The organism is Gilliamella sp. Occ4-3 (genome assembly GCF_001690675.1).
Taxonomy (GTDB): Bacteria; Pseudomonadota; Gammaproteobacteria; order Enterobacterales; family Orbaceae; genus Gilliamella; species Gilliamella bombi.
Genome location: NZ_LZHR01000003.1, coordinates 1 through 115343, shown reverse-complemented (window position 1 = coordinate 115343; position 115343 = coordinate 1). Strand labels below are relative to the sequence as shown.

Below are 115343 nucleotides of genomic sequence, written 5' to 3'. Positions count from 1 at the left end.
ATTGATACTCATTCAATTCAGGAATCTGATTTTGTGATTTTACATTTAATACGTTATGCATTGATTTTAGCCATGCATCTACAACTAGTGCTTCATTGGGCTTGCCAATTAAGCTCATATAAAAGCCTGTACGACATCCCATTGGTGAAATATCGATTATTTCAACTTTATCACTGTTAAGATGATCGCGCATAAAACCAGCAAATAAATGTTCTAATGTATGAATTCCTTTTTCTGGAAGGTTGTCTTTATTTGGAATGGTAAAGCGTAGATCAAACACAGTAATGCTGTCACCTTTTGGGGTCACCATTGTTTTTGCAATTCGCACAAAGGGTGCTTTCATTTTTGTGTGATCAACTTTAAAACTGTCTAGTAAAGGCATAATTTCCTCCTTGTTATTTGATAATTGTTATTCTAATCAATTTACTAATAAGTACCAGTAGATTTGATATTTACTGATCAAGTAAATTTATTAATTCTTGCTCATCAATAACTTTTATTCCTAGTTCTTGAGCCTTATTAAGTTTAGAGCCTGCTGCTTCTCCTGCAATGACTAGATCAGTGTTTTTCGAAACACTGCCGGTTACTTTGGCGCCTAGTTGCTTTAATTTATCTTTGGCTTCATCTCGTGTTAAAACCGACAATGTACCAGTTAATACTACAGTTTTTCCTGAAAAAGGTGAGTTAATGGCGATCTCTTGTACCTGTAGAATGACATCTTGCCAGTGAATGCCTACTTCATTACTGGTTAGTTGTTCAATTACATTGCGATTATGTGGTTCTTGAAAAAAGTCAATAATGCTTTCTGCAATGACGGCACCAATTTCGTTTACTGATTGTAGTTTTTCTAGTGAGGCATTCTCAATTGCTGATAAACTACCAAGTTGGTTAACAAGATTTTCGGCAGTAACTTCACCAACATTCGGAATTCCAAGCGCAAATATAAAACGGCTTAATGTAGTATTTTTAGATACCTCTAGTGCATTTAATAAGTTATTGGCAGATTTTTCCCCAATTTTATCTAAACTACATAGCGTTGGTAGATTTAGTTTATATAAATCTGCTGGTGTTTTGACATATTCTTTATCAACTAGTTGTTCAATAATTTTTTCTCCCATACCATCAACATTCATTGCTCGCCGTGAAACAAAATGCTTTAAGGCTTCTTTTCGTTGTGCAGGGCAAATCAAACCTCCAGCACAGCGTGATATCGCTGCACCTTCGTCTCGAACTATTTGCGAGCCACAAATAGGGCAGTGTGTCGGGAAGATGATTTCTTTTGTGTCGGCGGGTCTTCTATCTACTATGACGGCTACTATTTTAGGAATAACGTCACCAGCTCGGCGTATTGTTACATAGTCACCCTCACGGATACCTAATCGGATTATTTCATCGCTATTATGTAATGTCGCATTGCTCACAATAACGCCAGCAACTGATACAGGTTCAAGCCTTGCTACAGGAGTAATTGCACCTGTTCGCCCAACTTGAAAGTCTACTTTATTTAATTTTGTAATTTCTTCTTGAGCCGGATATTTAAATGCTGTGGCCCATCTTGGTGCTCGAGCAACAAATCCAAGCTGATTTTGTAGTTCAATACTATTAACTTTAATTACTACACCATCGATATCAAAATCTAATGACATACGCTGTTCACCAATTAGTTTAAAATAATCTAGAGCGGCTTGCACCCCTTGGCGTTTTTGTACTTTATTACTAACTGGTAACCCCCAAGCTTTAAATTGCATTAAACGATCGTAATGAGTGTCAGGTAATGTGGTACCTTCGACAATACCAACACCATAACAAAAAAATGCTAATGGTCTTTTTGCTGTAATTTTAGGATCTAATTGTCTTAATGAACCAGCGGCTGCATTACGTGGATTGGCAAATACTCTTTCGTTATGCTTTTCTGCATCTGCGTTGAGTTTTTCGAAGCCTTTATGTGTCATAAAGACTTCTCCTCGAACTTCTAATCTAGAAGGGATGTTATCGCCTCTTAGAACTAGTGGAATTGTTTTGATAGTCTTTACATTGGCTGTTATGTCTTCTCCTGTTGTACCATCTCCTCGCGTTGCTGCTTGTATAAAACGACCATTTTCATAAAGAAGACTGACAGCAAGTCCGTCAAGTTTGAGCTCACAACAATATTCAACCTGTTCAGCATCGTTTAAATGAAGACGATCTTTAACTCGCTTGTTAAATGCAATAAAACTAGCATCATCAAAGACATTATCTAGTGATAGCATAGGTATTTCATGTTTAATGGATGCAAATTGGGCTAATGGGGAACCACCAACTCGTTGGGTTGGTGAGTCGGGAGTAATAAGATCTGGGTTTTGCTGTTCTAATGTTTGTAGTTGCTTTATTAATTTATCATATTCAACATCGGGAATTTCTGGTGTATCAAGGACATAATAACAGTATTCATGATGTCTAATTAGGTTGCGTAGTGAAGTCAATTGCTTCGCTATGTCTTTATTCAATTCAGGTGAATTTACTGAATTTTTTGTTTCATTATGTAGCGACATGGTTATATGCTCTTATTAAAACGAAGGTTTGGGAAAATATTATAAATAGGTTATATTCATTTTTATCCACCAAACCAAGTTGGTGGAATTTTTTAAAAGATTTGCTGAAAAGACTACGGTTAAATTTCGTTACTGACCTTTTTAATACGTTCTTTATAACTGTCTATTTTTTGAGGGGTTAGCATATGATGTTCATCATCTAATACTACACCGTTGACATCGTCAGCTATGCGTTGTGCTGTTTGCAACATTAATTTGAAGTTTTGCTGATTGTTACCCTCTGTAGGCGCAACCATAAAAATAGACACACCAGGTGTGGTAAATTCATGCATTGTATCGGGATCCAAATATCCAGGTGTCACCATATTGGCTAAACTAAATAATATTGCTCCATTACCCGCAGGATCTACATGGCGGTGAAAAATTCTCATATCACCGAACTGAAAACCAGATTGCATAATGCTAGCGAGTAACACATCACCTTGTAATAATTTTCCGTTAATGCCTGTGATATTTAATACAATAATTTCGGTTGTGGATTGTTCAGTGTCAATATTTAGTTTTTTGGGTTCCTCGTTATGTTTAATTTCATTATTAGTATCTGATGGTTTTTCTTTCGTTGTAAGAATTAAATCAGGTTGTTGTTCATCCTCAAAAAGATCAAGTTCAACATTGACAGCTGGTTCTTTCGTTGTTTCAGTATTAATCTCTTGTTTGTCGTTATTATCAACAAATAAATCTTCTTGTTGAGGTATTATCTCTTGCTCTTTTGTGAGTTCATTAATAATTACATCGTTTTCAACGGTTTCACTGCTTTTTGTTGTTTTAGGTTTGAGTAAGATAACATCATCATCTTCTATGTCATTCATAGAATAGTTTTGATATTGTTGAGTATTTTGTTCAAATTTTCCTTTTTTATTTGAACTAAAAAGCGAAGAACGTTCTTTTTTATTGATCCAAAACCCATGGATGAGCAATGCAATAATGACCAAGGATGCAACAACAACTAGAACAATACGTAAATTATCCATAATAACCATCTCTGTATTAAATTAAATATAGACTCAAATTATTCAATCATCTTTTGAAAAAGTGATTGCGGAGTACAGTAATGTAAATTTTTTATTCTTTATTAGCAATATGAATTAATATTCATTAAAGCAACCATATTTGATATTTGTAGTATAACATTTTATTTAAGATACTTTATAGCACAAAAAATCAATTACTCTATATTACTTTATTTCTAGCAATAATCATAATTAGCAATACTTTTTTTTAGTATCATAATCTAACTAGCTATTTTTTAGAACTCTGTGCTATTAACTTGTAAAGATACTTACAATCTATGCATATTTTTTGTAAAATCGCCGATTACTTTTAACTAAGATCAATTATTAAAAATTAAAATAATTATTAAGTTTACTGAGGTTATTTTTATATGAGATTTAACAAGCTATTATTAGCCTTGCCTGTGGCGTGTGCTAGCCTACTTTTATTAACAAGTTGTGATAATGGCAATTCAAAAAATGGTAATAATAAATTACCGAAGGTAACTGTATTTAAAGTGGAACCATTGAATTACACATTAAAAATTGGTTTACCAGGTAGGGTTGTTGCATCTCAAATTGCTGAAATTAGGCCTCAAGTAGGTGGTATCGTCTTAAAACGCGAGTTTGACGAAAGTTCGAATGTTAAGGCTGGACAATCTCTTTATCAAATAGATCCAGCTATTTATCAAGCTAATTATGATAGTGCGGTAGCAAGTGTTGCTAGCGCTAAAGCGAATGCAAATATTGCTCAACTTACTCTTAAGCGTTACGCTGGATTATTAAATACTAAATCAATCAGCCAACAAAATTACGATAAAGCAGCTGCAGATGCTAAACAGGCTGAAGCTGCAGTATTAGTTGCACAAGCAGCTGAGCATACAGCTAAAGTCAATTTAGAATATACAAAAGTGTATTCACCAATTGATGGGTATATAGGTAAATCAAGTGTGACTGAAGGGGCATTAGTGTCGGCAGGTCAATCGACACCACTTGCACTAGTTCAACAACTAGACCCAATTTATGTCGATATGACAGAAGCGGCTACTCGTTATAATAAATATATTCAGGATGAAAACATAATTTATGAACCAGTAAAAGGTAATAATGTCGAATTATACTTCAATGATGGTTCTAAATACGCTTATCCAGGTAGTGTAAAATTTTCTGATATGACTGTAAATGAAACAACGGGTACAGTAACTTTGCGGTCACAATTTACAAATAGTGAAGGGAAAATTTTACCTGGCATGTTTGTTAAGCCTCAGTTGACATTAGGCTATATCAAAAATGCAGTGCTTGTTCCACAGCAAGGAATTACCAGCAATAAGTTGGGGCAATATACTGCAAAAATTTTGAAACCTGATAATACAGTAGAGTATCGGCAAGATATTCAAGTATACACAGGAGTTGGTGGTTATTGGGTTGTGACAAAGGGAATTAACATTGGTGAAGAGGTTATTATTACTGGATTACTTAATTTAACTTCTGTTGAAAACCCTCAAAAAGATGCTCCACCTATGAAAGTAGAAAAAGTCGGGGATCCTAATACACTTTCACAAGAACAATTAGACAGTATCATAAAAAACAGTATGAAATAAAACAGGAGTAGGTGAATTATGGCTAAGTTTTTTATTGATAGACCTGTTTTTGCATGGGTAATTGCTATCATGATGATGCTAGGAGGTGCTTTATGTATAAAGCTACTAGCTGTTGAGCAGTACCCTGACATTGCCCCTCCTGCTGTAACTGTTAGTGCTGTTTACCCAGGTGCCGATGCACAGACCATCGAAAATACTGTTACTCAGTTGATTGAGCAGAATTTAACTGGATTGGATAATCTAATTTATATGAAATCAACCAGTAGTGCACAAGGTGTTGTTCAAACGACGTTAACCTTTGCTCCTGGAACTAATCCCGATTTTGCTCAAGTACAAGTGTTAAATAAAGTAGAGAGTATTAAATCAAGGCTACCAGAAAGTGTGCAAAAAAATGGTGTTTCTGTTGCAAAAAATAACACCAACTTTTTAAAGGTTGTGGGTTTTTATTCAACAAATCCTAAAAAAACACAAGCTGATATTGCTGATTTTGTTTATTCAACAGTGCAAGATCAGATTAGACGTGTACAGGGTGTAGGTGATACTCAATTGTTTGGTTCTGAATATGCAATGCGTATTTGGCTTGATCCAAATAAATTGACCTATTTTAATTTATCAATTGAAGAAATCATTGCGGCTATTCAAGCACAAAATGCGCAAGTAACAGCAGGGCAATTAGGTGCCTTACCATCAACAGATGGACAAGAACTCAATGCGACAATTACTGCTCAATCACGTTTAAAAACACCCGAACAATTTCAAAATATTTTAGTGCGTGTAAATACAGATGGTTCTAATCTTTTATTAAAAGATATAGCAACGGTTGAAATTGGTGCGTCTGATTATAACTTTATTTCTTATTATGATGGTAAAGCATCTGCAGGTCTTGGTATTTATTTGGCAACAGGAGCTAACCAATTAGAAACTTCTGATCAGGTAGATAAAAAATTAGCTGAATTATCAAAAATCTTTCCTGAAGATATTCACTATGCTTATCCATATGACACAACACCATTTGTAAAATTATCAATTAATAACGTAGTACATACATTGATTGAAGCTATTATTTTAGTTGTTATTGTAATGTATGTCTTTTTACAAAATCTTCGTTCGACACTTATACCTACGATTACCGTACCTGTGGTATTGCTAGGAACTTTTGCTGTTTTGTATATCTGTGGGTTTACGATTAATACATTATCTATGTTTGCAATGGTGCTTGCCATAGGCTTGTTGGTAGATGATGCAATAGTTGTTATTGAGAACGTTGAACGTATTATGCATGATGAAGGTTTATCACCTTATGATGCAACCGTTAAATCGATGGAACAAATTACTTCAGCGTTGGTTGGTATTGCAGTCGTGTTATCTGCAGTATTCGTTCCTATGGCGTTTTATGGAGGTGCAGCGGGTGGAATTTACCGCCAATTTTCAATTACCATTGTAACAGCGATGGCATTATCAGTGTTGATGGCAATTGTATTAACTCCAGCGCTCTGTGTTCAAATTTTAAAAGCACCATCTAAAAGTAAATTAAAAAGAAACTCGTTAGGTGACAAGTTAGAATCTATACCACCATTTAGTTGGTGTTCTGTTGGCACAAAAAAATTCTTTAAATGGTTTAACGAGTTCTATGAAAAAAGTTTACGCCATTATGAAAAAGGTGTAATAAAAGTTGTTCGTTATCCATTAATAGCTTTTGTTTGTTATGCTTTAATTCTAGTTGGATTAATCTTTGGCTTTAATCGATTACCTACTGGTTTTTTACCTAATGAAGATCAGGGTGTGCTTTTAGTTATGGTTGAGCTACCGCCAGGATCAACTTTAGAGCAAACTATGTCAGTTTTAAATAAAACGGCAAAATTTTATACTGAGCAAAAAGCTGATTCAGTTGAGGAAATATTTACTGTAGCTGGATTTAGTATGGTTGGTCGTGGGCAAAATATGGGGCTAGGCTTTGTTCGATTAAAAAATTGGGAACAACGTAAACGCGCAGATCAAAAAGTTAATGCTTTAGTCGCTAGCGGTTGGGGATTTGCTTCTACTATAACCGAGGGAAGGGTAATTGTTACCAACTTACCAGCTGTTCCAGCATTAGGTATGGCTAATGGTTTTTCTTATGTACTGAAAGATACGGCTAGTTATGGGCATGATGCTTTGGTAGGTGCATTTTTCCAAATGTTGGGTCAAGCTTCTCATCATCCTAAACTGCAACAAGTTAGACCGGGAAGTATGCTAGATGTTCCGCAGTACAAAATTAATGTTGATTTTGAAGCAGCACAAGCATTAGGCGTTTCGGTAAATTCAGTAAATACTGTATTGTCCACAGCTTTAGGTTCTGCTTATATTGACGATTTTGTTTATAATAACCGAGTTAAAAAAGTATACCTACAATCAGATGCACCATATCGCATGTTGCCAGATGATTTTAGTTACTGGCATGTTAAAAATAAAAATGGTGAAATGGTTCCATATGATGCGTTTGCTACTACGACAAAAACTTATGGATCTCCTTCACTGGTTCGTTATGATGGTGTGGCAGCAATGGAGATAAGTGGTTCAGCTGCTCCAGGTCTGAGTTCTGGGCAAGCAATGGCTGTAATGGAAGAATTATCGAAAAATTTGCCTAAAGGATTTACTTTTGACTGGACTGATATTTCTTATCAAGAACGTCAAACAGGTTCACAAACAACAACTCTTTACATTATTTCGATTATTGTTGTATTTTTATCATTAGCAGCATTGTATGAAAGTTGGACAGTGCCAATTTCGATCTTATTTGTTATTCCTCTTGGGATTTTAGGTACAGTATTTGCAACTATGTTTAGAGGGCTTGATAACGATATTTACTTTATTGTAGGACTATTAACGACAATGGGGTTATCTGCTAAAAATGCTATATTGATTGTAGAATTTGCCAAAGATGCCTTGGAAAAAGAGGGTAAATCATTGATTGATGCTACACTTGAAGCTTGTCGCCTGCGCCTACGCCCGATTTTAATGACTTCGTTTGCCTTTATTTTAGGGGTATTACCACTAGCATTAAATAGTGGTGCTGGTTCCGCTAGCCAAAATGCGGTAGGTACTGGTGTAATTGGTGGTATGTTGACAGCAACATTTTTAGCAATATTTTATGTTCCCTTGTTCTTTTTATTTGTAACAAAACTATTTACAAAACATAAAAATAAAGCAGTTTTATTAAGTACAAAAAGTACACTTAAATGATTTAAATGTAAAAAGTTATTATACTCATTGAGCTTTATTATTATTGATATGGACAAAATAATTTGCTAACGAGTAGATGAGAAGGTTATTTTTATGGTAGTTTTGAAATAAATAATTAAACACAAAATGCGCTATTGTGAATTAGCGCATTTTTCATGCTTTACATGAAGTCATTGAGAAGGGATATGCTAGATTACAATAAATGGCTATTATATAATGAGGCGAAAAAATAAAAATCTGTGTTACGCTGAACATTATGTAATAATTTGTTTGATGCTAGTTAGATAAAATTAGAGCATGATATACTTCTAGAAACTACAAGCTAGATATTTATATTATTAATGGTGGTTTACTAAAGGTGAATTAACAGCAGTCTAATTTTATTCGTGTTCTTTTGTACGTTGTATAAAATGCCAAACATTTTAATTATAGCAATTTGATTACAAATAAGGTTTTAAATTATGTTAATAATATTTCTCTTAATTCTAATTTTAGGTTGGTTATTCTTTTCATACAATAAACTTAGGGGATTGGCTGAAAATGTAAAACAGAAGCAGTCGAATATTTATGTGACAATAAAGAAAAGACATGATATAGCTCAGAGACTATCTGACATAGCGTCTAGTTATGGTGATCATGAGAAGCTAACTCACTTTAATATTACAGAGAGCGATAGTGTTGCTAGTGCAAATGTTGCTACTTCTGAAACATCTCGAGTTATAGGTAATGTTCAAATGTTGGCTAATCGTTTTCCTGATTTAAAAGCAAACTCAACCTATCAGCAATTAATGGTACAACTTGATGAAATTGAAAATACTATCTTAAAAAGAAGAGAAGCTTATAACGCAGCAGTTCAAGTCTATAATTCGACGCGTGGTAGTATTCCTCATTTATTTTATGCAAGTAAACTTGGATTTGTTGAAGCAACATATTTTGAAGTTGATGAAAACGGAATGGAGCAACTTTCTTCATTCAAAACTGATGATGGAAAAATCCTAAGAGATACAATGGGGAGAATGGCATCTGTTGCAACTGAAAATGTTAAAAAAATTAAAGGAAAAACAGATAATAACACCGAAGAAGCTAACCAATAAGATATTAATCCATTAATGTTTTATTTATTATTTAGCTTCTTTTTTGTTGGTGAAAATAACAAAAGGGTATGTAAAAACTTTTAAATCAAATATGTTATTGGTTCTGTTTTTTACTTTTTGTGAGAATATTATAAAGGAATTTTATAACTCTTTTTATATTAACTGAAATCTTAATATTCCTCCAATAATTAGATCACATTATAATTCTTATAATTTTACTTACGAGAGTTTATTAAGTATTGACTTGTATGGGCGTGGGTAATTGCTATAGCTAAAGCATCAGCGGCATCAGCCTGAGGGCTAGCTGGTAACTTTAATAATAATTTGACCATATGTTGTACTTGCTTTTTATCGGCTGCGCCTGTTCCTACTACACTCTGCTTAACTAAACGAGCTGCGTATTCAAAAACAGGTAAATTATTATTTACAGCAGCAACAATTGCAGCTCCCCTTGCTTGACCTAACTTTAATGCGGAATCGGCATTATGAGCCATAAAAACTTGTTCAATAGCAAACATATCAGGTTGGAATTGTAAAATAATTTCACTAACACCAGCGTATACTCGTTTTAAACGAGTAGGTAAATCATCAACAGCAGTACGGATACATCCACTACCAAGGTAGGTAAGTTGTCGTCCCGTTTGATGGATTACACCGTAACCCGTCAAACGAGATCCAGGATCGATGCCAAGAATAATGGCCATTAGAGCGTTGCAGCAACCTCGTCAGAAACCTCACCATTATGATAAACTTCTTGAACATCATCACAATCTTCAAGCATATCAATTAAACGTAATAATTTTGGTGCAGATTCAATATCAAGATCGACTTTTGTTGCTGGAATCATTGATACTTCAGCGGTTTCGGCAACTAGCCCAGCAGCATCAAGCGCATCTTTTACTTCACCAAATGATTCTGGTGTAGTAAATACGTCAATTGCGCCGTCATCATAAGTCACAACGTCGTCTGCCCCTGCTTCAAGCGCTGCATCCATAACTTGGTCTTCATCAGTACCAGCTGGGTATGAAATAACGCCTTTTTTAGTGAACAAATATGAAACTGAACCATCAGTACCTAAGTTACCACCTGTTTTTGTAAATGCATGGCGTACTTCGGACACAGTTCGATTACGATTATCACTCAAGCATTCAACCATTACAGCTGTGCCAGCAGGTCCATAACCTTCATAGATAATTGTTTCCATGTTGCTATCATCTTCCCCACCAACACCCCGCGCAACAGCTCGGTTCATGGTATCACGGGTCATATTATTAGATAACGCTTTATCCATTGCAGCTCGTAATCGAGGATTTGACGCTGGATCGCCACCACCTAATTTTGCCGCAGTTACTAACTCACGAATAATTTTGGTAAAGATTTTACCCCGTTTTGCATCTTGTGCAGCTTTACGGTGTTTCGTATTGGCCCATTTACTATGACCTGCCATAAAATTCTCCAGATAATAATTAAAAAATCGCTACATTTTAGCAAACATTTACTTAAAATTCATTACTAATATACCGATAAGTTTTTATGTTCTGTAAATTATTCTTTATTAGGAATGATTTAATTTTTATTTATATGTAGAAATCATGTTGTTCACAGTTGTTAGAGAAGCTACTATAATAAATATACATAAAAAAGCACTAACCTCGTATCACAAATATCCGATATGACTCCTATATCATCAAGAAAAAATAATTGTTACCTATTTAGCAAACATTTAAAAACGGATAAGGCGTATTTCTACATATTAGGTATACTGAACACTTGCATTTTAAGCACTTTGCCACGTCTAGCAATGAATTAAAATATCAAATACAGCTAAAAGAAATTGCTCTTTCAATAAAAGAAAATAGAAAGACGCTATTAAAGATGATGTTATAATATAATTTTGTCAAAATGCTAATAATAACAATTTGTTATGCTCGTGAGATTGTTAACAGATAATCACTGAAAAATGAAACATTATTGAATGTAGTAACACGTTACAATAAGTTGGCAAGAAATTATATCAGTATGATTGCATTAGTACATTGCATGATGTGACTAAGAATGTAAAGGATGCTTATGATTAATACAAAAGATCAACAGCTCCTAACCAATGTGGTAATATAAACATTAAATACGATAGATCCCAAACTATAAAAATAACCTAAGAAATTGATTGATTTTCGGGCATCTATTTTCACAAAAAATTAAAGGTAGTTATCAATGAAACAAAAAATTCCTAATACATTTGGTTTAACTGTTTTTGCGCAAAAAGTTGTTACTGTAACCAGTCCCGAACAATTACAACAAGTTTGGCAAGATAACTCCCAAAATTTACCAATTATGATTATTGGCGAAGGCAGTAACACACTTTTTACCTGTGATTTTGATGGTATTGTTATTGTTAATCGTATCAAAGGTATTACCATTAGCGAAACAGAACAAGCATGGCATTTAAAAGTTGGTGCTGGTGAAACTTGGCATGATCTAGTATCAACAACCATCAAGCAGAACATACCAGGGCTTGAAAACCTAGCATTAATTCCTGGATGTGTAGGTTCGGCACCGATTCAAAACATTGGTGCTTATGGTGTTGAGTTTCAAAAAGTTGCCGATTATGTGGAGCTACTTGAACTAGCTACAGGCAAAATCATCACTGTAACTGATGGTCAATATGGATATCGTGAAAGCATCTTCAAAAAAGCGTATTTGCAAGGTTATGCTGTTATCAATGTTGGTATAAAATTACCAAAACAGTGGCAGCCAGTTTTAACTTATGGGGAATTGCGAAACTTTGATCCCAAAATTGTTACTGCAAAAATGATATTTGAAAAAGTGTGTGAAATTCGTCGTAGTAAATTGCCAGATCCAAAGGTTTTAGGCAATGGTGGAAGTTTTTTTAAAAACCCTGTCATCGATAAAATTGTGGCGGACAAACTACTTGAAATTTATCCAAACATGCCAATATATCCACAAGTTAATCATCAAACAAAATTAGCCGCAGGTTGGCTTATTGATCAGTGTGGTCTTAAAGGCTACCAAATAGGTGGAGCGGCTGTGCATCAACAACAAGCATTGGTTTTAGTTAATAAAGACCAAGCAACAGCACAGGATGTGGTTGAATTAGCTCGATATATAAAAAAATGTGTATTACAAAAATTCTCGGTGAATTTATCACCCGAAATCCGATTTATCGGCAACTCAGGCGAAATAGATGCAGACAATTATTTATAATTAGCACCAAATTATAATTGCCCGCAAATTTTAACCCATAATTATACGCGATAACATTATGAAACATTCGTATTCATTCCCTATTTTACTAACGAGTTTGCTCTTTGTAACAATCTCGTTGTCAGCATTAAACACACAGGTACCATTGTGGTTAGTGCGTTATGAGTTTTCGCTTGGGCAAATTGGTCTTGTCGGATCAAGTTATTTTACTGGTAACTTGCTAGGTACCATTTTCGCCAATTGGTTTATTAATAAATTCAATGCTCGGCACACATACACCTATAGTTGCATTATTTTTGCCATCGCAACCATTGGATTAAGTTTTTCAATGAATTTTTATAGCTGGATAATGTGGCGATTTTTTATAGGTATTGCTTGTGCGGTCACTTGGGTGGTTATAGAAAGTTGTATATTACTCACTGGTCCTGTACGCACGCGAGGAAAAATGCTGGCAGTTTATTTAACCACTTATTACCTAGGTACGGTTTTAGGGCAAGCTTTGTTGCAGTATTTTCCGCAAAACGTATTATATTTTGGATTAGTTATTATGTTACTAATGGGATTAGCAATTTTATTTATTTTGCTGACCCATTATAAATTACCGAAAAGGAAAAAAAGCAGTTTTAACATCATGCCAATGATATTAAATAAACCTTCTCGACTTGGGTTAACTGGTTGTGTTATTGCAGGTATGTTAATTGGTTCGTTATATTCACTTTTACCAGCCTATTACTCACATTTAGGATATAGTGATATTCAGGTGGCTAATTGGATGATTTTACTGATTTTATCAGGAGTGATTGCACAAATGCCTGCTAACTGGTGTGCAGACAAATTTGGACGGCAACTTGTATTGCTAATTGAATCATTGTTCATGTTGGCCGCATGTATCATGCTTATATTTGATTGGCTTGATACGTTGGCGATTATTTTATTAGGTGCCACTATTTACACCATTTATCCCATATCCATGGCTTGGGCTTGCTCGTGTGTTAGAAAGCAAGATATTGTGGCAATGAATCAAGCAATGCTATTGACCAACACATTAGGGAGTTTAGTTGCACCTGCGGTGATAGCATTTATTATGGATAAAACAAGTAATACCTATTTATTTGTTAGTTTTGCAATAATTTCGTTATACTTCATTATATTATTAGCCAAGAAAAGAGGAATGGATGCGCAACTACAAAAATCCGCTTAAATTAATTGAAATACTAGCCGATGGCCAATTCCATTCAGGGGAAGAATTGGCAACAATTTTTGGTATAACCCGTGCTGGCATTAATAAATACATCAAACAACTGCGTGAATGGGGGATTGAGCTAACCTCAGTACAGGGTAAAGGCTATTGCTTGGCAGCGCCTCTTAATTTGCTTAATAAAACCAAAATTAACCAGCATTATCAATCGAATAGTCGATGTGAAATATTACCGATTATTGATTCAACTAACCAATATCTAGTGGATCGAATTGGTCAATTAACATCGGGCGATTGCTGTGTGGCCGAATTTCAATCCAAAGCACGGGGAAGGCGAGGGCGAAAATGGTTTTCACCTTTTGGCACTAATCTATACTTTTCAATGTATTGGCGACTAGAACAAGGCATAGCGGCGGCAATGGGATTGAGTTTAGTTGTTGGTATTGTTATTGCTGATACCTTACGTGCATTATCTGGCCAAGACATCAAAGTTAAATGGCCAAACGATCTATATCTTAACGATCAAAAACTAGCTGGTATTTTAGTTGAGCTTGCAGGTAAAACTGGCGACTGTGCTCATGTTGTGATTGGTGTTGGCGTCAATTTAACCATGACAAACCCGGATACCAACATAGTTAACCAAAAATGGGCTAATTTAGGCAATGTTGATCGTAATTTATTAGTTGCGCAGGTTGCCAAAACTTTAAAAAGTCAATTAATAGAATTTGAAAAACATGGTTTAGTGCCATTTATTAATGATTGGAATAGACTAGATAACTTTGTTAACCGTCCTGTAAAACTATTAATTGGCGATAACATTATTCGAGGAATAGCAAAAGGTATAAATGACCAAGGAGCCTTATTGTTAGAACAAAATGGTAAAATTGAAGCTCATATTGGTGGCGAAATTTCATTAAGAAGTGATGAATAATAACCTAACAATCATTTAAAGAACCTATTCCACTTGCTACAAGTGAAATAGGTTAATTAAACCAATTTTAACTTTTATTCTTAAATTTCAAAACTCGAAGCGCATTAGCTGTCACAATCGCAGTCGTACCTGAATCAGCTAGCACAGCCAGCCACAGTCCAGTAAAGCCAAATAAGCTGGTAATTAAAAATACTAACTTAATTCCCAACGCAATTGTAACATTTTGTTTAATATTACGAGAGGCAAAACGAGTTAAACCAATTAGCTTAGGCAAACTTAACAAGCTATTTTTAGTTAATGCGGCATCAGCGGCTTCTAGCGCAACATCAGTACCACTACCCATAGCAATACTTACGGTTGCCGCTTTCATGGCTGGAGAATCGTTAATTCCATCGCCCACCATAGCAATCGACGTTGAGATACGCATCTTTTCAATTTCTGCTAATTTATCGGCAGGCAACAACTCCGCACGGTAATCCATACCCAATTGCGAGGCAATAGCTTTGGTCGCTCGCGCGTTATCGCCTGTCAGCATCAAAGTCTTAACACCAAGCTTATTAAGCTCATTCATTGTAGTAATTGCATCAGCCCGCAACACATCTTGCAATGCAATAATGCCCATCAATTGTTGATTTGTTACTGCAACTACGACAGTTTTACCAGCGTTTTCAAGTTCCTCAATAATTTTGGTATGTTCATCTTTCAATGGTGATGAAACTGTCACAACTTTACTTGGTGACACAATATAAAAAGTCTGATTATCTACCTCGCCTTGAACGCCAACCCCCGCAATCGCTTTACGATTATCGGCCTCATTGATATTTAATTGATTCTGCAATGCATAATCAACAATAGCCTTAGCAATGGGATGATGCAAACCACTTTCAATATCGGCAACTAATGTCAATAATTGCTCTTTTGAAATATCTTGACTAATCACATCGGTGACTTGCGGTTTACCTTCGGTTAACGTACCAGTCTTATCAAATGCAACCACTTTAACTGAACCAATATGCTCTAGCGCCGCACCGCCTTTAATTAGCACGCCTTGTTTTGCCGCATTAGACAATGCTGACGTTATTACCGCAGGCGTTGAAATAACCAAAGCACAAGGGCAACCAATTAACAAAAGAGTTAAACCTCGATAAAACCAAGTATACCAATCAGCATTGAACAACAAAGGTGGCGTAATAATCACTAACAGAGCAAATAAAGCAATTGCTGGCGTATAATAACGACTAAATTTATCAATAAATCGTTCAATAGGAGCTTTACGCTCCTCGGCATCTTCAATCAACTGTAAAATACGATCTACCGCATTTTGCCCAACTTCTGATACCACTTTTAATTGGATTGTATTATCAACCACGAGTGAACCAGCCAAAATCTTATCACCTGAAAGATAATTAACAGGGATCGACTCGCCGGTTAGTGCACTTTCATCAATATTGGCTTGCTCACTTATCAAAATCACATCAGCAGGCAAACGACCACCTGACGAAATTTCAATAATATCATCAGGTTTCAGACTATGACTAGCAACAGTTTTTCGCTCCCCATTAATGATTATCACTGTTTCTTCGGGCATCAGCTCAGCGAGCGACGAAATACCTTTTTTAGCTTTACTTGTAGCAACACTTTCTAGCATTTCGCCTATCATAAACAAAAATAAGACCATGGTTGCTTCTTCGGACGCACCAATAAACAAAGCCCCAATAGCTGACACGCTCATTAACGACTCAATTGCAAATGGTGTACCACTACGCATTAAAATTAAAGCTTCTTTTAAAATAGGTATTAATCCAACAATTGCAGTTATCATAAAGGCATATTCGCCAACGGTTTGATTCCATAACAAAAAAATATAACTCACCACAATTAAAGTGCCTAATATCACTAAAGGAATTAGTTCTTTTTTATCAAAACTGTGGGAATGATCATGATGATGAGAATGTTCTGGAGATGATTCAAAAATAGGTTTATAGCCTAAATCGATGACTTTATTTTCTATTAATTTAATGGTTTTTTCATTATTTTTGGGAACAAATACCACCAACTTTTCGGTAGAAAAAATAATCTTAATTTGGCTAATATTGGGTAACACTTTTAGGCTGTTTTCAATTTGTTGAGCACAGTGCGCACAATCCATGCCTTTTATTTTCCAAGTTAATTTAATTTGCTCGTTTAGCCTATCGGGATCATCAGGGGGATCGTCAAATTCATTTTTAGAAGTAGTGGTATGAGTATCGCCACCACAGCTATGTGTTGATTCTTGATGACAAGTTATATCGTGAGATAAATGAACATGATTATGTGCCATATTTAAACAATTACCATGACAACACTCATGGTGATGATGTTCATGATGTATGTATTTGTTATTATATAACATAACATTACCCCTATTTATGGATGATTTTGATTGTACGCCAAAAAATAAAAAAGAAAATCATTTTTACTTTTAGTAGCAAAAAAAGTAAAAATCACTTCAAAACTGACCTATAATACTTTTCAAAAATAACGAACTAATTAACTCGCTTAATTATTAGCATGTGCAAGGCACAAAAATTACAGCAAAAACATTGTAATAAAAACAGAAATCAGCCAATAATTACTTGATTTAATCAAAGTAAAAAACTTCAGTAAAATCAATGGTCTACCTGAACTATTTTAGAGAAAAACACAACGCTGCAAGGTTAATCTACCTATCTTTTAACTGTGTCGGAGTGCTTTGCTAACAGAGTGAGGGCAGCACGCCAGATTGGACTTCTTGGCGAGTTTGTGCTTTGTTAGGGATGCCAATTTGTCAGTAACAATTTGGCACTTTTTAGCAAAGCAAAGAGGTTTAAAAAAGGCGAATATCATAATGATTTGAGTAAATCATGCCGGTGGTTAAGAGCGATTGTAGGCGTTGGGTATCGTAGTTCATATTTTATAACCCATGTGAGTTGCAAGATGTTATGCTCAAAATTCTTAAATTAAACGTTATCACCAATATCAGTTATTTCGACAAAATTCAAAAGTTATAAAGTTAACACCTTAACACCATATTTTAATTAGAAAATTCACTTATCTATAAAGTCGAATTGTTTTATCTTTACATTTCTTTACAAAAAATCCGCTAAAAAACTAGCCAACAAATTTTTAAATGGTTATACTTTCATCGCTATAGGAAAACAGGCTTATTAAATAAGCAAATAATTATAAAAATTTAAATAAAACAAATAATTACTTGACAGGTGAACCATAATGCATTATCATTTTAGGCACAAGGCACAAGGCACAAGCACTGGCAAACCTATGTCTTAAGTTTATCAAATAATCTTATTCGACGAGTTTTTACACGAAACTTATTTATATCTTCCAAATTATCTCTCAACGAATTATCGAAATTACCGCTCAAATCACCTAAAACAGCTTTGCTAGTATTAGCACTGTTATTATTGTCATTGCCATGGAATAATGTACAGGCGAATGACAAAAAGTATCGAGCGGGTAATCGTAGTGATGCAATAATATTACTATCCGAACCATTACCAGCGGAGCCAGTTATGCCAGTTATCAAGTATGCAAGACCGAATCTACAAATGGGTGACGGCAAACACGCAGGCCCTGCTAACATATGGAATCCTAAGAAGGGCTTCTTAGTTCAATCAACCAATCCAGGATCATATAACCTCAATTTTCCAACTACAGGTGCGGATAATTTATATTTTGATTTACTCATTACAGGAATAGATGTAAGAGAATTGACATGGGCACCTGTCAGTCATGAGGGAATTACTGCAAGCGTGATAAATGTTGTACCGAATGATCACTGGATTCCTTATGAAGATAGGGGACAAGTTGTAGCACGTGTTAAGCTAACAGGTCCAGAGGCAAGAAATCAAAGGTTTAACCCTAGCCGAATTACTGTACCAAGGTTACCGCAGACGTTTGAGTTAGTGGGTAGAGATAAAGATGGTTATGAGTTAGTAAAATATGGATTTGTGTTGAGGAAGTGGTTCGTCAATCGGGTTGTAACTAAATATTATAATGATCAGTCCGCATGGTGTAGAGGTTTGGGTTATCGCATGCCGGGGGTAAGTGATTTAACCAATACGAATTGTGGTGTAAGAGGAGATCATTTTTTCCCATGTATAAAAATAAAAGTGGGTAGAGATTATATCATAATGAACGATGGCGCCAAGCCATCGTCAGGACATGGGGAATACCAACGTCAAATAGGCGCTGGATTTTTCACGGAGTGGGGCAGCATGAGATCCTACGCTGATGCGGGTTTCATCGGTAACAGCTACTGGTTAGGTGGCAGCCGATCAGGTGATACTATGATGTACGCTGTTGATTCTGGCAAAGGCTACGTCTATAAGCGCGGTGATAATCTCAGCGGTAGCGGTAACTATGGTCTTTGCTTAAGTGGTAGTGGTTAATTAATCTTTAGGGCGCGGAAGGTGGTTATGGTGCTTGAGAGGACAATATAGACAAGAATAAAGCCCCGCACAAGTTGGGGGGCATTTTCCCTTAGGGTTGCGCAGTTGTGGCAAAGCCACAAAACTGCGCCGCCCCTACCGCCACCGACGCTGAAACCACCGCACCAATCTATTTTATTCACCAAAACAAAAAGAAATTATTTTTCACTAAAAATCAGTCAGAAAAGATGATGATTTTATTAAATTTTTCTTAACTGTTTTTCCTGGATTCAAACATGAAGTGCAATTTTAAACACGGTGGAGTGAAGAAAGTAGAAAGGTGATTTATACTAGCACCTTCGCACCACCACAGTTTGGAGATTGCTAAGTATTATAATCACCTTTCTAGGAAGGAAAGATACCAGATTTTCGTATTATTACAAGCCGGAAAGAATAAAAAAGAGATAGCCCAGCTACTCAATAGACATCCTTCGACAATAAGTCGAGAGATAAAAAGAAACTCAAAACCTAATCAAACCTATCAGGCACATGATGCGGTAACCCTAGCTAGGAAAAGGCGAAAAAACAACGGTAATGGTAAGCCAATAGAGTCTTCGGTATGGCGTCAAGTTGAAAAATACCTCATGCTTTATTACAGCCCAGAGCAGATTGCAGCACGTTTAAAGAAAGTCAGCGTCCAATCAATCTATAACTATCTTTATCAAAATAAAGCGCGCTATGAACAATTCAAATCTTATCTAAGGCGAAAAGGCAAAGCCTATAGGCATTGTAAGGCACCGAGTATTAAAGAAGGAGACCGCCGATATAAACGGTCAATTAAACAACGTCCAAGTTATGTAGAAAGCCGGAAAACGCGAGGACATTGGGAGGGCGATACCATTATTAGCCGTAAAGACAAGCAAGCATTGGTGACATTAGTTGAACGCAAAACAGGGCTAGTATTAATTGGGCGCCTCAATCAACGTACCGCCTCCGAAACGAGAGATATGATAATAAAATTGCTAACGCCGTTTAAAAAAATGGTTAAAAGCATCACCTTTGATAATGGAACCGAATTTAATTATCATCATGCTATTGAGCAATTATTTAAACACCACCGTGTACTTTGCGGAGCCTTATAAAAGCTGGCAAAGAGGCACAAATGAAAACACCAATGGCTTAATACGTCAGTTTATACCAAAGTCAGCGGCCATTTCATTAGTTGACGACAAACAGATAAAGAAAATACAATATCTATTGAACACACGCCCAAGAAAACGGCATAAGTTTAAAAGCCCTGCCGATTTTTATTCTAAGGAGCTAAGAAGAATTGCACTTCATGGTGTAATCTAGGAACTTCAATAAGATCAATACGCTACCTGAAGTATTTTAAGGTAAAAATCCTACATATTGTAAAATTTATATGCCTGCCTTTTTACGACGTTAGAATATATCTAAAACTGAATTCTAAGTTATTGGTTTGTTATTTAGTTTTAGGACGGTTTTTGATTATAGTACGGCTTACTATGTTAGGTTATTTTTTACAATATCATGATTTTCTTTATAATAATTAATATAAATTACATTCAGTTTAACCTATTTAATCATTTCGTGTTTAATTATTAGGAATCTTCTTGAATAAATCTTTAAAATTTGATAGTTTACAGGAAAGATTTTTAACATTAAAAACACTAAAAAGAAGGTAATTGTTATGACAATCAAAGTAGGTATTAATGGCTTTGGCCGTATTGGCCGTATTGTTTTCCGTGCTGCTCAAAAACGTTCAGACATTGAAATCGTTGCTATCAACGATTTATTAGATGTTGAATATATGGCTTATATGCTTAAATATGATTCAACACATGGTCGTTTTGACGGTACAGTTGAAGTTAAAGATGGTAAATTAGTCGTTAACGGTAAAGCAATTCGTGTTACTGCTGAACGTGATCCTGCAAACTTAAAATGGAACGAAGTTGGTGTTGATGTTGTTGCTGAAGCAACTGGTTTATTCTTGACTGATGAAACTGCTCGTAAACACATCCAAGCTGGTGCTAAGAAAGTTGTTTTAACTGGTCCTTCTAAAGACAACACTCCAATGTTTGTTATTGGTGTTAATGATAAAGATTATGCTGGTCAAGATATTGTTTCTAACGCTTCTTGTACAACTAACTGTCTAGCGCCTTTAGCTAAAGTTATCAACGATAACTTTGGTATTGTTGAAGCATTAATGACAACTGTTCATGCAACAACTGCAACTCAAAAAACTGTAGATGGTCCATCTCATAAAGATTGGCGTGGTGGTCGTGGTGCTGCTCAAAACATCATCCCTTCATCAACAGGTGCTGCTAAGGCGGTAGGTAAAGTTATCCCTGAATTAAACGGTAAATTAACTGGTATGGCTTTCCGAGTTCCTACTCCAGACGTTTCTGTTGTTGACTTAACTGCTCGTTTAGAAAAGCCAGCTAAATATGAAGATATCTGTAAAGCAATCAAAGCCGCTGCTGAAGGTCCAATGAAAGGCGTTCTTGGCTATACCGAAGATGATGTTGTTTCTACTGATTTCTTAGGTGAAGTTTGTACTTCAGTATTTGATGCTAAAGCTGGTATCCAATTAAGTGATAACTTTGTTAAACTTGTTTCTTGGTATGACAACGAAGTAGGTTATTCAAACAAAGTATTAGATTTAATCGCAGTTATTTCTAAAAAATAATTGATATTTAACTTTGTTTATAAGGCGGCCTTAGGGTCGCTTTTTTTATGCTCTTATTTTAGAGAGATTTTTAGCTTTTTTTAGAGACAAAAAAAACGCTCACTTTGTGAGTGAGCGTTTTTCTAATATGAAATGCTAAAGTTTCAATTAGATTACAACGACTTCAGCAGCTGCAGGTCCACGAGGGCTATCTTGGATAGCAAATTCAACTTGTTGTCCTTCAGCTAATGTTTTAAAACCATCACCTGAAATAGCTGAAAAGTGAACAAATACATCTTTACTTCCATCCGCAGGGGTAATAAAACCAAAACCTTTACTTTCATTAAACCATTTTACTTGGCCTGTTTTTTTATTCATTTACTAGACATCCTAACAATAATTAATAATTAGCCATTACGGCCGCATGGGTTTTAACATCGTGTTAATAATGTAACTAAAAGCCAAGATAATGTGCTTAACAATACATTATTGTGGTTCGTTGTTATTCACTATTTTGTACTTTGTTGTTTACCCAGTGATATTACCGCATAAATTATAATCAAAAGCAAGATGTGAATAATAATTTTTTTTTATAAAAAAAAAAGTTTTATTGAATTTTCAGGAAATTATTTTTTAATTGATAAAAGTCAAATTTTAATCGCTGAAATTTTAATTGATTTTTAAAGTCACTAAAAAATTATGAAAAATAAAAAAGCCATAAAATAATATTTATGGCTTTGATAAAAATATTTTTTATTGAACTTTATTTATTTTTTGCTCGTTCAAATGACTCAATAATTTCTTTACGGGCTGCATTAGCGTTATCCCATCCGTCAACTTTCACCCATTTACCTTTCTCTAATGCTTTGTATTGTTCAAAAAAGTGTTTGATTTGTGATTTGAGCAATTCAGGCAAATCATCAACATCTTTAATGTGATCATATTCTTTTGATAGTTTGCTGTGGGGTACTGCAACTAATTTTGCATCTTGACCTGCTTCGTCTGTCATTTTTAATACACCAACTGGGCGGCAACGAATAACTGAGCCTGGTTGTAATGGATATGGCGTTGGGACTAATACATCAACTGGATCGCCATCTAATGATAATGTGTGATTAATATAACCATAGTTGCATGGATAAAACATTGCTGTAGCCATAAAACGGTCAACAAATACAGCGCCAGTGTCTTTATCAACTTCATATTTAATTGGATCTGCATTGGCTGGAATTTCAATCACAACGTAAATATCATCTGGTAATTCTTTACCTGCTGGTACATTTAAAAGTCCCATTTTTGTATCCTCTATCTAAGTTTATATAGTGTTTGTGAATAATAAGCGGCACATTATAAAGATTATTCAGTGTCGCTCAATTCTTTTAAATATTGAAAAATTTGTCTTGCCGTTTTGGTTGGCTTGTTTGTTTCTTGCTCTTTTTTTGCTAAACGGGCTAAGGTTCGTAATTGCTGACGATCAGCAGTTGGGTACAAACCGATAATATTTTCGGCATCGCCAGTTGCAATCAATTCATCACGAAGTTTTTCAAGTTTGTGAAACAGGGCGATTTGCTGATTATGGCGATTTTTAAGTTTATCAAGTGCTTGACTAATTGGGTCAATATCTCGGTTACGCAGCAGTTTACCAATGTATTGAATTTGGCGGCGATACCCTTCTTTTTTTATTTTCTGCGCAAGTTCAATTGCATAAGAGAGATCTTCATCGAGAGGAATTTTTTCAAGTTCGTTTTTGCTTAGCTTGACAAGTTCAATCCCTAATTTTTTTAAAACTTCAGCATCACGTTTAATTTCACTTTTACTAACGTAGATGATTTCGTCATCTTCAGTGTCAATAGCGAAGTTGGGTTCTAGATTTGTCTCTTGATTATGATTCATGTTATTTCTTTTGTTAACTATTGTGTAATTCTAGCTTATTATAACGTATCGCTAGCAGAATTGTAGAAAATAATAAAATGAGTATTGAACAGATTAAAAAAGAAGCTTTAAATCAAAAAGAAACTTTATCGGCAATTGTTGCTAATGCTATTGAGCAAGCAAAGTCACGTGTTGATGAAGTTGAGGTATCGATTAATAAGTCAACAGGTATTAATGTTAGCACTCGCATGGGTGAAACCGAGAATGTTGAATTTAATAGTGATGGTGCGTTATCTATTACTGTTTATCAAAATAAACGTAAAGGGAGTGCTTCTACCAATGATTTGTCTTCTCAGGCTATTTTGCAAACGGTGAATATGGCGATTGATATTATGCAATATACTTCGCCAGATCCTTGTTCAGGTTTGGGTGATGTGAGTCAAATGGCATTTAATCCACCCGATTTAGATTTATTTCATCCTAGTGATTTGAACGTTGATAATGCCATTGAGCAGGCTAAACAAGCCGAATTAACTGCGTTAAATCATTCCAAATTGATTAATTCTGATGGCGGTTATTTTAGTAGTCGCTATGGCGTTTATGTTTATGGTAATAGTTTGGGGATGTTGCAAGGTTATTGCGCAAGTTCACATTCACTTTCATGCTCAGTTATTGCTCAACAAGCAGGGCAGATGGAAAGTAATTATGCTTATACTTCATCACGTGATTATAGTCAGCTCAAGTCTGCTGATTGGGTTGGTGTGCAGGCAGCTGATAGAGCGATTTCACATTTAGGCGCTAAACAGATCGCAACAATGCAAACTCCAGTGTTATTTAGTGCTGAAGTTGCCGTTGGACTCATTAGGCATTTAGTGGGGGCCATAAGTGGCGGTGCCATTTATCGTAAATCTTCTTTTCTTTTAGATAGTGTAGGGAAGGAGATTTTTCCTAATTGGGTAACTATTTATGAGGATCCTTTTATTTTAAAAGGCGTTGGATCATCGCCTTTTGATAGTGAAGGGACAAAAACAGTTAAGCGCAATATTGTTGAGCAAGGTGTGTTGCAAACTTATTTGTTAGGCAATTATTCAGCTCGTAAATTAGGCTTAAAATCGACTGGGCATGCAGGTGGGATTCATAATTGGTTTGTATCGCCAAGCCATGCAAATGCTAGTTTTGATGAGATGCTAAAAAAATTGGATAAAGGTGTTTTGGTGACTTCGTTAATGGGGCAAGGTGTTAATAGTGTGACTGGTGATTATTCGCGTGGAGCTACAGGATTTTGGGTTGAGAATGGAAAAATTCAATATCCAGTTAGTGAAATCACCATTGCTGGTAATCTTAAAGATATGTATAAAAATATTGTGGAAATTGGAAACGATATCGAAACCAGAACAAGTATTCAATGTGGCTCAATTTTGATTGATAATATGAGTATAGCGGGGAAATAAGGATTAGCATGGCTGATTTGTTAAAAAGTACTTTTTTTCAAAAACTAATTGCATGGATGCCCGGATTAGGCAGTTTATTACAGTATAAACGAGAATATCTTAATTTTGATATTAAGGCTGGTTTATCAGTTGCTGCTGTTTCGTTACCTGTTTCAATTGCTTATGCTGAATTGACTGGTGTTGGCGCTATAGCTGGACTGTATTCGACCATTTTGCCTTTAATTGTATATGCGTTTTTTGGTTCTTCTAAACAATTGATTGTAGGACCTGATACAGCAACTTGTGCTGTAGTTGCCGCTGTTGTGTTACCTTTAGCGGCTAATGATCCAATATTGCGCTGGCAATTAGTTATTATATTAACAATAATGATAGGCATTTGGTGTATCATTGCTGGAAAGTTACATCTTGGTGCTTTAGCCGACTTACTTAGTCAGCCTATTTTAATTGGTTTGCTTAATGGCATATCAATTACCATTATGGTCGATCAGTTAGCCAAGACCTTAGGCTTTAGCTACGATTATTCTTATTTGATTGAGCGAATAGTCTATTTCCCTTTTAAATTGTCAGAAATTCATATAGGCACTGCACTCGTTTCGTTTTTTACTTTGTCTATTTTAATTGCCTTAAAGCGATTAAAACCTCTATATCCTGCACCTTTATTAGCTGTTATTGTGATGACGTTTTTTTCGTGGGTGTTTAATTTTGAATATTTTAATATTCGTATTATTGGTAATGTTAGCAGTGATTTTATTCCTACCGAGTCATGGCTTGATTTTGATAAAGGATTAATGCGTGATTTAGTTGTTCCTTCACTTAATATTGCTATCATCTGTTTTGTTAGTATGATGATAACTGTACGCAGTTTTGCATCAAAAAATAACTATGAAACCAATGCCGATGTTGAATTTAAAGCGTTAGGTATAGCTAATATTGTAGCAGGGTTATCACAAGGGTTTGTTGTTAGTGGTACATCATCAAGAACAGCTGTAAATGATGCAAATGGAGGTAAAACGCAACTAGTTTCGATTATTGCAGCAATATTAATTGGTATTGTGGTATTGTTTTTCCTTTCGCCTTTACAATATATTCCAACTTGTGTGTTAGGGGTTATTTTAATATATTCTTCAATTTCACTCATTAATTTTCAAACCATCGTTCGCTTTTTTAAATTTGATCGAGATGCTTTTTATTTGAGTTTGATAACACTCATTTCAGTACTTGTTATAGGGATTATTCCTGGTATGGCGTTAGCGGTACTACTGGGGTTATTTTTATTTTTGCGTCGGGTATTTAGACCAAAAGATCAATTACTAGGTGTTGATGAAAGTGGTCGGATTCATTCCATAAGCCAAAATGTGCAACCGATTAGTAATACAATGATTTATCGATTTAATTCTCCGCTAACTTATTTCAATATCGCTTATTTTAAGCGAAGAATTATCAGTTATATTGATGAGTCTAGTGATCCAATAAGCTATGTTATTGTCGATGCAATCCCTTGTTTTACTTATAAAGATGTGAGTGTGCTGTCGGGAATTGATGAATTAGTGAAGTCTTTAAAAGTAAGAAATGTTACCCTAATTTTATCTGGTCGACGTAAAACACTTAAAAATTGGTTTAAACAGATGAATATTAAGCTTGATGATGAGTATATCGAGTTTGCTTATGATCTTTATTTTGCAGTTAAGTTAGCTCAAAGTAAGGAGCATATGGATAATAAAACTGATGATGAATCTGAACATTTATCATGACTTTTCATCAAATATGTAGGATTTGTTTTTAATTATCTGACATTTCTCAATTATTGACAGATAAAGTAATATTAATATGGACAATCGCCTACAAATTTAAGTACAATATTAGATCTTTCAAATAAAGTATTTTAGTAAAAAATTAGAGGTAAAAATGGCACGTGTAACTGTTCAAGATGCAGTAGAAAAAATTGGTAATCGCTTTGATCTCGTTCTTGTAGCAGCGAGACGCGCTCGTCAATTACAAGTGGAAAATAAATCACCACATGTTCCTGAAGAGAACGACAAAGAAACTGTTATTGCTTTACGTGAAATTGAAGATGGTCTTGTTAATAAACAGATTCTTGATATTGCTGATTTTCAAGCTCGTCAAAACAAAGAGGAAGAAACACGAGCAACACTTCATGAGTCGATTCTTCTCGAAAACACACCATCATACGAATAAGCTTTACAGGAATTGCTTATGCAATATTTTGATGGCTTAAAAGAGGTTGTAGCATCTTATCTTCCGTCTAAACAAGTCGAATTGATACAAGATGCTTATCTTTTTGCTAAAAATGCACATGAAGGGCAATTCCGATGTAGTGGTGAACCTTATATTACTCACCCAGTTGCAGTTGCAACATATCTAGCTGAGATGCGGCTTGATTATGAAACAGTTATTGCCGCACTTTTACACGATACTATTGAAGACACTCCTGTCACTTTTCAAGATATTACCGACAAATTTGGTAAACATGTTGCCATTTTAGTCGAAGGTGTCTCTAAACTTGATAAATTAAAATTCCGTAACAGGCAAGAAGCACAAGCTGAAAATTTTCGGAAAATGGTGCTTGCTATGACTGAGGATGTGCGTGTAATTTTAATTAAACTTGCTGATCGTACGCATAACATGCGTACACTTAGTGCTTTAAGACCTGATAAACGTCGTCGCATTGCTAAAGAAACCCTTGAAATTTACGCACCTTTGGCTCATCGTTTAGGTATCAATCACATCAAAACAGAACTTGAGATTTTGGGCTTTACAGCAATGCATCCAAATCGAGCTAAAGTGATTGAAAAAGTCGTTAAAACAGCGCGAAATACGCGAAAAGAGCTAATTCAACAAATTTTGTCTGAAATCCGTGGGCGATTACATGACGCTCATATTGATGCAGAAGTTACTGGTATCGAGAAAAATATCTATGTTATTTATCAAAAGATGAAACTACGTGAACAACATTTTCATTCTATCATGGATATTTACACTTTTAGAATTGTGGTAAAAGATGTTGATGGTTGTTATCGTGCTCTTGGACTGATACATAATTTGTATAAACCACGTCTTAATCGTTTTAAAGATTATATCGCTATTCCCAAAGCAAATGGCTACCAATCATTGCATTCATCGTTAATAGGCCCTCACGGTACACCAGTTGAAGTCCAAATTCGTACCGAAGATATGGATCAAATGGCTGAAATGGGTGTTGCTGCTCATTGGGCATATAATGCAGTTGATGAATTAAACAATACTACTGCGCAAATTAAAGCTCAGCGCTGGATGCAAAGCCTGTTAGAATTGCAACAAAGCGTAGGGAATTCTTTCGAATTTATCGAAAACGTTAAATCTGATTTGTTTCCTAAAGAGATTTACGTTTTTACTCCCAAAGGACGTATTGTGCAATTACCAGAAGGAGCAACAGCAGTTGATCTTGCTTATGCAGTCCATTCTGATATCGGTTATCAATGCATTGGCGCAATTGTTGATCGTAAACCTTATCCTTTATCACAACCATTAAGCAGTGGGCAAACAGTTGAAATTATTACCTCTCCTGAAGGCCATCCTAATGCTAGTTGGTTAAATTTTGTGGTTAGTGCTAGAGCGAAGTCGCGTATTCGTCAGGCGCTTAAAACTCTTAAGCGTGAAGATGCAATTGAATTGGGTCGACGTTTATTGAATCTTTCGTTAGTTAAATCTGGCGGTATTAATGGACTGTCAGAAAGCCAAAAGGCTAGAGTGGTTGAGTTAGCCAAATTGTCCAATTTTGATGATGTCTTAGTCGAAATCGGATTAGGTAATATTATGAGCCATTTTATTGCCAAAGGTTTAGAACATAAAGCGCTGCTGCAAAATAAATCAGAGTCAAATAAAACTCTTGTTATTACTGGCAGTGAAGGCGTTTCTGTTACATTTTCTAAGTGTTGTCATCCGATTCCTAATGATCCTATTGTTGGGCATGTTAGTCCAGAGAAGGGGTTAATTGTGCATCATGAATCTTGTCGAAATGTTACTGGTTATCAAAATAATCCAGAAAAATATATTTCACTTAAATGGGCTCCGGATATTTCTCAACGTTTTGTTGCTGAAATTTGGCTCGATATTTTAAATACTCAAGGTTCTTTGGCGCATATACTGTCAATTATTAATGATGAAAATACTCGCTTGCAATGGTTAAATACCGAAGAAAAAGATAGGCAGATTTATACTGTTATTCTACAGATAGAAGTAAAAAATACCCAGCAACTTAATGAATTAATTCGTAAAATGTTACTACAACCTGATGTAGTAAGTGTTAAACGAAATATAAATTAGTCATTATGATAAATCGTTTTTTTGACCATTTACCGTTGATAAAACTAACGGGAATTGGTGAAAGTCTAGAAAAAAAGTTCAATACATTAGGTATCTATACCGCTAAAGATCTGTTATTGCATTTTCCTTTACGTTATGAAGATCGTACTTCATCTTGCGCTATTGCTGACGCCAATATTGGTGAATTTACGACAATTGAAGGTGTTATTATTAAAAGCGAAATTGCTTTTGGTCGTAAACAAATGCTAGTTTGTTACGTTCAAGATGATTCTGGTATTGCAATATTACGATTTATGCATTTTACTGCCAGCATGAAGGCTTCGCTAATTAAAGGTAAGTGGATCAGTGCTTATGGTGAAATAAAACGCGGTAAAAATTATCTTGAAATAATTCATCCACAATTTAAATTAAAAACAAGTCGAGACGAAAAATCTACTACGTTAGAAGATGATCAAGAAAGATACACACCTATTTATTCAACTACTTATGGATTAACTCAGGCTGTGATTCGACGGTCAATTATGGCTGCGCTAATTTTGCTGAAAAATAATCCTTCAGAAGAAGTTTTACCTCCACAGCTAGCTTGTCAGTTTTTGTCGGCTTTTGATTCTTTAAATATTATTCACAATCCACCCATTGATACTGAGATTGAACAGTTGGAGTCGGGTGATCACCCAGCTATTAAGCGGTTTATTTTTGAGGAATTGATTGCTTATCATTTGAGTATGTTAATGATAAAAAAACATAATCAAAGACAGCAGGCACACTTGTTTTCCCCGACTCAACACTTGATTAACCCGTTTTTATCATCATTACCTTTCACGCCAACCCATGCTCAACAGCGAGTTGTGCAAGAGATTTATCTCGATATGGCAAAACCAGTACCTATGATGCGATTAATTCAAGGTGATGTTGGTTCTGGTAAAACATTAGTAGCAGCTTTAGCAGCGTTGAATGCAATTGAAAATGGTTGCCAAGTGGTTTTGATGGCACCAACAGAAATATTAGCCGAGCAACATTATAATAATTTTAGTACTTGGTTTGAGTCGTTGGGAATTAGTGTTGATTGGTTGTCAGGAAGATTAACCGCCAAAAATAAGCGACAGCGTTATGAGCGCCTTCAAAAGGGTGAAATTACTATGTTAATTGGTACTCATGCAGTATTTGTTGATAAAGTAGAATTCACCTCGTTAGGTCTTGTCATCATTGATGAACAGCATCGATTTGGTGTTAATCAGCGCCTAAGTCTTTGGGAAAAAGGAATTAAAGATCATCTTTATCCGCATCAATTAATTATGACAGCAACGCCTATTCCAAGAACATTAGCCATGACAGTCTATGCTGATTTAGATGTTTCTGTTATTGATGAATTACCTCCAGGAAGAACACCAATTAACACAGTTGTAATACCTAATAATCGCCGAGATGAAATTATTGAACGTGTAAATCAAGCTTGCTTAGCAAACCGCCAAGTTTATTGGGTGTGTACTTTGGTCGAAGAGTCCGAAATACTTGACGCACAAGCGGCTGAAATGCTGGTTGCAGAATTGCAAATGCGTTTGCCGCATTTAAATATTGCGTTAGTGCATGGTAAAATGAAGTCTGATTTAAAACAATCAGTTATGCAAGAGTTTAAAGCAGGAAAAATTCAACTGCTGGTTGCTACAACAGTTATTGAAGTTGGTGTTGATGTTCCTAATGCTAGTTTAATGATTATCGAAAATGCAGAACGTTTAGGTTTAGCTCAGTTACATCAGTTGCGTGGGCGAGTTGGACGTGGCACGGCAGTATCTCATTGTGTATTAATGTATCAAGCTCCTCTAAGTAAAGTTGCTCAAGCACGCATGAAGGTAATGCGTGAAAGTACTGATGGATTTGTTATTGCCCAAAAAGATCTTGAACTTCGTGGTGGTGGTGAAATTTTAGGGACTCGGCAAATGGGTACAGCTAATTTTAAAGTTGTTGATTTGATTCGCGACCAGCATTTGATTAGTGAAATTCAAAATATATCTTATGACATCCAAAAAAAACATCCACACAGTGCTGAACAATTAGTTGATTGTTGGCTTCCAAATCGTGAAAAGTATATTAATGCATAAAACTTAGCTGATTTTTTCTGATAAGTTTTGAAATTATCAATCTGAATCATATCTACAAATTGTGTAACGGTTTATTGCATAGTAATTTGATGTGTAGAATGTAGTCTTGTACCTTTAATTTAATATATTTACTTATTTTATATATCTGTTTATGTTCGCATGATGATTTGCGCTTTGCAGCATTGTGCCTATCGTGTAATATAGATAGTATTATAAAAAATGGAAAGAATTGCGAATATTGTATGAAATCAACTATAAAATTACTCCCTATCTGTTTTGTTACATTGGCATTAGTAGGATGTGGATTAAAAGGTCCGCTTTATCATCCAGTTGAAAAAACAGCAATGCAACAAACAAAACTAACAACTGCTTCAATTCAATCTGGTTTATTTATTTAAATTGCATAATGGAATAACATGATGGATTTTTTAAATTATCAACAAAATCGTTTATTTGCCAATCAGATAGCGATAGCGGATCTTGCTAAGCAGTATGGTACACCATTATATGTTTATTCGGCCGAATACATAAGTAAACAGTTTTTAGAGTATGAACATGCTTTGGTTAATAATAAACATTTGGTTTGTTATGCGGTAAAAGCTAATAGTAATTTGGCTGTTTTGAGTTTACTTGCAAAACTGGGTGCTGGTTTTGATATTGTTTCACAAGGTGAGTTAGAACGAGTATTAAAAGCAGGAGCAGATCCTAAAAAAATTGTCTTTTCAGGTGTTGCTAAATCAATAGTTGAAATTGAACGTGCGCTTGAAGTTGGTATTAAGTGCTTTAATGTTGAATCTGAGGCTGAATTATACCGAGTTGATGAAGTTGCTAAAAGATTAGGTAAAATTGCACCGATTTCATTGAGAATCAATCCTGATGTGGATGCTAAAACACATCCTTATATTTCAACAGGTCTTCGCGAAAATAAATTTGGTATTAGCTATGAGTTAGCTTTAAATGTTTATCGAAAAGCAAGCTCATTAGCTAACATTAAAATCGTTGGTATTGATTGCCATATTGGCTCTCAATTAACTCAATTATCACCATTTCTTGATGCTGCCGATCGTATACTCGCTTTAGTTGATAAATTGCAATCTAATAATATTGTAATTGAACATATTGATTTAGGTGGAGGTTTAGGGGTCTGTTATGATAACGAACAACCACCAACAGCATCGCAACTTGTAACCGAACTTAAGAACAAATTAGTTGATTATCCTGATATTGAAATTTTGTTTGAACCAGGGCGTTCGATTGTTGCTAATTCAGGGTTGCTAATTACTAAGGTGGAATATACCAAACACCAAGATAATAACCATTTTGCAATTGTCGATGCAGGTATGAATGACTTAATTCGTCCCGCTCTTTACGATGCTTGGATGAGAGTATTACCTGAAAAGCAACCACAAACTGGTGATGAATTTTTGGTCTATAATGTTGTGGGACCTATTTGCGAATCTAGCGATGTGTTGGCTTATCAGCGTGAGCTTTCGGTTAAACAAGATGATTTGTTGGTAATTTGTAGTGCTGGTGCTTATGGCTTTAGTATGGCATCAAATTATAATAGCCATTTACGACCAGCAGAAGTGATGCTTATTGATGATAAACAACATAAATTAATTCGCCAACGTGAATCCTTCGATGATTTATGGCGAGGTGAAGTAGTTTTATAATATTTAACAGGTTATTGAATGCTTAATTATAATAGCATTCCTCTTTTAGTTGATGTTGGTAAACAGTTTAGACTAAAAGTTAAAAATAAAAACATGTTTGACAACAGAAGGTAAACTAGCGATGAACTTTTCAAAAATGCATGGACTCGGAAATGATTTTATGGTTATTGATGCTGTGACGCAAAATGTTCATCTTTCGACAGAAATGATTAAACGTATGGCAGATCGATATACTGGTGTCGGGTTTGATCAACTTCTTATTGTTGAGCCACCTTATGTACCAGATAGTGATTTTCATTATCGTATTTTTAATTCAGATGGTTCTGAAGTTGAGCAATGTGGTAATGGGGCTCGCTGTTTTGCACGTTTTGTTCGTTTAAAAGGCCTTAGCCGAAAACGAGTGTTAAAAGTTAGTACCATGAAAGGCAATATTGTTTTAACCGTAAATGATGATAATACTGTGAGTGTTAATATGGGACAGCCTATTTTTGAACCTAACAAAATTCCTTTCAAAGCTATAAAAGAAGAAAAAACTTATATAATCCGAGCACAAGAACAGACTATATTATGTGGTGTTGCATCTATGGGCAATCCTCATTGTGTTGTTCAAGTCGATAATATTGTAACCGCAGAAGTGGCAACACTAGGTCCATTATTAGAGCAGCATGAACGTTTTCCTGAACGCGCCAATATTGGATTTATGCATATTATTGATCGCAATAACATTAATTTACGTGTATTTGAACGTGGGGTTGGCGAAACACAAGCTTGTGGTACTGGTGCCTGTGCCGCAGTAGCAGTAGGCATCAATCAAGGATTATTAAACCAACAAGTTAATGTCAATTTACCTGGTGGCAAATTATTAATTGAATGGAAAGGTGGAAATCAACCACTTTATATGACTGGACCTGCTACACATGTATATGATGGTTTTATTGCTACTTAACTTTAACATCCCCCCCAATAGACTCTAAAACTTGTTGACAGAAAATAACAAGGCAAAAAACCTTCAGGTGGGGTATTGATTTTATTTAAGTTTTTATCTTTAACCGAAAAGAAAACAGTAGAAACATGAGATAACACGGTAATACAATAAACGCTAATTATGGTTGGTAAAAATACACAAAATTTAAGAGTAAAAAAAGCTCGGCAATCGTCTTCATCATTAAAATTGAATGATGAAATCGTTTGTCAATATATTATTGATAATCCAGATTTTTTTATGAGAAATGCCCGGTATGTTGAGTGTATGCGAGTGCCTCATCCTGTCAGGGGAATGGTTTCTTTACCAGAATGGAACATGGCGCGTCAGCGCAATAAAATTAACCAATTAGAGTGCGAAATTTCATTATTATTGGAACATGCCAGTGCCAACGAATTGTTGTTTAATCAGCTAATGGATCTGCAAATTGAATTAATTAAAGCACAGGATCTAAATCAACTTATTGTTTTATTAAACACATGGGCTAAATCATTAGGACTTAGTGGTGCTTATTTATATCTTTTTGGTGACAAATGGTTGCTTAATGCGCCATCAAATTACCATCATATAGCTTTAGATTCATCACAATTTGATTTTATTCGTGTTAGACATTTCCAGTACAGTCAACAATATTTAGGTACATTAAATTCAACTGAGCTTGATTTTTTATTACCTGATGAACACGGTTATGTTGGCTCAGTGGCATTATCTTTGTTAGGTCGATTTGGTGATTTGGGGCTTTTAATGTTTACTAGTGCTAATCCCGAACATTATCAAGCAGGACAAGGTACATTATTACTTGAAAAAATGAGTGAAATTTTACCAATTTTAATTAGCAGATGGATTATGCGAACAAAATAAGGACATAGCATGATGCAGCCTAATAAAAATGATAATACGGCATTAAAGCTGCCTGTTGATCAATTTTTAAATTATCTAAAGTCAGAAAAGCAACTAAGCTTAAATACTCAGATTAATTATCGACGTCAACTTTATGCGCTTATTTCGTTGGCAAGTGAAGTTGAAATCTCGAACTGGCAAAATTTGGATTCATCCGCAGTTAGATTGTTAATCAGTCGTAGCAAACAGACGGGCTTACAAGCAAGAAGCTTATCATTAAGACTTTCTGCTTTGCGTAGTTTTTGTGATTGGATGGTAAAAAACGAGCAGCTTACCGCTAATCCAGCTCGAGGCGTGCTAAATCCAAAATTAGGTCAACACTTACCCAAAAATATTGATATTGACGAAATTAATCAACTACTTGATATTGATCATAATGATCCGCTTTCTGTTCGTGATAGAACTATGCTTGAAGTTATGTATGGTTCAGGGTTACGCCTTTCTGAATTAGTCGGTCTTAACTGTCAAGAATTGAATCTTGTTGATGGTGAAATTCGCGTAATGGGTAAGGGGAATAAAGAGCGAAAATTGCCATTAGGTCGAGAATCTATCAAATGGATTAAACACTGGTTGTCAATGCGGAATTTTTTAACACCACAAGATGATGCTTTATTTATTTCCAAATTGGGTAAGCGTATTTCACCGCGAAATGTTGAAAAACGGTTTGCTCAGTGGGGAATCAAACAAGGGTTAAGCAGTCATGTTCACCCTCACAAATTACGTCATTCATTTGCAACTCATATGCTAGAATCAAGTGGTGATTTGCGTGCAGTACAAGAATTGTTAGGGCATGCTGATTTATCAACGACCCAAGTCTATACGCATTTAGATTTTTCGCATTTATCTGAAGTTTATGATTCAGCCCATCCACGCGCTAAAAGGGGAAAATAACGATGCACTTTTATCGATCTATTAATAAGATTAAAGCGTTTACTTTTGATCTAGATGATACGTTATACAATAACAGCACGATCGTTGAAAAAGCGGAAGACGAAATGATCAAAACTCTTCAAGGTTATGAACAATTACGCACACTTACTTTACCCGAATATTTTGCTGAAAAGCGTGCTGTACTTGCATCTGACCCTGAAATTTATCACGATGTTATTGTTTGGCGAATTCAAACCATTACATCGCTATTAAATAAAACTAATATACCGGCATCAAAATTTGCTGATGTCATCGACGAAGCAATGAGTTGTTTTAATGTTTGGCGGCACAAGATGAACGTTCCTGAATCAACGCATACACTATTAATTAAATTAGCCACTAAATATCCTTTGGCTGTTATTACTAATGGTAACGTTGATATTAACAAAATTGGCTTAGGTGATTATTTTCAATTTTCACTACGTGGTGGTGAACATGGCCGTTCTAAACCTTTTCCTGAAATTTTTGATTTAGCATCTCACAAACTTAATATTCCATCACACTCTATTTTACATGTGGGTGACAATTTATTAACGGATGTTAATGGGGCAATTGATAACGGCTTTTTAGCTTGCTTTATTAATATCTATAATCGGGATATTTTTCAGCTTAATGATACTAGATGTTTACCTCACATCGAAATAACGCAATTGCCAGAATTAGAGAATCTGCTATAATTGACCTCCTTATCTGTACAAATAAACAGTAAAATAAATGTAAAGATACGTTTCTTTAGTAGCAATGAAAATAGTAGCAATGAAAATTTTTACCTAAGAAGCTTTGTCTTTATTTATGTTCTGTTAGATCACAGTGGACAAACGTATTCGGAATATGATGAAAATATTAATAACTCTTTCAACATTAATGCTACTTGGCGGTTTCTATTATCAAAATAGGTTTGCATATAATGGAAATTAATAAATTATTATTAGATGGCCTAAACACAGAGCAACAAAAAGCAGTTACTACCGATAGTCAATATTCAATTGTTCTTGCAGGTGCAGGGAGTGGCAAAACGCGTGTTTTAGTTCATCGTATTGCTTGGCTTTGTATTGAAAAGAATTATTCACCTGGCTCAATTTTTGCGGTTACTTTTACCAATAAAGCGGCTATTCAAATGCAAGAACGTATTCAAGCATTAGTCGGCGAGGGTTATTTTAATGGTATGTGGGTGGGTACATTCCATGGGCTTACTCATCGTTTGTTACGTATGTTTCCTGAGCAAGCTAAGTTACCGCCTAATTTTCAACTTATTGATACTGAAGATCAAATTCGGCTTATCAAGCGAATTTTTCACGAACTAAAAATCGACGAAAAACAATGGTCGCCAAAGCAGTGTGCTGCTTTTATTTCTACTCAAAAGGAAAAAGGATTCCGAGCGGAAGATATTGTTCCTGAAGATCCTAAACAAGTGATGTGGCAGGCGATTTATCGAGACTACCAGACTATTTGCGATAGAGTTGGATACGTTGATTTTTCAGAATTAATCTTAAGAACGTATGAACTGCTTTGCCATAATCAAGACGTTTTAAATTATTGTCATCATCGTTTTTGTAATATCTTAATTGATGAATTTCAAGACACTAATAAGATCCAATATCGTTTGGTACAAAAACTGGCAGGTAATACAGCCAATGTAATGATTGTAGGCGATGACGATCAATCTATTTACAGTTGGCGTGGTGCTAATGCGGATAATCTCCAATTATTTATGAACGATTACCCTGAAACTGAAATTATTAGGTTGGAACAAAATTATCGTTCAACTGGTAACATTTTAGATGTAGCTAATAATTTAATATCTAAAAATCAGAACCGATTGGGTAAAAATTTATGGACAGATATAGGCGGCGGTGAACTGATTACGCTTTATATTGGTTTTAATGATATTGATGAGGCAAGATTTGTTGTCAGTCAAATAAAAAAGTTCCATGACGAAGGTGGAAAGTACGCAGATTGTGCAATATTGTACCGTAATAATGCACAATCACGTATATTTGAAGATACATTGTTGCAAGCGGGTTTACCTTATCAAATTTATGGATCTATTCGTTTTTATGAACGACAAGAAGTCAAATTAGCGCTTGCTTATTTACGGCTATTACATGACCACAATAATGACATGGCGTTTGAAGCTACAATCAATACCCCAACTCGAGGTATTGGTAATGTCACGCTAGATAAAATTAGATTGACTGCAAAGCAGTATAATATTTCATTATGGGATGCATGTATAATGCTAATCCAAACCAATGCTTTTACTGAACGGCAAAGCTCTGGGATTGGTCGTTTTTTGGAATTAATAGAATCAATTTTCGATAAAGTAGAGCTTAAACCATTTTATAAACAACTTGATATTATTATCAAATTATCTGGCATATTGCAAATGTATGAGCAAGAGCCTGGTATTAAAGGACAATCAAAGCTGGAAAATCTTGAAGAATTGGTATCGGCCGCTGAGCAGTTTTATCGCTTTAATGAAAATAACCTTATTCAAGATAAAGAAACGGGTAAGGCATTAACTGTGTTAGAATCATTTTTAGCATATACGTCATTAGAAAGCCGAGATGTAATTAGTGAACAAGATACAGTTCAACTAATGACTCTACATTCTGCCAAAGGTCTTGAATTTGATAATGTTTTTATTGTAGGACTAGAAGAGGGCATATTCCCAGACTTAAGATCTTCTCAAGACTTCGATAAACTTGAAGAAGAGCGTCGTCTTGCCTATGTTGGCATTACTCGAGCACGTAAGTATCTAACATTATCATTAGCTCAAATAAGGCGTCTATATGGTCGTGAAGAACGTAATTTACCTTCACGCTTTTTATCTGAATTACCCATTGATAAATTAAATGAAATTAGTTATCAAGGAACAATGTCGCCTGAAAAAATAAAGTCTCCTCCTAAAAAGAAGCCTCAATGTGATGGTTACAAATTAGGTCGTAAAGTGTTACATAAACGTTTTGGTGAAGGAACTATTGTTAATCTTGATGGCGAAGGTGATCATAAGCGAGTACAAATAGCTTTTGTTAATGAAGGTATAAAATGGCTAGTAGTTAAATTAGCAAATCTTACTTTATTGTAGATTTCTTTTAAGTAAAATTTGTGACTACTTTCTTGAACGGGAATTAATTGTTAAACTAATTCCCATTTTTTATATATTATAGCTCAGCTTGTTCTTTTACAGATTCAGAAAAAATCTGATTAAACGACTTGTCGGTACGATTACAAATCCAATTATTATCGATGTAATCAAAATGATAACCTTGTTTTTGAGTGGCTAACCATACCTGAAAGAGTGGTTCTTGGGTATTAATGATGATTTTACTGCCATTGGGAAAACTAATGGTGATAACATTGCCGTTTGTTTCATAATCTAAATCGATGTCATGCTCATTTACATAATTATCCAAGAATAGTTCGATTTTGTTGAATAACTGTTCGGTAATGGTATGAAATTGTGTGATATTCATAAAGAGATATTCATTCAAATAAATAATAGAGCGATATTAACATAAATGAATATACTCTGCCACAGCAAGGTGGCAAGAGTAAAAGTAGGTACTGATTTACTAATTAGCGAGTGGTAAGGAACAGGCAATAGTAAGTAGCTTATATTGCTCGTTATCATGAGTGATAGCTATCCAACGGTTTGCTATCTCAATTGTGTTGACTAATTTTCCATCACCAAAATTATTTTCGATTGTTCTAAGCTTTCCTTTTGCTAACTCCATTTTGTCGCAATTGGCATAATATTCGATCCTTATGGAATGATAAGGTGTCTCTGTACCATCATCATTTTTTTGTACCAATGCTGGGCTATAATTAGTCACTTCACTAAATACACGAATTTTGGAGTTGAAAGGGTGAAGGTTGATCGATTTTCTATCTAAAAATGAATAGCCAATAGTATTATTGTCGTTAGTTTTTGATGTTGGAATGAATTGTTCTCCTACTCTTGGATCTTTTAAACTTTCAACAGAAGTATTTTCATTTGCTTTTGTATCGATATTAGCTTTTTCCTCTGAGGCATGGCTGAATGCTGCAAAAGAAAAGAGAATTAAAAATAAATTGACCTTCTTCATTTAAATTTTTTCTCCATCTTTTGAGTTAGCTTCTGTAGGATTAGTTTGTGATTGATTTTGTTGTTTTTCTTTTTCTTTTTGCATTTTTTCTTGGTTTGCTTTAATTCGCTCTTGCAGTTCAGCTTCTTGTTTTTCGATGATTGGTTTTAGATCTGGGCGAGCCGTAAGAATTGTTTCTTTTTCTAAATCGCCTTGAATAGAACAAAAAATACTACTTTGATTATTAGCAGAAGATTCTAGATAAAGTGCTTTATTAATTGTACCAAACTTTGGAATAACACCATCGATGGCATAAATATCATCTTCCCATGTTTTAGATTTTGATTTTTTATCATAAATTTTAGCATTTGCTATGTAAGTGTTTTGGCTATAATGCAACCAATTAATATTGCTTAAAGCACTTTTAATTTCATCTTGCTTGTTATCAAAGATAAATCCCCAATAAAGAAACTGACCAGATAAAGTAGTTGAAATATAAATATTTTGATAGCCAACAATTTCTAAACCATGATACTTAAGTGGTTTTTTAAACATGACTTTATTTTTGTCGGGTTTTTGAATAGATTCAACAGGAATATAAGTTACATTATCGGGAGTGGTTGCTAAATCAACGTATTGATTTATTGACTCTTGGTGTTTAGATAATTGTTCAAAAAACTGATTATCACATTGCAAAAATGTATCAATTACCTTATCTGTTTCATCCTGTATATTATTTGTTTGGGCAAAAGATACACAAGAAACGAATGATGCGCAAACTAGCACAGAAATTTTTTTGAGAAGCATGGCGAATTTCCTTGAACCACAATTATATTTCTTCTTTTGTAAAGGAAGATTGTAAAGTAATGTAAATATAAATGTCAATTGACATTATTTCAATTCTCAACAAAGACCATTAAATCACCGTTTTTAAAGGATATTTTAATCAAATCACTAATCGCTTTGTTTCTTAAACTCACAACTCCTCCTAGCGATAATGTGGCATCAATTAAGGGGTATTGAAAGCCTGTAATGGTTACACCAGTTACTTTCGAAAATGGCATTAGTGAAATAATATGATCTTTTACATTGGTTATTTCTTGATGATGTTTGGCAAAAAAGAAATGGCAATAATTATCATAAAAGGTAATTTGATACTGATGATAATATCTTATTGCAACAGAAATATTCCCCAAAAAGTGATCACTAGCATGACCACTAGCACCATAAACATCAAATGCTTTCACCCCTTTACCTGCTAAAAACAAAATTGCTTTTTCAAAATCAGTTTTATTTTGGTCAGGTGTATGAATAATTTGAGTTTTAGGTGGAATTGCTTTGTTAGGATTATAGCTATCTAAATCGCCAATAATAAAGTTTGGTTCGATTGACAAAGTCGACAGATAATTATGGTAAGCCCCATCTGTGCAAGCAATATAAGCATAATTATCCAAATGGTTAAAGTCATGTTGTGGTGGCTCGCCATTGATAAAGAGTAAAGCTCTATTTTGTGACATTACACTTTTTTCCTTTTGCTAATCTTATTGGTGAATCATAAAGCTAACGTATATGCCATGATAATAGCGTCTTCTTGTTTACCATTAGTTGTTGGGTAATAATTTTTTCTAATCGTTATTTGGTTAAATCCCAGCGTGTGATATAGCTTAATTGCTGCCGTATTTGATTGTCTGACTTCAAGCCAAAGTGTTGAGATTGGGCAGGGCGATTTTATCGTAATTAACGCATCTATTAAATGGTTAAGCAGCTCTCTTGCTAGTCCTTGCTTTCTAAAATCGGGATGTATTGCAATGTTAAATAAATTTGCTTCATCTACTACATGTTGGCAAATACAAAACCCAACTATTTGGTTATTAATCGTTATTTTAAAATTGAGATAACGCTCACCTTGGTTTGAAAGGAATGTTTGTTTTGACCAAGGAATTGCATGGCAAATCTTTTCTAATTCAAAAGCTTTTTTTAAATCATGTTCTGTGAGGATGGAAATAGTTTTCATATTGACATAATTGTTGCCATAGTAGGCGTTTTTGTTGTGGTGCTTTTGCAAGCTGATTTAAACTGGTTGTTTGAATAGTTAATGGGTTAACCCATGACTCATCCAAGGTAATATCAATAAACCAAATTACTGTTTTAATTTCATGAGCAGAAATAATTAATTGTTGTGGAGTTAAAAACAATACTTGTTCTTCAGTTAGATGGATAGCATTTAAAATATCATAATAGATTTTTTGTGTTGGTTTTTGTTCTGCAACTACAATCATTCTAATTTCTTCACTTATTTGTGTCGCTATTTCACCTTTGAAAACATTAGCATTCCTCAAAACGTATTGAGTTATATTGCACTGTTTTAGGTACCAATCTTGCTGTGTCATTATTGACTTACTGTTTTTTATTAGAGATTAAAGATAGTTAATTGTATAATCAATGCATCAATTTATAAAGGTTTTTCATTGAGGAAATATGGCAACATCTGCTTTTACTCCAGCAAGTCAAGTACTTGAGCGTCACCAAACATTTTTTAACGATAAAAATGTGTTGATAGCTGGTGATATTCAGGATAGTTATCCATCTATTATGTCGGCAAATCAAGTTAAGATTCATTGCACACAATTTCATACTTATTTACGTCTAAAAGCTAGTGCACGAGGCAATCACACCTATTTTTCATTATTGCCCGAAGCGGATTTTTACGTTGGAATGAATACGTTGATTTACTATTGGCCAAAAACTAAAAACGAAGCACAATTTCAACTTTCTTATTTATTACATAATATGCCAAAAGACAGTGATATTTTTATCATAGGTGAAAATAGAACAGGTGTAAAAAGCGTGGAAGCTTTATTGAGTGATTTTGGTACAATTCAAAAAATCGATAGCGCAAGACGTTGTGGTTTATATCATTTTCAGGCAGATAGCCGTTTAGCATTTGATCTTGATGAATGGTGGTTAAGTTATCATTTAACTATTGAAAATCAGAATATTGAAATCAAAAGTTTACCTGGTGTTTTTAGCCAAAAAGGGTTAGATGCTGGTAGTGAATTACTGTTAAATGCATTGATGGATCGTACTGATATTATTAAAGGTAATGTATTAGATGTGGGATGTGGTTCGGGCATTTTGTCCACGGTGCTAGGTAAATTAAACCCTGATATAGCACTAACGTTATCTGATGTAAGCTGTGCAGCAATTGAATCAAGTAAAGCCACGTTAAACCGTAATCATGTTAATGCCACAGTAGTAGCGAGTGACGTTTTTTCAAATCTAAATGATAAATATCATCTTATTGTTTCGAATCCACCTTTTCATGATGGTAAACAAACTGATTACACGGCCGTTAATACGTTAATCAAAGAAGCAAAAAAACACCTAAAATTAAATGGTTATTTGTGCATTGTGGCAAATTCATTTTTACCGTATCAAACCATTTTAGATGAAACATTCAAAAGCGTTGAAGTGATTGCCCAAACGACGAAATTTAAGGTTTATCTAGCAAGCCATTAATAAGTGCTATTTATTTTGTTTAAAAAAATAGGGCGATGTTATCGCCCTAGGTACAAAATTTAAATATTTAAAAACAAACTGATTTCACTATTCTTGATATCATATCTGGATTAAGAGAGAGCTTCTTTTAATGCCTGCATTTCATTATAGGTAAAATCACAGCGCATAAATTCTTGGTCAAGAAGAATAGGAACAGAGTTGCTTTCTCCAACTACGGCCAACACATTACATTTATTTCTAATCTTATCACCTATAATGATTGGTCCACCGTTTGAGTCTTTATTAAAATTGGCTGCATATTTAGCATTTATTCCTTGTGCATTGCTTGCACGATATAAGGCAGTTATTATTTTACCATAAGAGACTAGTTTAACTGGTACAATAACAGGTGTTAATTTTTGCCCGTTAATTTCCTTGATAACTTTTATCATTTTATGTGTTCTTAAGAAACATCCTAAACTCATCCATGTAACCAACAACAACAAAAGAATAAGAACAGTAGTAGTCAAAAATACAGTCCGCATATTATCAATAGCTAAATTGATTGTTACTAGTGATGGATCATCGGCCGAAGCGACAGTTACAACTTGATAATTTCCTTTTTTCCCCCCAATGAAAGTATAATCACGCTTAATAACTTGTCCTGTATCAGTGGTAATTTTTACTGAACAGTTATCAACAATACGTCTTGCACGACATGTTCCTTCTACATCATAGTCAACCACAACAGGATTCTGTGATATTTTATAATCATCAATTAATCCAGGATAATTTCTTATGGCCATAAATAAAGCTAACGCAAAGAGAATTATTGCTGCAAGTAATCTTCTTATTTGATGCATTGAGCCTTCTTGCTTTAAATTCATGACTTTTAAAGGGCGAGTTGGAAATACTTCTACTAATTTATTCATCAATGCCATTTTATCAATATACTCCTTATTAAAAATAAAAATTTCATGTCTAAGGCTAAAATTGTGAATTTAAAAGCTAACCTTTAATCACAATAAAATAAATAATTTATTTATTATTTTTTATTAAATTAGAATAAATATTATCATAATATTTACTTTGTAGGAATTACTCATATTGTTTACGGCAATTTGACAAACGACTTCAAATTAAATAACCCTAGAAAACTGCTGCTGCCTTGCCATTTTTCGCATATAAATATCAAAGCACATACAAATATTGCGTATCAATAAATGTCCTTTAGGTTGGACTTCGATTATATTGTTATTGATTGTCACTAATCCATCTTTTTGAAATGGCGCCAGTAATTTTAAATCTTCAGCAAAATAATCATCAAATTGAATTTGGTATTGTTGTTCAATAACATTTTTATCTAAATGAAAATGGCAGATAAGCTGTTTTATCACATCACGACGAATCTTATCGTCACGATTTAAGGTGAATCCTTTCCATAATCCATGTCCTTTTTGCTCAACCTGAGTTTGATAGATTTTTAGATCTTTCTGATTTTGCGCATAACTATCACCTAACATACTAATGGCCGACACACCAAGTCCAAGTAAATCAGCATCGCCTTGAGTTGTATACCCCTGAAAATTACGATGCAATTTATTTTCTTGTTGAGCAATAGCTAATTCATCAGAGGGCTTAGCAAAATGATCCATACCGATAAAGTGATAACCAGCTTCGGTTAACTTTTTAATGCTAGTTTGTAGAATCTGCAATTTTTGATTGGCATTAGGCAAATCATCATCTTTAATTTTACGTTGGGCAGCAAAACGGCTTGGTAAGTGGGCATAATTAAATACACTTAAACGATCGGGAGAAATATCAATCACTTTATTGAGCGTTTCGGCAAAACTTTCAATGGTTTGTTTTGGTAGACCATAAATTAAATCTAAACTAATTGAGTGAAAATTATTTTTACGTGCTTGATTAATAAGAGACCGTATTAATGTTTCATCTTGTTCACGATTAATTAGGCTTTGGATTTCGTGATTAAAATCTTGAATTCCCATACTTAGCCTATTAAAACCAACACTTGCTAAATGGTCAATTGTTTGTGGTGTTATTTCACGCGGATCAATTTCGATGGATAGTTCGGCATTAGCAACAAAATTAAAATGCTTTTTTAACGAGGTAATCAATCGAGTAATTTCAGCATCGTTTAAAAAAGTTGGTGTACCACCACCCCAGTGCATTTGTGTTACCGTGCGATGTTTAAATAATTTTGCGCGTTCGGCAATTTCAATATCTAAAATGTCAAGGTATTTGGTAACTTTTTGTGTTTGGCGAGTAATAAGCTTATTACAACCACAAAAATAACAAAGCTTATGACAAAACGGAATATGCACATAAAGCGATAACGGTTTTGTGGGATAACGAGTTGCCGCCGATAAAAATTCTTGCTCATTAAATTTTTCGTTAAATTCAAGTGCAGTAGGGTAAGAGGTATATCTTGGGCCAGAATAATTATATTTTTCAATTAACGCTTGATCCCATAATTGCGTATCAGTCATGCTTTTTACTTCCGCTTATGTCTATCTTTAGTGTTGTTATTTTTATGAGTTTTTACTATTGCTTTTTGTTGGTTCTTGATTTTGGTTTTAATTTTGATTCGATTAGTTTTATTTAAATATAACAATGTGCAAATCAATAACCCAAAATATAAACTTAACATAATTAATATTGGCACTATGAATTGCTCACTTTTAATTATTAATTGACTGAATAAAAGTAATGGATTCTAAGTTTAAATTATCAGTAGGAATATTACTTTTGGATGATATTCCTACTCATATCAAGACACATACTATCACGATTGCTAATTATATTTTCCTATTATTAGTTTCGTTTTAATAAACTAACAATATCTTCTTTCTTTTCGTCTAATTCATCAAAATCATCAAAGTCGTCATCAGTATAACCAAGCTCTTGCATCAGTTCATCGATACGATTCAATTTGCTATCAAGATAAATTTGTTGATCTTTAGTGAGTTTGGCTTTTTGCTCGACTAGATCAAGTAACATATCTAATTTTGGATCGTTCTCTAATTGTTCTAATTCTTGTTGAGGTGATAAAATCGTTTTAATTGTTTTAGATTGTTTAACAGGTTTTTCTATATTGTTAGAATCTTCGACAATTAAAGAAATAGGTTTTTTGCTCCCCACTCTTGGATCTTTGGTTGTTTTTGTCGAATTTTTATTTTTATTATTATTTAGTTTATTAAAGCGAGAGCCACTTGGTAAACCTTTGTGTTTGCGTTTACGCTTCAGTTCCCGAGATTCTTCATTAATCTCTTGACGGCTTTTTTTAGCTTTCTGTTTTGATTTATTTTTTAACATAAAATCTCTGTCTAATATTAGGGTTAATCATTTTACAAACGTATTTTATCAGTAAGTCCAAAATATAGCTATGATGAAGACGTCATGCTAATTTAAGATTGTAAAAAAATAAATTTATGTATAATCTGAGCCGAATAAATTTGTTAGACCGAATTAGAGAACAATAAAATGAAAAATCACTTAAGCCCTTATCTGAAATTCAATCGTCAAGAATGGGCTAGCTTACGTAATACGGTACCAATGACTTTAACAGCAGAAGAATTAGTTTCGTTACAAGGTATTAATGAAGATTTATCCATGGATGAAGTGAGTGAAATTTATCTACCTTTATCTAGATTACTTAATTATTACATCAGCAATAATTTTAATCGGCAAGCTGTTTTATCTAAATTCTTAGGTAAAAGTCAAAAAACACCTTACATTATTGGCATTGCAGGCAGTGTTGCTGTAGGTAAAAGTACTACCGCTAGAGTACTACAAGCATTATTAACCCGTTGGCCTGAACACCGCAAAGTATCTTTGGTAACAACTGATGGTTTTTTATATCCAAATAGATATCTTGAAGAACATGGAATAATGAATAAAAAAGGGTTTCCTCAGTCTTACGATATAAAAAAATTGCTTAATTTTGTTGCTGATATAAAATCAGGGCAGGCACAAGTTAAAGCACCCGTTTATTCTCATTTAGTTTATGATATTGTCGAAGATGAAGAAATCGTTATTGATAGTCCTGACATTTTGATTCTTGAAGGTTTGAATGTACTGCAAAGTACGCTGAATTATCCACAAGCGAATAATCGTGTTTTTGTTTCGGATTATGTCGATTTTTCAATTTATGTTGATGCTGATGTGTCATTATTACATGATTGGTATGTAAATCGGTTTTTAAAATTTAGGGAGGGTGCATTTAGCGATCCTAACTCTTATTTTAATCACTACTCAAAACTTCCAGAACATGAAGCTACAAATATTGCCAATCGTATTTGGCGAGAAATTAATGAATTAAATTTAGTTGAAAATATTTTACCTACAAAAGAACGAGCGAACCTTATTCTAACTAAAGGTAAAGATCATAAAGTCAATTGTGTTCAATTAAGAAAATAAAATTAAGGAAAAATTCGTATGAAATCAGTAATTCGGTTAGTAAGTAAATTGAGTGTCATTACGTTAGCTATCTCATTATCATTTGGTGCTTATGCTTCAAATGAACAACTAAAGGGACTTACGTGTGAAAGCAAAAAACAGGCTATTGAAAAACAGATTGATTATGCTAAAAAAAATAATAATTCTCATCAAATCCAAGGGCTTGAAAAAGCATTACGTAACTTAAATAAGCATTGTTCAAATGATGATTTAGAAGCCAAATATAAAAAAGAGATTAACGAAAAATCAAATAAAGTGGCTGAAAGAACTAAAGAATTAGAACAAGCAAAATCAAAATCAAAAGCGAAAGCGAAAGATAAAGATAATGAACAGAAAATTGTCAAACAACAAACAAAATTAGCTGATGCTGAAAAAGAACTTAATGAAGCTAAAACTAAATTATCTGATTTTTATAAAGAATTGGGAGCGAAATAAACGATATCAGGCAGAGTATTTCCCGATTCTTGATTTATTTGCTCTTCAACGATATTTTATTATTAACACCATCAATAGTTATTGTTGACGGTGTTAGTTTTACATTTTTTATAAATCTATTGTCATACTAGACTTTTTAAAGCAAAAAGAGTATGGTGTGCGCCTTGTTACGTGGTTCGTGAACCTCCCACGCTAAAAAACTAAGGAAAAATAATGAGTAAAATTACACTACTAGGCGATCAGTCTGTTCGCTATCCAACAACCTATTGCCCTGAAATACTCGAAACGTTCGATAATAAACACCCGAATAACGATTATTTTGTTAAATTTAATTGCCCAGAGTTTACTAGTCTTTGTCCTATCACGGGGCAACCTGATTTTGCGACAATTTATATTTCGTACGTACCCAATATTAAAATGGTCGAAAGTAAATCGTTAAAACTCTATCTGTTCAGCTTTCGGAATCATGGCGATTACCACGAAGATTGTATTAATATCATTATGAAAGATCTTATTAAATTAATGGATCCTAAATATATCGAAGTCTGGGGAAAATTTACACCTCGTGGCGGCATTTCGATTGATCCTTATGCCAATTATGGCAAATCGGGTACTCATTGGGAACAAGTTGCGGCTAATCGATTAGCCAATCACGACATGTATCCAGAAAAAGTGGATAATCGCTAATTTAATCTGTCTTAACAGGAACATTAATGCAAACTCGTAAAGCACTAGTTATATTTTCTGGTGGGCAAGACTCAACTACTTGCTTACTGCAAGCCATTGCTGATTATGGACGTGAAAATGTTCAGGCAATCAGTTTTCACTACGGTCAACGTCACGTAATAGAGCTTGAAAAAGCCAAATGGATCGCTGATGATCTTGGTATTAAGCAAACTTTTATTGATACTTCAGTTATCAAACAAACTACAAATAATGCGTTGATTGATGACGCTCAAGAAATTAAAGCCGCTCAAGATGGCGATTACCCCAATACCTTCGTTGATGGGCGTAATATGCTTTTTTTACTTTTGGCTGGCTGTCATGCTAAGCAACAAGGAATTTCTGACATTATTATTGGAGTTTGTGAAACCGATTTTAGTGGTTATCCAGATTGCCGTGATGTCTTTATTAAATCAATGAATGTATCAATGAATTTAGCTATGGACTATGCGTTTAATCTCATCACGCCACTGATGTATTTGACAAAAGCGCAAACGTGGGAAATGGCTGATAAACTAGGTTATCTTGATTATGTCCAAAAACATACCCATACCTGTTATTACGGTGTTGAAGGGGGATGTGGTAAGTGTCCAAGTTGTTTATTGCGCAATAAGGGCCTACAAGAATATATGGCTCAAGCTAAATAAATTCATTCATCATTGGGTTCTCTCACCCCCATTAAAAAGGAAAAAAGATGTACTTAAATGTTCAATCAGAATCGATAGAAAAAAGTTTTACCCGTAAACAAAAGCAAAAAGCGCTTTACTGGTTGGCTTTTTTTCACATATTGGTTATTGCTTCAAGCAATTATTTAGTCCAAATCCCATTCGAAATTTTTGGTTTTCAAACAACTTGGGGGGCATTCACTTTTCCGTTTATCTTTTTAACTACCGATCTGACCATTCGAATTTATGGTGCTAGTTTAGCCAGAAAAATCATTTTTGTTGTAATGATTCCTGCATTGTTATTTTCATACCTGATTTCGGTACTATTTTTTGAAACCCATTGGGTTGGATTATTAGCATTGACGGAATTTAATAGCTTCGTATTTCGAATTGCATTGGCTAGTTTTGCCGCTTATTTAGTTGGACAACTAATGGATATTACTGTTTTTAACTATTTAAGAAAAAACAAATCATGGTGGGTTGCCCCAACAGCATCAGCAATATTTGGTAATGGTATTGATACTATTGTTTTTTTTGCTATCGCATTTTATCAAAGTAACGATGAATTTATGGCAAATCATTGGATCGAAATTTCGTTAATGGACTATAGTTTTAAAATTCTAATTTGCGGATTATTCTTTTTGCCACTTTATGGTGTCATTCTCAATTTTATCCTAAAAAAGTTAGTTGCAATGCCTAAAAACAATTAATCATTAAAATCTAAATTTTAGTTACTCACCTAAATAAACATAAACTCATTTATTTTTTTGATGAGTTTTATGTTTAATATTGAAAAATACACTAATATTTCACAACACTCAAAGGTCAATATAGCCTTTTATCCTGCGTCGGGCTGCCGAAGGCTTCATTCTGCATTCTGTGCTAGGTTTTTAGAAAATTTTGCCAAAAACTGGCGCTTTAGTATTTAGTTAGCTATAATTTTGATTATTTTATGGCAAAACGCAGCTCATTAAAAAATAAACAATTATAAAAATAAAACACAAATTAACAGGAGGTTAGATATTGTGTGCTATAATAATAACAGGCATTGGCAGTGCTATACCTTAAATCTATTTAAGTTTTACCGTAATCAAAAACAAACTCCATTTTGCTTTTTATTATCAAATCTAGCGAAATCGCCAAGATTGCCGTCGATTTCCAACTTGTTATCCAAATTAGCCATAGTTTTTGCACCATTGTTGTTATTGCCATATTCAGTGAGTTCGCAGGCGTTGTTAGCTCGGACCTCACAGGTTATTAACGGCTCTGCGCCGTATTTGACGCTTGATGGTGGCGTCACTAAATTAACTACAACTGATGATTTAATAAGTATTAAGTTATCGGACGGTCAAGTTCTCACTCCACAAAATAATAACTCAGTGATGACGCCAATTCATTTACCTAATGCAGGTGATACGCTTGCTAATATTGAAATGATAGTTCCGTCATCAAGCGACTCAATAAATATAAATGACTTAGTGACACAAGGTAAATGGGGAGATGATGATGCAGATGGACAGGGGGCTCATAGTGTCACTGCGACAGGGAATGTATCAGTATCGTTTACTGATAAAAATAGTAATGCCGTTAGTCGCAGTGATATATTAGATATTTGTAATGCACCTTATAGGATAACATTAAGTAGTACGGATGCTACTTTAGAAACAAAGTATGGTGTGCCAAATAGAAGTACTTTAAACGGAAATACGGTGTCATATTATATCAACCCAAATTCACAGCAGCCTAAAGTTTGCTATGTAAGGCCTCGTTTGATATTTGGTGGTACTAATTTTGCTGGAGATAATCCTCGCTTTGCGGGTCCATCTAGTATATGGGATCCTACTAAAGGTTTTTTAACACAGTCAATTAATCCATCTTCTTATAACCTTAATTTTCCTACTACGGGGGCTGATGGATTATATTTTGATTTGGATATAGGCGGGGTAGATGCAAGTCAGTTGACCTGGTCTTCAGAAACTCAAGGAGAGATAACAGCAACAGTGAAATGGGTAAAACCTCGTTCAGACTCATTCACCATTCCATGCCGATGGTGCACGGGCATTACTACATATGATGATTGGATTACAAATAAATCCAAAAACGTAACGCGAGTAACGTTAAATGGCCCTAGGGCGAATAATACCCAAATACAATCGAGTAATCCTAGTCGACTTACTGTGCCATTTTTGCCGCAACTATTTGTGTTGGAAGGGAAGAATAGTAGTGGTGTGGTTGTTAAATATGGATTTGAGCTAAAGCAGTGGTTTGTCCATCGGGGAGAGAAATATACTACTGTTCCTGAGCAAGCAACTTGGTGTAGTAGTTTGGGTTATCGTTTTTCGAAGATAAGAGATTTAAGCAATGCGAAATGTGGTGTGAATAATGCTTATTTTCCATGTATAAGCGGCATAGATGGCTCCACGCCGTCGTCCGGTAGTTTATATTACCAACGTCAAATAGGGGCAGGATTTTTAAGTGAATGGAGTGATGTATCCTATTACGGTGATGTGGCAGGTTTTGGTCGTGGTGATATTTGGACGAATGATGCGGTATCAAATACAACTCACTTATATATTCACCGTAATGGTTATGTGGATCAGTGGGGCACCTATGGAGGTGGCTATGCTGTTTGCACCGTACCTTAGTGTTTAGTTCTTAATCCTTGAACTGTGGGAAGTTTATATGTAAATAGAGAATAATCAACCAAAGAACTGTAAATCCTCCAAACTTAGTACACAACTCACGTAGAAAATTAAGCTGCTTGTTTTAATGTTTTATATTCGAGCAGTGTCATATATTTAACGCCTCATGTGGTCTTTCGGTGTTATAAATCGTTAACCATTCTTCGGTTATTCTCCTTGCTTGTGCTAAATTGTTAAAAAGATATAAATCGAGTACTTCAGTACGATAGGTACGATTAAATCGTTCAATATAGCCATTTTGATAATAGCTACCGGGCTTTATATAATCAATGACTATATCATGTGATTTAGCCCAGTTTATAAAGGTTTTTCCTGTAAATTCTGGTCCATTATCGACCCGTATTTTTAATGGATATCCATGATATTCGGCCAGTTTATCTAAGTAACGGGTAATTCTTTCTGCCGGTAAACTGACTGCAATATCAATGTCTAGCGCCTCACGATTAAAGTCCTCTATCACATTGAATGTTCTCAAGTTCACTTTGCGTTAATCTTTGCCTCTAGTTAGTATTTCGATTCATTCTATGCTGAACATTTTTCTTAGATACTTCATTTTATCAAAGTAATAATTGATCTTTGCAAAAATATTAGACAGTGCCCACCGCTATCATTTTATTGTTTTGGTAAAATTGCTATTCATATTGCTGCGGCGATATCTAGCCTTTGGCTGAATGACGACGAATACGATTATAATAGATTTCAATATATTCAAATAGTGCTTTATTAGCCTGCATCCTCGTTTTATAGTAACAACAATGAATAATATGGGGTTTGAGTGTATGAAAAAACTTTCAACAACAGCATTATCAAAGCAGTTTCCTCTTCGACTCATGCTTTGCCTTAGTCCATATTGTAACAATAATTGCTTGAAATCAGCACTGGAATATTGAATTCTTTGGTCACTATGAATGAAGACATTTTTAGGAAAGTGACGCCGAAACAAAGTTTGCTTTAATGTATTACACACTAAATAGCCTGTATCCCTAACATCATGAAGCAGGCTTAGCGCACCCAAACGGGCTTTATGTTGCCAATACTGCTTTTGGATATACTCGCTGAGTTTGGCGGATTTGTTTGCTCTTTTTAACCAAGCATAATAACCTGATGAACTGACACCAAGTAATCGGCATATCCTAGTAACGGGATAGCAGGTTAAATGATTTTTCATATAAGCGTATTTCACCGACTTGGATTGTTGATGATATGCACATGCGCCTTTTTTAGTATATCATTGGCCATTTTCAGTTCTTTAATCTCTTTTTCTAACGCCATAATCCGCTGTTGCTCAGCGGTTAACTCCCGACGGCTGGTTTTATTCGGGGAAAGTTGCCTAATCCATTTATCTAGGGTTGATTTACCCACACCTAGATGGTTGGCAAGTTCGCTGATAGAAAGGTGTGCATTAGATAACGCATAATCCACTGATAGTTGTTTAAATTCAATACTAAATTTTTTGACCATGATATTTGTCTTCTATGATTTTGTTTATATCATAGAGGCGACTTTTGTCCACTTTTTTGGCGAGGATCAGTTTTCATCTTTACATTTCTTTACAAAAAAGTCCGCCAAAAAACTAGCCAACTATTTTATAAATGGTTATACTTTTATCGCTGTAGGAAAACAAGCTTATTAAATAAGCGAATAATTATAAAAATTCAAATAAAACAAAATATTACTTGACACGAGGAACGTAATGCATTATCATTTTAGGCACAAGGCACTGGCAAACCTATGTCTTAAATTTATCAAATAATCCTATTCGACGAGTTTTTACACAAAACTTATTTATATCTTCGAAATTATCGCTCAAATCACCTAAAACAGCTTTGCTAGTATTAGCATTGTTATTATTGTCATCTTCATCGAATTTACAGGCATTGAATGGTAAAATAGCTCGAGCGGGTAATCGTAGTGATGCAATAATAATACCGTCGCCAGTTATCCATTATGCAAGGCCGAATCTATATTTTGGTAAAGGCGAATATGCAGGCCCAGTTGACATATGGAATCAAAATAAAGGCTTTTTAGTACAATCAATCAGTCCTGAATCATACAACCTAAATTTTCCGACTACAGGTGCGCATAATTTATATTTTGATTTACTCATAACTGGAGATATAGAAGAATTGACATGGGAACCAGTCACGCATGAGGGAATCACTGCGACAGTGACAAATGTTGTAGCGTGGGTTCCTGATGAGGATAGTGGAGTTGTAGCCCGTGTTAAGCTAACAGGTCCAGAGGCAAAAAATCAATGGTACAATCCTCATCCTAACCTAATTACTAAGCCACAGTTACCGCAGACGTTTGAGTTAGTGGGTAGAGATATATATGGCGTTGAGGTAGTAAAATATGGATTTGTGTTGAGACAGTGGTTCGTCAATCGGGGTGAACAATTGAAAACTTATAGTGACCATTTAGCATGGTGTAATAGTTTGGGTTATCGTTTGTCACGGGTAAGGGATTTAACCAATGCAGTTTGTTCTGGTCCAGGACGTTGGTGTCAAGACGCAGTAAGCGCCACACCTAGTTCATCAGGTGCTGATTACCAGCGTAACATAGGCGCTGGCTTTTTCACGGAGTGGGGCCGCATGTACAACTACACTGATGCGGGCTTCGTCGGCCCCTTCTACTGGACGAGCGACGCAACAGGTAGCAGCCAGTTCATTGTCTACTCGACCGACGGCTACGTCACCATCACCGATGCCAGCTTCTCCAGCGGTGGCCTTTGCACCGCACCTTAGTTTTTAGCGTTTAGTTCTTAATCCTTAGGGCGCGGAAGGGGGTTATGGTGCTTGAGGGGATAATATAAAAAAGAATAAAGCCCCAGCGCAAGTTGGGGCGCTGAGCAGGCAAAGCCTGCGAGCCTAGCGCTTTAATGGCAGAAAATCAAAATAGCACCCCGACCGATACGACTTAAAAGCTTGCGCTTTTGTTATTAACTGGCTGTTATTAACTGACTGTTATTAACTGGCTGTTATTAACAAGTTATTATTAAATAACTATTATCAAATAACTATTATCAAATAACTATTATCAAATAACAAAAGCGCTTTTCTTATTTCTTAAAAAGCCAAATTCAATGTAATAAAAAACTAGCCTATAAATGTTTGATTTTATTTAGAAATGCAAATAAAAACTTCAATAAAATCAATAGTCTACCTGAACGATTTTAAAGTAAAAAACACACTTATAGCACCACAATGCTAATATGCTTGCCTTATCACAGCATCAAAATATACCGATAACGAAATAAAGCTAGCACGTCAAACTGGGCTGTTGGGTGTGTTTGTGTTTTAGATGTTATCAGCAATATTAATCATTCCGTAAAAATCAAAAAGTCCTAAAGCTAATACCCTATTTTAATTATAAAATTCACCTATCTATAAAACCGAATCGTTTTCATCTTTACATTTCTTTACAAAAAAGTCCGCCAAAAAACTAGTCAATCATTCCTTAAACGGTTATACTTTCATCGTTTTAGAAAAATGAGCTTATTAAATAAGCGAATAAACATAAAAATTCAAATAAAACAAAATATTACTTGACAGGTGAAACGAAATGCAGTACCATTTTAGGCACAAGGCACAAGGCACAAGCACTGGCAAACCTATGTCTTAAATTTATCAAATAATCCTATTCGACAAGTTTTTACTCGAAATTTATTTATATCGTCGAAATCATTTCTCGAATTATTATCGAAATTATCCACAAAACTATCTTTAAAAATTCCATTGGCATTAGCGCCGTTGTTGTTATTGCCGTACTCTTTAGAATCGCAGGCATTATCGGCCACGACTTCTGAGCGCATTCATGGTACTGCGCCTTATTTAACCTTTGATGGCGGTGTTACTAAAGTGACTAAAACAGAGGACTTATTAGGTATTAAGTTATCAGATGGTCGAACATTTACATCGCAAAATAATTCTTCATCACCGACAGCGCCAATCGAGTTACCTAATGTAGGGGATACTTTTGCTGATATTGAAATGATAGTTCCGTCATCAAGTGACTCAATAAATATAAATGACTTAGTAACACAAGGTAAATGGGGCGATGATGATGGGGATGGACAGGGAGCAGATGGAGTCACCGCATCAGGAAGTATATCGTTAGTAATAAAAGATAAAGATGGCAATACCGTTAATCGTAGTGATACATTAAGTCTATGTAAGGCACCTTATAAAGTAACCTTAGATAGTTCAGGGGGTGCTTTAGAGACTCGTTATGGCATGCCGAATAGTAGTACGTTTAGAGGAGGAACAGTGGAGTATTATATCACTCCGCCGTCATATCCTGTTATTTGTTCGGTCAGACCAAATTTGACGTATGGTGGCACAACTATCAATACTGCCGACAATCCACGCTATGCAGGCCCATCTAATATATGGAGTCCTACTAAGGGCTTTCTAACTCAATCAACAAACCCATCATCTTACGACCGAAATTTCCCAACAACAGGTGCAGATGGCTTGTATTTTGATTTGCTTATTGCTGGGGTAGATGCAAGTCAGTTGATTTGGACAGTTAACACAAGTGGTAGCATAAGTGCAACGGTGAGTTGGACAAAGCCGCGTACAGGAATATTAAACAGCCCAGATGGAGTCACGATACCAGCTGATAGATGGATTACTGATAAATCCAAGAATGTAACACGGGTAACGTTGCATGGTCCAGAGGCAAGAAGCCAGTGGGGCAATCCCAGTCCTAGTCAAATTACCGTACCATCTTTGCCGCAGACATTTGAGTTGGTCGGAAGGGATAGAGGTGGTAATGAGGTGAGGTATGGCTTTGTGTTGAGGCAGTGGTTCGTCAGTCGGGGAGGTAAGATAGATAACCATTCTAATCAAACCACATGGTGTAATAGTTTGGGTTATCGAATGCCACGGGTAAGAGATTTAACCAATGCGAAGTGTGGTCTAGATAGTAATAATTTCCCATGTAAAAATGGCATAGATGGCGCCACGCCTAGCTCATCAGGTAATCATTACCAGCGTAACATAGGAGCAGGATTTTTCACGGAGTGGGGCGGCATGGTCTTCTACAGTGATGCGGGATTTTGCGCAGGCTATTACTACTGGACAAGTGACGTAATAGGTAGCAATGACAATGACTTCTTCTCTGTCGACGAGCGTAGCGGCGTCGTCACATATACACCATTTTATGTCCCTTACGCTGTTTGCACCGCACCTTAGTTTTTAGCGTTTAGTTCTTAATCCTTAGGGTGCGGAAGGTGGTTATGGTGCCTGAGGGGATAATATAAAAAAGAATAAAGCCCCAACGCAAGTTGGGGCGCTGAGCAGGCAAAGCTTGCGAGCCTTGCAAATTTATGGTTCGCCAATAAGTAGTTAAATGTTGATTTTATCCGTAATAAATCAGCAAAAAATTAATCAACTTTATTTTAGCCTTAATTTAGTTACGTTTATGCCGATTTTATGTATATAATTAACGTAAATTCATCTATTGTGTATTATTATGGCTAATGTATCTTCGTTTCACCAAAAGCAAAGCACTATTTTTGTCGCATTTCTAGTCACAACTTTTATTGTCGGTATTGCTGGTGCTTTACAATCTCCTACTTTAAGTCGATTTTTAACTTTTGAAGTTAATGTTAATTCACGGCTAGTTGGACTTTTTTTTTCTGTTAATGCTTTAGCCAGTATTGTGGGTAGCTTTCTATTAGCTAAATATTCCGATAAAAAGGGCGATAGGCGTTATATTGTTATATTTTGCTGTTTAATGGGCATTGCTAATAGCATTACTTTTGCGTTTACACGTCATTATTTGGTGTTAATTACGCTGGGTGTTTTGTTTGCTGCGTTATCGTCTGCTGCTATGCCACAAATTTTTGCTTTAGCACGCGAATATGCCGTTAAAACTGGGCGTAATGTTGTGGCATTTAATTCACTTATTCGAGCTCAACTTTCGCTTGCTTGGGTATTTGGCCCACCAATTTCTTTTGGCTTAGCTATTAATTTTGGTTTTACGGCAATGTATTTAACGGGCATGTGCATGTTTATGGTCGCGATGCTGTTTGTTGCTATTTTTTTGCCTTCGGTTGAAAAAAATCCCACCTCACAACTAAATAACGAAGCAGAGTTACAAGCGGCTAATCAACCACTTTGGAAGAATAGAAATGTGCTTTGTTTATTGCTATCTACGGTATTTATGTGGACAGCAAATATGATGTATATTATTGATATGCCAATTTATGTTGATGTTGTATTACATCTTTCAGATTCATTGCCGGGTGTATTGATGGGGCTTGCTGCTGGTATCGAAATTCCAGTTATGCTCATCGCTGGATATTTAGTGCCACATTTAGGTAAACGAAATCTATTTTTTATTGCGATTGTTTGCGGTTTGATTTTTTATCTTGGTATGATTTTTTGTACTGGTAAATATGCCTTATTAGCATTACAGCTCTTTAATGCTCTATTTATTGGTATTGTAGCTAACATTGGTATTATCTATTTTCAGGATTTATTGCCTACCCGAATGGGAGTGGCTTCTACTTTATTTAATAATGGTATTATTTTCAGCATAATTATAGCTGGAATGTTGCAAGGATTTGTATCAGAAGCCTATGGACATGAGGTTATCTATTGGATTGCGTTAGTTATGGTTGCGATATCATTGTTATTCTGTACGTTGGTGAAAGATGTAAAAACTAACGTGGGCTGAAAGTAGATGAATAGTTAGATAATTAATAACAAAATCAATAGTAAATAGATAATTAAGTGTAATTTGTCTTCTTAATAGTTAGGAAGACAAATTACTGAAACAATTAAAGATTAGATGTGTTTAATAGTTTTTCATAAAAGGCATAATCGGTCCTTTCATAACCCAATGGCGTAATAGCAATAAAGTTGGCATTAGCGGCATCAAGTTCTTTATTGTCATCAAGTATTTGTAAATTGCGTTTTGCTCTAAACCAAAAGTAATCATTACCTTCGGGATCTTGTGTTGGTATCACCATAAAACGACTTACATCGCTATCGCCTTGTTTTGTTATTTTCAAACCTTTAATTTGTTGTGCTGTACATGCAGGAAAATTAACGTTAAAACAAATATTTTGCGCAGATGGTAACGAAAGTAATTTAGCAATAACTGTTTGAGCGTGATGTTTAGCACAACTCCAGTCAGTTGGCTGGTTATCTTCACTGGTTAATTGACTCAATGCAATTGCAGGAATGCCCAAAGCCATAGCCATCATTGCCGCACCAACCGTGCCAGATAACACTGTTTCAAATCCTACATTTGAACCATTATTAATTCCAGATAGTACTAGATCGGGTAGGTTGTTAGCCATCAAATATTTAATTGCAAATAGTGAGCAATCGGCAGGTGTGCCATAAACGGCAAATTCTTGTTTTCCACGTTGAACAACTCTAAATGGCGTTTTTAAGCTCACTGAACAAGATACTCCACTTTGATCTATGGCTGGTGCAACTACCCAAACCTCGTGAGCTATATTTTTTGCCACTTCTTGCAATAGTTTAATACCTGGTGCATCAAAGCCATCATCATTGACTAGTAAAATGCGATTAACTAACTTTTTTAACATATTATTTCCTTATTGAGCAAATGTATTACATTCGTTAATTGCACCGCTATCAAACCCACGTTTAAACCAAGTATAACGTTGCTTAGATGTACCATGGGTAAAACTATCAGGTACAACATAACCTTCATTTTGTTGTTGCAAGCGATCATCACCAATGGCTTTTGCGGTGTTTAAAGCTTGTTCAATATCACCTTCATCCAGCCGATTTTGCTGTTGCATTGCATTGCCCCACATGCCAGCAAAACAATCGGCCTGGAGTTCTAATTTAACCGACAATTGGTTATTTGTGATTGTGGACTGACCTTGTTTTAATTGTTCAACGTGGCTAAATGTGCCTAGCAAATTTTGGACATGATGACCAACTTCATGCGCAATTACATAACCTTGAGCAAAGTCGCCACCACCACCGAGTCGCTGTTTCATCTCTTGATAGAAAGACATATCTAGATAGACAGTTTTGTCAATACTACAATAAAATGGTCCCATAAAGGTTTGACCAGTGCCACAAGATGTTCTTGTAGAGCCTTTATAAAGTACTAACTTAGGGGGAGTATAGGTTTTACCTAAACGTTGAAATTCTTGATGCCAATAATCTTCAGTACTTGCTAAAATGATAGACGTAAATTTGACGGCATCTTCATCATCAATTGAATATTGATTAGTATTTTGTTCGGTACTGTTCGTACTAATTAGTGTTGAATCTAGCAAGCCAGTTAAATCAACACCATAATAGCCAGCAATTAACACTACAATAAATAAAACAATCTTACCTTTACCACCAATTGGAAGTCTTGTTCCTATTTCACTTCCTGATTGTGAGCGACGATCTTCAATGTTATCGCTCTCTCGTTGGTCTCTCCAGCGCATAGGAATTACCTTGTCAGTTTTAGTTTAATTATTTTAATGGATAACAAATAAGTATTCTAGATTAAGTTATTAGCGTTGTTATAAATTGAACCAATTAACTGTATAAAAATAGGTAAAGTATTTGTTTGTAAATTTGGTTATTTCTTGCTTTTTTTAGGTATATAATAGAATTCATACCATTATATCTTTATACTAATATTTGGGTATTGTTATGCCATATTTATTTCTTACTTTGGCTGCTTGTTTTTGGGGTGGTAATTACGTTGTTGGACGTGTTTTAGTTACTCAAGCCGATCCTATGGTAATATCCGAAGGTCGTTGGGTTATTACTGCGCTGTTATTATTGTGTTTATATCAACGTCAAGTTCGTAATGACTTATCCAAAATTAGAAAATCAATTGGTCCCATTTGTTTGTTAGCCATTTTTGGGCAGATTTTATTTCCATTAACACTTTATGTTGGATTGCAATATACCTCATCGCTTAATGCATCAATTTACCTTTCAGCAACACCATGTATGGTGTTGGTTATGAATAAATTGTTATTTAATGATACGATTTCAAAAAATAATATTTTAGGCGTGCTATTTAGTACAATTGGCGTGATTTATTTGATTTTACAAGGAAATCTAACTAATTTAAGTGAGTTGAGTAATATTAATAAAGGGGATTTATGGGCAATGGCATCAGCAATGAGCTGGGCTTGTTATAGTGCATTTATACGGTTAAAAGATAAATCTATATCTGGCAATGCTTTTGTGACTGTTAGTGCCGTGTTAGGTTCGGTCATGTTACTTCCTGTTGCGTTAGTGTATTTTTATTTTTACCCAGTTTCCAACCTAGCACATTATACCTCAACAAGTTTTTTGCTTGGCTTATTATATATTGCTATTTTTGCGTCTTGGTTATCTTATTTATTTTGGAATAAAGGTATTATGGATATTGGCGCAACACGTGGGCAAATCTATACTCATATTATCCCTTTGTCAGCAGGAATTTTCAGTATTCTATTTTTACATACTCCAGTTGCGTATTTTCATATTGTGTCGATAGTACTAATAGTTATTGGGATCTATTTTTGTTCACGGAAATAGTTAATAATGCAAACAGCCGTTTTTAAAATAGCTTTAGTATTAACTTAAAAATCAAGAAAATTTTACAAAATGAGGTTATTTTGCTATAATTAGCATTCATTTTTCACAAAAAGGAATTGTTTTGTTGTTATTTAGTAGAAATTAAAACAAACAATAAAACATTAGTTTTTGCTTTTTTATTATCCTCTTTTTTTATCTTTGCTGTATTTTGCTTCAATTTTAATTAACTGATAAACACTTTTTCAAAGTGTAATCTAAAAAGTATTGTTCTTTGTGTATTAAAAGGTAACCGTTTACCTTGTTGCATCATTCCTTTTTATTATTTGTATGTAAACAGGCGGTATTTTATGAAAAAAATAAGACAGTCCCAAAATAAACCATTAAACATCAACGATATTACTATAATTGATGATAGCAAGTTAAAAAAAGCCATTACCGCAGCAGCACTTGGTAATGCGATGGAGTGGTTTGATTTTGGTGTATATGGCTTTTTAGCCTATGTTTTAGGGCAAGTATTTTTCCCTGATGCATCCCCTAGTGTGCAAATGGTTGCTGCACTCGCCACGTTTTCCGTACCATTTTTAGTTCGGCCGTTAGGCGGTTTAGTGTTTGGGATCCTTGGTGATAAATTTGGACGCCAAAAAGTATTATCAATAACCATCATTATTATGTCGTTAAGCACTTTTTGTATTGGTTTAATTCCTTCTTATGCCTCAATTGGTATTGTTGCGCCAATATTATTATTGCTAGCTAAATTTGCGCAAGGATTTTCAATAGGGGGTGAATATTCTGGTGCGGCTATATTTGTTGCTGAATATTCGCCAGATCGCAAACGTGGTTTTATGGGGAGTTGGTTAGATTTTGGTTCGATTGCTGGTTTTTTAGTTGGCGCAGGTTTAGTCGTGCTTTTATCTAGTATTCTTGGCAAAGTTGCATTTCATGATTGGGGCTGGAGAATTCCATTTTTATTCGCTTTACCGCTAGGACTAATTGGGCTTTACTTACGTCATGCATTAGATGAAACACCTGCATTTCAACAGCATACTGATTTGATGGATCAAAATGTTCGCGATCATATTACCAATCAACCTAAAATGACTTTCAAACAGATTTTTATCAAATATTGGAAAAGCCTATTAGTCTGTGTAGGGTTAGTGATTGTTACTAATGTGACTTATTATATGTTGCTTACCTATATGCCTAGTTATTTATCTCATAACTTAAATTACGATACAGATCATGGCGTACTAATTATTATTGCTATCATGATAGGTATGTTATTTGTTCAACCATTAATTGGTTTTATTAGCGATAAAATAGGTCGCAGGCCGTTCATTATTGGGGGAAGCTTAGGTTTATTAATTCTTGCTTATCCGTCATTTGTTATGATCAATAGTGATATTATAGGTCTTATCTTTTTAGGATTATTGATTTTAGCTGTATTACTTAACTGTTTTACTGGTGTTATGGCCTCAATTTTACCGGCTATCTTTCCGACTAGTATTCGTTACAGTGCTCTAGCTATATCATTTAATATCTCGGTATTAGTTGCTGGCGCTACTCCAACAGTGGCGGCTTGGTTGGTTGAAGAAAGTAATAATTTATACATGCCAGCTTATTATTTAATGGTTGTAGCATTAGTGGGTTTACTTACAGGCATAAAAATGAAAGAAACCGCAAACCGTCCACTCCGCGGCGCAACGCCTGCAGCATCAGACAGGTCAGAGGCAAAAGAAATATTATCAGATCACTTTGACTCAATAGAACAAAGAGTCGAAGATATAGAACAGCAGATCGAAACATTACAACAACAGCGTCAGAATTTAGTCGATCAACATCCTAAGTTAGATTGATTTTTTTATTTTTTGGGTTTTGTATATTTTGTTTAACATACAAAACCCAAATTTAATAAAATCAAAACGATACATAAGTAATTTTTAACGATAAAATTGACACATCATATAAATAGCTAAAACACTGCCAACCCTTTTTTTTATTAATAAATAAAAGTAAATAAAAACAAAGTATTATAAAACCGCTATAAAAAAGGGTTTTTGAAAACAGAAATCCTATTTGCCTTTTGCTAAACAGGGTTTATAGTATATCGGTTTCTAGTTTACCGCCGCATAGGCGGTTTAGAAAGCCAGTTAAACTTTGTGCTAATAACTACCTCTGTTTACCGCCGCATAGGCGGTTTAGAAAGATGAGGCGCCTCAGCTTAGTGCAGAATTAATGTTTACCGCCGCATAGGCGGTTTAGAAATTATCAACTGCTTTAATTCTTCTGTAGTATCCGTTTACCGCCGCATAGGCGGTTTAGAAATCACCGTTCCAGCTATCAAATTCGGAAGTTGGGTTTACCGCCGCATAGGCGGTTTAGAAAAAATAAATATTATTATTATCAAATCTAGCTAGGTTTACCGCCGCATAGGCGGTTTAGAAAAATCGGGCCAAGTCGTTTAATCGCTCTTGCTCGTTTACCGCCGCATAGGCGGTTTAGAAATACTCAGTTAAGAGCATTAAATAGTTAATTTTGTTTACCGCCGCATAGGCGGTTAGAAATTCTGGCATTATTATTTTTAACAGCATGACGTTCACAGCTATATAACAGCTTGATTTTATTCAAAATTATTAAGTTAAAAAATAAAATCAATATTCTACCTGATTGATTTTATATAAAAATGTACCGATAATTAAGTGCGCTAAACAAGAGCGATAAATATGTGTAATTTTGGCACAATGTAAAAAATAAAAGAGTTTGAAAGTTTACTGTGAAAAAACTATTTGCACATTAACTTACTATGATATTGTCGACGATATTCGGTTGGTGTTCGTTCTGTCTTTTTTTTAAAAATCCGACAAAAATAATTACTATCTTTAAACCCCGATGCTAGAGCAATTTCTTTTATATTTAGATCATAATCCTTTAGTAGCGATTTTGCATATTCTAAGCGAATATGATTTAGATATTCATTTAACCCTATTTTTCCCTCGCTTTGAAATAGATGTGATAAGTAATTGGGTGAAATGTAAAACATATTAGCTAAAAAGTCGCGTGTAATATTCTCACGAAAGTGAGTATCAATATATTGGCGAATGGCTTCATATAGGCAAGTAGTTTTGGATGATGTTTTGATATTGATATTTAACAAATCGAGCGTGTTGCTAAGTAAACTGTGAATAAGATAGTAAGCAGTTTGATTTTGTTTACATGATTGGTTTTGCCAGATAAGTTCGGTCAGAGCTTGAATAATAAATGTACCAACCCGCGGGCCTCGTCTTGGTGTGTTAATTTGCCCAAGCGGAATTAGTAGTGTGCCATCCCAATGCAATAGGCTTATACCAATTTGTTGTTTACCAAACAATATGTTTAATGAAGTAACAGGGCTTGTCCAAATGGGTTTGTTCCAGCTTTGAGCGGAAATATATAAAAGATCATTAGTTGATAATATTTTTTCAATAACTTTGCCATTACTATCTGCCCATAGCATCTGTTGCTTTCCTTCTAATATAATTTCAATTCTAGGAAAGTTGACTTGGTAGGCAAGTAAAGGAGGACAAGTATTACTATTGGCAAAATAGATATGATTGATTGACTCTGGGTTATTGACTAGTTTAGCTAGTTTTTCGTTAATGATTTTTGTCATAAATTAAGTTAATGATAAATCAAGTGTGTACTATCGTTTAGATTATATACGCATATGGAAAAGATGAAAATAAGTATAAATTTTTGTTTTATTTAATAAGTTAATGTTAATTTTTCGTTGTGTGATCTAAGTCTCAATTTCTTATTTAGCGTACAAAAATCCAGTAAATGACAAAATTGTCTTCTAGGCGGTTGGATCAGTTTTTTTTACTATAGCTGTAACGCAAAATTTGTAATACAAAGAGCGTTATATGTATACGTTAATAGATATTTGTTGGTTTTAGCTAGGAGTTAACCATGGAATTATATTTAGATACCGCCGATCTTGTCGCCGTTAAACGTTTAGCTAAGGTGTTACCTATTAGTGGGGTTACCACTAATCCAAGCATTGTAGCAAAATCGGGCAAGCCAATTTTTTCGTTATTAGATGAATTACAGGAAGTATTGGGTTCAGATAAATTACTATTTGCTCAGGTACTTTCAAGTAATGCTGATGAAATGATAAAAGAAGCTTATCAGCTTAGAAAAGCAGTACCATCGATTGTGACTAAAATTCCTGTTAATGCTCAAGGATTGATTGCAATTAAAGAATTAACCCAGCAAGGAATTCCAACTTTGGGAACGGCTGTCTATGGTGCAGGGCAGGGATTTTTAGCTGCATTAGCAGGGGCTAAATATATTGCACCTTATGTTAATCGCATTGATGCTCAAGGCGGAAATAGTAAAGATACAGTACTGGAATTACAAAAATTGTTAGATTTGCACTGCCCACAATCGCTGGTATTAGCCGCAAGCTTTAGAACACCAAGGCAAGCGTTAGACTGTATACTTGCTGGTTGTAAGTCTATTACGTTGCCAGTGGATGTGGCTGAGCTATTTATTTCTGATCCAGCTGTTGATGCGGCGATTACTAAGTTTGATCAAGACTGGTGTAATGCTTTTGGTACGTTATCGTTTTAAATTTATTTTTTAGTTTGACTTTTTCTAAACTTGTTTCATCGCTTTTGGGTTAAACAAGTTTATCTATTTTTTCAATTATAAAAATAGCATTATTCTAATATATTTTGTTGTATGATGATGGCATCTAGCAATAAATTTAGGGATCAGTTGATGGATGAAAAAATAGGAAAAATCAAATTCAATAAGAAAGTCATCGTTAATGCGTTATTAACGGTATTGAATATTGAAAAAATATCTCCCAGTTTTATTCGCATACAGTTTAGTAGCGATAAACCAGTAAGTATTGATCCATTATGGGTTTGTCCGTATTTAAAATTGCTTTTTCCTGATCCTTCAACCAATGTAATTACTTTCCCTAAACTTGATGATAATAATAAAATCGCTGTTGGTGATAAGCAATGTCAGCTAGTCCGTAGTTATAGTGTGCGCGAATTTGAGCGTGCCTCTAATCAATTTTTTGTTGATTTTGCTGTTCATGATACAGGTTTGGCTTCAGTGTGGTCGCAAAAAGCTAAGGTTGGTGACCAAATCGGTTTGATTGCGGCAGCTAGCAAGTTGCGATTTACTGATAATTGTTTGGTGTTAATGGGGGATATTTCGGCTGTGCCCGCCATATGTTATACGCTTGAACATCTTCCCCAAAATCAGAAGGCTTTTGCCTTTATACAGGTTAATTATAAAAGTGATATAGTGCCGTTGCCAGATAATAAAAATATTAAGGTGAATTGGTTTATACAAAATAGGGATAATCCCTTTCAATTAGTTGATGCGGTAATTAATGCTGATTTATCAGAGCAAAATAAGTTGTTGTTTTGGGGAGGAATGGAGCGTTCGTTGGCACAATCTGTGCGTCATGCTATTAAAGATAAATATGTACATTTGTCGCCTGATGCTTTTCATATTACTAGTTATTGGCGAGAAGGTTTCGCCGAAGGCGAATTTAAACATCGTGAATAATTAACGGTTACTTTTATGAATATTCTTGCTCATTTACATTTGGCTACGATAGCACGTAGTTCGTTGATTGGTAATACAGTAGCTGATTTTGTTAAAGGTGATCCTTATTTAATTTATAACTCTAATATTGCCGATGGCATTATGCTACACCGTAAAATTGATAGATTGACCGATAGCCTGCTTGAAGTTAAGAAAGCTAAGCTGCTGTTTAGAAAATCGCATCAGCGAGTTGCACCCATTACATTAGATATTGTGTGGGATCATTTTTTGTCAAAGCATTGGGCTAATTATGGTTTGTTATCGAGTGTGTCTCAATTTAATCAAGTAACAAAAGCTCATATCCAACCTTATATTGACGTTTATCCGGCAGATTATCAGCATTTTATGAATTCAATGTGGCAAGGGGAGTGGCTCGAAAATTATGCTTCTATTGACTTTGTTGGTAATGTCCTTAGTGGCATGGCAAATAGACGACCAAAATTATATTTGTTAAAAGAAACAATTGTTGATGTTAAGCTGCATTATGCTCAATTAGAGTCGTTATTTTTTTTGTTATATCCCAAAATCTGTTTAATAGTAAAAGATAGCACCAGCTAAACTGGATTTTGGTGCTACCAGTTCAAGCCGCTGTGCTTAAACCAGTAGTGTTTTAGATATTTACTGTTAATTTGGCAATATCAGTTTGCCATCCGTTTTTTGGATAATGCTGTTGCTATTTGGCGTTTGGGCTATCGGTTTTAGGTTGTTGTTGGTTATTTGTGGCGCATAACCACTTTTGCCTCCACGAGTTTTAGTACGTACAACTTGGCTTACTGGTAGCGTAGCGTTGTTGGTTAAGTTAGCCCATAACCACTCGATGGCATCTTCGCCATAATAATCAATTGGTAGTAATGTGTTGTCAAATGGGGCTCTGCCATCTAAGTAGCTGGCATTTTCTACTTCAATGTATCGCAGTTGTGATTGTTTACCTTCAACCAAGCTGTTTAATGCGACATAAGCGCGCGATGTATAGTTTGGTAATTGTTTAACATTGTTCCGACCATGGACAATAAAGGTTTTTATACCATGTAAGTTACCCGATGCCATAACTTGTTTTATGCCTTCGTTAACTCGTGGTTCTTGTGATTTTTTATAAACACAGATCGATCCTTTGGTGCCGTAATCGATTGTATTTTTCGTTTGCGAGCTAGAATAAAATTCACGTCTTGGGGTGTTGAGATCTTCGTTTTCAACTAGATCCAAAACCGTTGCATTACGGCCATTCCAAAGCGGTAAATGACCGTTAGCCATTCCCCATATTTGTTCAAACGAAATTTCTTTTAATGGTGCAACTTTTCCTGTGTTGTTAATTGGGTTTTGCTGGGTGCTTGCTACCGAAAAATTGCACATATTTTCGGTGACACTATATTTGCCATAGGCACTAATATATTGATAAGGTAGACCAATGGATTCAGTGTAGTAAAAATAGGGTAGTTGGATGTCCATTTCTGGTGTCCAACCATTTTTATGTAGTTTTTCTAGCGCTTCTTTTGGTGTTCCTGTAGTAAGTAACTTTGCTTTTTTAAGGGCGCTACAGCGCTCTTGTGAATAAAGAAAATAATCCGCATAAGGTACATAAGCATCGTCTTTATAAGCTGTTATGGCTGGTATGGCACATGGTATATATAACGCACCATAAGCACTGTAATTAGCAATGGATTTGGCTTCTAACTTTTGCGAGTTGTTGTTGCCGATTTTGAGTTTAACTGAGGCTTTGTCAAGATTTGGTTGAATTTGTGGATTAACTGCAACAATACCGTCAATCATATTTTGATCATCTAATTCGCCAGCTTTTAATGCTGCTCCACCACCATCACTTGCGCCATAGACTAAAACCAGAGTGTTGTCTTTGTTAAATATAGCTTGATCATTCGGTGAAAACATAATATTAAGTTCATAAAAAGCAAATTCTAGGGATTTTAATACGTGTTCCCCCCAGCGGGCTTCGGCATTGAGTTGCGAGTGTAGTTGTTTTATAGCATAGCGATGGGGATATTTTTTGATATATTTTTCTTTATTATTAATCGAAGGAGAGAATAAGATGTTACCGCTTTGTACTTCTCCCCAAACGGTGAATCCAAGTTTGCGTTCAATATCATAAATGCCGTTACCTAGCCCTTTGTCGTTATATACTACTGCACAGTTGTGACGGAGTCCCCATAATCCACGAATCTGTATATCTTTGGTATTAAATATTCCATCCGAATCACTAGCAGGAACCGCAACAATGCAAGGTTTATTTTTGTTAAAATCAAGTGGAATTTGTAGCAACATGCCAACACCGTCTTGTCTTTGTACGGCTGATATTTCGGTACCTGCAATTTTACCGTCAAACAAAGGAGTTAGTTCTTGCTTTCTAAAACCAAATAGTGTTCCTTCACCAATTTTGGTGTCAATATAGCGATTTAGTTTGGCTTGTCGGCGTTCTTGAAAGTTTGGTTTAGCTGGAATTTCAACTTCTGGCACGATAATAGTGGTTGATAATGGGGTAAACCCAAGCCCAGCTGTAACAAGGTCATCACTATCACCATCATAATAAGCTAATGTATTGCGGACTAGCCACTTTGGTTTTTTAATTGTGTTATCAATTGGGGATGGCGTGCTGCTGTTAGTTTCAGTATCGGTTGTTATAGTTGTGGTTGACGTTGCCGTTTTGCCGTCAGCTTTTGTGTTAGAGGTGGTTGATTTTGTGGTATTGGACTGTGCCATTAATGGCATAGTAACAGCGGCAAAAAATATCAATGAGGCTAACGTTCTTAATTTTATCTTTTTCATTTTCAATACCATGCAATGTTATTCTGTTACATAAAATCTTAATAAAAAATTAGGTATATGCTAGTTAACACTTTATATAGTTTTAATTTTTTGAGGTGTAATTATACACTATATTTTTGTTATGCGTTATTAGGTAAATTGAGATTGCAAATTGCCCAAAAGGCAGCAATGATTTTCTCTGATAACCTTCTTTTTTGTACACAAATACCAACATCAAACGGTTCCATTAAGTTTGTTGACCATTCGGTTATGCGCTCTCTTATTCGTTCAGGGCTATTGTCCATTACGACTTTAGGTAATAAGGCTACCCCACAACCTAAAGCAACCATCGATACAATGGCTTCGTGTCCTGCGACCGTAGCATAAATTTTGGGATTAGAAATTTTTCTTTGCTTAAACCATAAATCAATACGGTGGCGACTAGGGCCATGTTCAGGCAATATAAAGGGAATATTATGCCAGTCAGGCTGTTTTTGATGTAATCTGTCACTAAACGTGCTATTAAGTTTAGGTATTAGCAATACCATTTCAATTTCGCCAAATTTTAAAAACTCAATACCAGTAGGGAGCTGTTTTGGTTTGCCTGCTATAGCTAAATCGGCTTCATTTGCTTGAATTTTCTTTACAGCGTCAGCAGCATCACCCGTTGATAGTTTGATTTCAACTAGAGGATAGTGGATCCTAAAGCGATCAAGTATTTCAGGTAGATGGCTATATGCAGCGGTGACTGAACAAAATAGAGTGAGTTCACCGACAATTTGTTGGTTAGATTGATCTAAATCATATTTTAGTTGTTGGTGCATATTTATTACTTGTTGAGCAAAACGTTTAACTTTTTCACCCTCCGAAGTGATTTGTACTTGCCTATTGTCGCGAATAAATAGCGGGTGACCAAAATGTTCTTCAAGTCGTTGGATCTGCCTTGATAAGGTTGATGGACTAACATGCATAGCATTTGCCGTTATACCAAAGTGACAGGTTTCGCATAAATGTAAATACAATTTTAAATCACGAATGTTCATAGCAAATCCCAGTTTTATACTTAAACACATAGTTACCTGAAACTTTTTAACAAAAAGCAGTAAATAGTGCATTACTTATTAAGTCAAATATTATGCATAGATAAATAAATAAGGCAAATAACGTTGCATATAACATCAATAGCAAAACAGACAGATACCTGCTAAAATATGTGATTATTTTTGTGTGAGTTAAAACAGTTTTATGACAGAACAAGCTTATTTAGACGAAGTTAATGCACGTCGCACTTTTGCAATTATTTCTCACCCCGATGCTGGTAAAACAACCATTACCGAAAAGGTATTGTTATTTGGTCATGCAATTCAAACAGCTGGTACAGTTAAAGGCCGTGGCGCTAATGCCCAGCATGCTAAGTCAGACTGGATGGAAATGGAAAAGCAACGTGGTATTTCAATTACTACATCTGTGATGCAGTTTCCTTATAATGACTGCTTAGTTAATTTATTAGACACTCCAGGGCACGAGGATTTTTCTGAAGATACTTATCGTACGCTAACAGCGGTTGATAGTTGTTTGATGGTAATTGATGCAGCAAAAGGGGTTGAAGATCGTACTCGCAAATTAATGGAAGTGACACGATTACGCAATACACCAATTTTAACCTTTATGAATAAGTTAGACCGTGATATTCGCGATCCAATGGAACTGCTTGATGAGGTTGAAAACGAGTTAAATATTATGTGCGCCCCTATTACTTGGCCGATTGGTTGTGGCAAGTTATTTAAAGGTGTTTACCATTTAGCTAAAGACGAAACTTACCTTTACCAATCAGGGAAAGGTCATACAATACAAGAGGTCCGAATTATTAAAGGGTTAACTAACCCTGATTTGGATTTAGCGGTGGGTGATGATTTAGCGCAGCAACTGCGTGAAGAGCTTGAATTAGTGCAAGGCGCATCAAACGAATTTGATTTAGATGCTTTCTTGTCAGGCGATTTAACGCCAGTCTTTTTTGGTACGGCATTGGGTAATTTTGGCGTTGATCATATGCTTGATGGTTTAACAGCTTGGGCACCAACTCCTCAACCTCGTCAAACCGATAAGCGCGAAGTCGAATCATCAGAAGAAAAGTTCAGTGGTTTTGTTTTTAAAATTCAAGCCAATATGGATCCTAAACATCGTGACCGCGTTGCATTTATGCGCATTGTATCGGGTAAATATGAAAAGGGTATGAAGTTACGACATGTACGCATTGCTAAAGATATCAATATTTCTGACGCCTTAACGTTTATGGCAGGTGATCGTGAACATGTTGAAGAAGCCTATGCTGGTGATATCATTGGTTTACATAATCATGGCACGATTCAAATAGGCGATACTTTTACACAAGGTGAAGATCTAAAATTTACAGGCATTCCTAACTTTGCACCAGAACTGTTTCGTCGAATTCGTCTTAAAGATCCACTTAAACAAAAGCAGTTATTAAAGGGGTTAGTTCAATTGTCCGAAGAGGGTGCTGTACAAGTGTTTCGTCCATTAACCAATAATGACTTAATTGTGGGAGCTGTAGGGGTGCTACAATTTGATGTGGTGGTTGCTCGTTTAAAATCAGAGTATAACGTTGAAGCCATTTATGAGCCAGTTAATGTGACAACAGCGCGTTGGGTTGAGTGCTCAGATGTGAAAAAACTGGAAGAGTTTAAACGAAAATGTGAACAAAATTTGGCCTTAGATGGCGGGGATAATCTATCTTATGTGGCACCAAGTATGGTTAATTTAAATTTAACTCAAGAAAGATATCCTGATATTGAGTTTAGAAAAACTCGAGAACATTAATTGTATTCATCACAAAATAGCGGAATCTATCATTATGTTTAAGCATTTTGATACATCCGCTTCTTTCTTTTTAACCGTATTTTTTTGATGATAAAGTCAAGCGAGTGAATATTATGGATTTGAAAAATAAAAAAATAGTCAATTTAATAATTAGTAGTGTTATTGGATTATTAACTATGACTACTTCACCGATATTGTTTGCTATTGAAAATAAGCTTGTGAGCCCAGTTTTGTTAGAAAAAGTTCAGCAAAGCGAGCGCGATAAGCGTCAATATGAAGTGGTTGAGCTAGCAAATAAAATGCGAGTGTTACTTGTTTCAGATCCTAATGCTGTAAAATCACTGGCATCATTAGCACTGCCTGTCGGCTCGTTGCAAGATCCCAAAGAGCAACAAGGGTTGGCTCATTATGCTGAACATATGGTATTAATGGGATCGAAAAATTATCCAGAACCAGCAAGCTTTTCTCAATTTTTAAGTCGTCATTCGGGAAGTTATAATGCTAGCACTGCAGCACATAGAACGGCTTTTTATTTTGAAGTTGAAAATAGCGCATTTGATAAAGCACTGGATTATTTAGCTGATGCTATTGCTGAGCCCAATTTAGATCCTAAATTTGCCGATAAAGAACGTAATGCAGTTAACGCTGAATTGACAATGGCCAGATCAAATGATGGTTTTAGGATCGGGCAAGTTGATTCTGAAACAATTAATCAAAACCATCCAGCTTCTCAATTTTCAGGCGGTAATTTAGAAACGTTAAGTGATAAAGAAAATAGTAAATTACAAGATGCTTTAGTGAATTTTCATAAAGATTATTATTCAGCCAATATTATGGTTGGAGTGATGTATAGCAATCAGTCGATCAATAAATTGACAAAATTAGCTGAAAATAGTTTTGGTAAAATCCCTAATAAAAATATTAATGCCCCAATAGTTGATAAACCCGCTATAACACCAAATGTGTTAAATAAACAAATTTCTATGGTACCAGCACAACCCAAAAAGCTATTGTTTTTACAGTTTCCGATTGAAAATAACTTGGCTAAATTTGCTGATAAAACCGATGAGTATATTACTTATTTAATCTGTAACAGTAGTCATAATACGTTGTCTGATCAGTTACAAAAACAAGGTTTAATTGAAGGAATTAGTTCATCTATCAATCCTATCCGTTATGGTAATAGTGGTATATTGAGTATTAATGTGAGTTTAACCGACGATGGACTTGCTCAAAAAGATAAAGTTATTGGCGCTATTTTTAATTATTTACAGTTGATTCAAAAAGAGGGCATTTCTGACGCTTATTATCAAGAGATTCAAAAGGTATTAGCGTTAGAGTTTAAATATCAAGATGTCGAGCGTGATATGTCATATGTAGAATGGCTATCAGATCAAATGTTGTTGTATCCAGTTCAAAATGTGTTAAATTCAGATTATGTTGCTACTCATTTTGATAAATCAGCTATTACGGCACGTTTAAAAAGTTTGACTGCCAATAATGCTAGAATTTGGGTGATTTCGCCAAACCAAACTACCAATAAAACTGCTTATTTTGTCGATGCGCCTTATAAAATTGATAATATCACTAGCGAGCAAAAAGCAAGTTGGTTAGCACTAGGCAAAAATTTTACATTTAGTTTGCCTGAGCTCAATCCTTATATACCTGATAATTTTACGATTTTAAAACAAAATCGTAATCAAGCGCAACCTGAAAAATTTAGTAAGCGCGGTAATCATATTCATTTTGCTAGCCAGTATTTTAAAAATGAACCTAAAGCTGCTATTGTTGTTTCATTACGCAATAATCAGGCTACTAGCGACGTAAAAGCTGTGGTTGCTTTTAATCTGCTTGATTATATTGTTAGTCGTAATTTAGAACAATTACGATTTCAGGCTGGAGTTGCTGGTATTTCATTATCAACTGGTAATGATAATGGCTTAATGATTTCAGCCAGCGGTTTTAGTCAGCATTTACCAAAAATGGTTACGGCCATACTTGATAACTATCGCAAGGCCACTATTGATGAGCAAAGTTTAGCATTAGCTAAATCTTGGTATTTGCAAGAATTGGATAAAGCCGATCATGCTAAGAGTTATCGGTTAGCGGTTAATCCTATTAATGCATTGTCGGTATTACCGCATTATTTTGAACGAGATGAAAAACGACAAATTACAGCAAATATGACCATTAATGATGTGTTAGCTTACCGTGATAACTTATTAACTCACTCAGTACCTTATATGCTTAGCTTGGGTAATTTGTCTAACGAGGACTCTTTAGATCTTTATCATGCCATCCAGAAAACATTAGTGCGTGATGTTGAATTTACTCCTGTTAATAATATTCAGATTAAAAACTCGTTAGAGGCTAAAATAACTCAACATGCAAAAAGCACTGATAATGCTTTAATGATGAGCTATATTCCAATGGGTTATGATCGAATTAGTAGTAGCATGATAAGTTATACTCTTTCTAAAATTATTTCACCTTGGTTTTATGATCAGTTACGCACCAATGAGCAACTTGGTCATGCTGTATTTGCAGAGCCTATTACGGTTGGTGATTCGTCGGGAATGAGTTTTATTATCCAAAGTAATCAATATGATCCGGCTTATTTAATTAAACGCTACCAAGAATTTTATCCAGTTATGCTGAATAAATTGCAAGCATTATCGAAAAAAGATATTGAGCAATATAAAAAAGCGGTACTTGATGAATTGAAAATGCCTCCGCAAACATTGGATGAGGAGTTTGGTCGTTATATGCCTGACTACCGTAATTCACGTTTTGCGTTTGATTTAAAGGATAAAAAAATCGAGCAATTGCAAAAAATTACTAAGCAAGATTTGATTGATTTTTATAAACGTTCAGTAATGCAACCTAACGGATTTGTAATGGCATCACAAGTACTTGGCAATACAACTGATATATTAAAGCAGCCACAAGCAATAACTGAGTATACCGAATATAAGAATGCATCAGCTTTGCAGGCTATATTACTACAGTCACAAACTAAATAAATTGTTATAAATAATAGAAAAGTTAATTCAATAGGAGAAAAAACTTAGATAGGAATAAAACATTTTGCCAAAAATTGGCATTGCTATCACCTTGTGATACACTGCCAAAATCTTAATAGTTTGAGTGTATTATGATTACTGGATCGATTGATTATTGTGCTATAGGTCAGCGTCTGCGTGCGTATCGGATTGCTGCCTCTTTGAGGGCTGAAGATGTTGCAGAAAGTCTTAAAATTTCAAGAGCAGCAGTATATCGGTTAGAAAAAGGTGAGATCGTTAAAATTGAAACTCTAGAGCGATTGGCTTCCTTACTTGATACGTCTTTTGCTAGTTTACTTGGCATTGATACTGAATACTATTCGAGTGGTGAAGGCTTTTTTGAACGTATGCGTCAATTAGAAGAGCAATCAACTCATATCTATTCTCATTTCGATCCTTTTTCCTTTTTATTAACTTCTTCTGATTATTTGTCTCATTTAGCGATGATGTTAAATGAATCGAGTAAACCCGCTGTTCCTCAAAAATATGCCACTACCTTATCCATTCTAAAAGATCGTAAAACTCAGTTCTGTCAATCAATTCCAAAAGTTATTAATTTAATCAGTTTACGTAATGTAGAACGTTTTTTACATATTGGTTTGGTAGGCAATTTAACTATTTCGCCGGGTAAAAAATCGGAAAGAATGCTACTAGCACGCAAAGAAGTTTATCACTTAATTCAGTTAATTGAACAACAATCTCTTGCGCCAACAATTGCTATTACACAAGAAGCTATTCCGTCAATTGCTTTTCAGATTTTTTATCAAGATGGGAATCCTATTTCATTAGCAATGAGCCCATTTCGATTAGGTGAGTTACCTAATGTTACTACCGGTATTGCATCAATTACGTCATCTTATGAGGCAATTAAACGGTATCGCCATTTATTTGATAAGTTATGGGAAAATAGTGCTAAAGATAAGCAAGCAATTGATTTATTAAAAGCGACGTTAGAGAAATTTTAAAGAATATTAAAGAATATTAAAGAATATTAAAGAATATTAAAGAATATTAAAGAGAGTCCTTATGTTATCCTTAACATTACAACCGATAAAAAGATTTAATGGTACTATCAATTTGCCTGGTTCAAAAAGTGTTTCTAATCGTGCGTTATTACTATCAGCATTGAGTAAAGGTAATACACGGTTAACGAATTTACTTGATAGTGATGATGTGCGTTATATGCTTGATGCGCTTGCAGCATTAGGTGTGAAGTACCAGTTATCACACGATCGCACGATTTGTGATGTGCAAGGTGTGGGCGGTATTTTGCAATCCGACCATGCATTAGAGCTTTTTTTGGGTAATGCTGGCACAGCAATGCGTCCTTTAGCTGCTACGTTATGTCTTGGAAATAATAATATTGTGTTAACGGGCGAACCTCGCATGAAAGAACGCCCAATTGGTCATTTGGTCGATGCTTTGCGACAAGGTGGAGCTAAAATTGATTATCTTGAAAATGAAGGCTATCCACCACTACATATTCAAGGCGGTTTTACAGGTGGTGATATCAAAGTTGATGGTTCGGTATCTAGCCAATTTTTAACTGCACTATTAATGGCTGCGCCATTAGCAAAACAAGACACAGAAATTACTATTATTGGTGATCTTGTTTCTAAACCTTATATTGATATTACAGTCAAAATGATGGCTATGTTTGGTGTTTTAGTTACCAATCACAATTATCAAAAATTTACTGTTAAAGCTAATCAGTGTTATCAGTCGCCGGGAGATTATTTAGTTGAAGGGGATGCGTCTTCTGCTTCTTATTTTTTAGCAGCGGCTGCAATTAAAGGTGGTAGTGTTAAAGTAACTGGCATAGGGAAAAATAGCTTACAAGGCGATACCCAATTTGCTCATGTGCTTGAAAAAATGGGGGCTAAAGTTATTTGGGCTGATGATTATATTCAATGCTCTCGTGGTGAATTACACGGTGTTGATATGGATATGAACCATATTCCAGATGCGGCAATGACTATTGCTACAACGGCATTGTTTGCTAAAGGTCCTACTACTATTCGTAATATTTATAATTGGCGAGTGAAAGAAACTGATCGCTTATATGCGATGGCAACTGAATTAAGAAAGGTTGGCGCAACTGTTGATGAAGGTCACGATTATATTACTATTATTCCTCCAGTTAAATTAAACCATGCCGAAATCGAAACCTATAATGATCATCGTATTGCTATGTGTTTTTCATTAGTGGCGCTTTCAGATACACCTGTGACAATATTAGATCCTAAATGCACAATGAAGACTTTTCCTGATTATTTCGAACAATTTAAACGATTAAGCGAAGAATGAAATGAATAAATCTGTTCCCGTTATTGCTGTTGATGGACCAAGTGGTGTCGGTAAAGGTACGTTATGTCAAGCATTAGCCAATCATTTTAAATGGCATCTTTTAGATTCTGGTGCTATCTATCGTGTGCTAGCACTTAGTGCGCTTAAGCAAGATATTGCGCTAGATGATGCCAATAAACTTGAACAACTAGCTCTTAATTTGCCACTAACGTTTGATACGCAAGGCTATGATGTTAAAGTGTTATTAAATCAGATTGATGTGACTAAAGAAATCCGTACAGAACAGACGGGGGGAGCTGCCTCAAAAGTGGCGGCAATTAATTCGGTTAGAGTAGCTTTATTACAACGTCAACGTGACTTTAAACAAGCACCTGGATTGATTGCCGATGGTCGTGATATGGGCAGTGTAGTATTTAGTGATGCCCCTGTTAAGATATTTCTTGATGCTAGTGCCCAATCTCGTGCAGAAAGGCGAATGAAACAGTTGCAAGATAAGCAAAATAATGTTAAATTCGCCGAAATTTTGCAGGAAATAACTGCGCGTGATGAAAGAGACCGTCATCGCGCCGTTGCGCCACTTAAACCTGCAATTGATGCTCTAATAATTGATACTACATCACTGTCTATTGAAGATGTTTTTAATCAATCTATTAAGCATATAAACGAAAAACTTGCGTTGTAACTTAAATTATAGCGTGAAACTAGCTCCATTATAAGGATGTATGGAGTATTATAAACAACCCCACAAGACAGGATGTAATGTGGACGTTAAAATTAACTTAAGTATATAAATATGACTGAATCTTTTGCTCAACTCTTTGAAGAGTCTATCAATCAACTAGACACTCGTTCTGGTAATATGATCCGTGGTACTGTCGTTGCAATCGACAAAGATGTTGTTTTAGTTGACGCTGGTTTAAAATCTGAATCAGCGATTCCAGTAGAGCAGTTTAAAAATGCCCAAGGCGAATTAGAAGTTCAAGTCGGCGACGTTGTTGACGTTGTGCTTGACTCAATCGAAGATGGTTTTGGTGAAACTATCTTATCTCGTGAAAAAGCTAAGCGTCATGAAGCATGGCTTACACTAGAAAAAGCAGTTGAAGATGCTGCAACAGTTTTAGGTGTTATCAATGGTAAAGTTAAAGGTGGCTTTACGGTTGATCTTAATGGCGTTCGTGCGTTCCTTCCAGGTTCACTTGTTGACGTTCGTCCATTACGCGATACTTCTCATATTGAAAATAGAGAAATCGAATTAAAAGTTATTAAATTAGATCAAAAACGCAACAACGTTGTTGTTTCACGTCGTGCAGTTATTGAATCTGAAAATAGTGCAGAAAGAGAACAACTTCTTGAAAATCTACAAGAAGGTTCTGAAGTTAAAGGTATCATCAAAAATCTTACCGATTACGGTGCATTCGTTGATCTTGGTGGGGTTGATGGGTTACTTCACATTACTGACATGGCTTGGAAACGTGTTAAACACCCAAGTGAAGTGGTTGAAGTTGGTCAAGAATTACTTGTTAAAGTACTTAAATTTGACAAAGATCGTTCACGTGTATCACTTGGCTTAAAACAATTAGGCGAAGATCCATGGGTTTCAATCGCTAAACGTTATCCTGAAGGTACTAAAGTAACAGGTAAAGTAACTAACTTAACTGACTACGGTTGTTTTGTTGAAATTGAAACAGGTGTTGAAGGTTTAGTTCATGTTTCTGAAATGGACTGGACAAACAAAAATATTCATCCATCTAAAGTTGTTAGCTTAGGTGATGTTGTTGAAGTTGTTGTGCTTGAAATTGACGAAGAACGTCGTCGTATTTCTCTTGGCCTTAAACAATGTAAACCAAATCCGTGGTTACAATTTGCTGAAACACATAATAAAGGTGATAAAGTTAGCGGTAAGATCAAATCAATCACTGATTTTGGTATCTTTATCGGTTTAGAGGGCGGTATCGATGGTTTAGTTCATCTTTCAGACATTTCTTGGAATATGCCTGGCGAAGAAGCTGTTAAAGCTTATAAGAAAGGTGATGATATCGAAGCTGTTGTTTTACAAGTTGATGCAGAACGTGAACGTATCTCTCTAGGTATTAAACAATTAGAAGATGATCCATTCAGTAGCTTTGCTTCTAGCTATAAAAAAGGCACAATAGTTAAAGGTACAGTAAGTGCAGTTGACGCTAAAGGTGCAACCATCGAAATCGCTGAAGGTATTGAAGGCTACTTAAAAGCACAAGATATTGCTCGTGAGCGTATTGAAGATGCAACAACTGTATTAAAAGTTGGTGATGAAGTTGAAGCTAAAATTGTTAACATCGATCGTAAAACTCGTGCAATTTCGTTATCAGTACGAGCGAAAGATGAAGCTGATGAAAAAGAAGCTCTCGCAGCAGTAAACAACACAGCAACTCAAGAAGATGCATCATTTACTAATGCAATGGCAGAAGCATTTAAAGCTGCATCAAAAACTGAGTAAAAAATATTTATGTAAAGAGTAAAGAGGGCTTGCCCTCTTTTTCTTTTATGGGATAAAATGAAATAGTTACATGCCACATAAATAAATTAGGAGTGATCATGAACAGATCAGATTTAGTAGAACGAATTGTTAACTGGCGAACACATCTTCCTGTTCAACTAGTTGATGATTCAGTTAGAGATATCATTGAACAGATCGCTTTAGCTATGGAAAGTAACGATCGTGTAGAAATTCGAGGCTTCGGTAGTTTTAGTTTGAACTATCGAGCTCCACGTAAAGCAAGGAACCCAAGAACTGGTGGTAATGTTGAAGTGAAACATAAATATATACCTCACTTCAAACCAGGTAAAGAATTACGTGAAAGAGTAAATAATGCTGCAAACGCATAATCTTTAAATTTTACAATTAGATGAAAGCCTTTGAGTTAAATCAAAGGCTTTTTTGTTTTAGCTAGTTTAATTTCTATCATTTAGTTGTACTTACTTATTTAAATAACCTTTACCAATTATCATTAAGGAAAAACCAGTCAACGTTATGCTGATTTAAGTCGTTAAATCCCTCTTTTAAAATATGCAATATTCCGAATAATTTCAGTAAATTTCATTAAGATTGATAATTAAAATGGAACAAAGATCGAAAAAATCTACATCAATTATTTTTTTATGATATCAAGTGATAGGCTTATATTGTTCAATATAAAGATGGTAAGTATTAGTGCAGAAAATTTGTTCTTTGGATTTAATGGCTATCATGTTTTCATTAGGTTGTTTACCATTACTCTTTTTGCCCCATTTATTGTCTGATCTATATTGGTGTTTACTTGCTTTTATCTTGTTTTTAATTGTGTTAATCGTTCCTGTTAATTTTCGTTGGTATTTATCTGTTTTTGTTGCATTTAGTTTAGGTTTTTTGTGGTCAACTGCTTATTCTAAGCAATATTTATCCAACATTTCTCCTTATATAGATAAAACGCTAGTTGTTCACGCCAAAGTGGTTAATATCAATACTCATCAGGCAGCAATGGTCAACGGACCTTATTACATGCCATTTTCTATTTTTTCCATTTCAGATGTTACGCTTGCAAAGGATGTTCCGATTTCGGTTTACTGGGATAGGTTAGATCACCCTAAATCTGGGGAAATTTGGCAATTGACACTAAAAACAAAAGTTGTACATGGATACTTAAATGATGGAGGCTTTGATAGCCAACGCTTTTCGATAGCAAACCGTAGCTTATTATCGGCTAAATTGGTTGATGCCAAGTTATTAAATAATAAATCTGACTTAAGACAATATATTACTGATTTGGCTCTACCTTATATCGATTTATTTAGTTATAAAGGTATTTTGCTAGCCCTTGCTTTTGGTGATCGTTCTCAATTAGATGACGAGCATCGTATGGTAATGATGCAAACAGGTATTGCTCATTTAATGGCTATATCTGGTATGCATATTTTAGTTGTTTATGGACTTAGTTGCTTTTTGGCTAAAGCTATACTGTTTTTTATTCCAAAGCGTTTTATCTATTTTTTTGTACCAATTATAATAGGGTGGTTATGTGCATTTTTTTATGCATGGTTAACAGGTTTTAATCCGCCTACTTTGCGAGCTATGGTTGCTTTGTCAATTTGGATCTATTTTCGTTATAAAAAATATAAAATAAGTTCATGGCAAAAAATCAATCGGATCATTGCGTTGTTATTATTATTTGATCCATTGATGATTTTATCTGAAAGTTTTTGGTTATCTTGCTATGCAGTAATAACTTTAATTTTTTTGCATGATTGGGCGCCGCTTTCCAAAGCAGTAAGGCATAAAAAACGTTGGTATATAATTAGGATACTACATTTGCAGTGTGGGTTAACCTTATTGCTGCTTCCAATTCAGTTTTTTGTTTTTCAAGGTGTTAGTGGAGTTTCGATTTTAACAAATCTAATTGCAATTCCTGTTATTTCATTAGTTACATTTCCTACCATTTTATTGGCGTTAATATTTAGTATTTTTGATTGTTTTTCTATTGCCTTATGGTTTTGGCTAATTGCTGATAAATCTCTAGAATGGCTATTTTTGAGTTTAAATTGGCTTAATCAATTATGGATTAACATCCCTTCAGATTTTTATTTATTAGGTCTTTTAGGTTGGTTAACTGTAGTGATAATCCGTACAGGTGTTTGGCAACGCTTTAGCATTACTTTGCTAGTAATTTTGATGATACTGGTTACCCCTTTTTTTAAACAGCAAAACTATCGTTGGCGGTTAGACATGTTAGATGTAGGTCATGGATTAGCTATCGTTATCCATGATGGTAAGTCTGCAATTTTGTATGATACAGGAGCTAAGTGGGAAAAAAGTTCCGCTATGGAAAGGGTTATTATTCCTTTTCTACAATGGCATAATTTGAATGTACAAGGTATTATTATTAGTCATCAACATAATGATCATGTTGGCGGTTTGAAATTAATTCAACTTATTTATCCTGAGGCATGGTTAATGAGTTCGTCTTCTGACTTTAATAATGATTATCAATGCTTAGCCGGTAATAGTGTTATTTGGAATGATCTGACGTTTAATGTGCTGTGGCCTAATCAGCTAGTTAGCGATACTCAAAATAAGGATTCCTGTGTGGTACAAGTTACCGATGGACGTTTTTCTGTATTGTTAACTGGAGATCTAGAACGTAATCAGGAATATCAGTTAGTTACTAAATATCGAAATCAGCTAACGTCTACTATTTTACAAATCCCCCATCATGGTAGTAGAACATCGTCAAGTTATACATTTTTAAATCATGTTAAACCAGTAAAGTCTTTGGCGTCTACATCTCGTTATAATCCTTGGAAACTCCCCTCCAATAAGGTAATGGCAAAGTATAAAGATTTACAATTAGACTATTATGTTACTGCTAGAACAGGTCAAATAAGTCTTTTTTTTGATAAACAAACATGGAAGCTAAAAACTATGCGAGGTGAAATTAAACCTAGATGGTATCATGATTGGTTTGGTAGTTTACCAAATTATGAGTAAAATAGGCTATCGTTTGCTATAGGCAACTATAATAATTGTTATATTGAGATATAAAACAATTTTACTAAATGTAATTGAGTGATGTTAAAGTTATGATTGAAAAATTGTGGTATGGTAAAAATCGTTTATTTTGGTTATTCATACCATTTTCTTTATTATATGGTTTGATTGCTATTTTCCGTCGCTTTTTATATCAAGTTGGTATTTTAAAATCTTGGCGATCTCCCGTACCTGTTATTGTTATTGGCAACTTATCTGTTGGCGGTAACGGTAAAACGCCACTAGTTATTAGTTTAATTGAATCGTTAAAACAAAAAGGCTTACAGGTTGGAGTTGTTTCACGAGGATATGGAGGAAAGGCTGATAACTATCCGCTTATTTTAGATAATACCACTACAACTGAACAAGCAGGTGATGAACCTGTGCTTATTTATCAACGTACTAATGTACCTATTGCTGTCTCACCTTATCGCTCTGAGGCTGTTCAAGCGTTATTAAAGCAGTACCAAATAGATGTTATTTTGACTGATGATGGTTTACAACATTATGCTTTAGCGCGTGATATTGAAGTGGTTGTGATTGATGGAAAGCGCCTATTCGGTAATGGATGGTGGATGCCAGCAGGACCCATGCGAGAGCGTGAAAGTCGGTTAAAATCGGTTGATCTTATCGTCATTAATGGTGATAGCGTAAATAATTTAGCGCAGCAGTATCCTAATAAAACCTTTACTATGCAATTAATGCCATTGTATGCAGTGAATTTACTTTCTCAAGAAAAAAGAGCGTTATCTTCGTTGTCAAATATATGCGCTATTGCAGGTATTAGTAATCCAAAACGTTTTTTTGATATGTTAGGTAAAATGCAAGTGGATGTGGTCGAAACCGTTTCTTTTGCCGATCATCAAAAATTTACTTTACCGTTGTTAAATAATGTTGCACGTAATAAACAAACACTTTTAATGACTGAAAAAGATGCAGTTAAATGTAGACAATTTGCTCAACAAAATTGGTGGTATCTGCCCATCGATGCGGTAATACCTGTGCAAGTTATTGATCAAATCTGTTTATTACTAGCTGAGACTAAATCCCAAGAGAAGAAAAAATGAAAGATATCCTATTAAACGCACTTGCTTGTCCTAAATGCCATGGTCAATTGCAATATAATGCTACTAATCAGCAGTTAATTTGTCATGCAGATAATTTAGTTTATACAGTTAAAGATAATATTCCGGTGCTGCTAGAATGTGAAGCTAAACCACTTAACCAATCTGAATGTATTCAAGAATAAATAATAAGGTCTTTAATTATGAACTTTTCGGTTATTATTCCCGCTAGGTATGCATCGAGCCGTTTACCTGGTAAGCCACTAGCGGATATTCATGGTAAACCAATGATTGTTCGTGTGATGGAGCAAGCAAAAAAATCATCAGCCAATCGAGTGATTATTGCCACAGATCATCAACAAGTTTATGAGGTAGTCAAGGAGTATGGTGGTGAAGTCATTCTGACAAGTGATAAGCATAATTCTGGTACAGAAAGACTGGCAGAGGTGATAAATACTTATCAGTTTACTGATGATGAAGTTATTGTTAATGTACAAGGGGATGAACCTTTAATACCGCCAGTCATTATTAATCAAGTGGCTGAAAATTTAGTGCAATATAAAACAGGAATGGCAACGTTAGCTGTGCCAATTGATTCTGTTGAAGAAGCATTTAATACTGGTGCGGTTAAAGTTGTGACAGATAAAGATGGTTATGCGCTTTATTTTTCTCGTGCAACCATTCCTTGGGAACGCGATCGTTTTGCGAAATCAGCTGAACAGTTAAAACCATCGAGTATCGGTGATTTTTATCTCCGCCATATTGGTATTTATGCTTACCGTGCTGGCTTTATTCGCCAATATATTAAATGGGCACCATCAACGCTTGAACAAATTGAAATGTTAGAGCAATTAAGAGTACTTTGGTACGGTGAAAAAATTCATGTCGCTGTGGCAAAACAACCTCCTGCAATTGGTGTCGACACTTTCGAAGATTTAGAAAAAGTAAGAGCGTTATTTAAGGAGTAAGCAATGGCAAACTTTACTGGCTTTAGCCAAGCTGGACTTAATTTTTTACAAGACGCTTGGATTAAAAACAGCAAACCGTGGTTTGAAGAGCATCGTGCTATTTATGATAACGATTTAGTTAAACCGTTTAGGCTTTTGGTTGAACAATTAACACCAGAGATGCTCAAAATTGATGAGTGGTTTGAAACTCGTCCTGCTATTGGTAAAACGATTTCACGTATACATCGAGATACTCGTTTTTCAAATGATAAATCACTTTATCGTAGCCGATTATGGTTGACATTTAAACGACCAAATAAAGATTGGAAAGAAGCGCCCGCTTACTTTTTTGAAATTAGCCCAAGCAGTTATCAATATGGGCTAGGCTATTATTGTTCATCAAAACAAACGATGGATATCTTTCGAGACGAGATTCTTAACGATACTAAGAAATTTTTAGCAATGACACGTTGCGTCAAAAAACCATTTGAGCTTGTTGGTGAAAGTTATAAACGCCCATTAATTAAAGAGCAGGACAAAAAAGTTGCAACTTGGTATAACCGTAAAAATATTGCGGTTATGGTGACAAGTAATCATATTGAGGATGTATTAAATAGCGATTTACCTGATAAACTGGTTAAAGGTTTTAAACAATTAGTTCCGCTTTATGATTATTTAATACGGGTAGAAATGATTAAAAACATACCAACTCTTTAGCTTTGTTAGTTGATTTCTAATATTAAATATTAGGAAAATTCAATACAATTTCTTTAATGCCATTAATTATGAATTGAGTTCCAACACAAACTAATAAAAAGCCCATAATTCTTGAAGTGGCTTCAATGCCACTTTTCCCCATAAAGCGCATTATGCTACCTGCACTGCGCATACAAAACCAAAGAATAATACATAACAATAAAGGCACTAATATCGAAGCAGTATAAACAACCCAAGTTGAAACGTTATAGCCACCACTTTTTACTGTTGATGACATGCTTATTATCATTGCTATAGTTCCGGGGCCTGCTGTACTTGGCATGGCGAGAGGAACAAAAGCGATATTATTTGAGATCTCTTTCTTTTTTGCATCTGCTTCAAGAGTTTTGTGTGATGGTTGTTGTGGAAATAACATTCTAAAGCCAATAACACCAACAATCATGCCACCAGCAATGCGTAATCCGGGAATCGATATGCCAAATGTGCTCATTACTAGTTGCCCACAATAAAACGATACAACCATAATTATAAACACATAAATACAGGTCAATTTTGATTGGTAATTCCGCTCTTCATTGGTCATATCGCCCGATAGACCTAATAACAGTACCACAGTGGTTAAAGGATTCGTTAAAGGAATAAATAAAATTAAACCAAAGCCGACAGTTTGTATAAGTTCCAACATAGATTTATTTTAAATCCGACAAAATTTGCAGCTAAGTATAATTGAAATAAACAGAAAATGATATATGGAGGTAGTTGTAATTCGGTATCGGATTTTATTACCATGTTTGAAAAAATTGTAGGTACTACACTGATAATTTTAGGTCTAATATTAATAGAAATAATGTCAAGCCTGAATAATTTTTATGAATTAGTAGATAAAATGTGATATCGAATTAAGGTTTGAAAGGAGTAATGTTCGACTCCTTTCATAAAATCAAATTGAACTTTTAATACTTAAAATGGAATATCATCATCGAAATCCATTGGTGGTTCTGGAGTCGCCGCAGGCTGTGCAGGTGTATTTTGTGTTAGAGGGCGAGAAGGAGCCACTGGTGCAGATGAAGAATTATTAGCACTTTGTCCCCAATTTTGTGATCCATCGCCCATGTTTTCACCACTATTGCGTGTTCCTAGAATTTGCAAAGTACCGCCAATAGGGTTAACTACAACTTCAGTTGTGTAACGATCTTGCCCTGATTGATCTTGCCATTTTCGAGTTTGTAATTGCCCTTCAATATAAATTTGGGAACCTTTTTTTAAGTATTCGCCAGCAATTTCAGCTAATTTACCGAATATAACAACGCGATGCCATTCAGTACGTTCACGGTATTCATTGGTTTGTTTATCTTTCCATGATTCTGATGTTGCAATGCTAATATTCGCAACTGCATTACCGTTAGACATATAACGAACTTCGGGATCTTGACCTAAATTACCAACTAAAATAACTTTATTTATTCCTCTATTGGCCATTATTAACTCCTAAACATGACATAAGTATTTTAAGCTACATATTGTAACATGAGACTGTAGTAATATCAGCGAATTTAATTTAATAATGGAATTTTTCTCCCATTTTATAAAGATTAGAAAGATTGGTTTAAACATAGGAATTTGCTGTCATAGCGAGTATAATGCTAGACATTTGTTAATGTGATGTTCTAAAAGATTTTTCCTATAGGAGGCCTTATGATTAATGCGTTTGGATTGAAAAACAAACAATTAGTAAAAATTAATGAAGGCGATATAAATAATGCAACTTGGATTGATTTAATTGAGCCAGAAGAAGCCGATCGAGATTTTGTTTTAACACATTTAGGACAAAACTTAGCAACAAGTATTGAACTTGACGATATTGAAGCGTCAGCTCGTTTTTTTGAAGATAACGAAGGTTTACATGTCCACTCTTTCTTTTTTTATGAAGATGCAGAAGATCGTGCGGGCAACTCAACAGTAGCTTTTACAGTGCATAATGGTCGTTTGTTTACGCTACGTGAGCGAGATTTACCAGCATTTCGTTTGTATCGCATGCGATCGCGCTACCAAGGAATGAACGATGGAAATCCTTATGAAGTATTACTTGATTTATTTGAAGTTAAAGTTGAGCAGTTAGCAGATCAAATTGAAAATATCTACAGTGAACTCGAAGAATTAAGTTTAATTATTATGGATCGCTCAGCTCAAGAGCATTACGATGAAGCTATTACCTCGTTGGCAGAACTTGAAGATACCGCGTGGAAAGTTCGCCTTTGTTTGATGGATAGCCAACGTGCGGTTAACTATTTAGTTCGTCGAGCTAAAATGCCAGTAGATCAATTAGAACAAGCTCGTGAAGTTATTCGCGATATTGAATCGCTTGTTCCACATAATGAGTCATTATTCCAAAAAGTAAACTTTTTAATGCAAGCTGCAACCAGTTTTATCAATATTGAACAGAGTCGAATTATCAAAATTTTCTCGGTTGTATCTGTTGTGTTTTTACCCCCAACGGTAGTTGCTTCAGCTTATGGTATGAATTTTGAATTTATGCCAGAATTAAAATGGGAATATGGTTATCCGTTTTCATTACTATTAATGTTGCTAGCAGGTGTTGCTCCTTATATTTATTTTAAACTTAAAAAGTGGTTGTAGATTTATTGATTTAAATTGAGTTTTTATTCGATAGTTTTTTAATATATTAGATGAAATTCTTATCGTACTAACTGCTTAGGATAATTTAATATAAATAATTATTAATATCAGCAATATACTTTCATCGATTGATGGGCAAACTTATTATTTTAACTAAAAAGAATTAATTTATCATAAAGGAAGTAACATGAATCAATATGCACTTGTCACCGATATTGGTGGAACTAATGCTCGATTTGCGCTTTATAATTTGGCTACAAATGAGTTATCAGCAATAACTAAAGTTCTTATTGCAAAGGATGATGTATTGCTAAAATTAATTAAGAATTACTTACAAGCTCAATCAGTTACTATAAAAATGGCTTGTATTGCAATTGCATGTCCGATTAATGATGAAGATATAATTAGCATGACAAACAATGATTTGTCGTTTTCACGATCTGAATTAGTTAAGGAACTTAATCTTGAAAAACTAGAAGTAATTAATGATTTTACAGCAGTATCAACTTCAATTCCTAAATTATCTAAACAAGATCTTGTTCAGATTGGTGGTGATGAACCTGATTTAGATTATCCAATTGCAATTTATGGTGCAGGTACAGGACTTGGAGTGTCACATTTAATTAAAGTAAATGGACGTTGGATTAGTTTGTCAGGAGAAGGGGGGCATACAGAGCTTCCAATGATAAGTGATGATGAAGACCGTATTTTAATGCAACTTCGCAAAAAATTTGGGCGTGTTTCTACTGAGCGGTTTTTATCAGGCAATGGTATTGTTAATATTTATCAAGCGTTGTTACAAATTAATAATCAACCAGTAATAGAGATTACACCCGACATTATTGTTGAGAAAGCGCTATCTAAAAGTTGTCCACTTTGCTTGCAAACTTTAACCTATTTTTGTACTTTTATGGGGCGTTTTGGTGGTAATTTGGCATTAACACTTAATACACAAGGTGGCGTTTATATTGCTGGTGGTATTGTGCCACGCTTTATCGAATTTTTTAAAACATCTCCATTTAGAGATGCTTTTGAACATAAAGGTCGTATGTCCTATTTAGTCAAAAAAATTCCTGTTTATGTAATAACACATGAAGATCCAGGCTTGTTTGGTGCAGGTGTTTATTTACAAAATTGTCTTAATAAATAGTATTAATGAGTAAAGGTTTTATTTTATGATGTGGTGTTATATTTACCGAAGTACCAAAAAAGAGAACTGCTATCTATATATGGAACATGAAAATGATTTTTCAACGATTCCTGAAAAAGTAATGTCTATTTTTGGTTCACCTGTTTTTGTCATGAAAGTATTACTTGACGGTAAACGAAAATTTGTAGTTGGTACCGCCACTGAAATAGAAGAAAAGATTAAAACTGATGGATTTTTCTTACAAATGCTAAAAGAAGATGATTTCAAAGTATGATTGAGCCATTTTGGGAATATAAGACATTAGCTCAGATGAGTGATGAAGAATGGGAACAGCTCTGTGATGGTTGTGGTCAGTGTTGCTTAAATAAATTGATGGACGAAGATACAGACGAGATCTTATATACTAATGTTGCTTGTAATTTGCTTGATTCCAATACTTGTCAATGTAAACATTATAATAGACGTTTTGATTATGAACCCGACTGTATCAAGTTGACTCGTGATAACCTCCTTACCATTGAATGGTTACCTTTAACCTGTACCTATCGTTATTTTTCTGAAACAGGACAATTGCCTCATTGGCATCCGCTTATTACGGGTAATAAAAAGCTTATGCATAAGCTGAAGATATCGGTTAAAAATCGGATTGTTTATGAAAAAGATGTGATTTGTTGGGAAGACCATATCATTTAAAATAGGGAGCTACAGCTCCCTTTTGATTTTAATCTAAAGCACAATCCATAAATAACCAAATACGTCAACAGCGAGCATATTTAAAAACATTAAAATAAATACAAAAATCATAAATGAGATATCAATCATTCCAAGCGGTGGCACAATACGGCGAATTGGTGCTATAAGTGGTTCAGTTAACTGAGCAAGTAATTCATCCGCGTTTGATTGTCCACGGCTAACCCAACTTAGAATTGCTCGAAATAGTAATAACCAGAATAATAAATGCCCAAATGCATGAGCTATGACAGCAATAGCATAAAGTAGGTATTTACTAGTCCAAATTGATTCATTAATCATTCCATAGTAGGAAATAAAAATAATTTTAATGACGGCAACAAAATATAAAAGAACCCATGTAGCGGTATCTATTTGTTTAATAGAAGGAATGACTTTGCGTAGTGGACCGATAACAGGTTGAGTTATTCGTACGATAAATTGGGTAAATGGGTTATAGAAATTTACACGCACACGCTGCATCCATAAACGCAAAATTAAAACATAGAGACATACCGTTAAGATGGTATTACCTAGAAAATAAAGCGATGTCATTTAAGACTCCTTAAAATAAACTATTCGGGCAATATATCACAAATACTGCCTTGCTCCAAAGATCGCTGTACCTATTCTAACCATAGTGCTACCAGCAACAATAGCAGCTTGCATGTCGCCACTCATGCCCATGGATAATGTATCCATAAATGGATAATCAGTTTGTAAAGAACGCAAAAGTTCGTGCATTTTGTTAAAGACGTTTAGTTGTTTGTCAAAATCATTTTCAATTTCAGGGATCGCCATTAATCCACGTAAATTTAAATTGGGTAGTGTTATAATTTGTTTTGCTAAATCAGCAACTTGTTCAGGATAAACCCCCGACTTGCTGGCTTCTTTACTAATATTAACTTGAATAAGTACATTTAAGTTTTCCATATTAGCTGGGCGCTGATCATTTAAACGTTGAGCAATTTTAAATCGATCAATGGTATGCATCCAATCAAAGTGTTCGGCGACTAATTTGCTTTTGTTCGATTGTAATGGACCAATAAAATGCCAAGTTAATAAAGTATTGGGGAGAGTTTGTTTAAAATACTGGATTTTTTCAACGCCTTCTTGAACATAGTTTTCACCAAAAGATAGTTGACCTGCATCTATCGCTTGTTTGATTAAGGTTACTGGTTTTGTTTTACTGACCGCAATAAGTTCTATTGTATTGGGATCTCGTTCGCATTTTTTTGCTATTTCTTGAATTGTGCTTTTTATAGTAAGTAAATTGTCACGTACTGTATTCATATTAATTCCCAATAAATAAACTAATAGGTAAAATATAATGTTAAAATCAATGTTGTCGCTTAGTGTAACGCAAAAAGCATCCGATTTGCACCTTTCAAGTGGTGAAGTTGCACGCATTCGCATTAATGGACAATTACAATGTGTATCAAACAAAAAGTTATCGCCGTTAGATTTAGAATCTGAACTATTAGCGTTACTTAATGAATCACAAAAATTACAATTACAGCAAGATAAACAAATTGATTTAGCCTATCAATCTCCTGAAATAGGCCGTTTTAGAGTCAATATTTTTTATCAACAGCGTGGTATTTCGGCAGTGTTTCGAATGATTAAAAAACAGATTCCAGATCTAGATGAAATAGGTGCGCCCGAGGTTTTTAAAAAGCTAATAACGCACGAAAGTGGTATTATTTTAGTGACAGGTGCTACAGGAAGTGGTAAATCAACGACGCTTGCATCATTAATTGAATATATTAACTCAACTCAATCCAAACACATTATTACTTTAGAAGACCCCATTGAGTTTATTTATCATAATCAACATTCATTAATTCAACAAAGAGAGCTTACAAATTTTGACTACGCACTTGATAGCCTTTTAAGGCAAGATCCTGACATAATATTGCTTGGGGAATTGCGTAATAAAAAATCTATCCAAACTGCATTAACAGTAGCAGAAACAGGGCATTTAGTTTTTGCTACGTTACATACATGCTCTGCTATTCAAAGTATTAATCGTATTATTGATGTATTTGATGAAAGTTCGCGTAACTTTATTCGCACACAATTATCAAATAATTTAAGAGCAATTATCAGTCAAAAGCTAATATTAACAAAAAATGGGCGTAAAGCGTTGTTTGAAGTGCTTATTAATACTCCTGCTGTCAGTAATTTAATTAATGAAGGCAAAATTAAACAAATTATTTCCCTTATGCAGACGGGACGACAACATGGTATGCAAATTATTACGGATCAATAATTACTGAAATTGAAATCATGTTTAATCATAAACTAATATTATTTATTTACCTGTGACTACAAGCGAATGGCAAAGCGGAAAGAGTGATACAAACTTTGAATTGAGATATGACATAATCAGCAAATATTTAGCGATTTCAGGGAAAATGCCTTATGATTTTTTAGCGGATTATTTTAACCATGAAGTGTAAACAACTCGGCGTTTTCCTGAAATTATCAAAGTTTAAAGCAATTAAAATCAACCCAAAAGCTTAATTGTAAAAAACGTTTACAAATGTTTACAAATCTTTACAAAAAAAATTTCATAAAAGTAGTCAAATTTTTTTTTAATAGCTATACTTTAATAATTGAAAAACCTCAAAAGATTGAGTGTTAGTAATTGAAATTAGAGTAAAATAAAAAAAATCTGACAGAGGGATATTATGTCAAACTGTTTTAAATCTCAGCAAATTGATATCTTAACTTTACAGTGTTATCGAGCTACCCATATTTTTACGTTTATCTCATTTATATTCTCGACATTGCCTAAAAAATTATTACCTGATTTAATGCGAAATTTAGTATCAAACGTTATATTTTTAGCTTCATTACTATTGTACTCTTTTGGTTCACAAGCATTAACATCTTATTCTGCCAATGCTATTCAAGGATCTGCACCATATTTTACGGTCGATGGTGGGCAAACTAAGATAACTTCGTCTGATGGGTTATTAGGGATTCGGTTATCTGACGGTACAATAATTACACCTTCAACTAATGATTCAACCTCTGCAAATCCAATTGTGTTACCTAAGAGTGGGGAACGTTTTACTGATATTAGTATGTTTGTTCCACTATCAAAAAATTCTAGCGAGCTAAATATACCGTTAAACACACTTGTTACAGAACCATATAACTATTGGGGTGATGATGATGGTGATGGTCAAGTTTCAGCAACTGGCGAAATATCAGTAAAAATTACTGATAAAAATAATCGAGCTGTTAATCGTAGTGAAGTATTAACGATATGTCATGCACCTTATAAAGTAGTATTAAGTAATACTGATAGCACATTAAAAACAAAATATGGCACACCTGACCATATTATGGTTAGTGCTGCCACCACATCGTATTACATTAACCCAAAAGACTCACCAGCTGTTTGCTATGCCAGGGCAGGGTTTATGTATGGTGGTCGAGGATATGTAGCTGATGAATTTCATCGCGGTCCAGCAAATATATGGGATCCAGATAGAGGCTTTCTTACCCAAACGGCTACCCCTGAATCATACGCTCGTAATTTTCCAACGACGGGTGGTGATAATGTGTATTTTTATTTAGAAATTGGAGGAATAGACGAAAAAGAGCTAACTTGGTCTTCAGTTACAAAAGAAGGAATAACGGCGACAATAGAATTAGTGCCGCCAGATGATCGTGCTAATAACCAGTTTGACCGTAAAGGGGGAACACGAGTTACTTTAAAGGGCCCAACTGTGGAATGGGATGACATGATTAGTTTTCCTAATCGAATATACAAACCAAATTTACCACAAACATTTGAATTAGTGGGCGAAGATAACCATGGTAATAAAGTAAAATACGGGTTTGTATTGCAAAAATGGTTTGTAGCTAGAAGCAGCTTACCGCATTATGGTGAGAAGGCGCCTATCGATACGTGGTGTAGTCGTTTAGGAGATTATCGTGCGGTAAAAATAGAGGATCTGACCAATGCAAAATGTGGTGTTATAGATATAAATAATCTTCCTTATGTTCATTTTCCGTGTATAGATGGGGTGGATGGTGCGATGCCTTTCTCAAATGGAAATTATTACCAACGTCAAATAGGTGCCGGTTTTTTTACAGAGTGGGGAAATTATAGTAACTACCCGATGTCTAAGTTTAGCTCTAACGGTCACTATATAGGTTATAGTAAGAATAAGGATTATATGTTTTTAATTTACGGGGATAGTGGCATAGTGAATGTTATGGAACCTTATAATGGAGAAGATATTAGCAATTATCCAGGGTTATGTGTTACCCCTTAACCTTTTAATCTGTAAGTGGAATTATAGTATTAAACAAAAATAACTCTAATAAAAAAAACAAAGCCCTAACTGTAAGGTTGGGCTTGATTTATATTTATACTTTTTTAAATAATTATGTAACGATTACCTAAAATAGTGTAACAAAAACTATAAAACTTTTATGATAAAAATAAAAGATAAATAGAAAAGTAGCTGAACATCAATTGCATCATATATTTAAATAAGGTAGGTATTTAGGTTGGCTAAATGGTTGTGCCATTCCAAAAATTGACATAGTTTTGTTATGCTATAATGATATCGATTTGCTTTTAGGGTAGCAAGTTTCGTTCTATTATCAGTGTTGCTTGCTTTAGAATATCGTTTTCCATATGGAGTTGTTTAAGCTCTTTGCGCAAAACGATTAACTATTGTTTTTGTTGAGTGCGATTATCTTTTGTTTTAAATGAGCCACTTTTGTTTGCTTGCGTTATCCAACGATCTCGTGTTGATGGAGTCAAATCATATTCTGTAACGATTTCACTATGTGTTTTACCATGTTGATAAAGACTGACCATTTAGTGTTTAAAATCATCTATGAATGTTCGTCTTTTGCGTTTAATCTTATTCATATTTGTTCCTTTTTTAGTTGTGATAAGTTTACCTTACTCCTTAAAAAAGTTGTATGAATTAGTGTAGCCTATCCAAACAACTCAGTGCTTTTCTAAGATTTACATTTTTTCACAAAAAATACGCCAAAAAACTAGCCAACAATTTTTAAAATGGTTATACTTTCATCGTTATAGAAAATATGCTTATTAAATAAGCAAATAATTATAAAAAAATAAATAAAACAAATAATTACTTGACAGGCGAACCATAATGCATTATCATTTTAGGCACAAGCACTGGCAAACCTATGTCTTAAATTTATCAAATAATCCTATTCGACGAGTTTTTACACAAAACTTATTTATATCTTCGAAATTATCGCTCAAATCACCTAAAACAGCTTTGCTAGTATTAGCTCTGTTATTATTGTCATCTTCATGGAATGTACAGGCGAATGGTAAAAAAGCTCGAGCGGGTAATCGTAGTGATGCAATAATAATACCGTCGGCAGTTATCAATTATGTAAGGCCAAATCTATTTTGGGGTAATGGTAAATACGCAGGTCCAGCTGACATATGGAATCAGAATAAAGGCTTTTTAGTTCAATCAGTCAATCCTGAATCATATAATCAAAATTTCCCGACCACGGGTGCATATAATTTATATTTTGATTTACTCATAACAGGAATAGAACCAGAAGAATTGACATGGGAACCAGTCACGCATGAGGGAATTACTGCAACAGTGACAAATGTTGTAGCTCGTGAATGGTGGATTCCTTATGAGGACTTGGGACAAGTTGTAGCTCGCGTTAAGCTAACAGGTCCAGAGGCAAGAAATCAATGGGATAATCCGAATCCTAGACGAATTACTGTACCAAGGTTACCGCAGACGTTTGAGTTAGTGGGTAGGGATAGAGATGGCGTTGAAGTAGTAAAATATGGATTTGTATTAAGGCAATGGTTCGTCAGTCGGTGGCAAGATCTGTGGGGGGATATATTTTCTAATCAAACAAAATGGTGTAATAGTTTGAGTTATCGCCTTCCGCAGGTAAGAGATTTAACCAATGCAAAGTGTGGTATGTACACGAGTTTCCCCTGTATAAATGGCATAGATAATGTCACGTCATCATCATCTGATAACATTCACCAACGAAGAATAGGTAATGGATTTTTTACTGAGTGGGGCCCCATAACCTATTATGCTGATGCGGGATTCGCCAACACCTACTTTTGGACGAGTGATGTGGGAGCATACAGAGGTGATCAGTTCCTTGTTAGCTCGGGCGGTGGCAACGTCATCAGCAGCGGTGCCTCCTACCGTTACTATACTGTTTGCACCGCGCCTTAGTTTTTAGCGTTTATTTCTTAATCATTAGGACGCAGAAGGTGCTTATGGTGTGAGAGGATAATCTAACAAAAGAATAAAGCCACGGCGCAAGTTGGGCGCTGAGCAGGCAAAGCTAGCACTTTAATGACTAAAAGCCAAAACAACGCCCGACCAATACAATTTTAAAGCTTGTGTATTTGTTATTAACTAGCTGTTATTAACAAGTTTTTATTAATAGCCATTATCAAATAACAAAAGTGCTTTTCTTATTTCTTAAAAAGCCAAATTCAACGTAATAAAAAACTAGCTTATAAGTGTATGATTCTATTTAAAAATAATAATAAAAACCTTAATAAAATCAATAGTCTACCTGAACAATTTTGAGCAAAATAAACGCCCACAATATTGCCATAATATCGTAAAGTTCATATGCCTGCTTTATCCTAGTACCAAAAAGTGCCCTCAACTAAGCTAGGTTGTTAGTACGATAATTAGGGATTGATAAATTGGGTTTTATTAGGTAAATAGAGGTTAGTACAAATTTGAATATCTTACAAGGCGAATATTATGGATAATATGAGTAACTTTAAGTCGGCTACATTTTTCAGCCAATCCACTATAACTATTCTTACTAAACACCCTTTGCTAAAAGGTCGAAGGTAGTACATAATATGTGGTTAAAATTTAGATAAAAATAATTAGTAATAAGAATTATTGTTTATGGGGTGGAAAATGGGGTTAGTAAAGCATTTAGTTGTATTTAGCCTGCTGTTAGCATTAGCTGGTTGTGATAATAAAGACGCTGAACAAAACACACGCGCTGAACAGGCAGAAACGCAATCAGAAACAAAAGTTATTGATAATAATACAACCGCTGATATTAGCAATCCTAGTGATGACAACGATATCGTACAAGATGAATCGTCAAAACTAGCCTTTAACCCCACACCAGAATTAGTTGAAAAATATCACGGTAAAGAATTAACTGTTATTGATAGTTCAGAGGTCATTATTGATGGTTCAAGTACTTTAGTTATTACCTTTTCGGTTCCTTTAAATCCTAAACTCAATTTTTCTAATTTGCTTCGTTTAGTTGATCGCCAAACGGGTAATGTTGACGGAGCTTGGGAGTTGTCGGATAACGGATTAGAATTAAGACATCGCTATCTTGAACCAAATCGTCAATTAGATCTCACCATTGATAAGATGTTAGCTGCAATTAATGGCAACAGCTTAAAAGAAGTCTACCAAGCAGAAATTAAAACTCAAGATCGCCTGCCGATGGTGGGATTTGCTAGTAATGGTTTTTTGTTGCCAAGCAAATCAATGACAGGTTTACCTGTTACTACGCTTAATGTTAATAAAATTGATGTTAATTTCTTTAAAATTAAACCTGAACAGTTATCTGATTTTATCGCTGATTATGGTTTTATTAACCAAGTGTCAGCTTGGAATTCAAAGAATATTAATAAATTTGCTGATTTAGTTTATACGTCTCGGTTTGATCTTAATCCTAAGCGTAATTCGCAAGAAACCGTATTACTTAACTTATCATCCATTCCGCAACTTCAGCAAGAAGGGATTTATTTAGCTGTTATGAATCAAGCAGGAAGTTACGATTATACAAATCCTGCATCGCTATTTTCGATCAGTAATATAGGTGTTGCGGTTCATGCTTACAACAATGGTAAATTATCTGTTATTACCCATGGACTTGACAATGGAAAACCATTTGCTGATGTAAATATATCGATTTTATGTAACAAAAGTATTCGAGATAGTAATAAAAACTGTACCACTATTTCGGCTAAAACTGATGCTACAGGTTATGCTGAAGTCACTTTGCCAAAAGATATGGATTATGCACTACTTACGGCAAGTGATGGTAATCAAATTTCTTTGGTGAATTTGGATCGTAGCGCATTAAATTTAAGTGAATATAATTTAACGGGGTCTACTTTTTATCAAAAACAACTATTTGCTTTTGGGCCTCGTGATTTGTATCGCCCACAAGAGACGGTCTATTTTAATGCACTTTTGCGTAATGCTGATGGTAAGCCATTGCCTTTGCAACCAATTGTGGTTGATGTTATGTCACCCGATAATCAAGTTGTTGAGAATTTTACTGTCGATGCTAAAGCAAAATCTAACGGTTTATATCAATGGCAATATGTTATTCCAGCTAATGCAGCAACGGGTAAATGGGCATTTCGTTTTAATTTAGGCGACGATAATTACCGTTATGTGTGGTTCCGTGTGGAAGAATTTTTACCAGAGCGTATGGCAATGGAAATTACGACCGCATCCAATAAGCCTATTACGCTTGATAAACGTGTCAATTTTGATGTTAAAGGTTGGTATCTTTATGGTGCTCCAGCAGCAGGAAATAATTTAGAAGGTAATATTTATCTTAAAAAAATTGATTCAATACCTGAACTTGCTGATTATAAAATTGGTAATGTGACTGACAATAGTATAGGTAGACAACTTGATAATATTGAGACGACATTAGATAAAAATGGTAATGCACAAGTTGGAATTGATACTAGCGATTGGGGTAAGTTGAGTTCTCCTATTAAACTTATTTTGCAAGCCAGTTTACTTGATTCAGGAGGACGCCCTGTTACTCGTTATGCCAGCCAAATTATTTGGCCAAATCAGCAAATGCCTGCTGTGCGTGCACTATTTTCTCAATCACCTTATTATGATTGGTCATTAGATAAATATGAAACTAGTCCGACAGTTGATAAAGGTGCTAATGCTGAATTTGAAGTGGCTTATGTTAACACTGATGGGCAAAAGCTGGCTGCTAGTCATTTAAAGGCAAGAATTATTCGTGAACGTCATAATTATTATTGGACTTGGTCTGAACATACTGGGTGGTATCAAGCATACAATTCAAGTGAGTTCGTTGTGCAAGAGCAACCGCTGTCTATCGCTGCTAATGGTACAGCTAAAGTGAGTTACCAAACGGATGATTATGGCTTTTATCGTATTGAAATTGTTGATACTAAAAATAATATTATCAGTAGTTTACGTTTTAGAAGTGGTTATAATTGGGAAGATAATACCAATGGCACCAATGCTGTTCGTCCAGATCAGGTTAAATTAAGCCTGGATAAAACTGCCTATTCGGTTGGTGATACTGCTAAAATACATGTACAAGCTCCAGTAGCAGGCTCGGGTTATATTTCACTTGAAACCAATGATGGTATATTATGGAAAAAAGATATCACTGTTGGTGAAAACGGTCTTGATGTTGAAATTCCAATCCAAGATTGGAGACGCCATGATATTTATATTAGTGCGATGATTATTCGCCCATCAACTGACGCTGCAGTTCAGACAATTAAACGAGCAATTGGGTTACTTTATTTACCAATTGACACTTCAAATCGTCAATTAAACTTGAGCATTGAAGCACCTACGAAGACAGAGCCTGAAAAAACTATTCCAATAAAGGTCAAAATAGATAAAAGTGCAATCCAAAAGGATCATAAGGTTTCAGTATTGGTTTCGGCTGTTGATTCAGGTGTTTTGAACATTACTAATTTTGCAACACCTGATCCTTATAGCGCATTTTTGGGTCGTAAACGTTATGAAGTTGATCTTTATGATGTGTATGGCAAATTAATTGAAGGTAAAGGACGCAATTTGAATGTGAGCTTTGGTGGTGATGCTATGCTTGGTGAATCTGGCCCAGGCGGTAAAAAACCATTAAACGAAGTTAAAATTGTGGCTCAACAATTGCAAACTATTGATCTTAATGATGACGGTGAAGGTTTTGTTGACCTTGCTTTGCCTAATTTTAATGGCGAATTACGCATAATGGCTCAAGCATGGGATGATAGCCGTTATGGTAAAGCGGAACAAGCCATGATAGTTGCATCGCCAGTCGTTGCTGAGCTATCTACACCTCGCTTTTTATCGGGTGGTGATCAGGCTACCTTGGCACTAGATCTAAATAATCTAACCGAAAAAACACAAACAATGCAGGTCAATGTTTTGACGGATGGTTTGATTCATCAAAATGCAGTTGAGTCTACGAAAGTTACACTTGATAGCAAGCAAAGACAGATTATTCAAGTGCCAGTTGTTGCTGATTATGGTTATGGACAAGGTACGGTGACAATTAATGTCACAGGAATTTTATTGGAGGATGGCTCAAATTATCAGATCAAGCGATCGTGGATGGTCGGTGTTAGACCAGCTTATGCCGTTACCAATAAATATTATGCAGCAGCAATCAATGGTGGTGAAAGTTGGGTTTTACCTGAAGATAGTATAGCTGAGATGATTGAAAACACGGTTGATGGTAAATTAATTGTATCAAATCAGTCTCCGCTTAATATTGCTCAGTATATTAAAGAGTTATTTGCTTATCCATATGGTTGTTTAGAACAGACTATTAGTGGTTTAATGCCATCATTATATGCAAACCAAGACCAACTTGCAGCTTTGGGAATTAAAACCGAATCGGATAAAGAGCGACGCGAAAAAGTGCAACTAGGTATTTCGCGAATTTTATCAATGCAACGTAATAATGGTAGTTTTGGTTTATGGAGCAAAGACAGTGCCGAGGAATATTGGTTAACGGTGTATGCAACTGATTTTTTAATCCAAGCAAGTGAGCGTGGTTATAATGTCAATAATAAAGCGCTTGATGCCGCAATTACCCGCATTAGCCAATATACTTATGATGCCAATGCATTTAATGGGTTACAAAGCTACTATGATAATTCACAAGCAAGCAATTATACGCAATTTGCAACTAAAGCTTATGCTTTAGCTGTGTTGGCAAGGCAAAATAAAATCACAGTGCCTATGCGTAATGAAATTAATCGGATGTATCAACAGATCACTGAAAGTGATTTTAAAGTATTGTCACCATTACCAGTTGCTCAGTTAGCGCTTTCCGCCAAGCTGGCTGGTTTTGATAATATCTATAATAATTTGATGCCTCGAGTATTTACAACAAGTTATGATAATCGCTATTCTTGGTTAGGCGAATATGGTAGTGCTATTCGTGATAATGCATTAGTTTTATCTTTATTGGTAGAAAATAATTTAAGTGTTGATAAGCAAGCTGATTATTTAATTCAGTTATCTGATTTGCTTAATGATACTCGTTATTTTTCAACTCAGGAACTTAACGCATTATTTGTGGCTGGCTGGTCATTAGAACAACATAAATCTTCACATAAATTTAATGTGGTGATCAACGAGCAGTCAAATGAGGTTGATTCGACTTTATCACGCTCTTTTGATTTTGCTAATTTAGCCAATAGATTAACGATTTCTAATCCAGAAAATGCACAACCACTTTATATTAAATTCACCGTTTCAGGCTATGGCAAGAAAGCGCCTGCACCAACGAGTGATGAAAATGTTTTAACTATCAATCGTTCCTATTACGATTTGAAAGGTAACAAAATTCAACCTGATCACTTGAAAGTGGGTGATTTAGTGGTGGTATTATTGGATGTTAGAGCACATAAAGAAGTCGTTCACGATGCGTTAATTGTTGATTTTTTACCTGCTGGACTTGAGTTAGAAAATCAAAATCTCACAAATAGTAGTGTGAGTCTACAGGCAATACCGGAAATTGCCAATTTGTTGAAAGATGAAGATAGCAATGATATTAAATATCAAGAATTCCGTGATGATAGATATGTTGCAGCTGTTGATATTAATCACTATGTGAGCGATGGTACTTATCGATCGCAGGTTGCTTATTTGGCTAGAGCTGTGACGGCTGGTAATTATATGATTCCATACCCTTATGTTGAATCTATGTATCGCCCCGATCGGTTTGCAATTGGTCAATCAATTGACTTAATGTCTATTGTTGAGCGCAATGTCGAGCCCAATGAATCTAAACAACAATAACGAGTATGTATCAATTAAATTTGATTTTTAAAATGTAAACAAATTGATTATCCGCTAACAATTGTTAGCGGCATCTATTTATACTGAAACATATTATACCGAAACATAGTGTTACCTGAAACTTTTTGACAAAATGAAAAAGTGCCTACTTAAAATTCTGGCTTTCTTATTTTTTTCTATCCTTTTGTTATTAGGTAGTTTTTTTGTTGCCGATCACTTTTATCCTTTATCAATAACAAAAAATAAAACGACACAAACAATTCTTGCGCAAGATGGTACGCCTCTGTGGCGATTTGCTGATGAAAATGGTGTTTGGCGGTATCCTATCAAGTTAGATGAAGTTCCCAATGATTACCTTGATGTGTTAATAAATTATGAAGACCGCCATTTTTATGATCATTTTGGTATTAATCCTGCCTCTTTATTGAGAGCAGCTTGGCAAAATATCACCAATAAAAGAATTATTTCAGGTGGTAGTACTATTTCGATGCAGGTTGCAAGATTGCTTTATCCACACGATCGCTCCATGGCAGGAAAGTTACAACAAATATTTCGAACACTACAACTTGAATTACATTTTACAAAAGATGAAATTTTAACTTTATATATTAATCGAGCCCCATTTGGCGGGACAATCGAAGGCTTAGGGGCTGCTAGTTGGTCATATTTTGGTAAAGAGCCCAAAGCGTTAACACGCAGTGAGGCAGTTTTATTGGCCGTATTGCCACAAGCACCCAGTCGTTTGCGTCCTGATAGGTACCCCGAACGAGCCAAACAAGCACGCGACAAAGTTCTAGCAAGATTGGCCCAATATCAGGTATGGTCATCTGATATTATAGAGCAAGTTAGAAAAGAAGAAGTATGGGTTTACCCACGTAAAAAGCCACAATTAGCTCCTTTATTAGCTCGAAGGTTAAGTCAACAATATCCTGATGTTGATATTATTCGATCAAATATCGATCTTTCCCTTCAATACAGCCTTGAAGATATTGCTGCTAATCGTAAAAATCAGTTACCTCCCAAAAACTCACTAGCTATTTTAGTTGTCGATCATACGGATATGTCCGTAAAAGGCTATGTTGGGTCGGTTGATTTTAACGATAAAGAGCGATTCGGTCAGGTTGATATGATAAGTTCGCTTCGATCTCCTGGATCGACATTAAAGCCTTTTATGTATGCTTTAGCGATTGATGACGGCATGATTCATTCTGAATCGTTATTGCAAGATACACCTAGAATCAGTTCTGATTATCGACCTACGAATTTTGATGAAGATTTTTATGGACCAATAAGCGCCTCAGATGCATTAAAGAATTCATTAAACTTACCTGCTGTTGAGTTAATTGAGCTTTATGGACCAAAACGATTTGCTGGCAAGCTGTTTAGTATTGGCTTACCGCTTCAATCTAAAGGTAATGATCCTAATATATCGTATATTTTGGGTGGTGCGTCGTTAAGAATGGATAATTTAGTTAGCGCATATAGTGCCTTTGCTCGTCATGGGCAAGTAAGTCCTTTACGATTTACGCAAGCAGATCCCTTACTAAGCAAGCCATTTATTAGCGATGGAAGTGCATGGATCACAAGACAGATGCTAGTTAATAATTATCAGCTTGCCTATAAAACAGGCACTAGCTATGGATATCGTGATGCATGGGCGATTGGGGTCAATCCTCGCTATTTGATTGGCATTTGGGTCGGTCGTCCTGATGGAACGCCCGTTGTTGGTCAATATGGCAGTATTACAGCGGTGCCGATACTACAGCAAGTTAACACGTTATTATTAAATAAAGAGCGACGAATAAATCGCCCACTTCCCTTAGTAACTAAACCGACAACAGTAACCTTAGAAAAAATTTGTTGGCCATCAGGACAAAAGTTACCTGCAACTGATGAAAACTGCCACCGTCAAAAAAATGCATGGGTATTAAATAATATGATACCTCCAACACTTGATACTCTAACGGCACTTAATAATAATATTTATCGTTCAGGGTGGGTGACTATTTGGGTAAATGATGCCGGCAAACGTGTGTCAGCAGACTGTAGCAATGCACATAAAAAACAGGTTGCACTTTGGCCAATAGCTTTAGAAAATTGGCTACTACCCAAAGAACGTCGACAATCGCTAATTCCTGAAGTTGATAATCATTGCCCAGTGTTTGGTAAAGATATCTTTTTGCCACTCAATATTATTGGGCTGCAAGATAAGCAATTGGTAAAACGATTACCTGGGCAGCAAGATGTCACTATCGATCTAACTCCACAAGGTGGTGTTGGTGACAAATGGTGGTTTTTAGATGGTCAACTTATTGAGAAAACGTATGGCGATCAAAAGGTAGCTTTGACAGTTACTCATAAAGGTTTACATCATCTATTTTTATTAGATCAAAGTGGACAAATCTCACGAATGACATTTACCCTTGACTAAACTAACAAGGAGCAAATCTATGGCTATTGAAAGAACCTTATCTATCATCAAACCTAATGCCGTTAAAAAACAATTGATTGGTGAAATTGAAACCCGTATTAGCCAAGCAAAACTTAACATTATTGCCTTAAAAATGCTTAGATTAACAAAAGAGCAGGTAGAAGGATTTTATGCTGAGCACCAAGGTAAATCATTTTTTGATAAGTTGGTTAAATTTATGATATCTGGGCCGATAGTTGTTCAGATTCTCGAAGGCGATAATGCTATTAAGCGTTATCGGGAATTGATGGGACCAACTGATTTATCTAAAGCAGCCGCAGGCACTTTACGAGCTGATTTTGCTGACAGTATGACCGAAAATGCCGTACATGGCTCAGATTCTCTAACCTCGGCTGAAAAAGAAATTGCTTATTTTTTTGTTGATAGCGAGATAGTAGGGTAAATCAATATTATTAAATAAATCAATATAGTGATATAAGCTGTTTTGGCTTGTATTCGTTTTTCTAATGTCATTAATCGAAAACTACCACATATAACTTTTAGTTATAACCATGTAAGTATTTGTTATTTATTCATTCGATTCTTTGTTGCTAGACTTTAACTGTATATAACATAACCTTGACTGAGGGAGAATCGGAATGAAATTGTTGACTAAATCACTAACTGTTGTTGCATTAGTAAGTAGTTTGTTAGGTACAAATTCTGCTTATGCAGATCGCCTTGATGATATTGAGAAACGAGGAGAAATAAAAATCGCGGTATTTGATAGTAATCCGCCATTTGGTTATATTGACGAAAAGACAAATAAAATTGTTGGTCTTGACGTTGATTATGCCAACGAGATAGCAAAAGCACTAAAGGTTAATGTTGAGCTTGTTCCGACTAATCCAGCTAATCGAATTCCATTATTAGCATCCCAAAAAGCCGATTTAATTGTAGCTAATTTTACCGTTACTGATGAAAGAGCAAAAACCGTTGATTTTAGCCTTCCTTATTTTGCGACTGGTCAGAAATTTGTAGCAAAAAAAGGCGTATTGAAATCAGCAGATGATTTGAAAAATCTTCGTATTGGTGCCGATAAAGGTACAGTTATGGAAATTACATTGCGAGAAAAATACCCAACAGCTAAAGTAATTTCTTATGATGATACACCATTTGCGTTTGCGGCATTACGTAATGGTGTTGTACAGGCAATTACTCAAGATGATGCGAAATTAGTCGGTTTATTAGCGAATTTACCAGAAGAACAACGAGCTGTGTTTGAAATTTCACCATTTAGTATTACTCAAGAATATCAAGCTGTTGGTATACCAAAAGGCGAGGATCGCTTGAAAGAAAAAGTGAATCAAATTTTGTTAACACTAGAAAAAGAAGGTGAAGCATTAACGATTTATAATCGTTGGTTTGGACCTGGAACTGCATCAGCGATACCTCGTGGTGATTTTAAAATTGGCAAAGGTCAGTAGTTATGTATGAGCAATTACTTGAGCCTCGTTATTTGTGGTGGTTATGGGATGGTTTTTTAGTTACGTTAGCTATCTCATTGCTAACCATTATATTTTCAACATCACTAGGTTTTTTGCTGGTTATTGCTCAACAAAGTCGAATTAAAATTATTCAAGTTATAGTAATGGGGTATAACGCAATTTTTCGTTATTCTCCGTTATTGCCTCAACTCTTTTTTTGGTATTTTGGTGTGGGTAATTTATTACCAATAGCATTTAAATTATGGTTATTTGACGAACCGCAAATCCAGTTGCTGTTTTTTTCACTGAAAATGCCATCATTTGAATTTATAATCGGTTTAGTTGGTTTAACTTGTTATTCCAGTGCTTTTATTGCCGAAGAGTTTAGAGCCGGTATAGCTGGTGTAAGTCGAGGGCAAGAACAGGCTTCATTGGCATTAGGTTTAACTTGGTGGCAAAGTATGCGATTTATTATTTTGCCACAAAGTTTTCGTATTGCATTTCCGCCTTTAATTGGTCAGTACATGAATATTATAAAAAATTCGTCGTTAACAATGGCCATTGGTGTGTTAGAACTTTCTTATGTATCGCGTCAAGTTGAAACCGAATCATTAAAAACCTTTCAAAATTTTGCTATTGCAACTTTATTATATATTTTGGCGATAGTGATTGTTGGAACTTTGGGTAATATTTATCAAGCAAAACGATTGCAAATAGGTAAGGTGTAATCATTTATGGAGCTTAAAGGTTTAGAGGTTATTTACCACAATTTCAGTTATATGATGTGGGGAAATTTTCCTGGAGGAATTTTTTTAACGCTGTTAATGAGTTTTGCTGCAATTATATTTTCAACCTTTTTGGGTATACTTGCAGGAGTCGGGTTGACTGTCTTAAAAGGAATTATGCGTTATTTTTTAGTTGGTATACTTGGTTTTTTAAGAGCGATTCCTGTCATTATGCTTATTTTCTGGACTTTCTTTCTTTTACCTGTGTTACTTAGTGTAGATGTGCCAGCAATTGCAACGGTAATATTTGCTTTATCCTTGATAGGCGCTGCATACATTGGTCATTCAGTTCATGCAGGTATGATTGCAGTGGCTAAAGAACAATGGCAAGCGGCGTTTTCATTAGGCTTAACTAAAAAGCAAGTTATTATATTTATCATATTACCACAAGCCCTTAAAATGATGTTGCCGTCTTTTGTAAATCAATGGGTATCACTCATTAAAGATACTTCACTGGCTTATATTGTTGGAGTAGCGGAATTTACTTTTATTGCAACCCAAATTAATAATCGTAGTATAATTTATCCAACAGAAATCTTTTTATTTGTTATAGTTGTTTATTTTATCATCTGCGCCTCGCTTGATTTTGCGGTTACGTTTTTCTCAAAACGCCAATTATTTTGCTTTAAATAAAACAATATCCTCATAGGGTATATAGGGGATTTCACTATTTACTTGAATAACGTTCTCTTAATTTATTTACATAAAATTCGATTGAATCTTTACCTTTGGGATGTGTTTCAATATAGCTATTAAATATTATTTGTATAAGTCGAAAAAAATGTGGAAGATATACTATTGAATTTTCATGATCACCAATCTTAAAAGATACATTTTTAAATGTACTAGCTTAAATTAAATCTGAGCTACTACAACTGGTTTCTTGAAGAGCAAGTCCTTTCTCATTGCTCATTTTTAAAGCGATAGTAACTATCTCGATTATATCCTATGACTTTACGGGCTTATTGTGCGTATTAAGCTGCTGATGAATTTTAAAAGCCATAATTCAGATTTAATGATTTTTCTGTTTGATTCAATTATGACACTCTTAGTTACGTTATAAAATAACTCAAATGTCAGATTAAAACTATTACTTATGAGGTATAGAACCCCAGTTCCTTTGTATATTTTATAAAAGAGGATAATTCAATGAATTTTTTAATTGTGTTCTAAAATAGAAAAAAGCACCTCATATTAAGGTACTTTTTATATTATAAAATGTTAAATAATAGAAGATTAACTCATTCCATATTGTTTTAATTTTTTGCGAAGTGTACCGCGGTTGATACCAAGCATATTTGCTGCTCGAGTTTGATTGCCGCGTGTATATTGCATAACCATATCAAGGAATGGATGTTCAACTTCAGCTAACACTAATTCATAAAGGTCTGTAGGATCTTCACCATTTAATTGTGATAAATAGTTTTTTAAAGCTTGCTTCACTGAATCACGCAATGGTTTTTGTGTTATTTGGTCTTGAGAATTTACAGTTGTAAATTTAAGTGCTGCAGCTGTAACGCGTTGTTCTGACATAGTATTCTTAACTCTTTGGGTTGTTTCTAATTTTACTAAAAAATGCTTTTAGAGTGTTTACTTGCTCACTTGTATTGCTAAGTACACTAAATAAGCGCCTGAATTGATCGCTGTCAGCATAATTCTTGGTGTACCAATTTACATGCTTTCTGGCAATCCTTAATCCTTTGTATTCTCCATAGAATTGATAAAGATCATCAAGATGTGATAGTACAACTTGTTCTACTTCATCAATACTTTTGTTTTTCTGTAACTGTCCATGTGTTAAATAGAATGCAATTTCTTCAAATATCCAAGGTCGCCCTTGTGCCGCTCGCCCGATCATTATAGCATCAGCCTGCGTATATTGAAAAACATCTTTTGCCTGTTCAGGTGTACAAATATCTCCATTAGCAATTACAGGAATTGTAACATTTTCTTTAACTGCTCTAATAGAGTCATATTCAGCGACACCGTTGAATAAGCAAGCACGTGTTCTTCCGTGAATAGTAATTGCCTTTATACCACAATCCTGTGCAATTTGTGCGATTTCTATGCAATTTCTATTTTCTTTATTCCATCCAGTCCGCGTTTTTAATGTTACCGGAACATCAACTGCACCGACAACTTTCTGCAAAATTTTTTTAATAAGTTCCGGATACTGCATTAAAGCAGAACCAGCCAATTTTTTATTGACCTTTTTAGCCGGGCATCCCATATTAATGTCAATCAACTGAGCACCGTGTTTGACATTAAATTCAGCAGCTTTTGCCATTTCGTCGGGATCAGAACCGACAATTTGTACTGCACGAATACCAACATCATCACTCGCTATCATTCGCAGAGCTGATTTATCGGTATGCCAAACATCAGAATTTGCTAAAAACATTTCTGAAACAGTCATACCAGCACCAAATCGATGACATAGATTACGAAATGGTTTATCACTTATTCCTGCCATTGGTGCAGCAATTAAATTATTCTTTAATTTTAGTTCACCAATGCTAAGTAAATTAAAGTTGGCTATATTACGCATTTTTTTTCAAACTTAAAAGGGGGTAGCGTTAATTTTTTTTATTTTTTTACCAGTAATACGACACCACTCATCAAGTTCAACCACTGGATCTAATTTAAAATTGGGTTGGTAAGCCATACAAACACTTGAGGATTGGGTAGTTAGAATACCAGATAGACCTAGTTTACCTTCAGGTTTTACTAATTTACTTATATGTGGTTCAAGTTCTTTTAATGGTCCAGCTAAAATATTGGCAACAACTATATCTGCCTGCAAATTGTCTGGGATCTCTTTTGATAAATAAAGATCTAGCCTTTCACTGACATCATTACGCTGTGCATTGTCACGGCTAGCTTGAATGGCTTGAGGATCAATATCAATACCGATTACTTGTTTTGCACCTAATTTTAGTGCAGCAATTGCCAAAATACCAGATCCACAACCATAATCGATAACTAATTTATCTTTAAGGTCTAAACTATCAAGCCAAGTTAAGCATAATGCCGTGGTTGGGTGAGTACCTGTGCCGAATGCTAATCCAGGATCTAACATGACATTAACTGCATTAGCATCGGGCACTTCGCGCCAACTAGGACAAATCCAAAGTCGCTCACCAAATTTCATAGGATGAAAGTTGTCCATCCATTCACGTTCCCAGTCTTTATCTTCTAATTGTTCAATCTTATAAGAATATTGTTCAAGATTTAGCATTGCTTTTAATTCATCGATATCTGTTTGAGCATCATAAAGCCCAATCACATCGGTATTACCCCAAAGTTTAGTTTCGCCAGGTAATGGTTCAAAAACAGGTGTGTCAAAGGTATCTTGAAAAGTGACTGATACAGCACCAGACTCCTCTAATTGTTCGCTAATTTGTTCAGCAAGATCGTTGGTTGTATTAATTTTGAGTTGAATCCAAGGCATAATTTTTTCCTGTGTTACCAAACATATTGGCAATAATAAATGCTACCAATCCAATAATTAAGGATGGGATAATCGGGTTAAAAGCATAAAGCTTTATATTGTAAACAGATAAAAGAGTATAGCTTATCGCACCGGCAAACATAGAACATAAAGCACCGGTTGAATTTGCTTTTTTCCAATAAAGCCCAAGTACCAATGGCCATAAAAATACGGCTTCAAGCCCACCAAATGCAAGTAAATTTAACCAAATAATCATATCTGGTGGATTCCAAGCCGCTAGGATGAGTAATCCACCAAAACTAAAAGTTATGATAACAGATGTGCGAGTTAATGTTTTATCACTATAGTTTTTTGCATGATTCATACTTAAAAATAGATCTTTAATAATAACTGATGAAATTTGTAGCAATTGGGCGTTAATTGTTGACATAATTGCAGCAAGTGGAGCGGCCAAAAAGATACCGGCCACTAATGGTGGCATAATGTTAATTATTAAAGTTGGAACAATTTGATCCGGAACAGTTAAATCACTAATAATAGCTCGACCAAGAGCGCCAGATAAATGCATGGTTAACATAATGATTGTGACAACAATAGTACCAATTATAATGCCTTTGTGTACAGCTTTGCTGTCTTTGTATGCCATACAGCGAACCGCTGTATGAGGTAAACCAACCACAGCAAAACAGACTAAAACCCAAAATGATGCCATAAACGGAAAGTCCATAAAATTGTTAGGACCTTGTGGTGTTAGTAGCGCAGGATCGATTTCACTCAAACGGTGAATAATAGCTGTTATACCACCACCAGCATAAATAATTGCTGTTAATAGCAAGATAGCGCCAATTATCATTACTAAACCTTGAAAAGCATCATTAAGTATACTTGCTCTAAATCCTCCAAAAGCAGTATATATAACGGTACCAACACCAAAAATTAATAATCCGATATCGTAAGAAATGCCAACTGATGATTCCAATAATCGTGCACCACCAACAAACTGTACCGTCATAGCACCAATAAAAGCCACAACTAATGAAATGCTTGCAAACCAAACTATGACTTTACTTTTATAGTGAGCATAAAGCATATCACTTAAAGTTATAGCATTATATTTACGAGCCAAAATGGCAAATTTTTTGCCTAGAATACCAAGTGAGAGTAATACAGTTGGGACTTGGATCATCGATAATAGCACCCAACCAAGACCAAATTTATAAGCAGCACCGGGACCACCAATAAATGAGCTAGCACTAATATAAGTTGCGGCTAGTGTCATGGCGAGTAAAAATCCTCCCATGGTTCTATTGCCGATAAAATAATCAGTGAATTGATTTACTTTTTTACGTTTTACATAAGCATAAATTGATAATGCAAACACAAAAATAAGATAGATGACAAGCGGTATAATAATATCTAAATGCATGTTAAATCACTTAGTTTGTTCTAATGAGAAATTTTTAAATTGAAATTTTACAACTACCCAACAAAGCAATATAAAACCGATAGGCACCATAATGCAAGATAGTTCAAACCACAATGGAAGACCTAAAAATCCTATTTTGTCGTTAATACAGTATGCACAAACGATCCATCCAAGAAGATAAATAAAAGTTAGCAATAAAGAAAGTTTAGCCTCTTTATTTGCTTGTTTATATCGAGCATCCATATTGATTTATTCAGAATTGAGGGTGATTTAGATTAAAAGAAAGCATTGAACTTAGCAAGTTTATTGCAATTTATGCAATATTATATTTTAAATATATCAATTTTAGCAATATTAAAAGTATTATATAGTGTTTTATTGTTGATTGTGAATACTTAAACTCTTGGAGAGAAAAATGTCAAACTATTTTAATACATTGAATTTGCGTGAAAAATTAGAACAATTAGGTCAATGTCGTTTTATGGCTCGTGATGAATTTGCATCAGAAGCTAATTTTTTAAAAGGTAAAAAAATTGTAATTGTTGGTTGTGGAGCGCAAGGCCTTAACCAAGGTCTGAATATGCGAGATTCAGGTTTAGATATATCTTATGCACTACGTAAAGAAGCTATTGCTGAAAAACGAGCATCATGGAAGAAAGCAACTGAAAATGGTTTTAAAGTAGGAATCTATGAAGAATTAATTCCAACAGCAGATCTTGTTATCAATTTGACTCCAGACAAACAACATTCTGCTGTTGTTCAAGCTATTCAACCGTTGATGAAAAAAGGCTCTGCGCTTGGCTATTCTCACGGATTTAATATTGTTGAAGTAGGAGAAAAGATTCGCTCTGATATTACAGTAGTGATGGTAGCCCCTAAATGCCCTGGTACTGAAGTTCGTGAAGAATATAAACGAGGTTTTGGTGTGCCGACACTAATTGCAGTTCATCCAGAAAACGATCCAAAAGATGAAGGGCTAGCAATAGCTAAAGCATGGGCAGCGGCAACAGGCGGACATCGTGCAGGTGTTTTACAATCGTCATTTGTCGCCGAAGTTAAGTCAGATTTAATGGGCGAACAAACAATTCTTTGTGGAATGTTACAAACAGGATCATTACTTTGTTTTGATAAGCTAGTGGCAGATGGTGTTGATCCTGCTTATGCATGTAAATTACTCCAATTTGGTTGGGAAACGATCACTGAGGCGCTAAAACAAGGTGGAATTACTTTAATGATGGATCGTTTATCAAATCCAGCTAAATTGAGAGCAAATGCTTTAGCAAAAGAATTAAAAGTGATCATGACGGATCTTTACCGTAAACATATGGACGACATTATATCAGGCGAGTTTTCATCAACTATGATGAAAGACTGGGCAAATGATGATGTAAACCTTCTTAAATGGCGTAAAGAAACGGGTGAAACCGCTTTTGAAAAAGCTGCTGACTATCAAGGTAAAATTGATGAACAAGCTTATTTTGATCAAGGTGTTGTTATGGTTGCAATGGTTAAAGCCGGTGTTGAACTTGCCTTCGAAACTATGCTTGAATCTGGTATTTTAGCTGAATCAGCTTATTATGAATCATTACATGAGTTACCACTTATTGCTAATACTATTGCGCGTAAACGTTTGTATGAAATGAATGTTGTTATTTCTGACACAGCTGAGTATGGCAACTATCTATTTGCTAATGCCGCTGTACCACTATTAAAAGAAAAATTCATGCCAATGTTACAAGCTGGCGATCTAGGTAAAGCGATCCCTGAAGGTAGTGTTGATAATGCACAATTACGCGATGTGAATGAAGAAATCCGTAATCATCCAATTGAAACAATCGGTCGTAAATTACGTAGTTATATGACTGATATGAAACGCATCAATGTTGCAAGCTAAATAGCTATTTATAACTATAAAAAAGGTGCTGAAAAGTACCTTTTTTTGTATCTAAAAATTGAATTTATTGTAAAAAACTTTCAGGTAAGTATATGTTTCAGTATAAAATGATTAGATCTAAAGGGATCTAACTGGATCTAATTTAGATCCAATTTATATTTTTTTGATC

At 35.0% G+C, this 115343-nt stretch carries 100 protein-coding genes, 1 CRISPR repeat array and 1 riboswitch (1 of these 102 running past the window's edge); of the genes, 64 read left to right on the top strand and 36 right to left on the bottom strand.

Features of this window, described 5'->3' with window-relative positions; translation table 11 throughout:
* From luxS to zipA, 3 genes are all read right to left on the bottom strand, one after another.
* A protein-coding gene (gene luxS / locus A9G44_RS00630; protein ID WP_034914159.1) for an S-ribosylhomocysteine lyase crosses the window boundary here: on the bottom strand, window positions 1-382 show its 5' portion. The gene continues 137 nt to the left of window position 1, outside the view; only the first 382 of its 519 coding nucleotides appear in the window; the start codon lies at window positions 380-382; the stop codon falls past the left edge of the window.
* A 70-nt stretch (window positions 383-452) separates the two neighbouring features.
* A complete protein-coding gene (gene ligA / locus A9G44_RS00625; RefSeq protein ID WP_065608852.1) occupies window positions 453-2531 on the bottom strand; it encodes an NAD-dependent DNA ligase LigA in 2079 nt (692 codons plus the stop codon).
* Window positions 2532-2650: 119 nt separating this feature from the next.
* A complete protein-coding gene (gene zipA / locus A9G44_RS00620) occupies window positions 2651-3562 on the bottom strand; it encodes a cell division protein ZipA (protein ID WP_179854772.1) in 912 nt (303 codons plus the stop codon).
* Between the two features lie 410 nt (window positions 3563-3972).
* Here zipA and A9G44_RS00615 point away from each other — a divergent pair, with 410 nt between their 5' ends.
* From A9G44_RS00615 to A9G44_RS00605, 3 genes are all read left to right on the top strand, one after another.
* A complete protein-coding gene (locus A9G44_RS00615) occupies window positions 3973-5181 on the top strand; it encodes an efflux RND transporter periplasmic adaptor subunit (protein ID WP_065608851.1) in 1209 nt (402 codons plus the stop codon).
* A gap of 18 nt (window positions 5182-5199) precedes the next feature.
* Window positions 5200-8403: an efflux RND transporter permease subunit gene (locus A9G44_RS00610; protein ID WP_065608850.1), complete on the top strand. Its 3204-nt coding sequence runs from the start codon at window positions 5200-5202 to the stop codon at window positions 8401-8403.
* Window positions 8404-8864: 461 nt separating this feature from the next.
* Window positions 8865-9497, top strand: coding sequence for a LemA family protein (locus A9G44_RS00605; protein ID WP_065608849.1), 633 nt, complete (start codon window positions 8865-8867; stop codon window positions 9495-9497).
* Window positions 9498-9712: 215 nt separating this feature from the next.
* Here A9G44_RS00605 and ruvC read toward each other — a convergent pair whose 3' ends face one another.
* On the bottom strand, window positions 9713-10201 hold the full coding sequence (gene ruvC, locus A9G44_RS00600) for a crossover junction endodeoxyribonuclease RuvC (RefSeq protein WP_065608848.1): 489 nt from the start codon (window positions 10199-10201) through the stop codon (window positions 9713-9715).
* Complete coding sequence (locus A9G44_RS00595) at window positions 10201-10944, bottom strand: YebC/PmpR family DNA-binding transcriptional regulator (protein ID WP_065608847.1); 744 nt, start codon at window positions 10942-10944, stop codon at window positions 10201-10203. The genes ruvC and A9G44_RS00595 overlap by 1 nt, the downstream gene beginning before the upstream one ends.
* A gap of 767 nt (window positions 10945-11711) precedes the next feature.
* On the opposite strand from A9G44_RS00595, the gene murB reads away from it, so the two are divergent.
* Genes murB through birA form a run of 3 tightly spaced genes read left to right on the top strand, consistent with a single transcriptional unit; the run spans window position 11712 to window position 14851 of the window.
* Window positions 11712-12722, top strand: a complete 1011-nt coding sequence (gene murB, locus A9G44_RS00590; RefSeq protein WP_065608846.1) for a UDP-N-acetylmuramate dehydrogenase — start codon at window positions 11712-11714, stop codon at window positions 12720-12722.
* 58 nt (window positions 12723-12780) lie between these two features.
* Window positions 12781-13923 carry an MFS transporter gene (locus tag A9G44_RS00585; RefSeq protein ID WP_034914144.1) on the top strand — a complete coding sequence of 381 codons (1143 nt, stop codon included), beginning with the start codon at window positions 12781-12783 and terminating at the stop codon, window positions 13921-13923.
* Window positions 13898-14851, top strand: a complete 954-nt coding sequence (birA, locus tag A9G44_RS00580; RefSeq protein ID WP_065608845.1) for a bifunctional biotin--[acetyl-CoA-carboxylase] ligase/biotin operon repressor BirA — start codon at window positions 13898-13900, stop codon at window positions 14849-14851. The genes A9G44_RS00585 and birA overlap by 26 nt, the downstream gene beginning before the upstream one ends.
* Before the next feature lie 67 nt (window positions 14852-14918).
* Here birA and A9G44_RS00575 read toward each other — a convergent pair whose 3' ends face one another.
* Window positions 14919-17243 (bottom strand): zinc/cadmium/mercury/lead-transporting ATPase, encoded by a 2325-nt coding sequence (locus A9G44_RS00575; protein WP_065608844.1) that lies wholly within the window; start codon window positions 17241-17243, stop codon window positions 14919-14921.
* 1051 nt (window positions 17244-18294) lie between these two features.
* Here A9G44_RS00575 and A9G44_RS00570 point away from each other — a divergent pair.
* The 5 genes from A9G44_RS00570 to gapA all read left to right on the top strand — a co-directional run bounded on the left by A9G44_RS00570 (window position 18295) and on the right by gapA (window position 21970).
* Window positions 18295-19281 (top strand): hypothetical protein, encoded by a 987-nt coding sequence (locus A9G44_RS00570; protein ID WP_065608843.1) that lies wholly within the window; start codon window positions 18295-18297, stop codon window positions 19279-19281.
* Window positions 19282-19388: 107 nt separating this feature from the next.
* A complete protein-coding gene (locus A9G44_RS13380; protein WP_179854770.1) occupies window positions 19389-19535 on the top strand; it encodes a hypothetical protein in 147 nt (48 codons plus the stop codon).
* 99 nt (window positions 19536-19634) lie between these two features.
* Window positions 19635-20402: an IS30 family transposase gene (locus A9G44_RS12960; RefSeq protein ID WP_179854769.1), complete on the top strand. Its 768-nt coding sequence runs from the start codon at window positions 19635-19637 to the stop codon at window positions 20400-20402.
* Entirely contained in the window at window positions 20380-20613 is a 234-nt protein-coding gene (locus A9G44_RS13210) for an IS30 family transposase (protein WP_065574266.1), read from the top strand. Before A9G44_RS12960 ends, A9G44_RS13210 begins: the two co-directional genes overlap by 23 nt.
* Before the next feature lie 358 nt (window positions 20614-20971).
* Window positions 20972-21970 carry a glyceraldehyde-3-phosphate dehydrogenase gene (gene gapA / locus A9G44_RS00560; RefSeq protein WP_065608841.1) on the top strand — a complete coding sequence of 333 codons (999 nt, stop codon included), beginning with the start codon at window positions 20972-20974 and terminating at the stop codon, window positions 21968-21970.
* A gap of 147 nt (window positions 21971-22117) precedes the next feature.
* On the opposite strand, the gene cspE is transcribed toward gapA, so the two are convergent.
* From cspE to yjgA, 3 genes are all read right to left on the bottom strand, one after another.
* Window positions 22118-22327 (bottom strand): transcription antiterminator/RNA stability regulator CspE, encoded by a 210-nt coding sequence (gene cspE / locus A9G44_RS00555; protein ID WP_025315032.1) that lies wholly within the window; start codon window positions 22325-22327, stop codon window positions 22118-22120.
* 385 nt (window positions 22328-22712) lie between these two features.
* Window positions 22713-23243: an inorganic diphosphatase gene (ppa, locus tag A9G44_RS00550; RefSeq protein ID WP_034912536.1), complete on the bottom strand. Its 531-nt coding sequence runs from the start codon at window positions 23241-23243 to the stop codon at window positions 22713-22715.
* A 62-nt stretch (window positions 23244-23305) separates the two neighbouring features.
* A complete protein-coding gene (gene yjgA, locus A9G44_RS00545) occupies window positions 23306-23842 on the bottom strand; it encodes a ribosome biogenesis factor YjgA (protein ID WP_034912533.1) in 537 nt (178 codons plus the stop codon).
* 77 nt (window positions 23843-23919) lie between these two features.
* Between yjgA and pmbA the strand changes: the two genes are divergently transcribed.
* From pmbA to uvrD, 12 genes are all read left to right on the top strand, one after another.
* Window positions 23920-25272: a metalloprotease PmbA gene (gene pmbA, locus A9G44_RS00540; RefSeq protein WP_034912523.1), complete on the top strand. Its 1353-nt coding sequence runs from the start codon at window positions 23920-23922 to the stop codon at window positions 25270-25272.
* Between the two features lie 8 nt (window positions 25273-25280).
* A complete protein-coding gene (locus tag A9G44_RS00535; RefSeq protein ID WP_218837495.1) occupies window positions 25281-27023 on the top strand; it encodes a SulP family inorganic anion transporter in 1743 nt (580 codons plus the stop codon).
* A 154-nt stretch (window positions 27024-27177) separates the two neighbouring features.
* Window positions 27178-27468 carry a DNA-directed RNA polymerase subunit omega gene (rpoZ, locus tag A9G44_RS00530; protein WP_034912518.1) on the top strand — a complete coding sequence of 97 codons (291 nt, stop codon included), beginning with the start codon at window positions 27178-27180 and terminating at the stop codon, window positions 27466-27468.
* Window positions 27469-27486: 18 nt separating this feature from the next.
* Complete coding sequence (gene spoT, locus A9G44_RS00525) at window positions 27487-29595, top strand: bifunctional GTP diphosphokinase/guanosine-3',5'-bis pyrophosphate 3'-pyrophosphohydrolase (protein ID WP_065608840.1); 2109 nt, start codon at window positions 27487-27489, stop codon at window positions 29593-29595.
* A gap of 5 nt (window positions 29596-29600) precedes the next feature.
* Complete coding sequence (gene recG, locus A9G44_RS00520) at window positions 29601-31694, top strand: ATP-dependent DNA helicase RecG (protein ID WP_065608839.1); 2094 nt, start codon at window positions 29601-29603, stop codon at window positions 31692-31694.
* Between the two features lie 242 nt (window positions 31695-31936).
* A complete protein-coding gene (gene lptM / locus A9G44_RS13205) occupies window positions 31937-32092 on the top strand; it encodes an LPS translocon maturation chaperone LptM (protein ID WP_141672655.1) in 156 nt (51 codons plus the stop codon).
* Window positions 32093-32113: 21 nt separating this feature from the next.
* Window positions 32114-33367 (top strand): diaminopimelate decarboxylase, encoded by a 1254-nt coding sequence (gene lysA, locus A9G44_RS00515; protein ID WP_065608838.1) that lies wholly within the window; start codon window positions 32114-32116, stop codon window positions 33365-33367.
* 121 nt (window positions 33368-33488) lie between these two features.
* Entirely contained in the window at window positions 33489-34313 is an 825-nt protein-coding gene (gene dapF / locus A9G44_RS00510) for a diaminopimelate epimerase (RefSeq protein WP_065608837.1), read from the top strand.
* Window positions 34314-34472: 159 nt separating this feature from the next.
* Entirely contained in the window at window positions 34473-35210 is a 738-nt protein-coding gene (locus A9G44_RS00505; RefSeq protein WP_065608836.1) for a DUF484 family protein, read from the top strand.
* Between the two features lie 9 nt (window positions 35211-35219).
* Window positions 35220-36140 carry a tyrosine recombinase XerC gene (gene xerC / locus A9G44_RS00500; protein WP_335339988.1) on the top strand — a complete coding sequence of 307 codons (921 nt, stop codon included), beginning with the start codon at window positions 35220-35222 and terminating at the stop codon, window positions 36138-36140.
* A gap of 2 nt (window positions 36141-36142) precedes the next feature.
* On the top strand, window positions 36143-36856 hold the full coding sequence (gene yigB, locus A9G44_RS00495) for a 5-amino-6-(5-phospho-D-ribitylamino)uracil phosphatase YigB (RefSeq protein WP_065608835.1): 714 nt from the start codon (window positions 36143-36145) through the stop codon (window positions 36854-36856).
* Window positions 36857-37086: 230 nt separating this feature from the next.
* Window positions 37087-39267, top strand: a complete 2181-nt coding sequence (gene uvrD, locus A9G44_RS00490) for a DNA helicase II (protein ID WP_143422102.1) — start codon at window positions 37087-37089, stop codon at window positions 39265-39267.
* Between the two features lie 76 nt (window positions 39268-39343).
* On the opposite strand, the gene cyaY is transcribed toward uvrD, so the two are convergent.
* The 6 genes from cyaY to A9G44_RS00460 all read right to left on the bottom strand — a co-directional run bounded on the left by cyaY (window position 39344) and on the right by A9G44_RS00460 (window position 42636).
* Entirely contained in the window at window positions 39344-39655 is a 312-nt protein-coding gene (gene cyaY, locus A9G44_RS00485) for an iron donor protein CyaY (protein WP_034912502.1), read from the bottom strand.
* A 99-nt stretch (window positions 39656-39754) separates the two neighbouring features.
* Window positions 39755-40267: a surface-adhesin E family protein gene (locus tag A9G44_RS00480; RefSeq protein WP_034912497.1), complete on the bottom strand. Its 513-nt coding sequence runs from the start codon at window positions 40265-40267 to the stop codon at window positions 39755-39757.
* Window positions 40268-41053 (bottom strand): hypothetical protein, encoded by a 786-nt coding sequence (locus tag A9G44_RS00475; RefSeq protein WP_065608834.1) that lies wholly within the window; start codon window positions 41051-41053, stop codon window positions 40268-40270. It abuts the gene before it with no gap.
* An 89-nt stretch (window positions 41054-41142) separates the two neighbouring features.
* Window positions 41143-41763: a thiamine diphosphokinase gene (locus A9G44_RS00470; protein ID WP_065608833.1), complete on the bottom strand. Its 621-nt coding sequence runs from the start codon at window positions 41761-41763 to the stop codon at window positions 41143-41145.
* Between the two features lie 35 nt (window positions 41764-41798).
* Window positions 41799-42260 carry a ribosomal protein S18-alanine N-acetyltransferase gene (rimI, locus tag A9G44_RS00465; protein WP_065608832.1) on the bottom strand — a complete coding sequence of 154 codons (462 nt, stop codon included), beginning with the start codon at window positions 42258-42260 and terminating at the stop codon, window positions 41799-41801.
* Complete coding sequence (locus tag A9G44_RS00460; RefSeq protein ID WP_081298201.1) at window positions 42229-42636, bottom strand: DNA polymerase III subunit psi; 408 nt, start codon at window positions 42634-42636, stop codon at window positions 42229-42231. Before A9G44_RS00460 ends, rimI begins: the two co-directional genes overlap by 32 nt.
* 88 nt (window positions 42637-42724) lie before the next feature.
* Between A9G44_RS00460 and rsmC the strand changes: the two genes are divergently transcribed.
* On the top strand, window positions 42725-43765 hold the full coding sequence (gene rsmC / locus A9G44_RS00455) for a 16S rRNA (guanine(1207)-N(2))-methyltransferase RsmC (RefSeq protein WP_065608830.1): 1041 nt from the start codon (window positions 42725-42727) through the stop codon (window positions 43763-43765).
* A gap of 110 nt (window positions 43766-43875) precedes the next feature.
* Here rsmC and A9G44_RS00450 read toward each other — a convergent pair whose 3' ends face one another.
* From A9G44_RS00450 to yihI, 3 genes are all read right to left on the bottom strand, one after another.
* Complete coding sequence (locus A9G44_RS00450) at window positions 43876-44685, bottom strand: hypothetical protein (protein ID WP_065608829.1); 810 nt, start codon at window positions 44683-44685, stop codon at window positions 43876-43878.
* Window positions 44686-44883: 198 nt separating this feature from the next.
* Window positions 44884-46254 carry an oxygen-independent coproporphyrinogen III oxidase gene (gene hemN / locus A9G44_RS00445; protein WP_065608828.1) on the bottom strand — a complete coding sequence of 457 codons (1371 nt, stop codon included), beginning with the start codon at window positions 46252-46254 and terminating at the stop codon, window positions 44884-44886.
* Window positions 46255-46579: 325 nt separating this feature from the next.
* Window positions 46580-47080, bottom strand: a complete 501-nt coding sequence (gene yihI, locus A9G44_RS00440) for a Der GTPase-activating protein YihI (RefSeq protein ID WP_065589274.1) — start codon at window positions 47078-47080, stop codon at window positions 46580-46582.
* 168 nt (window positions 47081-47248) lie between these two features.
* On the opposite strand from yihI, the gene coaA reads away from it, so the two are divergent.
* The 6 genes from coaA to A9G44_RS00410 all read left to right on the top strand — a co-directional run bounded on the left by coaA (window position 47249) and on the right by A9G44_RS00410 (window position 52691).
* The gene (gene coaA / locus A9G44_RS00435; RefSeq protein WP_065608827.1) at window positions 47249-48184 is read left to right on the top strand and encodes a type I pantothenate kinase; all 936 of its coding nucleotides are present in this window, start codon (window positions 47249-47251) and stop codon (window positions 48182-48184) included.
* Between the two features lie 18 nt (window positions 48185-48202).
* Window positions 48203-48658 (top strand): DUF1090 domain-containing protein, encoded by a 456-nt coding sequence (locus tag A9G44_RS00430; RefSeq protein WP_065608826.1) that lies wholly within the window; start codon window positions 48203-48205, stop codon window positions 48656-48658.
* Between the two features lie 165 nt (window positions 48659-48823).
* Window positions 48824-48868: riboswitch (PreQ1 riboswitch) on the top strand.
* A gap of 3 nt (window positions 48869-48871) precedes the next feature.
* Window positions 48872-49345 (top strand): preQ(1) synthase, encoded by a 474-nt coding sequence (queF, locus tag A9G44_RS00425; RefSeq protein WP_034912452.1) that lies wholly within the window; start codon window positions 48872-48874, stop codon window positions 49343-49345.
* A gap of 26 nt (window positions 49346-49371) precedes the next feature.
* The gene (gene queC, locus A9G44_RS00420) at window positions 49372-50028 is read left to right on the top strand and encodes a 7-cyano-7-deazaguanine synthase QueC (RefSeq protein WP_065608825.1); all 657 of its coding nucleotides are present in this window, start codon (window positions 49372-49374) and stop codon (window positions 50026-50028) included.
* Window positions 50029-50075: 47 nt separating this feature from the next.
* A complete protein-coding gene (locus tag A9G44_RS00415) occupies window positions 50076-50756 on the top strand; it encodes a 7-cyano-7-deazaguanine/7-aminomethyl-7-deazaguanine transporter (protein ID WP_065608824.1) in 681 nt (226 codons plus the stop codon).
* 453 nt (window positions 50757-51209) lie between these two features.
* Entirely contained in the window at window positions 51210-52691 is a 1482-nt protein-coding gene (locus tag A9G44_RS00410) for a hypothetical protein (RefSeq protein ID WP_143426265.1), read from the top strand.
* A 145-nt stretch (window positions 52692-52836) separates the two neighbouring features.
* On the opposite strand, the gene A9G44_RS00405 is transcribed toward A9G44_RS00410, so the two are convergent.
* From A9G44_RS00405 to A9G44_RS13890, 3 genes are all read right to left on the bottom strand, one after another.
* Entirely contained in the window at window positions 52837-53229 is a 393-nt protein-coding gene (locus A9G44_RS00405; protein WP_081298200.1) for an integrase core domain-containing protein, read from the bottom strand.
* A gap of 126 nt (window positions 53230-53355) precedes the next feature.
* Window positions 53356-53916, bottom strand: coding sequence for a DDE-type integrase/transposase/recombinase (locus tag A9G44_RS13895; protein WP_143426264.1), 561 nt, complete (start codon window positions 53914-53916; stop codon window positions 53356-53358).
* An 11-nt stretch (window positions 53917-53927) separates the two neighbouring features.
* Window positions 53928-54209: an IS3 family transposase gene (locus A9G44_RS13890; RefSeq protein WP_065608820.1), complete on the bottom strand. Its 282-nt coding sequence runs from the start codon at window positions 54207-54209 to the stop codon at window positions 53928-53930.
* 389 nt (window positions 54210-54598) lie between these two features.
* Between A9G44_RS13890 and A9G44_RS00390 the strand changes: the two genes are divergently transcribed.
* From A9G44_RS00390 to A9G44_RS00375, 3 genes are all read left to right on the top strand, one after another.
* Window positions 54599-55492 carry a hypothetical protein gene (locus A9G44_RS00390; protein WP_143426263.1) on the top strand — a complete coding sequence of 298 codons (894 nt, stop codon included), beginning with the start codon at window positions 54599-54601 and terminating at the stop codon, window positions 55490-55492.
* 990 nt (window positions 55493-56482) lie between these two features.
* On the top strand, window positions 56483-57943 hold the full coding sequence (locus A9G44_RS00380; protein ID WP_143426262.1) for a hypothetical protein: 1461 nt from the start codon (window positions 56483-56485) through the stop codon (window positions 57941-57943).
* Between the two features lie 280 nt (window positions 57944-58223).
* Window positions 58224-59432: an MFS transporter gene (locus tag A9G44_RS00375; RefSeq protein WP_065608816.1), complete on the top strand. Its 1209-nt coding sequence runs from the start codon at window positions 58224-58226 to the stop codon at window positions 59430-59432.
* A 103-nt stretch (window positions 59433-59535) separates the two neighbouring features.
* Here the strand turns inward: A9G44_RS00375 and surE are convergent, their stop codons facing one another.
* Window positions 59536-60315 carry a 5'/3'-nucleotidase SurE gene (gene surE / locus A9G44_RS00370; protein ID WP_065608815.1) on the bottom strand — a complete coding sequence of 260 codons (780 nt, stop codon included), beginning with the start codon at window positions 60313-60315 and terminating at the stop codon, window positions 59536-59538.
* A 9-nt stretch (window positions 60316-60324) separates the two neighbouring features.
* Window positions 60325-61182: a KPN_02809 family neutral zinc metallopeptidase gene (gene ypfJ / locus A9G44_RS00365; RefSeq protein WP_065608814.1), complete on the bottom strand. Its 858-nt coding sequence runs from the start codon at window positions 61180-61182 to the stop codon at window positions 60325-60327.
* Window positions 61183-61393: 211 nt separating this feature from the next.
* On the opposite strand from ypfJ, the gene A9G44_RS00360 reads away from it, so the two are divergent.
* Both A9G44_RS00360 and proP read left to right on the top strand, forming a co-directional pair.
* Entirely contained in the window at window positions 61394-62275 is an 882-nt protein-coding gene (locus tag A9G44_RS00360; RefSeq protein ID WP_065589261.1) for a DMT family transporter, read from the top strand.
* Between the two features lie 347 nt (window positions 62276-62622).
* The gene (gene proP / locus A9G44_RS00355) at window positions 62623-64128 is read left to right on the top strand and encodes a glycine betaine/L-proline transporter ProP (protein ID WP_065608813.1); all 1506 of its coding nucleotides are present in this window, start codon (window positions 62623-62625) and stop codon (window positions 64126-64128) included.
* 261 nt (window positions 64129-64389) lie between these two features.
* Window positions 64390-64837: a CRISPR direct-repeat array (repeat unit 28 nt; unit sequence GTTTACCGCCGCATAGGCGGTTTAGAAA).
* Between the two features lie 217 nt (window positions 64838-65054).
* Here proP and A9G44_RS00350 read toward each other — a convergent pair.
* Window positions 65055-65921: a helix-turn-helix domain-containing protein gene (locus A9G44_RS00350; RefSeq protein ID WP_065608812.1), complete on the bottom strand. Its 867-nt coding sequence runs from the start codon at window positions 65919-65921 to the stop codon at window positions 65055-65057.
* 296 nt (window positions 65922-66217) lie between these two features.
* On the opposite strand from A9G44_RS00350, the gene fsa reads away from it, so the two are divergent.
* The 3 genes from fsa (at window position 66218) to A9G44_RS00335 (ending at window position 68434) form a co-directional block, all read left to right on the top strand.
* The gene (gene fsa, locus A9G44_RS00345) at window positions 66218-66880 is read left to right on the top strand and encodes a fructose-6-phosphate aldolase (RefSeq protein WP_065608811.1); all 663 of its coding nucleotides are present in this window, start codon (window positions 66218-66220) and stop codon (window positions 66878-66880) included.
* Between the two features lie 150 nt (window positions 66881-67030).
* Window positions 67031-67837 carry a siderophore-interacting protein gene (locus A9G44_RS00340; protein WP_065608810.1) on the top strand — a complete coding sequence of 269 codons (807 nt, stop codon included), beginning with the start codon at window positions 67031-67033 and terminating at the stop codon, window positions 67835-67837.
* A gap of 15 nt (window positions 67838-67852) precedes the next feature.
* Window positions 67853-68434 (top strand): acyl carrier protein phosphodiesterase, encoded by a 582-nt coding sequence (locus A9G44_RS00335; RefSeq protein WP_065608809.1) that lies wholly within the window; start codon window positions 67853-67855, stop codon window positions 68432-68434.
* A gap of 66 nt (window positions 68435-68500) precedes the next feature.
* Here A9G44_RS00335 and A9G44_RS00330 read toward each other — a convergent pair whose 3' ends face one another.
* Window positions 68501-70651, bottom strand: a complete 2151-nt coding sequence (locus A9G44_RS00330) for a 3-hydroxybutyrate oligomer hydrolase family protein (protein ID WP_065608808.1) — start codon at window positions 70649-70651, stop codon at window positions 68501-68503.
* A gap of 119 nt (window positions 70652-70770) precedes the next feature.
* The gene (ilvY, locus tag A9G44_RS00325; RefSeq protein WP_065559894.1) at window positions 70771-71673 is read right to left on the bottom strand and encodes an HTH-type transcriptional activator IlvY; all 903 of its coding nucleotides are present in this window, start codon (window positions 71671-71673) and stop codon (window positions 70771-70773) included.
* 202 nt (window positions 71674-71875) lie between these two features.
* Between ilvY and prfC the strand changes: the two genes are divergently transcribed.
* The 12 genes from prfC to A9G44_RS00265 all read left to right on the top strand — a co-directional run bounded on the left by prfC (window position 71876) and on the right by A9G44_RS00265 (window position 87104).
* Complete coding sequence (prfC, locus tag A9G44_RS00320; RefSeq protein ID WP_065589253.1) at window positions 71876-73468, top strand: peptide chain release factor 3; 1593 nt, start codon at window positions 71876-71878, stop codon at window positions 73466-73468.
* A 176-nt stretch (window positions 73469-73644) separates the two neighbouring features.
* Window positions 73645-76491, top strand: coding sequence for a pitrilysin (gene ptrA / locus A9G44_RS00315; RefSeq protein ID WP_179854766.1), 2847 nt, complete (start codon window positions 73645-73647; stop codon window positions 76489-76491).
* A 131-nt stretch (window positions 76492-76622) separates the two neighbouring features.
* The gene (locus A9G44_RS00310) at window positions 76623-77495 is read left to right on the top strand and encodes a helix-turn-helix domain-containing protein (RefSeq protein ID WP_065608806.1); all 873 of its coding nucleotides are present in this window, start codon (window positions 76623-76625) and stop codon (window positions 77493-77495) included.
* Window positions 77496-77556: 61 nt separating this feature from the next.
* Window positions 77557-78837 (top strand): 3-phosphoshikimate 1-carboxyvinyltransferase, encoded by a 1281-nt coding sequence (gene aroA, locus A9G44_RS00305; protein ID WP_065608805.1) that lies wholly within the window; start codon window positions 77557-77559, stop codon window positions 78835-78837.
* Between the two features lies 1 nt (window position 78838).
* Window positions 78839-79519, top strand: a complete 681-nt coding sequence (gene cmk / locus A9G44_RS00300; RefSeq protein WP_065608804.1) for a (d)CMP kinase — start codon at window positions 78839-78841, stop codon at window positions 79517-79519.
* A gap of 111 nt (window positions 79520-79630) precedes the next feature.
* Entirely contained in the window at window positions 79631-81313 is a 1683-nt protein-coding gene (gene rpsA / locus A9G44_RS00295; protein ID WP_065608803.1) for a 30S ribosomal protein S1, read from the top strand.
* 98 nt (window positions 81314-81411) lie between these two features.
* Window positions 81412-81702 (top strand): integration host factor subunit beta, encoded by a 291-nt coding sequence (gene ihfB, locus A9G44_RS00290; RefSeq protein ID WP_034912930.1) that lies wholly within the window; start codon window positions 81412-81414, stop codon window positions 81700-81702.
* A 352-nt stretch (window positions 81703-82054) separates the two neighbouring features.
* Window positions 82055-84337, top strand: a complete 2283-nt coding sequence (locus tag A9G44_RS00285) for a DNA internalization-related competence protein ComEC/Rec2 (RefSeq protein ID WP_081298197.1) — start codon at window positions 82055-82057, stop codon at window positions 84335-84337.
* Window positions 84338-84429: 92 nt separating this feature from the next.
* Window positions 84430-85443 carry a tetraacyldisaccharide 4'-kinase gene (lpxK, locus tag A9G44_RS00280; protein WP_065608801.1) on the top strand — a complete coding sequence of 338 codons (1014 nt, stop codon included), beginning with the start codon at window positions 84430-84432 and terminating at the stop codon, window positions 85441-85443.
* Window positions 85440-85625 carry a Trm112 family protein gene (locus A9G44_RS00275; RefSeq protein ID WP_065608800.1) on the top strand — a complete coding sequence of 62 codons (186 nt, stop codon included), beginning with the start codon at window positions 85440-85442 and terminating at the stop codon, window positions 85623-85625. Before lpxK ends, A9G44_RS00275 begins: the two co-directional genes overlap by 4 nt.
* Window positions 85626-85643: 18 nt before the next feature.
* Window positions 85644-86408: a 3-deoxy-manno-octulosonate cytidylyltransferase gene (gene kdsB, locus A9G44_RS00270; RefSeq protein WP_065589246.1), complete on the top strand. Its 765-nt coding sequence runs from the start codon at window positions 85644-85646 to the stop codon at window positions 86406-86408.
* Between the two features lie 3 nt (window positions 86409-86411).
* Window positions 86412-87104, top strand: a complete 693-nt coding sequence (locus tag A9G44_RS00265; protein WP_065608799.1) for a DUF2461 domain-containing protein — start codon at window positions 86412-86414, stop codon at window positions 87102-87104.
* 22 nt (window positions 87105-87126) lie between these two features.
* On the opposite strand, the gene A9G44_RS00260 is transcribed toward A9G44_RS00265, so the two are convergent.
* Window positions 87127-87789: a MarC family NAAT transporter gene (locus A9G44_RS00260; RefSeq protein WP_034912908.1), complete on the bottom strand. Its 663-nt coding sequence runs from the start codon at window positions 87787-87789 to the stop codon at window positions 87127-87129.
* A 275-nt stretch (window positions 87790-88064) separates the two neighbouring features.
* Window positions 88065-88583: a single-stranded DNA-binding protein gene (locus A9G44_RS00255; RefSeq protein WP_065608798.1), complete on the bottom strand. Its 519-nt coding sequence runs from the start codon at window positions 88581-88583 to the stop codon at window positions 88065-88067.
* Between the two features lie 216 nt (window positions 88584-88799).
* Between A9G44_RS00255 and corA the strand changes: the two genes are divergently transcribed.
* The 4 genes from corA (at window position 88800) to A9G44_RS00235 (ending at window position 91584) form a co-directional block, all read left to right on the top strand.
* Complete coding sequence (gene corA, locus A9G44_RS00250) at window positions 88800-89741, top strand: magnesium/cobalt transporter CorA (protein WP_034912903.1); 942 nt, start codon at window positions 88800-88802, stop codon at window positions 89739-89741.
* Window positions 89742-89928: 187 nt separating this feature from the next.
* Entirely contained in the window at window positions 89929-90891 is a 963-nt protein-coding gene (locus tag A9G44_RS00245) for a glucokinase (protein WP_065608797.1), read from the top strand.
* Between the two features lie 25 nt (window positions 90892-90916).
* Window positions 90917-91165, top strand: coding sequence for a YcgL domain-containing protein (locus A9G44_RS00240; protein WP_081296761.1), 249 nt, complete (start codon window positions 90917-90919; stop codon window positions 91163-91165).
* Window positions 91162-91584 (top strand): YcgN family cysteine cluster protein, encoded by a 423-nt coding sequence (locus tag A9G44_RS00235; RefSeq protein ID WP_034912894.1) that lies wholly within the window; start codon window positions 91162-91164, stop codon window positions 91582-91584. The genes A9G44_RS00240 and A9G44_RS00235 overlap by 4 nt, the downstream gene beginning before the upstream one ends.
* A gap of 33 nt (window positions 91585-91617) precedes the next feature.
* Here the strand turns inward: A9G44_RS00235 and A9G44_RS00230 are convergent, their stop codons facing one another.
* Entirely contained in the window at window positions 91618-92175 is a 558-nt protein-coding gene (locus A9G44_RS00230; protein WP_034912890.1) for a YggT family protein, read from the bottom strand.
* Between the two features lie 36 nt (window positions 92176-92211).
* Window positions 92212-92913 (bottom strand): YggS family pyridoxal phosphate-dependent enzyme, encoded by a 702-nt coding sequence (locus A9G44_RS00225; protein ID WP_065608796.1) that lies wholly within the window; start codon window positions 92911-92913, stop codon window positions 92212-92214.
* 37 nt (window positions 92914-92950) lie between these two features.
* Here A9G44_RS00225 and A9G44_RS00220 point away from each other — a divergent pair, with 37 nt between their 5' ends.
* Both A9G44_RS00220 and A9G44_RS00215 read left to right on the top strand, forming a co-directional pair.
* Window positions 92951-93892, top strand: a complete 942-nt coding sequence (locus A9G44_RS00220; protein ID WP_065608795.1) for a type IV pilus twitching motility protein PilT — start codon at window positions 92951-92953, stop codon at window positions 93890-93892.
* A 421-nt stretch (window positions 93893-94313) separates the two neighbouring features.
* Entirely contained in the window at window positions 94314-95915 is a 1602-nt protein-coding gene (locus A9G44_RS00215; RefSeq protein WP_065608794.1) for a hypothetical protein, read from the top strand.
* 404 nt (window positions 95916-96319) lie between these two features.
* Here A9G44_RS00215 and A9G44_RS13375 read toward each other — a convergent pair whose 3' ends face one another.
* Entirely contained in the window at window positions 96320-96469 is a 150-nt protein-coding gene (locus tag A9G44_RS13375; RefSeq protein WP_179854765.1) for a hypothetical protein, read from the bottom strand.
* A gap of 304 nt (window positions 96470-96773) precedes the next feature.
* Between A9G44_RS13375 and A9G44_RS00205 the strand changes: the two genes are divergently transcribed.
* The 7 genes from A9G44_RS00205 to A9G44_RS00175 all read left to right on the top strand — a co-directional run bounded on the left by A9G44_RS00205 (window position 96774) and on the right by A9G44_RS00175 (window position 109036).
* Window positions 96774-97853 (top strand): hypothetical protein, encoded by a 1080-nt coding sequence (locus tag A9G44_RS00205; RefSeq protein ID WP_065608793.1) that lies wholly within the window; start codon window positions 96774-96776, stop codon window positions 97851-97853.
* A 711-nt stretch (window positions 97854-98564) separates the two neighbouring features.
* Window positions 98565-103721, top strand: a complete 5157-nt coding sequence (locus tag A9G44_RS00200; protein ID WP_065608792.1) for an alpha-2-macroglobulin family protein — start codon at window positions 98565-98567, stop codon at window positions 103719-103721.
* A gap of 133 nt (window positions 103722-103854) precedes the next feature.
* Window positions 103855-106152, top strand: a complete 2298-nt coding sequence (gene pbpC / locus A9G44_RS00195) for a penicillin-binding protein 1C (RefSeq protein ID WP_065608791.1) — start codon at window positions 103855-103857, stop codon at window positions 106150-106152.
* Window positions 106153-106171: 19 nt separating this feature from the next.
* Window positions 106172-106594, top strand: coding sequence for a nucleoside-diphosphate kinase (gene ndk, locus A9G44_RS00190; RefSeq protein ID WP_065589690.1), 423 nt, complete (start codon window positions 106172-106174; stop codon window positions 106592-106594).
* Between the two features lie 190 nt (window positions 106595-106784).
* Window positions 106785-107618, top strand: coding sequence for an ABC transporter substrate-binding protein (locus A9G44_RS00185; RefSeq protein WP_442902918.1), 834 nt, complete (start codon window positions 106785-106787; stop codon window positions 107616-107618).
* A gap of 2 nt (window positions 107619-107620) precedes the next feature.
* A complete protein-coding gene (locus tag A9G44_RS00180; protein ID WP_065608789.1) occupies window positions 107621-108346 on the top strand; it encodes an amino acid ABC transporter permease in 726 nt (241 codons plus the stop codon).
* Window positions 108347-108352: 6 nt separating this feature from the next.
* Window positions 108353-109036, top strand: coding sequence for an amino acid ABC transporter permease (locus A9G44_RS00175; RefSeq protein WP_065608788.1), 684 nt, complete (start codon window positions 108353-108355; stop codon window positions 109034-109036).
* Window positions 109037-109639: 603 nt separating this feature from the next.
* Here A9G44_RS00175 and fis read toward each other — a convergent pair.
* The 5 genes from fis to A9G44_RS13885 are packed head-to-tail and all read right to left on the bottom strand — an operon-like array spanning window position 109640 to window position 113523.
* Entirely contained in the window at window positions 109640-109936 is a 297-nt protein-coding gene (fis, locus tag A9G44_RS00170; RefSeq protein WP_034883623.1) for a DNA-binding transcriptional regulator Fis, read from the bottom strand.
* Window positions 109937-109943: 7 nt separating this feature from the next.
* Complete coding sequence (gene dusB / locus A9G44_RS00165; protein ID WP_034911067.1) at window positions 109944-110951, bottom strand: tRNA dihydrouridine synthase DusB; 1008 nt, start codon at window positions 110949-110951, stop codon at window positions 109944-109946.
* Window positions 110952-110963: 12 nt separating this feature from the next.
* Window positions 110964-111854 carry a 50S ribosomal protein L11 methyltransferase gene (prmA, locus tag A9G44_RS00160; RefSeq protein ID WP_065608787.1) on the bottom strand — a complete coding sequence of 297 codons (891 nt, stop codon included), beginning with the start codon at window positions 111852-111854 and terminating at the stop codon, window positions 110964-110966.
* On the bottom strand, window positions 111829-113280 hold the full coding sequence (gene panF, locus A9G44_RS00155) for a sodium/pantothenate symporter (protein ID WP_065560321.1): 1452 nt from the start codon (window positions 113278-113280) through the stop codon (window positions 111829-111831). Before panF ends, prmA begins: the two co-directional genes overlap by 26 nt.
* A gap of 6 nt (window positions 113281-113286) precedes the next feature.
* The gene (locus A9G44_RS13885; protein ID WP_034911058.1) at window positions 113287-113523 is read right to left on the bottom strand and encodes a YhdT family protein; all 237 of its coding nucleotides are present in this window, start codon (window positions 113521-113523) and stop codon (window positions 113287-113289) included.
* Between the two features lie 172 nt (window positions 113524-113695).
* Here A9G44_RS13885 and ilvC point away from each other — a divergent pair, with 172 nt between their 5' ends.
* Window positions 113696-115174: a ketol-acid reductoisomerase gene (ilvC, locus tag A9G44_RS00145; protein WP_065608786.1), complete on the top strand. Its 1479-nt coding sequence runs from the start codon at window positions 113696-113698 to the stop codon at window positions 115172-115174.
* The last annotated feature ends 169 nt before the right edge of the window (window positions 115175-115343 follow it).

Excerpts from the sequence above, each read along its gene's own strand:
- A9G44_RS00430 (WP_065608826.1), top strand. The coding sequence starts at position 48,203 with ATGAAATCAGTAATTCGGTTAGTAAGTAAATTGAGTGTCATTACGTTA.
- pbpC (WP_065608791.1), top strand. The coding sequence starts at position 103,855 with ATGAAAAAGTGCCTACTTAAAATTCTGGCTTTCTTATTTTTTTCTATC.
- A9G44_RS00470 (WP_065608833.1), bottom strand. The coding sequence starts at position 41,763 with ATGTCACAAAATAGAGCTTTACTCTTTATCAATGGCGAGCCACCACAA.
- xerC (WP_335339988.1), top strand. The coding sequence starts at position 35,220 with ATGATGCAGCCTAATAAAAATGATAATACGGCATTAAAGCTGCCTGTT.
- A9G44_RS00265 (WP_065608799.1), top strand. The coding sequence starts at position 86,412 with ATGGCAAACTTTACTGGCTTTAGCCAAGCTGGACTTAATTTTTTACAA.
- A9G44_RS00575 (WP_065608844.1), bottom strand. The coding sequence starts at position 17,243 with ATGTTATATAATAACAAATACATACATCATGAACATCATCACCATGAG.
- A9G44_RS00310 (WP_065608806.1), top strand. The coding sequence starts at position 76,623 with ATGATTACTGGATCGATTGATTATTGTGCTATAGGTCAGCGTCTGCGT.
- A9G44_RS00535 (WP_218837495.1), top strand. The coding sequence starts at position 25,281 with ATGGCTGATTTGTTAAAAAGTACTTTTTTTCAAAAACTAATTGCATGG.
- dusB (WP_034911067.1), bottom strand. The coding sequence starts at position 110,951 with ATGCGTAATATAGCCAACTTTAATTTACTTAGCATTGGTGAACTAAAA.
- ilvC (WP_065608786.1), top strand. The coding sequence starts at position 113,696 with ATGTCAAACTATTTTAATACATTGAATTTGCGTGAAAAATTAGAACAA.
- A9G44_RS13885 (WP_034911058.1), bottom strand. The coding sequence starts at position 113,523 with ATGGATGCTCGATATAAACAAGCAAATAAAGAGGCTAAACTTTCTTTA.
- A9G44_RS13895 (WP_143426264.1), bottom strand. The coding sequence starts at position 53,916 with ATGAAAAATCATTTAACCTGCTATCCCGTTACTAGGATATGCCGATTA.
- A9G44_RS00255 (WP_065608798.1), bottom strand. The coding sequence starts at position 88,583 with ATGGCCAATAGAGGAATAAATAAAGTTATTTTAGTTGGTAATTTAGGT.
- A9G44_RS00175 (WP_065608788.1), top strand. The coding sequence starts at position 108,353 with ATGGAGCTTAAAGGTTTAGAGGTTATTTACCACAATTTCAGTTATATG.
- yihI (WP_065589274.1), bottom strand. The coding sequence starts at position 47,080 with ATGTTAAAAAATAAATCAAAACAGAAAGCTAAAAAAAGCCGTCAAGAG.
- rpsA (WP_065608803.1), top strand. The coding sequence starts at position 79,631 with ATGACTGAATCTTTTGCTCAACTCTTTGAAGAGTCTATCAATCAACTA.
- prfC (WP_065589253.1), top strand. The coding sequence starts at position 71,876 with ATGACAGAACAAGCTTATTTAGACGAAGTTAATGCACGTCGCACTTTT.
- A9G44_RS00180 (WP_065608789.1), top strand. The coding sequence starts at position 107,621 with ATGTATGAGCAATTACTTGAGCCTCGTTATTTGTGGTGGTTATGGGAT.
- queC (WP_065608825.1), top strand. The coding sequence starts at position 49,372 with ATGCAAACTCGTAAAGCACTAGTTATATTTTCTGGTGGGCAAGACTCA.
- A9G44_RS00480 (WP_034912497.1), bottom strand. The coding sequence starts at position 40,267 with ATGAAGAAGGTCAATTTATTTTTAATTCTCTTTTCTTTTGCAGCATTC.
- A9G44_RS00460 (WP_081298201.1), bottom strand. The coding sequence starts at position 42,636 with ATGACACAGCAAGATTGGTACCTAAAACAGTGCAATATAACTCAATAC.
- A9G44_RS00245 (WP_065608797.1), top strand. The coding sequence starts at position 89,929 with ATGAATCAATATGCACTTGTCACCGATATTGGTGGAACTAATGCTCGA.
- A9G44_RS00235 (WP_034912894.1), top strand. The coding sequence starts at position 91,162 with ATGATTGAGCCATTTTGGGAATATAAGACATTAGCTCAGATGAGTGAT.
- ndk (WP_065589690.1), top strand. The coding sequence starts at position 106,172 with ATGGCTATTGAAAGAACCTTATCTATCATCAAACCTAATGCCGTTAAA.
- yigB (WP_065608835.1), top strand. The coding sequence starts at position 36,143 with ATGCACTTTTATCGATCTATTAATAAGATTAAAGCGTTTACTTTTGAT.
- rimI (WP_065608832.1), bottom strand. The coding sequence starts at position 42,260 with ATGAAAACTATTTCCATCCTCACAGAACATGATTTAAAAAAAGCTTTT.
- queF (WP_034912452.1), top strand. The coding sequence starts at position 48,872 with ATGAGTAAAATTACACTACTAGGCGATCAGTCTGTTCGCTATCCAACA.
- A9G44_RS00225 (WP_065608796.1), bottom strand. The coding sequence starts at position 92,913 with ATGAATACAGTACGTGACAATTTACTTACTATAAAAAGCACAATTCAA.
- pmbA (WP_034912523.1), top strand. The coding sequence starts at position 23,920 with ATGAGTATTGAACAGATTAAAAAAGAAGCTTTAAATCAAAAAGAAACT.
- zipA (WP_179854772.1), bottom strand. The coding sequence starts at position 3,562 with ATGGATAATTTACGTATTGTTCTAGTTGTTGTTGCATCCTTGGTCATT.
- A9G44_RS00330 (WP_065608808.1), bottom strand. The coding sequence starts at position 70,651 with ATGAAAAAGATAAAATTAAGAACGTTAGCCTCATTGATATTTTTTGCC.
- A9G44_RS00610 (WP_065608850.1), top strand. The coding sequence starts at position 5,200 with ATGGCTAAGTTTTTTATTGATAGACCTGTTTTTGCATGGGTAATTGCT.
- ruvC (WP_065608848.1), bottom strand. The coding sequence starts at position 10,201 with ATGGCCATTATTCTTGGCATCGATCCTGGATCTCGTTTGACGGGTTAC.
- aroA (WP_065608805.1), top strand. The coding sequence starts at position 77,557 with ATGTTATCCTTAACATTACAACCGATAAAAAGATTTAATGGTACTATC.
- birA (WP_065608845.1), top strand. The coding sequence starts at position 13,898 with ATGCGCAACTACAAAAATCCGCTTAAATTAATTGAAATACTAGCCGAT.
- lpxK (WP_065608801.1), top strand. The coding sequence starts at position 84,430 with ATGATTGAAAAATTGTGGTATGGTAAAAATCGTTTATTTTGGTTATTC.
- uvrD (WP_143422102.1), top strand. The coding sequence starts at position 37,087 with ATGGAAATTAATAAATTATTATTAGATGGCCTAAACACAGAGCAACAA.
- ilvY (WP_065559894.1), bottom strand. The coding sequence starts at position 71,673 with ATGAACATTCGTGATTTAAAATTGTATTTACATTTATGCGAAACCTGT.
- hemN (WP_065608828.1), bottom strand. The coding sequence starts at position 46,254 with ATGACTGATACGCAATTATGGGATCAAGCGTTAATTGAAAAATATAAT.
- kdsB (WP_065589246.1), top strand. The coding sequence starts at position 85,644 with ATGAACTTTTCGGTTATTATTCCCGCTAGGTATGCATCGAGCCGTTTA.
- spoT (WP_065608840.1), top strand. The coding sequence starts at position 27,487 with ATGCAATATTTTGATGGCTTAAAAGAGGTTGTAGCATCTTATCTTCCG.
- A9G44_RS00275 (WP_065608800.1), top strand. The coding sequence starts at position 85,440 with ATGAAAGATATCCTATTAAACGCACTTGCTTGTCCTAAATGCCATGGT.
- A9G44_RS13890 (WP_065608820.1), bottom strand. The coding sequence starts at position 54,209 with ATGGTCAAAAAATTTAGTATTGAATTTAAACAACTATCAGTGGATTAT.
- A9G44_RS00340 (WP_065608810.1), top strand. The coding sequence starts at position 67,031 with ATGGATGAAAAAATAGGAAAAATCAAATTCAATAAGAAAGTCATCGTT.
- A9G44_RS00205 (WP_065608793.1), top strand. The coding sequence starts at position 96,774 with ATGCATTATCATTTTAGGCACAAGCACTGGCAAACCTATGTCTTAAAT.
- A9G44_RS00350 (WP_065608812.1), bottom strand. The coding sequence starts at position 65,921 with ATGACAAAAATCATTAACGAAAAACTAGCTAAACTAGTCAATAACCCA.
- ypfJ (WP_065608814.1), bottom strand. The coding sequence starts at position 61,182 with ATGCGCTGGAGAGACCAACGAGAGAGCGATAACATTGAAGATCGTCGC.
- prmA (WP_065608787.1), bottom strand. The coding sequence starts at position 111,854 with ATGCCTTGGATTCAACTCAAAATTAATACAACCAACGATCTTGCTGAA.
- A9G44_RS00375 (WP_065608816.1), top strand. The coding sequence starts at position 58,224 with ATGGCTAATGTATCTTCGTTTCACCAAAAGCAAAGCACTATTTTTGTC.
- A9G44_RS13375 (WP_179854765.1), bottom strand. The coding sequence starts at position 96,469 with ATGGTCAGTCTTTATCAACATGGTAAAACACATAGTGAAATCGTTACA.
- A9G44_RS00615 (WP_065608851.1), top strand. The coding sequence starts at position 3,973 with ATGAGATTTAACAAGCTATTATTAGCCTTGCCTGTGGCGTGTGCTAGC.
- fis (WP_034883623.1), bottom strand. The coding sequence starts at position 109,936 with ATGTCAGAACAACGCGTTACAGCTGCAGCACTTAAATTTACAACTGTA.
- ligA (WP_065608852.1), bottom strand. The coding sequence starts at position 2,531 with ATGTCGCTACATAATGAAACAAAAAATTCAGTAAATTCACCTGAATTG.
- murB (WP_065608846.1), top strand. The coding sequence starts at position 11,712 with ATGAAACAAAAAATTCCTAATACATTTGGTTTAACTGTTTTTGCGCAA.
- A9G44_RS00240 (WP_081296761.1), top strand. The coding sequence starts at position 90,917 with ATGATGTGGTGTTATATTTACCGAAGTACCAAAAAAGAGAACTGCTAT.
- gapA (WP_065608841.1), top strand. The coding sequence starts at position 20,972 with ATGACAATCAAAGTAGGTATTAATGGCTTTGGCCGTATTGGCCGTATT.
- coaA (WP_065608827.1), top strand. The coding sequence starts at position 47,249 with ATGAAAAATCACTTAAGCCCTTATCTGAAATTCAATCGTCAAGAATGG.
- proP (WP_065608813.1), top strand. The coding sequence starts at position 62,623 with ATGAAAAAAATAAGACAGTCCCAAAATAAACCATTAAACATCAACGAT.
- cspE (WP_025315032.1), bottom strand. The coding sequence starts at position 22,327 with ATGAATAAAAAAACAGGCCAAGTAAAATGGTTTAATGAAAGTAAAGGT.
- A9G44_RS00285 (WP_081298197.1), top strand. The coding sequence starts at position 82,055 with ATGGCTATCATGTTTTCATTAGGTTGTTTACCATTACTCTTTTTGCCC.
- ihfB (WP_034912930.1), top strand. The coding sequence starts at position 81,412 with ATGAACAGATCAGATTTAGTAGAACGAATTGTTAACTGGCGAACACAT.
- ptrA (WP_179854766.1), top strand. The coding sequence starts at position 73,645 with ATGACTACTTCACCGATATTGTTTGCTATTGAAAATAAGCTTGTGAGC.
- A9G44_RS00335 (WP_065608809.1), top strand. The coding sequence starts at position 67,853 with ATGAATATTCTTGCTCATTTACATTTGGCTACGATAGCACGTAGTTCG.
- A9G44_RS00220 (WP_065608795.1), top strand. The coding sequence starts at position 92,951 with ATGTTAAAATCAATGTTGTCGCTTAGTGTAACGCAAAAAGCATCCGAT.
- A9G44_RS00200 (WP_065608792.1), top strand. The coding sequence starts at position 98,565 with ATGGGGTTAGTAAAGCATTTAGTTGTATTTAGCCTGCTGTTAGCATTA.
- corA (WP_034912903.1), top strand. The coding sequence starts at position 88,800 with ATGATTAATGCGTTTGGATTGAAAAACAAACAATTAGTAAAAATTAAT.
- A9G44_RS00475 (WP_065608834.1), bottom strand. The coding sequence starts at position 41,053 with ATGCTTCTCAAAAAAATTTCTGTGCTAGTTTGCGCATCATTCGTTTCT.
- A9G44_RS00260 (WP_034912908.1), bottom strand. The coding sequence starts at position 87,789 with ATGTTGGAACTTATACAAACTGTCGGCTTTGGTTTAATTTTATTTATT.
- fsa (WP_065608811.1), top strand. The coding sequence starts at position 66,218 with ATGGAATTATATTTAGATACCGCCGATCTTGTCGCCGTTAAACGTTTA.
- recG (WP_065608839.1), top strand. The coding sequence starts at position 29,601 with ATGATAAATCGTTTTTTTGACCATTTACCGTTGATAAAACTAACGGGA.
- yjgA (WP_034912533.1), bottom strand. The coding sequence starts at position 23,842 with ATGAATCATAATCAAGAGACAAATCTAGAACCCAACTTCGCTATTGAC.
- A9G44_RS00605 (WP_065608849.1), top strand. The coding sequence starts at position 8,865 with ATGTTAATAATATTTCTCTTAATTCTAATTTTAGGTTGGTTATTCTTT.
- cyaY (WP_034912502.1), bottom strand. The coding sequence starts at position 39,655 with ATGAATATCACACAATTTCATACCATTACCGAACAGTTATTCAACAAA.
- ppa (WP_034912536.1), bottom strand. The coding sequence starts at position 23,243 with ATGGGACTTTTAAATGTACCAGCAGGTAAAGAATTACCAGATGATATT.
- cmk (WP_065608804.1), top strand. The coding sequence starts at position 78,839 with ATGAATAAATCTGTTCCCGTTATTGCTGTTGATGGACCAAGTGGTGTC.
- panF (WP_065560321.1), bottom strand. The coding sequence starts at position 113,280 with ATGCATTTAGATATTATTATACCGCTTGTCATCTATCTTATTTTTGTG.
- A9G44_RS00585 (WP_034914144.1), top strand. The coding sequence starts at position 12,781 with ATGAAACATTCGTATTCATTCCCTATTTTACTAACGAGTTTGCTCTTT.
- lptM (WP_141672655.1), top strand. The coding sequence starts at position 31,937 with ATGAAATCAACTATAAAATTACTCCCTATCTGTTTTGTTACATTGGCA.
- A9G44_RS00215 (WP_065608794.1), top strand. The coding sequence starts at position 94,314 with ATGTCAAACTGTTTTAAATCTCAGCAAATTGATATCTTAACTTTACAG.
- A9G44_RS00360 (WP_065589261.1), top strand. The coding sequence starts at position 61,394 with ATGCCATATTTATTTCTTACTTTGGCTGCTTGTTTTTGGGGTGGTAAT.
- dapF (WP_065608837.1), top strand. The coding sequence starts at position 33,489 with ATGAACTTTTCAAAAATGCATGGACTCGGAAATGATTTTATGGTTATT.
- A9G44_RS00505 (WP_065608836.1), top strand. The coding sequence starts at position 34,473 with ATGGTTGGTAAAAATACACAAAATTTAAGAGTAAAAAAAGCTCGGCAA.
- A9G44_RS00450 (WP_065608829.1), bottom strand. The coding sequence starts at position 44,685 with ATGGCATTGATGAATAAATTAGTAGAAGTATTTCCAACTCGCCCTTTA.
- rpoZ (WP_034912518.1), top strand. The coding sequence starts at position 27,178 with ATGGCACGTGTAACTGTTCAAGATGCAGTAGAAAAAATTGGTAATCGC.
- surE (WP_065608815.1), bottom strand. The coding sequence starts at position 60,315 with ATGTTAAAAAAGTTAGTTAATCGCATTTTACTAGTCAATGATGATGGC.
- lysA (WP_065608838.1), top strand. The coding sequence starts at position 32,114 with ATGGATTTTTTAAATTATCAACAAAATCGTTTATTTGCCAATCAGATA.
- A9G44_RS00595 (WP_065608847.1), bottom strand. The coding sequence starts at position 10,944 with ATGGCAGGTCATAGTAAATGGGCCAATACGAAACACCGTAAAGCTGCA.
- A9G44_RS00230 (WP_034912890.1), bottom strand. The coding sequence starts at position 92,175 with ATGACATCGCTTTATTTTCTAGGTAATACCATCTTAACGGTATGTCTC.
- rsmC (WP_065608830.1), top strand. The coding sequence starts at position 42,725 with ATGGCAACATCTGCTTTTACTCCAGCAAGTCAAGTACTTGAGCGTCAC.
- A9G44_RS00415 (WP_065608824.1), top strand. The coding sequence starts at position 50,076 with ATGTACTTAAATGTTCAATCAGAATCGATAGAAAAAAGTTTTACCCGT.